This window comes from Paraglaciecola polaris LMG 21857 (assembly GCF_000315055.1).
GTDB lineage: Bacteria > Pseudomonadota > Gammaproteobacteria > Enterobacterales > Alteromonadaceae > Paraglaciecola > Paraglaciecola polaris.
This window is the reverse complement of sequence record NZ_BAER01000133.1, coordinates 1-88222: the sequence shown is the minus strand read 5'-3', so window position 1 is coordinate 88222 and position 88222 is coordinate 1. Positions and strand designations below refer to the sequence as shown.

The following is an 88222-nucleotide window of genomic DNA, read 5'->3' as shown; positions in this document are numbered from 1 at the left end:
GGTCGCTTAGCTCAGTTGGGAGAGCATCGCCCTTACAAGGCGAGGGTCACTGGTTCAAGCCCAGTAGCGACCACCACTTCTTTGTTATATCCCTCAATCTAGTTTTATTTACTTCATCCGTTTAATGATAAATTAACTGCTATTTTCCTCTGTCAGCGATAAACATCGCCGTTCTTAACACATGCACAGGCGACACCGTTTTAGTCCAGTAGCGACCACCACTTCTTTGTTATATCCATCAACCTAATTGTAATTATTTTATCCGTTTGCTTTTAAATTAACTGATATTTATATGTTTATTCCTAGGATAAATACCGCTGTTTTTTATCAAATTACGCGGCGACTTAACTTGACCCGCTAGCGGATAGTCGTTATTCGCCTTAATTTCTAATAACGTTTATTAGTGTCGACTTACCGCTCGCTCCATGCATTTTTTTTACCCTTATCTAAGCAAAATAATGCCAAGTTGATAATTTGCCCTTATAATTTCGTATGAAAGTACGATAACCTTTAGTAATCAACCTTTTGAATCGTTTACATGAATCCACTGATTGCTAAAGAAACCAAAGTACTGATCGTTGACGATCAGGTTCTTGCCAAGGGATACATGAAGTATTCACTGGAAGAGCTTGGCTTTAGTGATATTACCTACGTGGATAAAGTACATCTCGCCCTAAATAAAATTCGCCATCAGCGATATGATCTCATCGTTTGTTCCTACAACCTGAAGCATGAGCAAGATGGTTATTACTTTTATGACGAAATTAATCGCAATGGGGAATTACCGCTTAGTACTGCTTTTGTTTTTATCAGTGCCGACACAACGGCTGATTTAGTACAGAGTATTGTTGAGCTACAGCCCGATGACTTTCTCGCCAAGCCTTTTACTGTAAAGGAACTAGACCGCCGACTTTCCCGAATACTGGGACGCAAACGCGCGCTGCAAAGTGTTTATTGGTGCATTGAGAAAAAACACTTCCCAAAAGCCTTGTCAGAAGTGGAACTATTTTTAAGCAAGCCCAAGAACTCTGAATTTTTTCCATTAGCGTTAAAAATAAAAGGTGAAATATTACAGTCTTGTGGGCATTACCCCCAGGCGAAAGTGTTTTACCAAGCCATTTTGAATGTGCAAAAATTTACTTGGGCGCAATTAGGTTTAGTTAAAACTTTTCTTCATTTAAACGAGGATGAAGCGGCGGAAAAGCTGGTGCTACGCTTGGCGTTTAAACCTGAATCTCAACTAGCTGCATATGACTTACTCATGTCTTTACAAATCAAACATGGTGACTTTGACACGGCTTTAGAATGCGTACTGATGGCATCCGAGATATCGCCTCGAAACATACGGCGTCATAAAACAGTATTGGACTTGTCTCGCATAACTCATGACTATCATACGCAGTTTGAAGCGGCTAAGAAGATTGTGAAATTTGCAAAAAACTCTATTCATGATATGCCAGAACATTACTTGAATGTGGCACGTGCAGGAATTGACTACGCCATGACATCAGACGATGAGCAAACTCAAACCTTGGTAAAACAAGCAAACGAGTATATTCGCCAGTTTCGCCAAGCCTTTCCTAAAGCCGAGATGCAAGACCAAATTAACGTGATCAACGCTCGACTGATGTATTTAGCAGATGAGAAAGACAACGCCAAATCGTTACTTGAGCAGTTAGACAATGAACACTGGGAAAATGAAACGATTGAAGCCTTATTAGATAAAGCGAAAGCCTTTCATGAAATCGGTCTGCATTCACGCAGCCAAGAGATGTTATTAGAAATTGTTCGACGCTGCGCTGAAAGCAATCAAAGCAGTGAGATTTTTTTACGTTATGCCGAGCAGGAACAAGTCGAAAAAAGTCGTATAAAACAAAGTTCCAAAGAGCTCAACAACTCAGCAGTACAGAGATTTCAACAAGGTGATATAGATAATGCGCTGCACACCTTTAGCGATGCATTTACTTTAATGCCCAAAAATCCATCGATAGCGCTGAACCTGTTGCAAGTTATCACCATTAAACGCCTGCATGGGGACGATACGTATCAAAAAACAATTCGGCGCTGCGTGCGAACTGTTGAAACCGGCCCTTTAAATGATGAGCAAGAAAGTCGCTATACAAAAATACGTGAGCTTTTGGATGACATAGTTTAATACACTGTGCAACACACGTTTAATTTAACACTCGGTAAATTCGAATAAAAGTCACCCATTGTCACGTCACCTTTTGCTGTACGTTAAACTCTGGATGTTGATATATTTTTTGACTGATAATGTTCGTTAAGATGTTCACACATTTTGCTATATCTTGATAGCGTGTATAAAGCGGAGTAAAACCGAAACGCAAGGTATCGGGAGCCCGAAAATCGGCGATCACGCCGTGTTTAATCAACGCCTGACAAATTCCGTGGGCATGCTTATGGCGAAAAGCTAGTTGGCTACCTCTTAATTCAGCCGGTATTGGTGAAGCTAAACTCAACTCGTTCAATTGCGGTTCTTTCTGCACAAGGGCGATAAATAGCTCACTTAATGCGACGGATTTTTCGCGTAACTGATGCATGTTTACATCAGCAAAAACATCTAGTGCAGCTTCCAAAATACTCATGGAAATCACGTTAGGTGTCCCGCATAAGTACTGATTAATATCCTCAGCCGGTTGATAATGACCAGCAAAAGCAAATGGACGCTTGTGCCCCATCCATCCCTTGAGCGGCTGAGATACGTTTTTCTGGTGACGTTTTGCCACATATAGAAATGCCGGCGCACCAGGCCCGCCATTGAGGTACTTATAACCACAGCCTACGGCAAAATCTACCTGACATTCATCTAACGCGATAGGTAACGCCCCTGCGCTGTGCGCCAAATCCCAAACAACTAGAATACCTTTTTGATGTGCAAGGTTTGTTAGACGTTCCATATTTAATAACCGACCGGAACGAAAATCTACTTGGGTTAGCATCAGAACTGCAACATCCGTTGTTAACGCACTTTCAAGGATATCTTCATCCACCCATTTCACCTTGCATGCATCTTGGCCTAGCACAGATGCCAAACCTTCGACCATATACAAATCTGTGGGGAAGTTACCCGATAGAGATAGCACCACAGAGCGTGTTTTTTGCAATGCCATCGCACTGCTTAGCACTTTAAATAAATTGATCGAGGTAGAATCACAGCAAATCACTTGACCAGATGCAGCGCCAATTAAACGGGCAATTTTCTCTCCTACAGCCAAGGGTAAGTCAATCCATTTGTGCTTATTCCAACTGATAATGAGATCGTTAGCCCACTGCTGCTCTAAAACATGTTTAGCGTGCTCAGTGGCAACACTTGGCATCGCGCCCAACGAGTTTCCATCAAGATAAATAACATCCTTAGGAAGCGAAAACTCGAGGCGCTTCGCCCCCAAGGGATCGCTTTTATCCCATTGCTCGATTTGTGCTTGGCTTACAACGTTCATGGGGTAGATACTCGCTCGTGTAATGTGGCTAAAAAGGTTTGATACGCTGTTGTTCCCGGATGGATCCAATCAAAGTGCCCTGCTCCACTTACCACCTTATATTTCAAACCACTCGCGATTGCTTGATTCCTATCAACTACGCTGTCGACGTCTCCTTGCAACAACAAGGTATTTGCAGGTAAAGAAGAAGTCAGTGGCGACCCACGTTCATATGCATCAGGCATTTGCTCGGCGTTGCCGCCAAAAAAGTCTACAGCGGCCGTTTGGCAACTATTTGTTCCCTTAGAGTATGCCACCACATCAACAATGGCAGCCAAACCGATAACACCTTTTAGCCTAGCATCGCCTTTAAATAATCCTCTCTCAGGTGCGCTTGCTAGCAAAGCTAAATGCCCACCAGCGGAATGCCCAGTAAGAACAATGTTCGATAGATCGATAGGATAATCTTTAAAGGATTGAGCAAAACTTACGCCTTTCAAAATGTCATTAAAACTACCAGGCCAGCCGCCTCCCGCATCACCTGTGCGGCGATATTCAAGTGACCAAACAGCGAATCCTTGTTGTGCGAGTGATTGACTAAATGCAACGCTATGTTCAATTCCATACGCATTTAGCCAGCATCCTCCATGAATAAAAATGACCAGAGGTGCATATGTCTGATGCCCCTGGGTTTCGTTTTGTTCGGGTAAGTACAAACGGCCGTATTGTAATGCCTCACTCCCATAGGCTAGCTTGAGACTGTCATCGGGCTCGCTATTGAGCGCCATAACTTGCTCGAAACTGACATCATGAAGCATAGTGGGGCTCGTTTGTCCCTGCTCTACAACCTCGTCGTGGGCGACGTTATTAGGCTTATGTGGCCCATCAGCACAGGCGTTCAGCAAACTGAGTAAAAATAGCAGAACAAGGTTGAGTGTAAGTTTCATTCTCTCTCCATAGTACAAGTACGCCAAACAATCGAATGGTCAATATTGCGCGTTAATCAGATACGAAATTAGAATTGAAGTCAAATTATCACGTTATGATACAAAGGTTTACGATAAATATATCAAGTGGTGCAAGAAGATGGCGCGAATGCGCCATCGATACCAAATCTCTGAGTTTTAGCTCAGCATTTCAAATGCAATTGCGGTGGCTTCCCCGCCACCAATGCAAATGGCGGCCACACCTTTTTTCAATTTACGCTGCTTCAACGCATGTAAAAGTGTCACGATTATACGCGCGCCTGATGCCCCGATCGGGTGACCCAGTGCACATGCTCCGCCTTTTACATTCACTTTTGCAGGGTCAAGGCCAAGCTTACTTACACCCAGCATAGTTACCATGGCAAAAGCTTCATTTATTTCGTACAAATCAACGTCATCTTTTACCCAACCGATTTGCGCAAACAATTTCTCCATGGCACCCACTGGCGCCACACTGAAGTTTTCTGGCTCGATGGCATTTGAGCTATGACCGACAATGCGCGCCAAAGGTGTATAACCTTGTGCTTTTGCCTGTGATTCACTCATGACCAATAACGCCGCCGCGCCATCAGATATTGAACTGGAGTTCGCTGCCGTCACAGTACCGTCTTTGGTAAATGCCGGGCGTAACGAAGGGATTTTTTCGGGACGAGCATTACCTGGGCCTTCGTCGTTTTCAACAACAACATCACCTTTACGAGATGTAATCGTCACGGGTGCGATCTCATCTTTGAACAAACCATTGGCAATAGCATCACTGGCTTTAGTTAATGAACTTAATGCAAATTCATCCATTTGCTCACGGGTAATGTTCTCTTCATCAGCTTTAGATTGAGCAAAGCACCCCATCGCTTTCCCGTCATAAGCATTTTCCAGACCGTCTAACATCATATGGTCGAGCATCTGACCATGACCCATGCGGTAGCCTTGGCGTGCTTTAGGTAAAATATAAGGCGCGTTAGACATACTTTCCATACCACCAGCAATAACCGTACTTGCACTGCCAGCTTTAATTAAATCATGGGCAAGCATCACGGCTTTCATACCAGAGCCACACACTTTATTAAGGGTGATAGCGCCAGTTGATATGGGTAAACCTGCCTTTAAACTTGCTTGGCGAGCCGGAGCCTGACCGAGTCCTGCTGGTAACACACAGCCCATGATCACTTCGTCGATAGTTGGTCTGGTTCCGCCCACATCGTCAAGCACAGCACCGATGGCATTTGCCCCGAGAGCGCAAGCGTCAAGTGCTGACAATCCCCCCATAAATCCCCCCATAGGGGTACGCTTAGCACTTACAATTACCACTGAATCATTACTCATTTTGCTTTTCTCCTAACTATGATTTGTACATTTCAACCAGGTTTATTTACCTATGACACCCAAATATTTGTAGTTTTCACATTCTAGATCTCACTCAAAGCCAATAGATTAAAGGCTTCAACTCAAAACTAAACTTTTTTCGCATTTCAATGTTGACGAATTGTAACTCATACTTTACCTTTACGTTAACTTACTCTTTACGTTAACGTAAAGTCTAGTTTAATAAATAATTACTAGATCACGCATCATTTTGTCATAAGGCAGTCCCATGACCGAAAAACTTTACACCATAGGCGAGTTAGCCAAAGAGCTAGACATCACCTCTCGTTCCATTCGATTTTACGAAGAATCTGGGCTACTTAATCCTATGCGTAACGGTCAAAACCGAGTTTACAAGAAAAAGGACAAAGTGCGCTTAAAACTCATATTACGTGGTAAACGTTTAGGCTTTTCATTAGCTGAAACTAAAACCTTATTTGACTTATATGACAGCAATCAAAATTCGGCTGCCCAGCTTGAAGCCATGCTCTATATGACCGAACAAAAGCGGGCTGTGATGGATCAACAATTAGACGATATTAAAGCCTTGATGATGGAGCTAAACGAAGTAGAAGCCCGTTGTAAAGACGAACTCACCACACTTAAGCGAGGAACAATCGCATGAATGCAGCATACCCTACCCTAAACTTTGGCCTTGGCGAAGACATCGATATGTTACGCGATCATGTTTATAACTTTGCACAAGGTGAGATTGCTCCTCTGGCAGAAAAATCTGATCAAGAAAATAGCTTTCCAAACCAATTATGGCCAAAACTTGGTGAAATGGGACTCTTAGGAGTCACTGTTGCTGAGCAGTATGGCGGTTCAAATATGGGGTACTTAGCCCATGTTGTCGCCATGGAAGAAGTCAGTCGTGCTTCTGCCGGTATCGGTTTGAGTTACGGAGCTCATTCAAACTTATGCGTAAATCAAATCCATAAAAATGGCTCTGACGCCCAGAAAGAAAAATACTTACCTAAGTTAGTCAGTGGCGAGCACATTGGAGCCTTAGCTATGAGTGAGCCCAATGCTGGCTCTGACGTGGTTAGCATGAAGCTGCGGGCTGACAAAAAAGGCGATCACTATATCCTCAATGGCAACAAGATGTGGATCACTAACGGCCCTGATGCCGATACCTTTGTGATCTACGCTAAAACCGATTTAAGCGCCGGCTCAAAAGGTATGAGTGCATTTATAGTTGAGCGTGGAACGGAAGGATTCAGTCAAGCCCAGAAGCTTGACAAACTGGGTATGCGTTCATCAAATACCTGTGAACTGGTCTTCGTTGATTGCCCAGTACCCGCAGAAAATTTGATCCGTAATGAAGGTGATGGTGTCCGCGTGTTAATGAGCGGCTTGGATTATGAACGCCTAGTTTTATCTGGCGGCCCGCTTGGGATCATGCAAGCTTGTATGGACCTAGTCGTACCTTATATCCATGACCGTAAGCAGTTTGGCCAATCCATTGGTGAGTTTCAATTGGTTCAAGGTAAAGTCGCAGATATGTACACGCAAATGAATGCCGCTCGGGCTTATGTATACACGGTTGCCCGTGCTTGCGATCGTGGCGAAACGACCCGTAAAGATGCAGCAGCTGTCATTCTATACTCCGCTGAGTTAGCAACCAAGATGGCACTTGATGCAATTCAACTCCTTGGTGGAAATGGCTATATCAACGAATTTCCTGCTGGTCGCTTGTTACGTGATGCCAAGCTTTATGAAATTGGCGCCGGTACATCAGAAATTCGCCGCATGCTTATTGGCCGCGAGCTCTTTAAAGAGTCATCTTAACCTGCCAATAGACAGTTTACATACAGCGCTAATTAACGTCATTTTGCAACACGCGCCATCGAAAACCCTCGATGGCCTTAAAATTGGAGCAATACCGTGCCCCGCATAATCAGTAAGATAAATCCTAAAGCTCAAGAGTTTGCAGACAACGCTGCCCATATGCAGACGCAAATAGATGATTTAAATGAAAAAATTTCTTTAATCAAGCAAGGGGGCGGTGAAAAAGCGAATAAACGTCACACCGACCGTGGCAAACTATTACCCAGAGAGCGCATTAACGCATTACTGGACGCGGGTTCACCTTTTTTAGAGATATCACAACTTGCAGCCTGGGAAGTGTACGACGATTACGTCCCCAGCGCAGGTGTGATAGCCGGTATCGGTAGGGTCTCAGGTGTGGAATGCATGATAGTAGCAAACGATGCCACCGTTAAAGGCGGCACCTACTATCCTCTGACAGTAAAAAAACACTTACGCGCTCAGACCATCGCCCAGCAAAACAACCTGCCTTGTATTTATTTGGTGGACTCAGGCGGTGCTAATTTGCCCCGTCAAGACGAAGTATTCCCTGACCGGGAGCATTTTGGTCGTATCTTTTTCAATCAAGCCACCATGTCAGCGCAAAACATACCACAAATCGCCGTGGTGATGGGAAGCTGCACCGCAGGCGGTGCATATGTACCGGCCATGGCTGACGAATCAATTATCGTTAAAAATCAAGGAACTATATTCCTTGGAGGCCCGCCTCTTGTTAAAGCTGCTACGGGAGAAGTGGTCAGTGCCGAAGAGTTAGGCGGTGGTGACGTTCACTGCCGCACTTCTGGCGTGGTTGATCATTTAGCCAATAATGACCAACACGCCTTACATATCGCTCGAGACGCGGTGGCACGATTAAATCGCACCAAGCCATTGGCACTAGATGTAAAACCCAGCGTAGAACCGTCATACCCTAAAGAAGATATATATGGGATCATTCCTAAAGACACCCGTCAGCCCTACGACGTGCGCGAAGTTATTGCACGGGTAGTAGATGGTTCTGAATTCGATGAATTTAAAGCATTATATGGCAGTACTCTGATTTGTGGATTTGCTCGTATCTTCGGCTATCCAGTCGGTATTGTTGCGAACAATGGAATTCTATTCAGTGAATCAGCACAAAAAGGCGCCCACTTCATCGAGCTGTGTGCACAGCGCAAAATCCCCCTCGTTTTCTTACAAAATATCACCGGGTTTATGGTTGGTAAACAATATGAAGCAGGCGGGATAGCTAAACACGGCGCAAAAATGGTGACCGCAGTAGCCTGCGCTAATGTACCTAAGTTTACAGTTTTAATTGGTGGTAGTTTCGGTGCGGGCAACTATGGCATGTGTGGACGCGCCTACGACCCACGCTTTATGTTTATGTGGCCAAACGCTCGCATATCCGTAATGGGTGGTGAACAAGCTGCAGGAGTATTATCTCAAGTAAAGCGTGAGCAACGCCAGCGAGCAGGCGAGACCTGGAGCGACGAAGAAGAAAAGTCCTTTAAACAACCGATCATTGATACCTACGAACACCAAGGCCACCCTTACTACGCATCAGCGCGCCTTTGGGATGACGGGGTCATTGATCCTGCGGATACGCGCATGGTTTTAGGACTTTCTATTTCAGCCAGCTTGAATAAACCAATTGAGGACACCCAGTTTGGGGTGTTCAGAATGTAAGGAGGCACTAAATATGGATAACCCTATAGACCCAAATACCACACCGACAGCACAGCATATCACCTGTGAAATTGACGAACGTGGTGTCGCTACCGTTACCCTTAATCGCCCTGAAGTGCACAATGCCTTCGACGATATTTTAATTGCTGATTTAACCCGAGTATTCACCCAACTTGGCAATAACCAAACCGTACGCGCTGTCATACTTGCTGCAACCGGAAAAAGCTTTTGTGCTGGCGCTGATCTAAATTGGATGAAGCGCATGGCAAGCTATTCTTATGAACAAAACCTCAATGATGCTAATAATTTAGCCAAGATGCTATACACATTAAATACGCTTCCCAAACCAACTATTGCCAGAGTGCAAGGTGCAGCTTTTGGCGGAGCAGTAGGATTAGTCGCCTGCTGTGATATGGCTGTGGGTAGTAAACTAAGTAAATTCTGTTTAAGCGAAGTGAAATTGGGCTTGATACCCGCGACCATCAGTCCTTATGTCATACAGGCCATTGGTGAGCGAAACGCCAGGCGTTACTTCACCACCGCAGAAGTGTTTTCTTCACGCCGTGCTAGGCGCATAGGTTTACTCAGTGAGGCGGTGACTGAAGAAGAACTCGATGTCACCATCGAAGGTCTGTTGGAACATATCCTTAAAAACGGGCCCTGCGCAGTATCTGCAGCAAAAAAACTGGTGTTTGATGTGGCAAACCGTATTCCAGATGAAGCGCTAAGACATACAACGAGCGAGCTTATCGCTAACACACGGGTATCTGCAGAAGGCCAAGAGGGTCTGAGTGCCTTTTTACAAAAACGTCGACCTAATTGGTATCTCTCATGATTAAAAAACTACTCATTGCCAACCGTGGCGAAATTTGTTGTCGCATTATCAACACAGCAAAACGCATGGGCATAAAGACAGTTGCCTTATACTCAGACGCCGATCGTCATGCACTGCATGTCAAAATGGCAGATGAAGCAATTCATATCGGCCCTTCACCATCAAATCAGAGTTACCTGAAAATTGATAAGGTACTGGCGGCGGCGAAAGCAACGGGTGCGGATGCAATCCACCCCGGTTATGGATTTTTATCAGAGAACGCTGCCTTCGCTCAAGCATGTGCAGATAACGAGATTATTTTTGTCGGCCCACCTATTAAGGCTATCGAGGCGATGGGCTCGAAATCTGCAGCTAAGTATATTATGCAACAAGCAAATGTACCTTTAGTGCCCGGTTATCACGGCGAAGACCAATCCCCCGCGCTCATCAAACAGCACGCTGACGACATGGGCTATCCAGTACTGCTTAAAGCGGCTGCTGGCGGCGGCGGCAAGGGTATGCGTCAAGTATGGAGTGCTGAAGAATTTGATGATGCATTAGCGGCAGCCAAACGTGAGGCTATGTCGAGCTTTAATGACGATATCATGCTAGTTGAAAAATACCTGACCCAACCACGTCACGTTGAAGTTCAAGTGTTTTGCGATCATCACGGTAACGGCGTGCATCTATTTGAGCGCGACTGCTCAGTGCAACGGCGTCACCAAAAGGTGGTCGAAGAGGCTCCGGCTTTCAAAATGAGCCCTGCACTTCGCTCGGCCATGGGCGATGCGGCCCTCAAAGCAGCAAAAGCAATCAACTATGTGGGAGCCGGTACCGTTGAATTCTTACTTGATACAGATGGTGCATTCTATTTCATGGAAATGAATACCCGCTTACAAGTAGAGCACCCCGTCAGCGAAATGATCTCAGGGCAAGATTTAGTGGAGTGGCAATTACGCGTTGCCGCCAATGAAACCTTACCCAAAAGCCAAGATGAATTACACATTAACGGTCACGCGTTTGAAGCACGTATCTACGCTGAAGACCCAGACAATGAATTTTTGCCCGCGACAGGCACGCTACATTTATTGGAAACACCCCAAGAGTCTAAGCATGTGCGAATCGACAGTGGTGTTGTGCAAGGCGATGAAGTTTCCGTCTATTACGACCCTATGATTGCTAAGTTGATCGTGTGGGATACCGATAGGGAGCGGGCGTTAGCTCGTCTTAGTCAATCTTTAGGGGAATACCGTATTGACGGCGTTACAACCAATATTCCGTTTTTACGCCGTTTAATTGATACGCAAGCATTTAAAGATGAAGAGATCGACACCAGCTTTATCGAGAAACACCACGAACTTATTTTCCAACAAAGCAACCCAAATAATACCAATCAGTTATTAAATCTTGCCATGTATTTATCATTGGCAGAAAAGCCACTGACCTCAGTAAATAACCAAGACAGCCAATCCCCTTGGGATCTTATTAGTGATTGGCGCGCTAATGACACCTACCTTAACCGCTACTTTATTCAGCTCAACAATCAAGAGCATGAAATCGCAGTACAAAGACTCAAGGTTGATAATCGAGCATCAACACCCAGTGGTACTTTCGTTATCGCCCTAGCGGGTGAGTCTTATCAGTGTGAAGGGCAATTGTCAGGTAATCGTCTACTTGCTACGGTCAATGGGCACAGCGAAAGCGTCACCATCAACCAAATACAGCACGACTATGCGTTATTTCACAGCCAAGGTATGACTAAATTTATCCATATACAAAAGGATCTTGGGGTAACTGACGATAACGAGCAACATGGAGCGTTTGTTGCGCCTATGAATGGCACAGTGGTAGCGCTTTTAGTGGAACCACAACAAGCGGTTAAAAAAGGACAAACGTTGATGATCATGGAAGCCATGAAAATGGAACATGCCATTAAAGCGACACAAAACGGTTTGGTCGAAGAGTTCTATTACCAAGCTGGTGAGCTGGTAGACGGTGGTGCAGCTTTACTAAACTTCGTCCCTAGCGAGGACCAATCCCTATGAACAGTAGTCTACCAAGCCACGTTAAGATAGTCGAAGTGGGTCCAAGAGACGGCTTACAAAACGAAAAACAAAGTATCGACTTAGCAACCAAGGTTTGTTTGGTTGAGGAGTTAGCCCAAGCCGGCTTAACCGTGATTGAAACCGGTAGTTTCGTATCTCCGAAATGGGTGCCACAAATGGCAGACTCCGCCCAAGTATTTGCGGCTATCAAGCGCAAAGCGGGGGTCAGTTACAGCGCATTGACGCCAAATATTAAGGGGTTTGAAGCTGCCATGTTGGCCAGTGCCGACGAGGTGGCTATTTTTGGCTCAGCCTCAGAAGCCTTTTCACAGAAAAATATTAATTGTTCGATAACGGAAAGTTTAGCTCGTTTCGAACCCGTTATCGCGGCGGCGAAAGCACATGACATCAAAGTTCGAGGTTACGTTTCCTGTGTCCTAGGTTGCCCGTATGAGGGTGATGTAGATCCTCAAAACGTGGCGCGAGTGGCCAAGACGTTATTCGACATGGGATGTTATGAAATTTCCTTAGGCGATACCATAGGCGTAGGTACTCCTATTGCGACGCAAACTATGCTGCAAGCCGTATTAGCCGTTGTGCCTAAATCAGCGGTTGCGGTGCACTTTCACGATACCTACGGCCAAGCTCTAGCAAATATTCTGGTGGCGTTACAGCATGGTATTGGCATAGTGGATAGTGCAGTGGCTGGTTTAGGTGGATGTCCATACGCCAAAGGCGCATCAGGTAACGTGGCAACCGAAGACGTAGTGTATATGCTCAACGGAATGGGCATTGCAAGTGGAGTTGATTTGACCTTGTTGGCTCGAGCAGGACGTCATGTATGTGAAAAACTCGGTATTACGTCAGCCTCTAAAGTTGCCGGTGTCTTAGCGAAAATCCTCTAAGATAACGTCTGTTTGTGTTCACTTATGGGCTAATGCAATAACGAGTCATTTAATGTGATGCTTGAATGATTTGCTGCACAAGCCACCACTTGGCCTGAGCTTTATCAGGGAAAAAACGATAATTTTCCCCTGCTTCGTCGAGTAGCTGCCCTATATGGCGTTTCGAAAACTCAGGGGTATTTGATTGGTCGACAACCATAGCGGTGGCCACTCGGCCTAGGGCTTTTTGTGCCCTTACCGCTTTAGATAAAAAAGCCGCCGCATCTGGCACATAAATAGGATCGCCATGTAGAACAACCAATGCCCCCCAAGGTTTACCACTGAGTAACGCTAATAATGGCGCCATGTGCGTTTCTGACTCAACAACGGATTCCAAATTCCACGGTCCGCTGCCTTCGACTAGTAAAATATTATCATCTATATCAAGCTCTACACTACCATGCGTTGGAAATCGACTCATATACATCCTCAAATCAATGACTTATCGCACCTGCTCACAACCAACATGTTACCCGTGTTGCAAAAAAGAGGGAGTTGGCCCTCGCGTTTCATCTCGTTACTTTGTCAACCAATTGTGATGAAAAGACCAAAGAATGGTCAAGCTTTTACATCCGCTGAAACTCAGCTTCGGATATAACCTTGAGGTTCTCTAAGCCCATTTGTAGGTCTTCCCCGATCATGCGATCCATGAAAAAGGCAACATAATGCAAAAAAGGATTACCCCCAACATCACCGTAGTCATGCCAAATTACCACCGTTTCACCTTCTTTGTCTCGCAAGGTAATTTCCCCTGTGGATCCCATCCCCATATCAGGGAAAGTTAAGGTATAAATAAAACGCTGATCTTTTTCAATCGCAACGACTTCCATTTCACCGTCGCCTTGCGTTTCACTTTGCCAACTCGACTTCATACCCACAGCCGACTCAGGCCCCGCATAAGAGACCTGCATGTTAGGGTCGCGTTTAAACCACACGCCCCAATTTTGCCATTGACGCAAGTCTTTCACATGATTAAAAATAATATCGGCAGGTGCGTCGATTCGAATAGTACGTACTACCTTAAACTCCGAAGGCAAAATCCAGCCTACCAAAATAAAAAACAACAATACTGCAACAACCCCTAACCCTATCTTTTTAAACATCATCCAGCTCCTAGATCAACAATACGAAGTTTTATAACATTTATTTAACAATTTACATAATTTACCGTCAAAAACTGCTGCCGAATTGAACAAAAAAATTTATATTAATCAAAAATATGCCATAGATTAACAGTACAAAGCGAGAAGAAAAACAACCTATTTACTGAAATCCCTAAAAACACCCAATCGCTTTCAAATTGGTGAAGTCTGGCGATAAAATAGCCCATATTAACGGCAGATTTATCCCATAATTGAAAATCAATTTTTTAACTGATAACAATTAAGTTATAAATATGTAAAAAACGCATGTTAAATCAGGTAGAAGCAAATTGAATTTACAGCGAGCCCGTGACACACTGGCCTTCACAGTTATCTGAAACCGCTCAGATGAGGTTGCAAATAACTGTGTTTCCTGCGCAATGAGAACGTCAAAAAAAATCGAATAAGAATGGAGTCAATTGTTATGCCCAATCCAAGTCCACGTTATATTAGCAACCTGACCCGCGAGACCTACGCCTTAATTTTAGCTGGCGGTAGAGGGTCACGTCTTCACGAATTGACCGACTGGCGGGCTAAGCCTGCTTTGTATTTTGGGGGGAAATTTCGAATTATCGACTTCCCACTATCGAACTGTGTAAATTCAGGGATTAAACGTATTGGCGTCGTGACCCAGTATAAATCCCATTCGTTAATTCGCCACCTTGTTAGAGGCTGGGGGCACTTTAGGAAAGAGTTAGGAGAGTCTGTAGAAATTTTACCCGCATCTCAGCGTTCTTCCGATAATTGGTACGAGGGTACGGCGGATGCTGTGTTCCAAAATATCGATATTATTCGTGATGAAATACCTAAGTACGTTATGATTTTATCTGGTGACCATATTTACAGCATGGATTATGCGAATATTCTTGCACACCACGTAGAGTCAGGCGCTAAGATGACTGTCAGCTGTATGCCCGTCCCTATTGAGGAAGCAGCCGGCCAGTTTGGTGTGATGTCAGTAGACGAAAACTACCGAATTTTGGGCTTCGAAGAAAAGCCTGAGCACCCCACTCCACTGCCGAATGATCCAACTAAATGCCTTGCCTCTATGGGTAATTATATTTTTGATACCGACTTCTTATTCGAGCATCTGAAACGTGATTCGGAAAATGAAGGGTCTGAACGAGACTTCGGTAAAGACATTATTCCCTCGATTATAAAGGACCACCCCGTATACGCTTACCCTTTCGCAAACGAAGACGGTGAAGTTTCTTACTGGCGTGATGTGGGTACATTAGATTCATTTTGGTTAGCGAATATGGAGTTAGTCTCGCCCTCTCCGCCACTTAATTTATATGATAAAAAATGGCCTATATGGACGTATCAAGAACAGTTACCGCCAGCAAAATTTGTGTGGGAAGAATATAATCGCTGTGGCGCTGCGATCGACTCTGTCGTTAGCGGAGGCTGTATCATTTCAGGCGCCACGGTACGCAAGAGTTTGTGCTTCTCAAACGTACATGTACATTCATTCAGTGAAGTAGAAGAGTCCGTGTTACTGCCTGATGTGGAAGTTATGCGAAATTGCCGGATAAAGAAAGCAATCATCGACCGTGGTTGTATTATTCCTGAAGGTACGATTATTGGGCATGATCACGCAGCAGATAAAGCGCGAGGCTTTAGAGTCACCGACAAAGGAGTGGTGTTAGTCACCCGTAAAATGCTCGGTTTAAAAGTCGGCATTTAACCTTTTAGAAAATCAAAAAAACCAGACGCTGTCTGGTTTTTTTATGGGTCGATTTCATAACTGCGTTTTATTATTTCCTGCGCCACCCCTCAATCGTTTGATTGATAAGCGCAGCGGTTTCAATGGGGGACTCTAGAGGAAACATATGTCCGCCTCCTGCAAATACTTTATGCGCTAAGCGATTAGCACGAATAAAAGGCCGTATACGACGCTCAGTGCAGACCATAGTATGTTCCCCAGTCACCAATAATGCCGGACACGTTAACTTACCGTAATAACGCGGAATGTCATGGGGAACGTTACGAAAAATATTAGCTTCCACCTCCGGTTTAAAATTCAAATGTATCTTGTCATCCACTATCTCGGTGACGCTACTGACGTAGTCTGCTATACACTCTTTATCCATGGTTTTGAATAAGGCTCGGGCTTGAAAGTAGGCGACTAAATCTTGATCTTTGTCCCAACGCCGACAGCGATTTACTGTTTTGCCCGCCGGGGTTAATTTATCGATCAGTGATGTGCCTTTAGCCCCCCCAAAAAATAGTCGGGTCAGACCGGTCACCATAGGTGGGTCAAGCATGATCAAACCACTGAACAAATCTGGTCGAGTACAGACTGCCATATAAGAGACAACACCACCAAACGAATGTCCTACAGCATAAACTGGCTTACGCTGGGTAGATTCAATATGTTCGATTAACTCCTGGGTTTGGTTACGCCAATTTTTTGAAATTGGGAATCGGTTGGAGTGACCAAATTTTTCTAACGCAAAGAGATCATATTCATCATTTAACTCGCCAAATAACTTACGGTAACTCCCCGCAGGAAAACCATTTGCATGGGCGAAATGCACATGTACGCTGTTATTTTCTTCCAACCTAATGTTCTCCATTTGTACGATTAATTATCCATTACGCTGTTCGGCTGCAGCCCAGTCAGCTGGGATCCTGCGTGCAGTCCAGATAAAGACGATGATTGCCAATACATAGGGAACCGAAACGGCCGATAAGGATAACCGTAATGCCTCTACTTCACCATGCTCTGCAGTTAGGGATTTACTTAAAATACCGATGAAAGTTGGTCCGCCCCCCAAAGCAATGATATTGAGGACAAAAAAGAATAATGCGGTAGACATGGCTCGCACTTTTACCGGTGCGAGTGTTTGAGCTAACGCGAACGATGGGCCTAAATAAAAACCGCTGGTAAAGAGCAATATAGTCAACAGAGCCAGGGACATATTTAAGTCCTGCACTTGTACCGATAAAATATAAGCAGGAACCCCGATTACCAGTCCCAATGCTGGCACCCAACCGTAAGCGCCTTTGTTTGTTTTACCCCATTTGTCCGTTACGGCACCACCAAACCACACACCAAAAGCGTAAGCAGTACCATTAATGATACCGACTTTAATAAGTAAACTGGTTAGATCTAGACCTGGATATGCCCGTAAATAGAAATCTATCATCCATGTAGAAATGGCGTAGCTGCCAAATGATGCGAGTGAAATCGCAATGCACATTCCCCACCAAGAAGGAATGGTTAACAACAATTTAATCGATTGCCAAGACGGCGTTTTGGCGGCCGCAGTATCAAGGTTTCCGCCTCGCTTAGGCTCTTTGACGGTTAATTTCAGTAGTATAGCTAGCAACACCCCAGGTAAACCGACACTTAACAACACCAAACGCCAATTTGCATCACCGCCTTTTAATATGAAGGCAGAAGCAAAAAATGCCAGCATGATCCCAAAAGGGATCCCCAATGAATAAATGGCCAACGCCCCTGCACGCTGTTCCTTTGGATACAGATCGGACAAAATTGAATGCGAAGGTGGGCTCCCACCAGCTTCTCCAATACCCACACCTACACGAGCAAGTGCCAATTGAGTATAAGTCGTCGCCATGCCAGACAGCGCAGTAAAACCACTCCATAAAGTAAGTGAAATGGCCACAATGTTCACCCGACTATAGCGATCGGCTAACCAAGCGATAGGGATCCCGACAAACGTATAAAGTACGGCAAAGTAAATCCCTTTAAGCCAACCTAGTTGCGCATCATTAAGACCTAAATCCGCTTTGATAAATGGCGAAAGAATACCAATAATTTGTCGGTCGATAAAGTTGAAAGCATAAACTAAGGTGAGTATTGTCAGTACATAAGTTCGGTACGGCTTACTTACCTGATTAAAATCTTCCTGCGCAGTGACAAGAGTATCGCTCGTGGTCACGGTCATTGATCTTCCCTTTAATTTAACTGTCTACGGTATTTCGCCAGCTCCATACTAATCTTGTCAGTGTCTAAATAACAAGCGATTTTGTAGCCACCATGTAAAATTAATGTAAACATAACAAACACTTATATACACAAATAACAGGGACAAATTGTTATATTGATTACCTAGAGTGTTAGAATTTTTCCGTGGTAAAATAATGAAAAGACATCAGACCAGTTCGCAAATACGCGGACCCTACATGAGTAAGTGGATTTATGCACATAGATGACCTTATCGAAGCAACGAATCACTATATCAATAGTGATAATCAAGATCGACCGCAACTCAGTATCCCAAAAGAGTGGGCTCAGGGCCGTACAGCATACGGTGGGCTGACGGGCGCATTAGTTTATAGCGCAATACGTGAGAAAGTCAGCAACGACAGAGTACTCCGCTCATTTAGCTGTAACTTTGTCGGCCCAGTGACCACTGAAACGCCATTCGATATTGAAGTCGATATATTGCGCCAGGGTAAAAATGTCACTCAGGTTACGGGCAAAGCTATCCAAGATGGCAATGTATGCGTCATGGTACAAGCCGCTTTCGGAGTGTCGAGGGAATCTAAAATTAACCTGCGTAATACCGACCGACATGCAATGCGAGCGCCTACTAAAGCTGATTTTTTGCCCCAGATCCCAAAAATAACCCCTAAATTTTTGCGTCATATTGATCTCGCGCGTCAAGGGGGAGGTTTGCCTTTTACAGGCAGTAAAGAAAGTGAAATTGATGGATGGATGCGTTTTACTGATCCACCTAAAGCCTTAACAGATGCACATTTAATCGCCTTGATCGACGGTTGGCCACCCGCTACGCTACAAATGCTCAAGTGGCCAGCACCTGCCAGTACCATGAGCTGGAACATAGAATTTGTTTATCCCCATTTTGGCTTTTCGCCTGAAGAATGGTTTGCCTACCAGGTACGTACACGACAAGCCACAGACGGTTATGCACAAACTGAAGCAAATATATGGGACTCAAAAGGACAGTTGATTGCTATTAGTCGGCAAACGATAGCAGTATTTGATTAATAGTCACGAAGAACAAATCTGTCAGAAAGGTTAATCGCCGCTCAGATTATTAATTGATGCGGCTTGTTCTATCGCTTTATTACCTAGATACAATAATCAGTAAATACTAAATGTTGATGGGCTAAAAATCGCTAATGTGCTGATTAACTGCATATTGGTAAAATCTAACGCCGCTTCTAAATCTTCTTCATCTAATTTTAGTATTTCATATTGCTGGGAATCGATATTGTCTAGGTGGCTATATATTTCACCATAGACATTATTCAGCGCTAGATTAGCAGCCAGTTGAAGGACCTTTTCTTCATGACTTTGCGCCTTGTGCAGTGCTGCATGTTGATGGGCGATAGGTCCATATATTTCACTGGGGATCCCCCACAATTTCAATAATTCAGCGCTGATTTCAGCATAGGTCGTGCCTAAATGTTGTGTTTGCAAGGTAACTGGGCAACTTTGCGCGGTAAAAGAACTGCATTTAGCAGCAGTATCAGGTTCTAGCTGCAGTACAGCTAACTCACCTATGTTGTGCAATAAGCCACACACAAACATCTTGTCAGGATTTTTAGCTGATGTTTCTTGAGCGATGTATTTGGCTAATAAGCCACAGCTGACCCCTAGCTCCCAAAATACACTGAAATCAATGTTACTCTCATTCATATCTTTAAAAGCGTGTGATATACCGTAGGCGAGCACTAAATCGTATACTGAGTCAGTACCTATAACTTGAATGGCTTTATTAACCGTGGTTATCACAGTCGGAAATTTATATAGGGCACTGTTGGCAATCTTAAGAATTTGCGCCGCCACAGCCGGATCGTAATTAATCACCTCTGCCACTTCATTTATCGACGTGCTGCCATCATCAATAAGCTGCTTAATTTTTGTGACTGAATCAGGTAAAACGAATAAATCGCCTGCTTTCTCGGCATATTCAAGAGCATTCATACGCACACATATCCTTAAATCGATTGTGAAGTAGTGTAATCCATCGCATTCACAGTGTTCAATAACATAACCCAATATCGAAAATGCAATGATGAAAAGAAAAGAATAGTCATCGGGTAAATTTTATTCCATATAAAAATAGCTTTAACCTAGCATTTCAATCGCCGCAAAAAAAGGCTCACGTAAGTTATACCAATACATTACGCAATATTGTCAGGGAATACTATTAGTTCACAATATACTGAGCAAATATGCGGGTAAAAAATATGGATCACCACATGGATATATCCGTTAATTTAATTATTAATTTTCTTTGTTTTAGGCAAACAAAAAGATAACAAAATAAAAATTAACAGCGGGATAACAGTGTATTTCGAAATATATAGCAGGCTAAACTTTAGAATAAAATAGGATGGAATAAAAATTGGATAATTTGATTAGATGGTGGGTCGTGCTGGATTCGAACCAGCGACCAATTGATTAAAAGTCAACTGCTCTACCAACTGAGCTAACGACCCATCTAATTGTAACGCTTTGAAATGTTTGATTTAACTGGTGGGTCGTGCTGGATTCGAACCAGCGACCAATTGATTAAAAGTCAACTGCTCTACCAACTGAGCTAACGACCCATCAAATTAAATCTAACTGCAAATCAATTAAGTAAAATATATACCTTCCTTGCTCTGCATCCCGTCTCTCTGTGACGAGGCGGCATATAATACTGAATTCGAAACTTCATGCAACCTTAAATTAAGCTTTATTTTCATAATTCGTATCGTTTGCTTGAAAAGCATACAAAACAGGGGTTTCAAGGTTATTTTTTAAACTAAAGTGCCATGCCTAATTCAGTAAAACATGTTGAGCCGTTAATTATTTAACGGCATTTAATTTTATTTCAGCCAATTTTCTCGCCGAAGACGTTGGATATTCAGCGACAACTTTTTTCCACAATTGCTCTGCCCGCGCAATATTTGAGCGCTCTTGCTCACAAATACCCAACTTTAACATTGCGTCGGCCCGCTTAGACGAATCAGGAAATTGATTCATCAAAGTTTCAAACTGACTCGCGGCCGCGGTCCAATCCTGTTTATTAAACAATAACTGACCTAACCAATAATGTGCGTTAGACGCATAACTAGAATTGGGAAAGTTTTGTAAGAAAGACTGAAATTCGGGGATCGCCTCGTCATACAGTTTATCTTTGAGGATCAGATTCACCGCTTTATCGTAGGCTTGATCTTCATTAAGTGTCGTTTGGTGCGATGGCTGATCTCGTTCACTATCCTGAGAAGACGCCTCAGTCCCTCCTGACGGAGCTTGAGTCATCACAGCAGCAATACGCTTGTCTATTTCCAAATACAACTCTCGCTGGCGTTCTAAGATGCGCTCTAGCTGATAATTGTGCTTTTCAATACTGCCTTTAAGTTCGTTTACTTCACCTTGCAGCAAATCGAGCTGTTGTTGAACTCGATGCTGTTGCTCAGTGCGATTATTAAAAAGACGTTCTAAGGTAGTTAAACGTGACTCGGTACCGCCACTGCTTACATCTGCCACAGGCGCAGGAGCCGCATTAACTGCGGCTCCAAATATCGCTGACAGAGTAAGCGCAATTATGCGTTTATTCATAAATCCAACTTTTATTGATATACCAGAACACCACGACGGTTTTCAGCAAATGCAGCTGCGGTGCCAGAGGTATCGATTGGCTTTTCTTCTCCGTAAGAAACCACTGACAGTTGTGATGCACTCACACCAGCATTCATCAAATAGGTTTCGACAGATTTGGCACGACGCTCGCCTAGGGCAATATTATACTCAGGCGTACCACGTTTGTCACAATGTCCTTCAATGACCATAGATTGCCTTGGGTTTTTAACCAAAAACGCTGCGTGCTGATCAAGCAAAGAGTAGTATTTTGAACTTACGCTAGAGCGGTCAAAATCAAAATATACAAGCTGGTCATCCATCAATGCACTTAATTCTTTTTGCATGACTTCTTCAGGAGATAACATTGGCTTCATATTACCAGCTTGCACCTTTGCCTCTTCTGCTTGGCGATCGGCTTCAGCTTGGGCAGCAGCAACGCGGTTGCTCTCTGCAGCTAATTCGTCTTCGCTAGGGCCAGATGAACAAGCAACCATTGTCACAATTGGAAGTGCAAGTGTGATGCCTTTGAATATTTTGTTAAGTTGCATTTTCTAATTCCTTATTATTATCAAAGTGTTAAATAGCTTGTGAAATAAGTTACAACAAAAATGGTGACCAGCTAGGCGACTTCACCTGGCCATCTGAAGCCGGTAAACGTGCTTTAAAGCGACCATCTAAGGAAACCAAAGATAAAACTTGCTTGCCTTGATGTAACGTACTGTAAATAATCATACTTCCATTTGGTGCAATACTCGGGGATTCGTCCAAATAGGTTTTGGTTAATACCTGAATATTTCCATTCTCTAAATCTTGAGCCGCAATATGATAATCGCCTCTTGAGCGGTTAACCATCACCATGCGACTGCCATCTGGGGTGATTGTGCCCCCAAGGTTCATATCTCCGTCAAACGTAAGCCTTCTGACGTTGTTAGACGCTAAATCTACGCGATATATTTGAGGTTTACCACCCCGTTCAGAACTAAATATCAAGCTCTTTCCGTCCGGTGTCCAGCTCGGTTCTGTATCAATTGCACGGTTACGAGTAATGCGCTCCAAGCGTTTAGATGCGAGATCCATTACGTAAATTTCTGGGTTGCCATCTTTAGAAAGTACCATGGCCAGCTTTTTACCATTAGGCGAAAATATTGGCGCACTATTGATGCCAGGGAAATCCGTCATCTGGGTACGACTCATGTTATATAAGTCTTGGATGTAAATTTGCGAACGCTTGTTCTCAAATGTCACGTAGGCAAGTTTGGTTCCATCCGGTGACCATGAAGGCGACATCAAGGGTTCTTTTGAACGCAACAGCATAGTTTCATTTACCCCGTCATAATCCGCCACAACTAACTGATAAGGAAACTCAGTCGTTTTTCGGTCGCGGACCACGACATATGCAATGCGGGTCATAAACGCACCCTTTTCGCCGGTCAATTTTTCGTACACTACATCGCTAATACGATGTGCATACTGTCTAAACCCTTGAGTGGTAATGACAGACTGACGACTATCTAAAATATGGTCGTTACTATTAGTCAGTTTCCCACCACTTAACGCCTGGGCTTTACCGCCCGTAACCTGACCTCGAATAGCATCAATTAAGGTAAAACTAACGCGATATTTGTCCGCGCCTTCAGGAGTGACAGAGCCAATGACTATCGCTTCCGCACCTGTCGCTGCCCAGGCGCTATAATCTAATTCACTATCAGTGTGCGGCTCGCCAGGCATACTCGATGTGTCAATGGGATTAAATTTTCCGCTACGTAACAAATCGCCACTAATCACTTCAGCCAGACGTTCAGGCATTTGACCTGGACCATTCCATTTAAAAGGCACAATCGCAATAGGACGCGCGGAGTCCGTGCCTTCGGTGATCACGATTTCTAAACTAGCTTGACTCGATGCACTAAGCAACAAGGTCAGTAGGGTAACAATACGAGTAGTGATTTTTGTCATTATAATTCGGGCTCTACAGTTAAATTAATATCTCGGAGTTTTTCATACACATCAGCTTCCTTAGATACCGGAAGGGTACCCGCTTTGAACACAGCAGATTTAGCCGCTCTGCATAAAATAGGATCTCCCCGTAATTCTTTCACCTGAATAACTAATCCAGACGATGCCAAACGAACGTTCAATTGACAGGATTTCCCCTTCATTGAATTATCAACAATCAACTGACGTTGGATAGCCTGATGGATCAACGCCTGATATTTTTGTACTTCAGTTAACACTTGTTTACTTCGTCGCTGTTGGCGCACCGCTTGTTCAGCTACCAGTTGATCTTGCAACGCTCTTTCCTGACGTGCCTTTTCAGCGGCCTCTGCTTTTTTACGTTGCGCTTCTTTGAGAGCTTTTTCTTCCTTTTCACGGGCAGCTTTGGCCCTTTCTGCCTGCTCTTCCGCTTTCTTCTGTTCCAGCTCTTTGCGCTTGCGTTCAGCTTCAGCCGTTTTTGCTTTGGCTTTCTCTCGTTCCTGTTTTTTCCGTGCAGCGATCGCTGCTTGCTCTGCTTGTTTGCGCTCTTCACGTTGACGCTTAGTGCGCTGCTCTATTTCTACCGCTTCTTGTTCTTGCTGTTGGCGTTTTTGCTCGGCATCACGGGCCCGGCGCTCTAACGCCGCAATACGGTCTTCCTCAGCTTTTTGCTGCTGCACTTTTTTGTTTTCAATGCGCTTAACTTGTTCATCTACCGCATTGGCATCCACCGCGACCGCTTCAATAATAGGTTGCGACAGCGCCATGTCAGTACTTTCTTGGGGTAATTTGAAATCCATACCCGCAAAAATTAACCCGCCAAAAACGAGGTGCAAACTCACAGATTTTATCAAGGCTATCGGCATTTTTTTCATATATCGTTTATGCCTAATTCTCTGGTGGGTCAGTCATCAAACCGACAGATGGAGCACCGGCGCGTTGCAACAACACCATAAGTTGCACGATATTGCTGTACGGCACAGCACCATCACCTTTGACCACAACAGGCGTTTGCGGCTCTATGCGTAAATGTGCAGCCACTAATGTAGCGACATCCACAGCAGACATAGCTTGCTCTTGGTCCTCAGCAATATTCAGAAAATAATTTCCCTGAGCATCAACCGATGCAATAAGTGGAGGTTTACTGTCATCTTGCAGCGGCTGAGCTTCAGCCTTAGGTAAGTCAACCTTTACCCCTTGGGTAACAAGCGGTGCTGTTACCATAAAAATAATCAGCAATACCAACATGACGTCGATATAAGGTACAACGTTAATTTCGGATACCGGACGACGGCGTTTTCTTACATACATAATAATTGCCTGTTTACCCTTGGGGCTGTCCGCTAGACATAGACGAATCAGGTTTTGAGACTAGCGCCTGACGATGCAAGATACTGGAAAACTCTTCCATGAAATTACCGTAATTGTTCTCTAACTTTTCCACTTGATGGCTAAAGCGGTTATAACCGATAACAGCTGGGATCGCGGCAAATAAGCCCATAGCAGTAGCAATCAAAGCCTCTGCGATACCCGGTGCCACCATAGCCAGTGTTGCCTGTTGTACTTCACCCAATGCGATAAAGGCATTCATGATCCCCCAGACTGTTCCGAATAAACCGATATACGGACTGATGGAGCCAACGGTGGCTAAAAAAGGCAAGCGACTCTCTAGCTCATCAATTTCACGGGACAAGGAAACGCGCATGGCGCGATAAGTACCGTCCATTATGGCTTCAGAAGGAGTAGATGACGACTTGCGTAAACGCACGAACTCTTTAAAACCCGCACAAAACAAGCTGGCCATGCCTTGCACTGACTGGCGAGCGACTAATTCTTGATATAAGCGATTAAGGTCAACACCTGACCAAAACTTATCTTCGAATTTTTTCATTTCGCTTTTCGCGCGACTCAGCGCTCGTGAGCGTTGAAAAATGAATGTCCAAGATGCGACCGACGCCGCTAGTAACAACAACATCACTAACTGTACTAATAAGCTAGCTTGCCAAAATAAACCAAATATTGATAACTCAGACGACACGCGTGAATTCCTTTAAAATAAATACCGGAATGGCCAATGGCTTCATAATACGAAGATCCACACAAGCCACCCTAATTAATGCACTGACCAAACGTTTACCACTTGGACTTATTATTGTTTGCTTGAACATCAAACTAGCCCGCTTCAATTCTACTATTTCAGTTTGAATACTCAATAGATCATTAAAGCGAGCCGGCGCATGATTGTCCATTTCGACTCGTTTGACGACAAAACCCACAGATCGTTCCAACAAGTCATCTTGTTCAATCCCTAAAGCACGTAACCACTCTGTTCGTGCCCGTTCGAGAAACTTCAAATAGTTTGCGTAATAAACAATTCCCCCCGCATCAGTGTCCTCGTAATAGACCCTAATGTTGTGCGCAAATATTTGTGACATGGGAGTAAACCTTCTATATGACCTTGCATCACCACACGACAACAAGTCGATTAATTCAATGACGCATAACTATGCAATTACAACCTTGCGCAACATCACATTGCGACTAAATAATATATTTTAAATTCAGTTAGTTACAAAATAACTCAATGACATTAGCATGGGTTGTAAACATCTTGCAAACAACGGCATTGCATAGATATTCACGATATTTGCACAAAGCTATCATCAAATTTAAATTTCAACAAAAAAAATAATAGATTAAATAATAGGCAGCACAAATAACCATTTGTTTTTTAAGGAAAAAACATCATTTTACAGTCATTAACATGTTGTAAACAAATAAAGATGCTTGTAAACACATTAGTTTTACTAATGCAAAACCTCTAATTTTTCTCAATTGTGGATCTCATCTGCAAGGCTATAATGACCTTGTTTTCTCGATTAGCAACTTTCCAACCGGTTGTTAATCAGATGCTGATGTCGACTCCCTGTTGACTGACATGTTCCCTGGAATTTTATTCCATTCAACTTTATTTGTTGCTTTGCCCGCATTTTATGCGGGCTTTTTTTTTAACTAAAATTAATCACGATCAGCATATGTCTCAAATACAAGCAGCCACATCAGAAACGTAACGCAGAGCGAATACTAGGTCTCGAGGTTTAAGTTGGATTGTAGTCAAAGCCAAAGTGTAAATATGCTCGCTTAGATACGATACGCCCCCGTGGTGTACGCTGCAAAAATCCCTGCTGAATCAAAAATGGTTCAATGACATCTTCTATGGTGTCTTTCTCTTCACCAATTGCTGCAGCCAAGTTATCAAGCCCTACTGGCCCTCCCATAAATTTATCAATGATGGTGGTCAGCAATTTTCGATCCATGTAATCAAAACCTTCTTTATCTACATCAAGCATATCAAGCGCGGCTGAAGCTACGTCACTGCTAATAACACCGTCCGCTTTAATTTCAGCGTAATCCCTGACTCTGCGCAACAGGCGGTTGCTGATACGCGGTGTGCCACGAGAACGCTTGGCAATTTCGATAGCCCCTTCTGGGTCTAAATCAAGTGCTAAAAAGCTTGCGGAGCGCTTGACGATTTGAGTAAGATCTTTAATATTATAAAACTCTAAGCGCTGCACTATGCCAAACCTGTCGCGTAATGGTGACGTTAATGAACCCGCCCGGGTCGTCGCACCAATTAGGGTAAACGGTGGTAACTCAAGTTTGATAGAACGGGCTGCAGGGCCCTCCCCGATCATGATATCCAGCTGATAATCTTCCATGGCTGGATAAAGTATCTCTTCAACCACGGGGCTTAAACGATGAATTTCATCAATAAATAACACATCATTTTCTTCCAAGTTAGTAAGCAGCGCAGCTAAATCACCTGCTTTTTCAAGCACGGGACCAGAGGTTGTTTTAATGCTCACCCCCATTTCATTGGCGACAATATTAGCCAATGTGGTTTTCCCCAAGCCCGGAGGACCAAAAATCAGCAAATGATCCAGCGCATCACAGCGTTTGCGCGCAGCCTGAATAAAAATATCCATTTGCTCACACACGTGATCTTGCCCAGTGTAGTCCGCTAACATTTTTGGACGAATAGCACGATCGATGACTTCATCTTCGCGAATGGCGGTAGGTTGAATAAGGCGATCGGCTTCTATCATGGGGATAATGTAACTTTTAGTAGTGGTTTTATATACAGTGCGTAGTTTATGAGAGTCGCAGCCGATACTCAAGGGGGATGCAACGACAATTTTTCGCCGTCGCCATCACTTATATCATTGCCCGTAACGATTCACGAATAAGTTCTTCACTGGTAATGTCAGCCACATAGACTGAATTAATCACTTTACTGGCCTGTGGCGCTTTATAACCTAGAGCAAGTAACGCGCTTAGTGCTTCTTCTTTAGCATCATTAGCGGTAATAAAGGTATTTTCAATGCTGTTATTACCTTTGAGCGTAAAGTCATCACTGGTCGTTTGCTGCAAGCTCAGCTTTTTGAAGCGATCGCGCATTTCAATGACCAGCCTCTCGGCGGTTTTTTTACCTACACCAGGCAATTTAACTAAGGCGCTGATGTCTTCATGAGCAACACATTGCATAAAATGTTGACCCGACATGCCAGATAAGATGGTTAACGCTAATTTAGGCCCAACCCCACTGGCTTTTATGAGTTCGCGAAAAACGGCACGTTCGTTCTTATCCGCAAAACCAAACAATAATTGTGCGTCCTCACGCACTACAAAATGAGTATAGACACAGGCCTCTGCACCAATTTCGGGTAGCTGATAAAAACTGGTCATGGGAATTTGAATTTCATACCCCACACCCGCCACATCAATGAGCACCTCAGGGGGTTGCTTTTCAACGACTGTGCCGCGAATTCTACCTATCATTTTATCTTATTCCTCGTCTAATAAATTAGCGCAATCGACCGCGTACGGTCTTTTTAACTTGCCCTGACATCTTAATTAAATTCTCTTCTGTGTGACTGTGGCATAAGGCAACCGCCAACGCATCTGCCGCATCGGCCTGAGGTGTACCTGGTAGCTTTAATATGAAGGTTACCATGTGCTGAACTTGGTTTTTTTGTGCATTACCATTACCCACAACCGATTGCTTGATTTGACGAGCGGAGTATTCAGCTACGTCTAGACCTTGGTTTGTTGCCGCAACTATGGCCGCCCCTCGCGCTTGACCAAGCTTCAATGCTGAGTCTGGGTTTTTTGCCATAAACACTTGTTCAATGGCAAACATAGTGGGCTTATATTGCAGAATTAATTCGCTTACCCCATCAAATATTTGCTGTAAACGTGGTGCCAACGCATCGCCTTGCATGCGAATACAGCCGCTGCCTAGATATTGCTGCTGGCGCCCTACGCGCTGAATTACACCATATCCGGTAATACGGGAGCCAGGATCGATACCAAGAATGATTTCCACGGTTGTAATATACCTGTCTGTTGTAGAGTAAAAAATGCTAATGCATACACCGAGCGATGCACGTTATAAGCTCAGGCTAGTCTGAAAAATCTGGCACGTGTTGAGCGATAGCAGCACGATTAGTATCGGACCATACTTTACTCATCGCTGACGTTTTATCTAACCATCTATAACACAAATGTTCCGTTAACCTAATGTCATCATTTCCGTCAATTTGCACGGAAAATACATGTTCAGTGTTATAAGGCGTATTAGGAGGATAACGATATTGCCATATATCACGGATTGCATATCGGTTGATTTGTTGATGATCGTGCAGTTGATAACCGGCTTGTTGAATATCGATTCCGGTTTCTTCTTTTACTTCTCTCATGGCCGTACTAACGGCTAGTTCACCCTGTTCGAGCGTGCCGGTCACCGATTGCCAAAAATTTGGGTCGTCTTGTCGCTGTAAGATCAAAACTCGACCTCGGCGGTTATAAATAACCACCAAAGCCGACTCAGGACGACGATATATATCGATATTGCCTTGCAGAAAACTTACTCCGAGCTTGACGCTTTATCCTGAGCAATCTGCGTTTTAATTGACAATTCCTTTAGTTGCTCATCATTGGCAAATCCAGGTGCATCCGTAAGTGGACATGCAGCAGTCGTCGTTTTTGGAAACGCCATGACATCGCGAATAGAGGTCGCGCCGGTCATAAGCATAACCAAACGGTCCAAGCCAAATGCTAAACCTGCATGAGGCGGCGCACCGAATTTAAGCGCTTCGAGTAAGAAGCCAAACTTCACTTGGGCTTCTTCATCACTAATCCCTAAGATATTAAAGACCTTAGCTTGCATTTCTTGGTCGTGAATACGAACAGAACCTCCGCCCAACTCGCAGCCATTTAGTACCATGTCATAAGCATTTGACAAGGCGTTGGCTGGATCTGCAGCTAGTTCATCAGCAGTCATATCGCGTGGTGCCGTAAACGGGTGATGTAACGCGTGGAACTGGCCGTCAAATTCTTCAAACATAGGAAAATCTATGACCCAAAGCGGTTTCCACTGGCCTTGAAGCAAATCTAAATCTTCACCTACTTTCAGGCGCAATGCGCCTAAGGCTTCAGTAACAACGGTCGCGTTATCAGCGCCAAACAATAAAATATCTCCGCTTTGTGCTGCCACTCGCGTCAATACTTGTTTAGCCACATCTTCACCTAAGAATTTCAGTATCGGTGATTGTAAGCCATCCACTCCAGCATCGATGTCGTTAACTTTCATCCAAGCCAAACCTTTAGCACCGTAAATACCCACAAATTTGGTGTATTCATCGATTTGCTTGCGAGTCATGCTTGCACCGCCAGGCACGCGGATAACCGCCACGCGGCCTTTTGCGTCGTTAGCTGGACCAGAGAACACTTTGAATTCAACGTCTTTTAAAATATCGGCCACATCCACGAGTTCAAGTGGGTTACGCAAATCGGGTTTATCGCTACCGAAACGGCGCATGGCATCGGCATAGGTCATTTGCGGAAAGACACCCAGATCCACGTCGAGCATTTTCATAAACAAGTTGCGGATCATGCCTTCAGTGATTTCCATTACCTGTTCAGCACTTAAGAAGGTTGTTTCAATATCAATTTGAGTAAATTCAGGCTGACGATCGGCACGTAGATCTTCGTCACGGAAACATTTAACAATTTGGTAATAACGGTCCATCCCAGACATCATTAACAATTGCTTAAACAACTGTGGAGACTGAGGTAAAGCGAAGAACTTGCCCTTATGTGTGCGGCTTGGCACTAAATAATCACGCGCACCTTCAGGTGTGGCTTTGGTTAAAATAGGCGTTTCGATATCTAAAAAGCCATCGCCTTCTAAATAACTGCGCACTGCGCTGGTCACTTTCGCACGAAACTTCAAGCGATCGCTCATTAAAGGACGACGAAGATCAAGGTAGCGATATTTTAAACGCTGCTCTTCAGAGTTTTCTTGATTGCTGTCTAAAGGTAATACCGCCGCTTTATTTAATATCGTTAGGCCTTTACCTAAGATTTCAATTTCACCGGTCCCCATATCTTTATTGACTTGCCCCTGAGGACGGCCGCGCACGAGTCCCTCAATTTGAACACAGAATTCACTGCGTAAACTGCTGGCAGTATTAAACAACTCAGCCAGATCTGGATCATAAACGACTTGTACAATCCCTTCGCGATCACGCAAATCGATGAAAATAACCCCGCCTAAATCTCGACGTCGGTTAACCCAACCGCAAAGTGTGACTGTTTGTCCGATGTGTGATGCATTAATGTTGCCGCAGTAATCTGTGCGCATAATGGAAAAAGCCTCTAAACCAAGCTACTAAAATATATGAAAATTAAGGCCGCGTAGTATATACCCAAAGCTGTCGATCCCCAAGGGGCTGAGCATGTCATACCCGCAAACAGCTAACTTAATGCAAGAGTTGCGCAAATAAACCGCACATTGTTTTTTACTCAGTAATATATTCAATAAAATAGCATTAACCTAAAATGTGATCCTTGTTACCGTTGTTCATCACATTTTTGAGAGCCGTTATGCCCAGAGTCAATATAGGTTGCCCCATTTGGACCCACGATGCATGGTTCGGCAATCTTTATCCTGCTCCTAAAAGTAAAGTCGTCCCACTACAGGCATACAGCCAGTTATTTAACAGCGTCGAATGTAACAGCAGTTTTTATCATCTGCCGAGTGTGGACACCTTGCTTAAATGGCGTGACACCGTAGGACCAAACTTTCGTTTTATTTTAAAAATACCACGCACAATTAGCCATTCCGGACAGCTTGATATCAGCCAAGCGCGGATAGCGGAAACAATGAAAAACTTAGCGCATTTAGGCCCCACTCTTGGAGGCGTTATGCTGCAACTTCCAAAACAGTTTTCCCCCGTTCAGCTCAATCAGCTTGCCGTGTTTCTTAGGTGTATTCCGTCAAATATAACGGTAAGCGTAGAAGTACGTCACATAGCATTTTTCAAAAAAGGGGATGACGAAAAAGCCCTGAATCAGCTCTTAATTGCCCATCAAGCCAATCGGGTAATCATGGACACTCGGGCACTATTCGCCTGTGAACCAGAGCAATATGCACCGTCAGTACGTGAACTGTTGCTTGATGTCCAAGGCAAAAAGCCCAAAGTTCCCACACATGTCATTGCTACTGGCAATGCACCGCTAGTGCGCTTTGTCGGCCAGCAAGATATCGCCAAAAGTAGACCGTATTATCAACCATGGATACGCAAAACAAAGCAGTGGTTAGATGAAGGCAAACAACCATCATTATTCTTTCATATGCCTGACAATAAAGATGCGCCGTGGTTAGCATCAGCCTTTGTTCGTGACTATAACCTCACGTTTCCTCACGCCACGCTACCGGATTTATTCCTACCAAGCGCCCAAACTGCAACCCAGCAATTGTCGATATTTTGAGTTTACGATAAAAACCCATGGGCTCACCAAGCCAGCCAGCGTATCTAATGACTTATTTACTCAGGTTTATCAACGTCTACTTATCTGAACAATACTTTTTCTTGTTTAAACCAGTACACACAAAAGCCAAGCAGCAATAGCGCAATCAGCGCAGTTGAGCCAAAAATGGCAATTAACTGGAAGTAGTCCATCGTGCCCTTAACCAGTTCTTTCATGGCCAATGCCACATTAGTCAACGGGACCCATGCCCATCCGCCTTTAAGCTCAACACCAGGTAGTAATGCAACCATCACAGGAATAATGACCATGATGACCAACGGTCCCATGTAACTTTGCGCTTCTTTGAAACTGCGGGCGTAAATAGAAATACTGAGCAATACGGAGGCAAAAATGGCCACCAGCGGTATGAGCATTAAAAACATCAATACGAAATCAAGTACCCCAATTTGGCTCATAAAATCCGCCACAAACTGCATGGCGAATCCCCGACTTAACACTAAGCCCCATATTGCCATGCTTAACACTGTGATAAGCGCTGTGGTAGCACCAGCGCAGGCTATCGTCAAAAACTTACCCAAAACGATTTTTGTTCGATCAATAGGTGAAATCAGTAAGGTTTCTAATGTGCCGCGCTCTTTTTCACCCGCGGCAATATCTGTTGCTGGAAACATCGCTCCCTGAAAGCATAAAATAAATAACAAATAAGGCAGCATACCGCCAATTTTCTCTCCCCAACTCTCTCGTTGATCCGCCGTGCTGACCTTACTCAAAACAATCGGCTTTAACAGCGCTACTTGCTGATCAGGGGAAACATTCAGATGGGCAAATGCGGCCTGCTGATATTGAATAGCATATTTTTCAATTATACTATTTACCCGATTATATATAAGGTTAAGTCCAGCATCGTTGAGGTACAAATTGATCGCTAATTGGCCGCTCGTAAGTATGTCTGCTCCATCGTTATCTGGCAGCACTATCACAAAGTCGACGCGATCATTTTTAATCAGTTCTGCATAGTCATCATTCGCATCAATATTGACCTGTTCAAATAGCTCAGATGCCGAGAATTCTGCACTAATCTGCGCAGAATACTGAGAATTAACCACCCCATATTTGAGCACTTTATTTTCTGCTTTGGCAAAAGCTTGGGTAGTAAAATACGCCATGCCACCAAAAATTAACGGAAAAACCAAAATGGGTAATGCAATCATGAAAAACAGCGTTTTTCTATCCCGAAGTAATTCTTTTATTTCTTTTGAAAAAACTAACCACATATTAAGGCTCCCTATTTAATGCTGGCTAAAAAGGCTTGATGTAATGAACCATCGGCTAATTGGCTAAAGTCACTTAACGAGCCATTAAATTTACTTACTCCTTGATCAATAACCGTCACGCAGTCACACAACTCACTCACTTCATCTAAGTGGTGTGTCGAAAAGATAACCGGTATCCCTTGTTTCTTAAGACCACGGATGAAACTCAGTACGGTTTGGGTCGCCATAATGTCTAAGCCCGTAGTAGGTTCATCTAAAATGACGACTTCAGGTTGATGCACTACTGCACGAGCGATAGCAATTTTTTGCTTCATCCCAGTAGAGAAGTTTTCACTGCGGCGATCTAAGAAGGTATGCATGTCGAGTAAATCGGCTAACTCATCGATTCTTGCCACGAATTGAGCTTGACTTATACCGTGTAATTTGGCGAAGTATTCTATATTTTCCCGTCCAGTTAAACGTCCGTACAAGCCTGTTGAACCCGATAAAAAACCTATTTTTTTACGAGCTACAATAGGATTTTGCAACACATCAGTACCATTGATATGAACGCTTCCCGTATCCGGTTTCAGTGCCGTTGATAACATACGTAACGTGGTGGTTTTGCCCGCACCATTAGGCCCGAGTAAACCCAACACTTGTCCAGGCTGGCAAGCAAATGAGACATCAACAACAGAATGAAAGAAACGCCCTTTCAAACGCGGATCTTTACGCTCTTGCTCACTCAATTTTTTGGGGTTTTCCACTGAAAACTTTTTGCCTAAGCCAACTATCTCTATCATTCCCTTCCCTTTATCTGCCTTAAGGCGGTTGATGGTTTATCACTTTACAGTATGCAATGGCTGTCTAGTAGCTGAAAAAGATTACAATAACGTTTAAAATCAGATTATTAGTCAACTATTTAAGCAAATAGCATTTTAAACAAGGATAGGTTTCATGGGCAGTCAACTTAACCCGTTTTCAGCATGTATTGGGATACTGAGCCAACCTAGAGCGACGTTTCTGGCACTGAAAGGGCAACACAATTGGTCCTGGGTCGCCTTCATACTTGTGACATTGGCGGCTATATTACCAGTTTACTATTATTTTCAGATGGTGGATTTTCAGTGGTACAAAGACAGTATCATCGACAGCCAATTTGCCAATATAAGCCCAGGCGAGCAACAAAGCATACGCGCCTCATTGAATGTCACACAAGGTATAATAGGCACCATCATCACACCGTTTTTGATGCTGTTAATGTTCGTTGCTATTACCGCCGGATACCTGACCATCACCACTAAAGTCGATCCTGAAAATATCCATAGTTATGGTGACTGGTTCGGTTTTACTTGGTGGGTATTGCTGCCCTCGTGCCTAGGGGCATTGCTCAGTGTCGGTATTTTATATTTTGCCAATAATGCTCAAATCAACTTTGATGCGATATCTCCTAGCGCCTTATCGTTTCTGTTTGCTATACCGCCAACCTCTGCCTGTTTTGGGCTGGCAAGCAGTATTAAACTGGAAACTATTTGGAGTATGTACTTGATCGCGATCGGCCTATCCCAATGGGTCGTAATAACGTGGCGACGAGCGCTACTAATCGCCTTTATACCCTGCCTTATTATTTGGACACTTTGGGCCTTATATCTTTTGTTTTAATTTATTTGGCTCAAATTAACATGGGCCCTGCTTGCGTACCCGTTACCCAATAAGCGCTAACTGCACAATTATGAACGGACTCGTTTAGGGCGAAAATATTCACGGTTATGATAAAACTGCGGGTCTTGATTTAGCCCGCTCCAACCGGGTAATCCCAATAGCGGCAAAGGAGATAGTGGTTTAGGCTGTTTAAATAGTCCATCATTTTGAATAGTTGCAGGTAAACAAGCATCTATCTCAGCATTTTGCTGAGCAATACTGCGTTGTGAAAAGCCTTTTTGTACATTAACGGCTAACCACTTTCCCGTTAAACCAATAAACGGGTTGAGCAACATCTCATAATTCGCATGACCAAACATGCGGGCATGAATGGTATCTCCCCAAGCATTGCGCATCTCATGCATGGCTTCAAGCCAATGATGCGCTCTCAATAACTCAGTAACCATCTCACCAGTGGAGCATTCGATGGTCAGGATCACACCACATTCGTCGAAATGGGTAATGTGGTTACGTTGACGCGTGCGCGGGCTCAGGCCGTGCAGCTCAATATCCTCAATATGCAATTGGTTAAGCAGCGTTTTCGTTTTTGGATATTGCAGCCATACGAGTCCGTTAAATAGGTCATGCCAGCTGTTTGGGCGAGTCGGTATTTGTTTTCGCTTATAAATAATTTGCTCGTAATAATCATCACTGGTAGCAAGTGAACTTTGACAGACAAATTCCGACACACTTGACTGCGCCAGGGATGCTTTTGCTTTCAATTCATTTAAGCCCCGTGCATTGGGCCACATAGGCATACCGGTTAACAAAAACTGAGTGTCGAGATGAGCTAAAGGTTGGCAAGCAATCTGCTGTGTAAAGAGTTGATTCCACGGTAAAGACATAAAATAACAAACTAAATTCGTTGCGAGTAAACTAATGGCTGGCATTATATCAATTCCATTCTTGCTAGGCTTAGCTTTATCGAAAGAATGGGTATGATTTTCAAGCAAATCCAAACTAGGTGAATATAACAATGAAAAAAATTCAACTGGCGGCTATTCCACTACTCAGCGCGACTTTATTTGCCTGTGGTGTGAGTAACGACAATAAAAGCTCAGAAAACGACTTTACACATGCGTATCAAAGTATTACCGATGCCACCCTAAAAGCACATACTAAAACCTTGTCATCGGATGAATTCGAAGGGCGATCGCCCACATCTAAAGGCGAACAGGTTACCCTTGACTACCTGATCCGTAATTTTAAAGAAATGGGCTATCAGCCCGGTAATGGCAACAGCTATTTACAAGCCGTGAATTTATTGGAAATGACCGCGTCAGCTGATATGGCCATGACCATAGGTGACAACCGTTTTGAATATAAAAAAGGTATGATTGCATCCACTAAGCGTGAACAAAGTCAGGTCAGTGTAACTGATTCAGACGTGGTATTCGTCGGCTTTGGGGTCAATGCACCAGAGTACGATTGGAATGACTATGCTGGGCTCGATGTAAAAGGTAAAACAGTGGTAATTTTGGTCAATGACCCTGGTTTTGAGAACCCTGACAGTGGTAAATTTCAAGGTAAAACCATGACTTACTATGGTCGTTGGACGTATAAATACGAAGAAGCCAGTCGTCAAGGCGCTGCCGCGGCTATCATAGTGCACGAAACCGCCCCAGCATCCTATGGTTGGTCAGTGGTCGCCAATAGCTGGAGCGGCCCCCAGTACAGTTTAGTCAGTGACAATGGCAATGCGGATCGGGTTGCCATTGAAGGCTGGCTGTCAAATGATGCCGCGAAAAAAGTCTTTGCTGACGCAGGTTTAGACTTCGCACAGGAAAAAGCCAAGGCCCTTCAAGGCCCGTACCATAAAAGCCTCAAACAAAAGGCATCGGTAACCGTTAACAGCACCATGAAAAAGTCCGTTAGCCAAAATGTTATCGCCACATTACCTGGGTCCGAAACCCCAGACGAGCATGTAATTTACAGTGCCCACTGGGACCATTTAGGTAAAGATGAAAGCAAAGATGGAGACCAGATTTATAACGGCGCTCACGATAATGCCACTGGCACAGCTACCGCATTGACGATTGCAAAAGCTTTTAAAGAACTAAATGTCGCTCCTAAACGTTCGGTGACATTTCTGATTGTTACCGCCGAAGAGCAAGGTTTGCTGGGTTCATTATATTACGCAGAACACCCTATCATTCCTCTTGATAAAACCATTGCGAATCTCAACATGGATGCCATGAACGTACTTGGGCGCACCAAAGATGTGTCAGTTGTAGGTATGGGTAAATCTGAGTTAGAAACCTATTTAGCCAAGGCGGCCAGTCGCCAAAACCGTACATTGACGCAAGAGTCGCGGCCAGAAGCCGGTTCTTATTACCGTTCTGATCACTTCAGCTTTGCGAAACAAGGTGTGCCAGCCTTGTATGCAAAGGGAGGAGATACCCCTATTGATGAGCAAACGGCAGCCTATAAAAAGCGGGCTAAAGTAGTGATTACGGGGTGTTACCATCAAGTTTGTGATCAATTCCGTGAAAACTGGGATTTTTCCGGCGTACGTGAAGACAGCCAACTGCTATTCGAAGTGGGTTACGATATTGCCCAATCAACGGACTGGCCTAAGTGGAGTGCTAGCAGTGAGTTTCAACGCCACTAACTTTATCTGCTAGAAACTCGTGATTGCAACCGGCTGAATTTTTCACTATTTGGCCGGTCATCCCCGCCCATCTCGGGAAATTGGCGTAGATTAATGCCAATAAACGACACTTAATCTAACTAATAGCCAACAAGTGTAAAAAAATTACAGTTTCCCCTTGCTTTTTTTTCTCATGCTGGCAAATTCAAGGCTGCAAGAAAGTAATAATAAATACAATAACCACCACTTTCCCCAGCACGCATGTTTGGTTTCATTTTAACCAAGCCATTCAGCTATATGAGTTAGTAACAAATAACCAAAAGAGAGAAGCCTTTTTATGTGTGGTATTTTCGGCATTCTGGACATCAAAACTGATGTGACAGAACTTAGAACGCAAGCATTAGAACTTTCCAAATTACTGCGTCATCGCGGTCCTGATTGGTCAGGCGTATGGAATAATGATAATGCCATTTTGTGTCACGAGCGTTTAGCGATCGTTGACGTCGACAAAGGCGCGCAACCACTTATCAGCCGAAATAATAATAATGTTCTTGCCGTCAATGGTGAGATCTATAACCACAAGGCACTTGAGCAGAATTTAGCCCAAGAGTACGATTTTAGAACCAAATCTGATTGTGAAGTTATTCTTCCTTTATACGAACAGCAAGGCATTGAGTTTATTGACCAATTGCAGGGTATGTTCGCGTTCGTACTTTACGATCAAGCCCAAGACGCTTACCTCATTGCTCGGGATCACATGGGCATTATTCCTTTGTACACTGGCTATGATGAATTTGGTAACTTTTATGTTGCCTCAGAAATGAAGTCATTGGTTCCCGTATGTAAAACGGTGCAGGAATTTCCTCCAGGACATTATTTGTGGAGCAAATCAGGCGAGCTGAAAAAATATTATCAGCGCGACTGGATGGACTATGAAAACGTTAAGAACAACACCACTGATTTAAACGACTTGAAAGTCGCTTTCGAAAAATCAGTGAAATCACACTTGATGTCTGACGTGCCTTACGGCGTATTATTGTCCGGCGGTTTAGATTCGTCTCTGGTATCCGCTATTGCTGCTAAATACGTGGCTAAGCGCGTTGAAGATAATGACGAGTCTGATGCTTGGTGGCCGCGACTGCATTCTTTCGCCGTCGGTCTTGAAGGTGCACCTGATTTAATCGCTGCACAAAAAGTGGCAGAAATGATTGGTACGGTACACCACGAAGTACATTTCACCGTACAAGAGGGTTTAGATGCGATTCGCGACGTGATTTATCACCTCGAAACCTATGACGTAACGACTATCCGCGCTGCCACACCCATGTACCTCATGAGCCGTAAGATAAAGGCGATGGGGATTAAAATGGTATTGTCAGGTGAAGGTGCAGATGAAATTTTCGGTGGCTATTTGTATTTCCACAAAGCGCCAAATGCGAAAGAATTCCACGAAGAAACCGTGCGTAAGCTCGAACGTTTACACATGTTCGATTGCGCCCGAGCTAACAAATCTACCTCAGCTTGGGGTGTGGAAGCTCGCGTACCCTTCTTAGATAAAGAATTTTTAGACGTGGCTATGCGCCTAAACCCACAAGACAAAATGTGTCTTGACGGTAAAATGGAAAAATGGATTTTACGTAAAGCTTTCGATAATGGTGAGTATTTACCAGCAGAAGTGTTGTGGCGTCAAAAAGAGCAATTCAGTGATGGCGTAGGCTATTCATGGATTGATTCGATTAAAGCACAAGTTGAACAAGATATTAGCAATCAGCAACTGGCAACCGCAACGTTCCGTTTCCCTATCAACACACCAGATACGAAAGAAGGCTATTACTTCCGTACTGTGTTTGAAAGCTTCTTTCCACAAGAAAGTGCAGCAAACTGCGTACCTAGCGGTAAATCAATCGCCTGCAGTACAGTTGAAGCATTAGAATGGGACGCCAGCTTTAAAGGTAACGCTGACCCGTCTGGTCGTGCAATGCGTGATATACACAAACAAGCTAACTAATTGAGTAAATGCAATTAACGGATTGTTGGAAAAGCCGCTTCGGCGGTTTTTTTATGTCCGAAAAATAGTGTAGATAACTGAATAATAGATAATAAAAAAGGAGCTTACGCTCCTTTAATTTATAGCCAATGATTAAAACGTGACGATTTCATCGTTCACTAAGTGCCCCACAGCTGGGCTTTCTTGGGCATCGACAAAAGCATTATCAATCGCTTTTGAGCGTCCACTGGTCACTTTACGGTAATTCGGATGAGTATAAATATACATCTGCTTCGACTTCAACGCTTCCAGCACTCGCTGGGCTAACACACCAGCAGGAATACCCGACTCCACAGCTATCGTCGCGGCATTTGCGCCTGCTTGTAGTTTCTTTTTATCTTGACGGTTTTCAGCAGACACTGCGTATTTAGCTTGACGATTGCGATGAGATTCATGAATACGGGTTTTTACGAATGCTGGACACAATGCCGACACGTGAATGTTGTGGGATTGCAGTTCCACTGCCCAGCTTTCAGTCATTGAAACCACCGCAGCTTTAGACGCACAATATGCGCCTGCGTAAGGCATACCTAACATACCAGCCATTGAGGCCACATTGACGATCCACCCGCCCTCACCATGCTCTTTGATAGCAGGAACGCATGCCTGAGCACCGAACAGGACACCCATCACATTCACATCCATCACCCAGCGCCACGTTTCATGCTCAGTGTCTTCTATTTTTCCAGGGATCCCACCGACACCGGCATTGTTAATCACCATATGCACCTTGCCATAAGTACTTTTAGCTCGTTGGACAACATCTTGCCATTGTTTAAAATCGGTTACATCGAGTTCACAGGCTAAGACATTGACGCCTTTATCAAGCAATGACTGCCGTGATACCGCTAATGCCTGAATATCAATATCGCCCATCACAATATTCATGCCTTGCTTACCCAGAGCTTCAGCTAGGGCAAAACCAATCCCGCCAGCCGCACCTGAGATTATCGCCGTTTTACCATTAAATTCATTCGACATTGTTATTCCTTATTCAGCGTTTCTTAACCAGACATGATTAAACCAATCAAGCGTGAAAATCAGCCTGTGTGATCCTCTTTAAATTCAGAGTATGTCGCGTCGTATGTTTTACATACTTTATTTGCTTAATTCACCTGACTTAATATGGTGAATAGAAAATCCGCTAAGGTAATTGCGGCAATAAAAATTCGGCGCACCCTTGAATCCGTTTATGTATCCCCAACATGTAGTAGTAATATAATGTTAGCCCTACTACCGAATGGTTTCCAATAGCATAGTAAGCATTACATCATATATCGCCCTTTCGTTATGTTTAGAGCGTTATCCTAGTAAGCTATGCCAATTTCCTATAATAGGAGTACAAAATTTATGACTCAAGCCAAAACATTTAAAGCTTTGTTAGTTGAAGAACAACAGGATCATACTTTTACCAAAAGTGTGGTCGAGCGCAACATCAGTGAATTACCTGAAAATGACCTGCTGATCCAAGTCCACTACTCTTCATTGAACTACAAAGATGCAATGTCAGCCAGTGGTAATAAGCGCATTAGTCAGCATTTTCCGCATACGCCAGGCATTGACGCTGCTGGCATAGTGGTAAGTGATAAATCCGGCACATTCGAAGTGGGTCAACAGGTCTTGGTCTTCGGATACGACTTAGGCATGAATACCCCCGGCGGCCTAGGACAAATGATTTCCATACCTGCTAATTGGGCAGTAGCTTGCCCTAAAACGCTTTCGCTTAAAGAAGCCATGACCTATGGTACAGGCGGGTTAACCGCAGCTTTGTGTATTCAAAAATTAGAAAAAATGGGCGCCAAACCCAGTGATGGTCCAGTGGCAGTAACAGGGGCTACTGGTGGTGTCGGTAGCATCAGTATCGCGCTACTAAAACAGTTGGGATATAACGTGGTAGCGTTCTCTGGAAAACCAGAACAGTCCGATAAATTGAAAGCCTTAGGCGCCAGCGAAATTCTACACCGAGATGTGATGTTAGAAGTCAAAGACCTACCCGCAGGAAAAACAAAGTGGGCACACGGGATCGATACCCTTGGCGGGGATTATTTAACCGGCTTACTGAAACAATTAAAAGCAGGCGGCGGTGTCGCTTCTGTAGGCTTAGCTGCATCTGCTGAAATAGCCATGAGCGTGATCCCATTTATCACCCGGGGTATTTCGCTATTGGGCGTTGATTCAGTGTATATCCCCCTTGCGGACAAAAAACACATATGGCACCGCGTGGCGACCGACATGAAATTGCCTAATTTGGAGAATTACCAACAAGAAATATCACTGGCAGAAACGCCTGAGTACTTAGACCGATTCTTTAAAGGTCAAGTGGTGGGTCGTTATGTGGTTAACGTTCAAAACGCGTAACATCGCTGATATCTGCTGATATTAATGAATAAGTCGAAAAAAAAGGCCTTCACACTTGATCGTGAGAAGGCCTTTTTTCTGTTTCGATTTAATACCGATAAAGCTAAAGCCGTTATTGACCCTGCTTTTGTTCATTTGGGTGATACCATAATTCTTTACGCTCTAGAGGCGTCGCTGTAGGTAAAAAGCTATTTTCTAATTCAAACACATGGCGATTAGGCATATTCGCGCGGTCTAACTTGGCCTGAAAAGTGTGTACAAAAAGTTGTTCAAATGAGCCATCAGCAATGGCTTTTTCGATGCCTTTTTCCAGCAGATTTGCTAAGGGTCGACTTTTTTTATTAACGAAAAAATACATGGCTGCCGGATAACGAATGGCAATCTCCTTCTCAACCATCAAGTCAGAGTTGTAGGCTGGGTTGTCAATTTCGTCCCACACTTCTACCAATGAACGCGGAAAAAAATCGCCTTGGGCTCGGCGTAGCAGATTAAAAAGGTTACCGTAGGCATTGTCTACGGTAACATTAAAGCCATTGGCTTGTAGCACCTTAGTATCAGGCCAATCACGGCCTTGGACAGGAATAAGCTTGATCAAATGCTCAAGTTTTTGCACGTACTTAAAGCGCGCGGGCATATCATCTCGTATTAACAATAACCGCCAACCTATCAAGCCTTTATAAATAGGAATGCGTATAGGCAATAGTTGTTGTTCTCTTTGCTTATCCGTTACGCTCCAAACGACATTTACATCACGGCTGTCCATTAATCGTTTCAGTGCTTTATTTTGCAACATAATGCGCTCTGAAGGCATTAAAGAATATTGCACACCCGTTTGCTCAAGCGCTAAGGCCAATAATTTGACTGGATAAATGGAACGCTTATCTGAATCAGACATTGGCCTAGGATAGGTAATACGCCATGTTGCTGCTTGTGCGCTAAATGTCACTAACAAGGCAAACACAGCCAGAGACTTAATCAATACTTTCTTCCTCACTCTTTTTCGAAAAAAAGTGAAACAACGATTTTTGGTCATCATTCACCACGGCTACAATAATCTTTAAACTGCCATCAGCCACTTGCTGCAGTGTATAAGACGTGGCGCAGGTAGACACCACTTGCTCATTGGCGTCCAATAATTGCCAACGCATTTTAAGAAAATGTAGTGTGTCAGACAAGGGAATTGCTTGAATTAAGTGTGGCAAATGTTTAACAATATTTGCTTCGCCTAAACGCGTCACTAACACACGACAGGCTTTTGCCAAGTCTTCTCCTTGCATGAAGACAAGTTTATCATGATCATTCATCACCACAGTGGGTAACAAACAAAAATCAATTAATCGCTCAACGTCATGTCGGTCGAGTGCATGGGCATAATCTGTTAAAAATTTCAGTGCTTCACGTTGCATAAAAAACCTTGGTTATTCAATTCCAATAAATTTGTGGGTTTGTAACGATAATCGCCAATTCCGCGCGATACAGGTTTTAATGCACAATTCAGTTGCTCGTTTTTGCTGACTGATAGGTTGAAGGTAGATCAATGGTTTAGGCGCTCCCTCCCCCTCTAACAACAGCAATACATCTTCTAATTCATCAATGTGTTTTTGCATAGCCACCGGATGCTTGATTTCGTTGGCTCTTAACATAGCGCTTTTTAACACATTACGTTTGCCCGGCATATTCACTTTCGGTGATACCGTGACCCAGGTGTCCCCATGAGTCAAAATTTCATAGGTGCCACTGGTTTCAATTTGTACGCTGTAGCCATTATCAAGCAATACGGTGGAAAGCTCAGTCAAGTCATACATACACGGCTCGCCACCGGTCAAAATAATATTATTTGCCGTATACCCCTGTGCTTTGAATAAGCTTAATAATTGCTGCGGTGTATGGGAAAACCACTGCTCAGTGTCCTCATTTTGCGCCATGACTTGTGCAGCCTCGACCTGTAGATTTTCATCCACTGTCCAGGTGTGTTTGGTGTCACACCAAGGGCAGCCAACAGGGCATCCTTGTAGGCGAATAAAAATAGAAGGCACCCCCGTATGTGCGCCTTCGCCCTGAAGAGATTCAAAAACCTCGTTTATCTTGTATGTATTCAACATCTTTCCTGTGGTTTTACCTAGGGTTATCTGGGATTTTCAGACCGAATGACTTAACATTAGCATCTAGAAACGGTCGATTATAGAGAAGCTGAGCAAATGGTACAAAAGGTGGTAGTAATTTTTTCTGGTGGTATGGATTCCTTTACCGTTCTGAACATGGCGGCTAATGATGGATACGAAGTCTATGCCTTGTCCTTTAATTACGGTCAACGCCACAGTAAAGAGTTGGATTACGCAAGTCGCGCCTGTCAGAACTTGGGGGTATCTCATAAAATTATCGATATCTCGGCAATTAATGAACTGATCGGCGGTTCATCTCTCACCTCTGACATCGATATCCCAGAAGGACATTATGCAGAAGAAAGCATGAAGCAAACAGTCGTACCTAATCGCAATATGATTTTATTGTCCATGGCGGTGGGTTATGCCGTGTCATTAGATGCCTCTAAAGTGTATTACGGTGCTCATTCAGGCGATCATGCCATCTACCCTGATTGTCGCCCAGAATTTGTGGAACGAATGAACGATGTGTGTGCTATCGCCAATTATGAGAAAGTTGAAATTGTCTCACCGTTTTTATACCAAAGTAAAATTGACATATTAACGGCTGGACTCAAGATGGGACTTGATTACAACCTTACATGGACCTGTTACAACGGCCGTGAAAAAGCCTGCGGAAAATGCGGTGCTTGCCAAGAACGTTTAGAGGCGTTCGAGAAAAATAACACCCAGGATCCGTTAACCTACGAGTAAGAACTCTTCCGAAATATGGTAGTAAGCCTTTAAAATTTATAGTGTTATTCACATTATGAACATGGTTAGTACAAATGATTTATCCCCGATGAATTTGATTTATTGGGGATTTACAATCACTATCAAGCTTTAAATAATTCATTACGATTATTGCAGGATACATTTGTTGATAAGCTATCGTTGTTGCAAAAAGAATGATTGTTTTCGCGTTGTTAGTAATTGGCAGCTAATGTGGTGTCAATTTACATGAAACGTCAAATCCCCTCCCATTTGCTTTCCAAGCGCTTGTACGTAATTGTGGCGCTCGCCTACTTTATTGTGGCTTATAGTTTAACCACTGTGTTGAAACAATCCGAAGTTGTGTCCATATGGTTGCCTGCTGGGGTAGCATTGGTCGGCTGTTACCTGTGGTGGTGGCGTTTTTTCCCCGCAGTTCTGGTGGCCTCAATGGCCTACAACTTCGTTATCTACCAAGGTCCGGCTATCGGTGCTGATAATTTGGCGCCAATATTTGAAAACCTCGCCATCGGCACAGGGGCCGCACTTCAAGGCATGGCGGGTGGCGGCATATTAAGATTTTGGTTAGGTAATCCGTTAAATCTTAAATCGGACAAACCGGCCATTTTATTTGTGCTATTGGTTGGGCTCGCATCCAATCTTATTTCTGCCAATGTGGGCATATTCGCCCTGAGTTATTTTAATCCCGCTTTTACTGACACCCATTATTGGAATAACGTACTCATGTGGTGGATGGGCGATACGTTAGGGGTATTACTGGCTGCACCATTTATCTTGAGTTTGCTCGATATGCTGGTTTTCCGTTTAGGCAACCGCAAAAGCAGATTCTTAGTCTTGATCATAAGCAGCCTGTTATTTCTTGCCTTATCATTAAGCTCTATTTTGTTTTCTAACTACAATTACGAAAACGCCCTAGCACTTGCTAAGCGTGAACGTCAGCTTATTGAAACACGCATACACAGAGCCATAAGTGAAAGTAATCATCAGCTTCAAACGTTGGCTAATCATGTTCAATCGACCCCAACGTTAACCCGAGAGGATTTCGTCAAGTTTTCAAAACACCTCATGCAACAACAACCTATGCTTAAGGCACTATCGTGGAATCCACGTATTGCAGTTGACGAGCGGGATGCGAATCAAGCTGAAATGAGCGATATTTACCAACGTCCAGTAACGATATCAGGCCAACCGCTCGACAAAGACGATCCCATAGTATTTGTAAAATTTATTAACCCCGAACAAAGCAATGAAGCTGCCATCGGTTTCAACGTGTACTCAAATCCCATACGTAAATCAGCCCTGACACAATCGGCAACCCCCTATCAACTGTCAGCCACACCGATTATCCAGTTGGTACAGTCGAATATTTCCCAACCTGCTTATTTACTATTCGCCCCTGTGTATGACGACTCACTAGGTTTACATATTCGTGGTTATGCAACAGGTGTATTTTTGGTGTCCCAAACCCTCAATGCTGGTTTACCCCAGAGTGCTCTTAACATATTCGATTTTGAAGTGTCAGAAAACGGCGGGCATGAGATTTTCGCTAGTAGTACCCATGCCCAACACCCTAGTTTACATAATCGTGCTCATTTCATCTCACTGCCCATTTCACTGCCAGGACAAAAGTGGCGACTGGATTTAGCACCCAAAACACAGTACTTGATCCATCATCAATACAGTTTTTCGATGTTTTTTTCAATTTTCCAAGTTGTGATAGTCGCGTTTTCCATGACCTTGATTCTACTGATGAATAATCGTCAGGCCGTCTTGAGACGTAAAGTTGAAATTCGCACCCAGGCCCTTGCATTAGCGAAATATGAAGCAGACAAAGCGAATCAGGCAAAGAGCCAATTTTTAGCGAATATGAGCCATGAGATCCGTACGCCACTCAATGCGATTATTGGCTTTTCACAATTGGCAAAGCGCTCTGATGATCTTCGTGAACACCAATCTTATATCAATAAAATAGCCAGCTCATCCAATACTCTGTTGGCCATTATCAACGATATTTTAGACATCTCGAAAATAGAATCGGAGAAGCTGGTACTCGAACAGGTAGAATTTGATCTGCACGAAATTCTCGATCGAGCCTCGACTATGTTTGAACCCAGTGCTCGCATAAAGAACCTCAGCTGGAAATTCGAAGATGAGCTACCAGCTGCTCTGTTCTACCAAGGTGATCCTCTGCGCATAGAGCAAATTATTATTAACCTTTGCAGCAACGCGATTAAATTCACTCAACAAGGAAGCATCACTCTGAGTGCAACTTTACTCGAGTGTGATACACCATCATCCACCGCTCGTATCCAAATAAGGGTGAAAGACACCGGCATTGGCATCAACCAAGCTCAGCAAGGGAACTTATTCCGCGCCTTCTCACAAGCTGACACATCCACTACCAGACGGTTTGGCGGAACAGGTTTGGGCTTAGCGATATCCAACGAACTAACCCACCTTATGCAAGGTAACTTAACGATAGAAAGTGAAACTGATAAGGGCAGCGAATTCACGCTAACCTTAACCTTGCCGACTGTGCAACATATGCCGAAGCCCCCAGAAAAAGAGACGTTAAAAGATGCCAGTGCACTGTTCGGAAAACGCATATTAGTGGCGGAAGACAATGATATTAACCAAGTCGTCATTACTGAAATCCTGAACAGTCTGGGTCTTAAAACACTGGTTGTTAGCAACGGTGCATTAGCGGTTGAAGCAGCAACCCATCATAAATTTGATCTGGTCTTGATGGATTGCCAAATGCCCGTGTTAGATGGCTACGCTGCCACACGCAAAATTAGAGAAAGCTTTGATAAAACGGCATTGCCTATCATTGCTTTGACAGCAGATGTGATGCAAGAAAGTAAGCAACAAGCTGAAGAAGCGGGCTTTAATGAACATGTGAGTAAACCGGTGAACATCGAAAAGCTCACCGCGACCCTGCTTAGTTATTTGGCCTGATGCACAACCTATTCAGACTCACCCGGTCAGTGAACCGAGTGAAAATGTCTATGGGTCAAAATTTAATGGAAAAGCCGAAGAATAACACCTAAAAATAGCCAACCACATTTATCCAGTAGCTTGAACATATCATCAGTTAACGTCGGCTTGTGTTTACTTTTCCGTCTGTTGAATGAAGTAAGCGACTTCTTTTATTAAATGGCGTAACACAGGATTTAAGCGGGTGTTTTTACCATTCATGACAAAGAGCTCGTGGTTAAATTCAAACTGGCGATTCTTAATACTCACCAAGCCTAATCCTTTTCCTTGGTGCTCAAGCATATAATCAGGCAGCAGCCCCATATACTCCCCAGTCATGATCGCAGATAAACAGGCATCATACGAATCTGAAAATGTTTGAATGGAGAGTCTCCGTTCTCCGTCGATGTAATTCCCCGATGACAGACCCGAAATGCCAATAGCAGGGTAATCATCAATTTTAACGGTGTCAGGGATACCGTCAGCGTATTTAGCCAACGGGTGCGTGGGAGCACAGTATAAGCGGCCGCGACACTTAACATCGATAGGGTGAAAAGTGACTGACTCTGGTTTCACCATATCATAAGTGGAGAGTACTAAATGACATTCACCGGACAAGGCAACATGTTCAACTTCGTTGTATAAACGGGTTTGAATGTTCACATGAATGTCGTTGAATTTTTTCATGGTACTTTTCACCGCTTGACTCACCGCAAGGTGATAATTAAGCGGTAAACCAGCCATCATGACGAGGGTAATATGTCCTGAGTAATCATCATGTAAGCTTTTAAGGTTAAACACGAAGTTATCGAACGAGTTAAAGATACGTTTGGTTTCTTGAAATACCACCTCACCTTCTTTACTCATCTGAAAGCCACCTCGTCCACGATGGCATAACACCAGATCTAGGCGGTCTTCTAACTTTTTAATGGCAGCACTGATATTAGGACGTTGCATCCGCAACACGGATTCAGCAGCAGTAAAACCGTTACATGACGCAACGGCATAAAACACGCGCAATAGCTTTATATCTGACTCTTGCAGACGGTTAATCATAGTTAGCACCGCTTATAGGTATAGTTATTGATACTAATACATATAATAGGCAAGGCGAAATGTGATTACAATGTAAATATCCTCAAAGAGACGTTAACCGTCACTAAAAATACCCAAAGTGAAGTAAACGTCGTGAAACGCCCATTTAATTTACCCAAGATATTCAGGTCAAAGCTATATATCTTCCCTATTAGGGACAATAAGTCATACTCAGGAGATATCTACCAACTTCTGACGCAATAATTCCACTTCATCCCGCAGCGACGCCGCTTGCTCAAATTCTAGATCCTTCGCCAACTGGAACATTTGCTTTTCCAATTCAGCGATATTTTTCATCAGCTCAGGGGCGCTTAAACCATTATATTTCTTGCCTGATTCAGCCACTTTGCGCAACAACACCTTGCCCTGTCCTCCCCCTTCACCTACATCCATGATATCGGTAATCGGTTTACTCAATTGTGTAGGCACTATGTTATGCTTTTTATTATGCGCTCGCTGTTTTTCCCGCCGCCTGTCGGTTTCATCTATGGCTCGCTGCATAGAGCCGGTAATACGGTCAGCGTATAAAATCGCTCGGCCATTAATATGTCTTGCAGCACGCCCCATGGTTTGAATCAAGGAGCGGTCAGAGCGCAAGAAACCTTCTTTATCTGCATCAAGAATAGCCACTAAGGATACCTCAGGCATATCGAGTCCTTCTCGTAACAAGTTGATCCCTACTAATACGTCAAATTTACCGAGGCGCAGATCACGAATAATTTCAATTCGTTCTACCGTGTCAATATCTGAATGCAGGTACCGCGCTTTGACATTGTGTTCATCAAGGTACTCGCTCAAATCTTCTGACATCCGCTTGGTTAGCGTGGTGACCAACACCCGCTCGTTAAGTGCAACACACTTCTCAATTTCTGACAGTAAATCATCAACTTGTGTCCCAACTGGGCGAATTTCTATTTCAGGATCAATCAAGCCTGTGGGGCGAACAACCTGCTCAACAATATCGTCAGGCGTTTTGGCTAACTCGTATTTACCCGGCGTAGCTGACACATATATAGTCTGGGGGGCAATTTGCTCAAACTCTTCGAACTTCAATGGGCGGTTATCCAATGCCGAAGGTAACCTAAAACCATACTCCACTAACGTTTCTTTACGTGAACGGTCACCTTTGTACATGGCGCCAATTTGTGAAACCGTCACATGGGACTCATCAATAAACATCAAGCCATCTGCGGGAAAATAATCGATCAACGTGGGCGGAGGATCGCCCGGTGTACGGCCTGATAAATAGCGCGAATAATTTTCAATACCCGAGCAATAGCCGAGTTCTTGCATCATTTCCATATCAAACTGACAGCGCTGACTAATGCGCTGCTCTTCAACCAACTTATTGACCGACAACAACTGCGCCTTACGCTCTTTAAGTTCTACTTTTATATGCTCAATTGCATCGACAATTTTTTCCCGAGGGGTCACGTAGTGCGTTTTTGGGAAGATAGTCGCTCTGGCTACGGTTTTTTCCACCGCCCCGGTTAACGGATCAAATATACTGATCCGCTCGACTTCTTCGTCGAATAATTCAACACGCACGGCCTCTCGTTCGGAGTCTGCAGGAAAGATATCAATGACATCACCGCGTACCCGAAACGTGCCCCGTTCAAAAGCAATATCGTTACGGCTATACTGAATTTCAGCTAAACGACGCAGGATATCTCGCTGATTCATGATATCGCCTTGACGAAAATGCACCAGCATTTTCATATAAGAATCAGGGTCGCCTAAACCATAGATTGCCGACACGCTGGAAACAATCACCACATCTCGACGTTCCATTAGCGACTTAGTTGCAGACAAACGCATTTGCTCGATGTGCGCGTTGATTGAGGCATCTTTCTCTATAAAGGTATCGCTGGAAGGTACATAGGCCTCAGGTTGATAATAATCGTAATAGGATACGAAGTACTCAACCGCATTGTTTGGAAAAAACTCCTTCATCTCACCGTATAATTGCGCGGCGAGCGTTTTATTATGTGCCAATATTAATGTGGGTCTTTGTACCTCATTGATAATATTTGCCATGGTAAAGGTTTTACCTGAACCGGTTACCCCGAGTAACGTCTGGGCGGCAAGGCCACTCTCTAACCCCTCCACTAACGCCTTAATGGCTTTAGGTTGATCCCCTGCCGGTGAATAATTAGACGTAAGTTGAAATGGACGAGCCATTGATGATCCTTTTTTTAAAATGAGAAAACAAAATTACCCAGCGATGCGCTTAGCAATTGAGCGGCTGAACCAGATATAGGCCACGGCCGCTGTCAGTACATTTGCCACGATACCGGCCCAAAACATACCTTTGAGGTCGAATAAATAACTGCCTAAATAGGATATGGGCACAAAAAATACAAACAAGCGCAAAACACTCATCAAAAGTGCTGACATCGGTAGGTGCATCGCATTAAAGGACGAGTTAGTTAAAATAACAATCCCTTGTACGCCATAGCCTAAAGGAACGATCATCAAATAGGTTTGAATAAGGCTGATCACTTCTGGCTCTGTGGAAAATAATCTTGCGAGCACCCCAGATAACAGATAGAAACCGGCAAACACGAACAATTGCCAGACCACAACAAAGCGTACACAAAGTTGATAAGCTTTTGACACACGAGACAGTTTGTTCGCCCCAAAGTTTTGACTAATAAAAGGCGGCAGCGACATAGACAAGGCTAAAATGACGATACTGGCAATGGATTCTAGGCGACCACCCACCCCCCAAGCTGCAACAGCACCAGGTCCATAACTAGCGACCACGGCCGTTAAAATGCCACCCGCAATGGGAGTCAACATATTTGCCCCAGCTGCAGGTAAACCTATCTTTAGGATCCCGCCTATGGTGCGCTGTAACTCAGTCAAATTTAGTAAACGTGGCAAAATAAGACGCCGCTTGTAAGCCAGTAAATACAATATGTAGATTAACCCTAATGCCCAAGCAATAAGTGTAGCCAGTGCAGCTCCTTGCATACCCATGGCGGGGATCGGTCCCCAACCAAAAATAAGAATTGGATCGAGGATCACATTAATCAATCCCCCACCAGCCATAACGTAACTGGGTGTTTTCGTGTCTCCTGACGCCCGCAAGATACTGTTACCCACCATAGGCATAGCTAAAAACACCCCTGCGGCATACCACACAACCATGTACTGACGAATATGTGTCAGAAGCAGATCTGTCGCACCAAGCAAGGTGAAAATAGGCGTAATGGATAGCACGCCCAATAGCGCCAATATCACCGCCAAGACAAAAGCGAGCATCAAAGCGCCCGTGCCAGACTCCTTAGCCTGCTCATGGTTGTCACTGCCTAGAAAGCGGGCGATAACAGCCGATGTGCCTATGCCCAAGCCAATATGTAAACTGATCAAAGTGAAGGTGACAGGAAAGGTAAAACTAATAGCGGCTAATTCTTCGGTGCCCAATAAACCAATAAAAAACGTATCCACTAAGCCAAATGACATCATCATTACCATACCAACGAGCATGGGCAGGGTCATGTTTTTCAGTGTGTTACCAATAGGGCTGTTTAACAGATCGCGGCGGCCTGACGATTCAGATTTTTGACTCACTCTATGGTTCCTTTATTAACTAGCCGGCCATAGTAAGCTAACCAACCACATAAGACTAACGAAAAGCTGTTTCAAAATACGTGCATTAACCAGGCTATTTTTGACAGAAATTTTATATTTTCATTTGAAATCGCTATTGAGTCTTGTCAGAACAAGCACCTTCAATGACTGTATGCTAAAAGTAACATGGGACGCCCTTCATTACCCCAGTTAACAGGAATATGGGGACGAATTGATCATTTATCTGTTACTTTTCCGACAAAAACAGCAGGTATAATTTTATTAATTTCAAGCACTATTTTAATAAAATTAAATTTGTTGTTGAAAACAACACACAAGTTAAAAAGCGCTGGGTGAAAATCACCCAAGCTAACTGAAAAAAGTCTTATAAATAGCGTAATAGCATGATTTTAATAACAAAAAACAAAAAAACAGAAGTTTTTTTGAAATCGTATTGACAACGGATCTAGTAGGCTCCCGAGAAGCAATGTGAATTCATGCACATACTTATCCACAGATATAGTGGATAACTATCCCCGCCTCAACAAATCCGTGAACTTGAGTGAGAATTGCACGATCACTTGGTAAGTCATCACTAACCCCTTGTATAGGTACGCTAGGTTACACTTTCATGAACTACTGATTATACATACAGCTATCAATGTAATTTAAATAACCATTAGTTATATAGGAACTCAATAAAAACATTTTTAACCCTATGGGAACTGCACGTGCAGATCATCCTAAAACCACAATGATCCTTGTCCTTTGATATGCCTACCTATTTAGCTAAGTCCCTCCTTTATAACCATTGAAAAAGAGCGAAACCATCATTGCTTTATTAAAAGTGTACAACTCTTGACCAATTTCACAGGCAGATTGTACGAATAAAAATCAATTGGAAAATAAACCTACAAAAAGCTTAAAAATAGTTGTAATCAGTGTTGACACAAGCCGGTATGCTCATTAATATTCGCCCCCGTTGGAAGCACCCCACAGGGTAAACATTATATTTATATAATGCCTTCAACAGACGTTATACGATTCCCCCTTAGCTCAGTTGGTTAGAGCGACGGACTGTTAATCCGCAGGTCCCCCGTTCGAATCGGGGAGGGGGAGCCAACGTTCATGAGGCAATAGCTTTTAGAATATTGGTTTGAAATTTTTCGATTCGAAACGTTTTGTATACTTTATAAAAGTATACAAGTTTGATATATGATTCCCCCTTAGCTCAGTTGGTTAGAGCGACGGACTGTTAATCCGCAGGTCCCCCGTTCGAATCGGGGAGGGGGAGCCAATCAGGCTCGTAATTCAATCATTCCTTATCTTCTAAAAATCCTCCAAACTATTTGCATATCAAGTTGTTAATCAGCACGATTACTTGGATAATAACGCCTAATTTCCCAATGATGTATTGTCAGTAACGTGCTTAATTATTACGGCAATAAAATATCGCAGACTTTATTATCTGTATTTATCAATGGGAGTAATTTGTTTACTGGCTATTTAAGGTGTAATTTTTCGTTGATAGGCAGGGTTTAGGTGTTGTCGTTAATCATCCGCTTTACATATCAACGGATAGTCTAAATACACTTTGTTATATCTTTTTCCGCCTTATTAAACACGTAATATTGAACAGGTTTTGCTATTTTGATTTTGGTACTAGGTTGCAACCAACATGACTGAGTTTTTGCTTTTATTAATTGGCACTGTGCTTGTCAATAATTTCGTATTAGTCCAGTTTCTTGGCCTATGCCCGTTTATGGGTGTATCAGGTAAACTTGAAACAGCCATCGGCATGTCAATGGCGACGACATTCGTTTTGACCCTAGCGTCTCTTTCCAGTTATTTAGTTGAGCACTACATTCTATTACCCTTGGGTATTGAATACCTGCGTACCCTAAGTTTTATCCTAGTGATTGCCGTTGTCGTGCAGTTTACTGAGATGGTCGTGCACAAGACTAGCCCAACCTTGTATCGATTATTAGGCATTTTTTTACCCTTGATCACCACTAACTGCGCAGTACTCGGTGTCGCCCTGTTAAATATTAATCATGATCACAACTTTGTCGAGTCAGTGATTTATGGATTTGGTGCTGCTGTAGGTTTCTCTCTCGTATTAATTCTGTTTGCTGCTATGCGCGAACGGTTAGCGGTGGCTGACGTCCCAACTCCTTTCAAAGGCGCATCTATTAGTATGATCACCGCTGGGTTAATGTCCTTAGCGTTTCTCGGCTTTACTGGCTTGGTGAAATTTTAATGAGTTTGTTGTGGGCCATTCTTACCGCGTTACTTGCCGTTGGGCTGCTAGCTATCGTCTTCGGCGCAATACTCGGTTTCGCATCGGTTCGTTTTAAAGTCGAAGGCGATCCTTTAGTAGAACAGATCGATGAGTTATTACCGCAAACCCAGTGTGGTCAATGTGGTTATCCGGGATGTAAACCCTATGCCCAAGCTATTGCCGATGGTGATGACATCAATAAATGTCCACCCGGCGGTGACGCAACAATAAAACGCTTGGCTGATTTGATGGGTGTAGAAGCCACCTCTTTAGATGCAGCTCATGGTGTGGAAGACATCAAAAAGGTCGCTTTTATCCGCGAAGACGAATGCATTGGCTGTACTAAGTGTATTCAAGCCTGTCCGGTGGATGCCATTTTAGGTGCAGCTAAACAAATGCATACTGTGATTAGCGATGAATGTACCGGATGTGATTTATGCGTAGACCCGTGTCCCGTTGATTGTATCGATATGATACCCACCCAAGCGACCCCTTCGTCATGGCGCTGGAACATAGATACAATTCCCGTTAGGCAGGTGAGCTGATGAGTCGTGTTTTAACCCCCTCTTTCGATGACATCATAAAAAATATCGAGCAAAATAAACTATGGGACTTTCCTGGTGGGGTATTTCCTGCCCAGCAAAAAGAGTTATCAAATAATCTGTCGATAGAAAACATGTCACTCCCCGAGCGATTATATATTCCTCTGAAGCAGCATATCGGGGTTGAAGGTCAGTTAATCGTTAACCTTGGCGATCATGTTTTAAAAGGCCAAGCGCTGACCCGTAGTGCAAACCCATTTGCGGTTCCGGTGCATGCCCCCACGTCGGGCACAATACTTAATATTGGGCCACATATATCGGCGCATCCATCTGCCCTGCCCGAGCAAACGTTAGTCATTGAGCCTGATAAATTAGATAAATGGATTGCCCTTTCGCCACTGCAAGATTACCAGTCCCTGCCCAAAGTCGCTGTACTTGAAGCGATTTGTAATGCAGGTGTATCTGGAATGGGCGGCGCTGGGTTTCCAACACATATAAAAGCATCACCTAAAAAGGATGTAGAGTTTGTCATTATTAACGGCGTTGAGTGTGAGCCGTATATTACTGCTGATGACCGCTTAATGCGCGAACATGCTTGGCAAATTCGCCAGGGCATAGACGTATTGTGTCATTTACTTTCGCCTAAACAAATTTATATCGCTATCGAAGACAACAAACCCGAAGCGATTGAGGCCATGCGGGTGGCATGCCAACAAAGTGAGCATTATAAGGTGGTACCTATTGCCACTAAATACCCTGCAGGTGGTGAAAAACAACTAATACAAGTGATGACCAACCGAGAAGTCCCTAAACAAGGCTTACCAATTGATGTTGGCGTGATTATGCATAATGTGGGCACCTGTTATGCCATTGCCGATGCCGTTTTTTCTGGCAAACCGCTAATTCAACGTGTTGTCACTGTTACCGGCCAAGCCGTACAAACACCCAAAAACCTGTGGGCACTGATTGGTGCACCCGTCTCACATTTACTGGACTTGGCAGGTTACGTAGCAGACAAACAAGCACAAAAGCACATTATAATGGGCGGGCCTATGATGGGCTTTACCTTGGCCAGTGACCAAGTTCCCGTGGTTAAAATAACTAATTGCTTATTATTACCCACAAAAGATGAAATCGCTGAACCCGAAGCAGAGCAACCCTGTATTCGCTGTAGCGCATGCGCTGATGCATGCCCTGTTTCTTTGCTGCCGCAACAACTCTTCTGGCACAGTAAAGCCAAAGAGTTAGATAAGGCCCAAGACTATAATTTATTTGATTGTATAGAATGTGGTGCCTGCGCCTATGTGTGCCCAAGCGAAATTCCACTAGTACACTATTATCGCGTAGCAAAAGCTGACATTCGGCTCGAACAGGAAGAAAAGCAAAAATCAGATAAGGCTCGAGAACGCTTTGAAAGTCGCGCTGGGCGCTTAGTCCGCGAACAAGAAGCAAGAGACGAGAAACATCGTAAAGCCGCTGAAGCACGTAAAGAAGCGATGCAAAATAAAGGAGGGGACGCTCAAGATAAAATTGCTGCCGCCCTTGCCAGAGCAAAAGCCAAAAAAGCCCAGCAAGCAGAGCTCACGTCTGGAGAAGAAACGTCGTTGCACGACACCAACCAGACAACGAGTGAGCAAACATCTGGTACCTCAAAAGATGACAAGGTCGCGGCAGCCATAGCCCGAGCTAAAGCAAAGAAAGCACAAAAAGCCGATTCAGACCAACTTGGCACGAACACTCCCGCCGCATCAGAGATCGCTTCACCAGCGGCGCCCGATGAAAATCAGCTTGCGAAAAATGACAGTCCTGGTCAATCAAAAGATCAGCGCGTTGCTGCCGCGATAGCCAGAGCAAAAGCGAAAAAAGCTGAACAATCAGCCCATGTAAGCACGACTGAATCATCGACACCGGCAAACCTTCAACACAGCGTTCATTTAGAATCTGCAGCACCAACAAGTGCCGGTCGATCATCCGTCCCCGCTTTGTCAAAAGATCAGCGCGTGGCTGCCGCGATTGCTAAAGCAAAGGCCAAAAAAGACCAGCAACAGGTTGAGGCTCACAATGATGAGAAAAATACGCTGCAAGTTGACGCCCCGACTAACAATGAATTAAACGAAGTGCATTCAGTCAAACCAGTATCAAAGGATGAACGGGTGGCTGCCGCTATTGCTAAGGCAAAAGCGAAAAAGGCACAAAAGCTGGCCGCGGATGAAACAATTAAGGCCAGCGAGTCCTTAACAGCGACCCTTTCCAGAGAGCAAGCAGATCCTGAAAGTGATTCAGGCCAAGAACAAGCGGCATCAGCCAATCAAGCTGATGATATTGCCACGAAAAAGGAAAACGTGTCTGTTGATACGCTCGACCCCACCGCACAAAAGAAAGCCCGTATCGCCGTAGCCGTTGCGAAAGCGAAAGCGAAAGCGAAAAAGCTCGCTCAGCAGAATGCGAACACCGCGCGAACAGACAATATTGACGCCCTACCGGCCTCAGAACCCTCAGAATTAAGCTCAAATGAAGACTCAAACAATTTACCGTCATCGGAAGCAGAACAAGCCCTTGATGAGAAAAAACGCCGTATCGCGGCAGCTGTCGCCAAAGCCAAAGCCAAAAAAGCGGCCCAAATGAAATCATCAGAAGAATAAAGCATTGATATGAATTATAAACTCGCCAGTTCACCCCACCAGCATGTTCGACGTAATACCGGACAAGTTATGCGTATGGTGATCTATGCTTTGATCCCCGGTATTTTACTGCAAACCTGGTTCTTCGGTTTTGGTGTACTGGTTCAGATTACCTTAGCTATATTAACGGCTGTAATAACCGAAGCCAGCATATTGGAGCTACGTAAACGAGACTTTGAGCGGGCGATTAAAGATTACAGTGCGATACTCACAGCAATATTGCTGGCCATCAGTATTCCACCTTTTGCGCCTTGGTGGGTTGTCGTCATCGGTACGTTCTTCGCCATTGCTATTGTCAAACAATTGTATGGTGGCTTAGGGTTTAATGTCTTTAATCCGGCGATGGCAGCCTATGTGATGCTGCTTGTGTCGTTCCCCGTGCAAATGACTCAGTGGATGCCTGCACAAAGCCTGACAACGCATCAACCTGGGATAGTCGATGCTATCTATGCTGTATTCACCGGCTTTAGTGCTGATGGCTTCAGCTTAATGCAACTACAAAGTGCTGTTGACGGCCACACCATGGCCACTCCCCTTGACGCGATAAAAACAGGCTTGGCCCAAGGCCTGACATATGAAGAGGGCCTTCAATCCGCCATCTTTGACGGAAGTTTAGGGATAGGCTGGTGGTGGGTGAGTCTGGGCTACTTGTTAGGTGGTCTGTATTTAATCCGTGCCAAAATCATTAATTGGCATATTCCTGGGGGCATGATCGCAGCGATGGCGGTATGCGCTGGTATCATGTTTTTAGTCGATGGCGATCGTTTTGCTTCACCTTTATTTCACCTATTTAATGGCAGCCTGATACTCGGTGCCTTTTTTATCGCTACGGATCCGGTCTCTGCTTCAACAACCAATAAAGGCCGGGTGATATTCGGCGCAGCGATTGGCTTCTGGGTGTACATTATTCGCACTTGGGGTGGTTATCCTGACGCCATAGCCTTTGCCGTTTTGATCATGAATATGGCTGTGCCATTAATCGATTACTATACCCGCCCCCGTACCTATGGCCATCAAAAAACCAATAAAGGGGTACCTAAATGAAGCGAATAATTGCTAAAAACGGGCTTATATTAGGTTTATTTGCCGTTATCACCAGCGGCCTGATTGCCCTGACCTTTTTCGGTACCCAAGAACAAATTGAATATCAACGTCAGCAAACCCTGCTAACGATATTTGACGAATTAGTCCCCCAAGGTAGCTACAACAACGAGATGCAACACGATTGCGTATTCGTAACGTCCATGGATTACCTTGGTTCTAAGACGCCACATCATATTTACCGGGCCACTCTGGACGGTGCACCAACAGCAGCCGTTATTGAAACCACCGCGCCCAATGGTTATAGCGGTCGCATCGAGTTGGTGGTGGGTGTGACCGGTGAGTCCACTGTATCTGGTGTGCGTATACTTAATCATAAAGAAACCCCGGGCTTAGGTGATAAAATAGATTTACGCGTGAGTGAGTGGGTTTTGGGTTTCGACGATCAAAATTTGAACCCGCAAAATACGTCAGATTGGGCAGTGAAAAAAGACGGTGGCCAGTTCGATCAGTTCACCGGCGCAACCATCACGCCACGTGCGGTCGTTAGTGCGGTTAAACGTGCCATTGAATATTACCAACTTAATCAACAGGCCATTTTCTCAGCCAGTAACGAATGCCGTAGCGAATTCGCGAGCAAAGGTAACGCATATGAATGAATTCAAACAGTTAAGTTGGCAAGGGCTGTGGAAAAACAATCCTGCTCTGGTGCAATTGCTGGGCCTTTGCCCACTATTAGCGGTTACTGCCACGATCACCAACGGTTTAGGCCTAGGGTTAGCCACCACATTAGTCTTAATTGGGTCAAACGCGACGGTATCCATTATTCGTAATATGGTCCCTAACGAAATTCGCATTCCTATTTTTGTCATGATCATCGCAGCCTTCGTTACAGTCGTACAGTTATTGATGAACGCATACACCTTCGAGTTGTATCAAGCACTAGGGATATTCATTCCTTTGATCGTAACCAACTGTGCAATCATTGGTCGGGCCGAAGCTTATGCATCCAAGAATCCCATTGGCTATGCTGCCTTTGACGGTATGATGATGGGGTTAGGCTTTACTGCTGTGCTTGTCATACTCGGTGCGATGCGCGAACTATTAGGCTACGGCACCTTGTTTGCGGGTGCTAACCTATTATTGGGGGATTGGGCGACCAGCTTAAAAATCACCGTTTTCACTACCGACTCCCCTTTCTTGTTAGCCATTTTGCCGCCAGGAGCATTTTTAGGCATGGGCTTACTTATCGCCGGAAAAAACGTACTTGATAAGCGCTTTGAGCGAATGTTTGCAGCTAAGCAAGAGGCTAAAACCGTACAGCGAGCTCGTGTCACCGCTGAATCTTAAGCGTGTATACTCGCTCTAAAATGGAACGCCCGTAGATGAATCAACAAAAACGCATTGAAATGTTAACCCGTTGGCGTGATGCGAACCCGCACCCCACCACAGAGTTAAATTTTACCAGCCCGTTCGAATTACTTATTGCCGTATTGCTATCAGCTCAAGCTACCGATGTCAGCGTCAACAAAGCCATGGCCAAGATGTTTCCCGTGGCTAATACACCTGAATCGGTCTACGCATTAGGCGTTGATGGGGTGAAGGAATTCATTAAAACCATCGGTTTATTTAACACCAAAGCGGTTAACGTAATCAAAACCTGCAAAATGCTAATAGACCAGCACAACTCTGAAATACCAGAGAACCGTGCAGCCCTAGAAGCCTTGCCTGGCGTAGGACGAAAGACAGCAAACGTGGTACTAAACACCGCATTTGGCTGGCCGACAATAGCTGTAGATACTCATATTGATCGAGTCAGTAACCGCACTAAATTCGCGGTAGGTAAAAATGTTGATTTGGTCGAGAAAAAGCTACTTAAGGTGGTGCCTGCCGAATTTAAAGTGGATGTGCACCACTGGTTGATTTTACATGGCCGCTATACCTGCATAGCCCGTAAACCACGCTGCGGTTCATGCATAGTAGAAGACTTATGCGAATTCAAAGACAAAGTAGACGAATAAATTGTTCAATTAAAAGTAGCCCAGGAGTAACAAGATGGACGGCAATAAACGCGTAAATGTAAAGATTGGGGCAGAGGTTTCTATTGTATTAAAAGAACATCAACGCAGTGGCACCCTCACCCACGGCATAGTTGAAAAATTACTGACTAATTCACCTAACCATCCCCACGGTATCAAAGTGCGCTTAGAAGATGGGCAGGTTGGGCGAGTCAAAGCCATTCATGCCTAGACAATATTTAATTAAAACGATATCAATCGTGAATGGCGCTGGCTAAAACGTTTCGTATCAGCCTGACCTGTGCAAGGAATAGCTAAAAATATGTTCGAGTTGTTCTCCTATTCACTCAATTACACCACTTTCAGCCTACTTTTTTTAACGGCTTTTTTAATTGGCATGGCAAAAACCGGGGTCAGTGGTGTCTCCATGTTTACGGTCCCGGTAATGGCTATTATCTTTGGTGGGAAAGAATCCTCCGGCCTGATGCTGCCACTACTTATCATGGCTGATTTATTTGCGGTAAAATATTATCATCGCCACGCAAATTGGTCGTATTTGTTAAAACTATTTCCATCGGCGGCGGTAGGTGTAATTATCGCTACTGTGGTCGGTAATTATATTGACGACCAATTGTTTAGGTTGATCATGGGGATCATCATTTTCGTCAGTTTGGGGATCATGCTCTGGATGGAAACCGCCAACAAAGAAAGCATTCCAGATTATCTATGGTTTGCCATATTGATGGGGTTACTTGGTGGTTTTACCACCATGATAGGCAATCTCGCGGGCGCGGTAATGGCACTTTATTTACTCAGTATGCGGCTCCCTAAAAACGAATATATCGGTACTGGGGCTTGGTTTTTTCTAGCCATTAACCTTTTTAAAGTGCCGTTTCATGTTTTTAGCTGGCACACCATTTCACTTAATTCGTTCATGTTAAACCTAATAAGCCTGCCTTTTATTGCTATTGGCGCTTACGCAGGGGTCAAAATCGTCAAGCGAATTCCCGATAAACAATATCGCTGGTTAGTACTAGCGGTCACGGGGATTGCTGCGATATTGATGGTGGTCTAATGCGTTTGGTTTGGTCCTTGCTCACCAATGAATTGCTTGGGCAGTGTGCTACAACCCGTTTTTCGGCTCTCTATTGTTAACGAATGAAATGAGGACAGCGGAATCTCTCGCACTTTTCCTGAAACGAACCAGCTAAGGGATAAAAATGAATTGGATAATTCTTTTAGTGGCAGGCCTGTTCGAAGTTGTATGGGCAATTGGTCTTAAGTACAGCGATGGCTTTAGTCGATTTTGGCCTTCTGTATTTACCATTGTCGCTATGGCGATCAGCTTCGGCCTACTGAGCATCGCCATGAAAACATTGCCTGCAGGTACGGCTTATGCCGTATGGGTAGTGATCGGCTTACTTGGCACGGCCATCCTCGGCATAATTTTATTTGATGAACCATTGAATTTATGGCGCGTAGTCAGCTTGCTAACGATCACATTAGGTGTGATTGGATTAAAGTTAAGCGGTTAATGTTAGACCTTGCACCATGTGTTGCTTGGATTTTGACACCGCGCGCACGGCCATTTATTCAGTTCTTTGCACTGGGCCACGATTTGTTACCCTTTGTCATATAGTTGTGACCTTTAAGCCGTTATAATCAGCTACTTAGTTTACATATTAGTGAAACGATTAAGGATCTTTATGAGGTTACTGCACACCATGTTACGCGTCGGTGATTTATCCCGCTCTCTTGCTTTTTACACTGAAATACTTGGCATGAAATTACTACGCCGCAGTGAAAATGAAGAGTATCGTTACACGTTAGCCTTTGTTGGCTACGGTGCAGAGGACAGTAATACTGTATTAGAGCTTACCCATAACTGGGATGAAGACAGCTATGATCTGGGTACCGCCTACGGACATATTGCTCTGGGTGTGGATGATATTTATCATGTTTGTGAACAGCTAAAGAAGCAAGGCGCTGATGTATATCGTGATGCAGGACCTGTTAAAGGTGGCAAAACTGTTATCGCTTTTGTTCGAGATCCCGACGGTTATGCCATTGAGCTTATTCAAAACGATTAATTTCCCATTTGTTGGGAACTGTGACATTGGAGTCAGTATGAAACAATCTATTCTATCGTTATCCCTGTGTGCGATGTTAGTCAGTCAAGTCAGCTGGGCTGCCCCCTTAGTGATTGCCCATCGTGGCGCCCCTGGATATTTACCCGAGCACACCATGGAGTCCACAACCCTAGCATTTGCCCAAGGTGCAGATTTCATCGAGCAGGATGTTGTGATCAGCAAAGACGGCGTTCCCGTGGTATTACACGATATCCATTTAGATACTGTCACCGATGTCGCTGATAAGTTCCCTGAGCGTAAGCGTGATGATGGCCGTTACTACGCCCTCGACTTTACCCTTGATGAGTTAAAGAGCTTAGTGGTTCATGAACGTAGTGATCTTAACGGTAAACCCGTTTTTAAAAATCGTTATCAAGGAAGCGCGCAATTCACGATCGCCACGTTTGAAGAGCAAATTGAACTCATCACTGAGCTCAATCGCCAATTTAATAAACACATTGGCTTTTATCCTGAAATTAAATCCCCCGCATGGCACCGAGAGCAAGGTGTTGATATCAGCCAGATAGTGTTAACCACCTTGCGTAAGCATGATTTGGACGACGCCGATAAAGCGATATATGTGCAGTGTTTTGATTACGCCGAGTTAAAACGTGTACGCAATGAACTCGGCGCCAAGGTCAAACTTATTCAGCTGATGGCCGAAAATGACTGGAACGAGTCGCCAACCGATTACGATGCTTTGCGCACGCCAGCTGGACTAAAAGCGCTTGCAGAGGTTGCTCAAGGCATAGGTCCCTGGATCCCCCAATTGATTGACATGCAAACGATGCAAGCAACCGGCTTAGTCAAAAAAGCCCATGCTGCGGGTCTTGATGTACACCCCTACACTTTTAGACAAGACGCATTACCAACCGGCGTTACCAGCCAGCAAACATTGGACTTACTGTTCAAGCAATTGAAAGTAGATGGTGTGTTCACCGATTTCACCGATACCGTGGTGGACTATTTGCATCGATAACAAGGGATTGTGTCGATAAAAAAAACCGACTAACATTACCTGCTAATCGGTTTTTTATATCAATTCGTTTAGTGCCATGACTCACTTGCCAACGACAGGACCTGTTTAGGGTTTGGCCATACGAATGACCACTCGGCGATTTTTTGCCCGAGACATTTCATTGCTATTCGGTGCAATATGCCTACGCTCACCATGACCTGTCACATCAATGCGCTGAGGCGCTACGCCCATCTCACTAAAGTAATTTTTGATTTCGACAGCACGGCTTACCGAGAGCGTTTTATTCATATCACGGCCACCATAGCTGTCGCTATAACCATCCAGCAAGACTAAATCCATATCACTGTCTTCTTGCAAGTATTGTCCAATCATGTTGAGACGACGTTGCGAATATTTGGTCAAGTCAGTACTATTTTTCTTATACGCTAATATGGTGTAAGCAATATCATCAAAACTGTAAGGCAATAAGTTTGCTACGCACTGAGCAAAGCTCTCATACGGCACGGCGAAATTACTGGCATTGAGCCCTACCGCCACTCTATCACTGTGATTATACCAATCTTGATAATATATGGTTGGCCAAAAACCTTTTCCAATTCAGATAACATGGTCCAGGCAGCCTGCTCTGGCAGATCACCGTTGTATTGTTTGCGAATGGTCATATCTGCAATTGCATGCTGCATCTGTCCCGGCATCCACCTAGGTGGCACGGAATACACAGCTGCCATACTGAAACTTTTTGGTAGCAACAGCATATCCAACTCAAATTCCATATTTAGTTGTTTGGATGCCATGCTAGTAAACAATGCTTCGCCATAGCCAGGAATTTTATGTGCCAAAGTACATTGCAGCCGACTATGCTGGCTCAATTGCCAGTCCGAGGTCTCGACCTTTGCCGCATATTGACGCAACCCCGCACAAAGCGAGCTGCTGAATGTCAGTGACACTACTAATAAGATAATTTTCATAAGTCTTTTTCGTAATATAAATTTCTGAACAGGAAGAATACCTGAGCGTCTGTAAAGTTTATCGACTCACCCAGTAAAAGCTTAACCCTGAATTCACATCTTGCCCAGCCTACTAACGAATAAACTTGCAAAGATAATTACTTTTGAAGGGTGGCGGGCTCTGCAGATAATTGACATAATCACGCCTCATTTTTTTCCTAATAGGCAGCTATGTCAGATCCCCAATTTCTCCTTAAAGACAGATTCAGAGGCTATTTCCCGGTTATTGTTGATGTTGAAACGGCAGGCTTTAATGCCCAAACCGATGCCTTGCTTGAAGTAGCGGCGATCACCACAAAAATGGATGCGGCCGGTTTTTTAACCCCGGATAAAACCTTCCATTATCACGTGGTGCCATTTGAAGGTGCTAATTTGGAAAAAGCCGCTCTGGAATTTAATGGTATCGATCCTTGGTGCGCGCTACGTGGCGCATTAGACGAAACAGAAGTAATGAAAGATTTATGCACCCAGATCCGCAAAGAACAAAAAGCTGCGGATTGTCAGCGTTCAGTTATGGTGGCCCACAACGCCGCTTTTGATTTAGGTTTTATAAACGCTGCGATTGAACGCAGTAAGATTAAACGTACGCCATTTCATCCCTTCGTATCATTCGACACGACCACCTTGTCTGGATTAGCGTTAGGACAAACCGTATTAGTGAAAGCCTGTCAAGCGGCAAACATTAGCTTTGATCAGAACGAAGCACATTCGGCATTGTACGACACCCAAAAAACGGCTGAGCTATATTGTTATATTGTCAATAAGTGGCAAAGCACATGTGGATGGCCAAGCTCCGAAAAAGATTAATACGTATTAGAAATCAACGTTATACATACAAAAAAACCGCTGAAATTCAGCGGTTTTTTTAATTCGTGATCACTTAATTAAGATTAAAGTGAATCCGCATTCTGTGAAAGATAACTTGCTACGCCTTCAGGGCTGTCTACCATGCCTTTTTGGCCTGCTTGCCAACCTGCGGGGCAAACTTCACCGTGCTCTTCATGGAAGTTAAGTGCATCAACCATGCGCAACATATCGTCAATGTTACGACCTAATGGAAGATCATTCACCACTTGATGGCGAACCACACCTGCTTCATCAATTAAGAATGAACCACGAAACGCAACACCTGCTTCTGGATGCTCAACGTCATATGCTTGACAGATTTCGTGCTTTACATCAGCAACCATAGCGTATTTTACTTTACCGATACCACCATCATTGATAGCAGTGTTACGCCATGCGTTATGGGTAAATTGTGAATCGATAGATACGCCGATGACTTCAACACCACGTTTTTTGAACTCTTCGTAGCGCTTGTCGAATGCGATCAATTCAGAAGGGCAAACGAAAGTAAAATCAAGAGGATAAAAAAACAATACTGCTTTCTTGCCTTTGATTGCTTCACTCAAGGTAAAGTTTTCAACGATATCGCCATTTCCTAATACAGCTGCGGCGGTAAAATCTGGGGCTGGGCGACTAACTAATACACTCATATTGATCTCCATTCTTTTAGGTTAAAAATAACTGGCGCATAGTGTAACGACAATTAAAGGGTTATCACACTTTATTTAACATCAACTTATAGTAAGCATATAATCTTAAAAACCAAGGGCTCCCCCAGACAATTTATCGACCAACACCTCGCATACCCTCTGCTCGCGTAAAACGGCCAATTATTATTCAATTATAAGCAATAAATGCTTGAAAGTGTTGCAAACAACAATTATTATCATTTACATCAAGATTAAGTAAGGTTAACTATGTACGTTTGTTTGTGTCACGGTATTACCGACAAAGCTATTAAACAGGCCGTTCGCGAAGACGGTGTGGGCAATATGCGTCAGCTACGTGAAGCGCTGGGCGTAGGTGATCAGTGCGGCAAATGTGTACGCATGGCACAAAGCATTGTTGACAACACAATCATTGATGAATCTCTATTTAAAGAAGTGTGTTAACCCAACCTAATTAAAATGAGCGCTTTGTTAGGTGCACTACTCATTCTATTTACAGCCTTACCCTTTGCTTATGAGTGGTAAATAGTCAAAAGAAAGCTACAAAAAAAGAGTCTTAAACGACTCTTTTTTTATGGAAAACGATATATCAATAACGGAGTAATAACACGCCGTTAAAGCTGCACGTTATTTAGCGCGTTTGGCTGCACTTTCTTTAATAATAGTTTGCAATTCACCTTGCTGAACCATTTCCATGATGATGTCACAACCACCCACCAACTCGCCGTCAACCCATAATTGTGGGAAAGTAGGCCAATCTGCATATTTTGGCAACTCAGCGCGAATATCTGGATTTTGCAGAATATCCACATAGGCAAACTCTTCACCACAAGTCATCAATGCTTGAGACGCCTGAGCTGAAAAGCCACAGTTTGGTAATTTCGGTGATCCCTTCATATATAAAAGAATTGGATTTTCGCTGATTTGTTGCTGAATTTTTTCGACCGTTTCCATGCTCACTCTCACTGAATATTTGAATAACACTAATGATGTAGTCAAGTTTACCGTTTTCAAGGCAAGATACCAATCTTAGCGTATGATCTTTATTGGTTTCAAAATATTATCAAGCTTACCCCTTGTAATGTACCCTGTCTGCCCGCAGATACGTGTTGGGTTTCAGTATAACCTTGGACAACGACTTTTATATTCGTGTATAAAACGTTAGTACTTACCCAAGGTTAGACACACGATTATTGTTAACTTTAAATGGAGAATTATCATGGCTTTCGAATTACCAGCACTTCCGTATGCAAAAAATGCTTTAGAACCACATATCTCAGCTGAGACATTGGAATATCATTATGGTAAGCATCACGCGACTTACGTTACTAAGCTAAATGGCCTAGTTGAAGGTACTGATATGGCGAATAAAGATCTTGAAGAGATCGTTAAATCGTCTGAAGGTGGAGTTTTCAATAACGCCGCTCAAATCTGGAACCACACATTCTACTGGAACAGCCTTAGCCCAAATGGTGGCGGTGAGCCAACTGGCGCACTTGCTGATGCAATTAATGCTAAATGGGGTTCATTTGCTGACTTCAAAGCAGCATTAAACGATAAAGCGGTAAACAACTTTGGTTCAAGCTGGACTTGGTTAGTAAAAACGGCAGATGGCAGTCTTGATATCGTCAACACCAGCAACGCTGCAACACCATTAACTGACGCTAACCTTACTCCTCTACTTACCGTAGATTTATGGGAACACGCTTATTATATTGATTATCGTAATGCGCGTCCTAAGTACCTTGAAGGTTTCTGGGCACTAGCAAACTGGGATTTTGCTGCAAGCAACTTCGCTTAAGCATTTGCTATCCTAATTTAGGTTAAATAAATTAGTTGATATTAAGGGCCTCGATTTTTCGAGGCTTTTTTATGCCTGGCTATATACCAGCATATAACGCTTAGGATTTTCTCAAAGATCAATAAATTAACCAAGCATGTTAATAGTGCTGAATATTCAAAATTTTCCTTCATCTAGCAAATATTATTCTAAATCTGCAACATATAAATCTAAATTACGGTCTAACCTTACAAGTACAGGTTGGAAAATTTTCTATATGTGAGGTTTAGTTATGGGAATTTTAGAGCAATATCAATCCAGGTATGAAGCACGTAAGGAAGAAGAATTAACCATCGATGAGTTTCTGGAGATATGTAAAACAGAAAACTCAGCGTATGCCAACGCTGCAGAACGATTACTCAAAGCGATAGGCGAGCCACAGATGTTAGATACATCAAAAGATGCCTCGTTAAGCCGCATATTTTCAAATCGTGTTATTTCTCGCTACCCGGCTTTTGATGGTTTTTATGGCATGGAAGACGCCATCGAACAAATCGTTTCATATTTACGCCATGCCGCCCAAGGTCTTGAAGAGAAAAAACAAATACTTTACCTGTTAGGTCCGGTGGGCGGCGGCAAATCTTCATTAGCTGAAAAACTCAAAGAGTTGATGCAACAACAACCTATTTACGTCTTAAAAGACTCCCCTGTAAACGATCATCCTTTGAGTTTGTTTGATGTAAATGAAGATGGTCGTCTGCTGCTTGACGAGTACGGCATTCCACAGCGCTACCTTAAAACCGTGATGTCACCTTGGGCGCGCAAGCGCCTGCATGAATACAACGGTGATATACGTCAGTTTAAAGTTATCAAATTACATCCATCGATTCTGGATCAAATTGCCATTGCTAAAACGGAACCAGGGGATGAAAACAATCAAGATATCTCAGCGTTAGTGGGCAAAGTGGATATCAGACGATTAGAACATTTTGCCCAAAATGATCCGGATGCTTACAGTTACTCTGGCGCCTTGTGCCGTGCTAATCAAGGCTTGATGGAGTTTGTTGAGATGTTCAAAGCACCTATTAAGGTACTGCATCCGTTATTGACAGCTACCCAGGAAGGGAATTACAACTCAACAGAAGGTTTATCCGCTTTACCGTTTGAGGGCGTGATCCTTGCTCACTCTAACGAGTCTGAATGGCAAACGTTCCGCAATAATAAAAATAATGAAGCTTTTCTGGATCGGGTATATATAGTTAACGTGCCCTATTGTTTACGGGTCTCTGAAGAAATACAAATTTACCGCAAACTCATTGATAATAGTGAGCTATTAGGGGCTTCATGCGCCCCAGACACCTTAGAAACCTTGGCGCAGTTTAGTGTGTTATCGCGCCTTAAAGAACCCGAAAATTCGAGTATATATTCCAAAATGCGGGTCTACGACGGCGAAAGTCTAAAAGACACAGATCCCAAAGCGAAGTCTTATCAGGAGTATCGAGACTACGCTGGCGTGGACGAAGGTATGCAAGGCTTATCGACTCGTTTTGCGTTTAAGATTTTATCCAGAGTGTTCAACTTTGATCAACATGAGTTGGCAGCCAATCCGGTACATTTATTTTACGTACTTGAACGCCAGATTGAGCGAGAACAATTTCCCACTGAATTAGCGGATAAATACAAAGAACATTTAAAAGGCTTCTTGATCCCTAAATACGTCGAATTTATCGGCAAGGAAATTCAAACTGCATACTTAGAGTCCTATTCTGAGTACGGCCAAAACCTGTTCGATCGCTATGTCGTTTATGCCGATTTTTGGATCCAAGATCAGGAATATCGCGATCCGGAAACAGGTCAGCTATTCGACAGGGAAGCCTTAAACACAGAGTTGGAGAAAATTGAAAAAACAGCGGGAATAAGTAACCCCAAAGATTTTCGCAATGAAATTGTTAATTTTGTCTTACGCGCAAGGGCCAACAACAAAGGGAAAAATCCAAGTTGGACCAGCTATGAAAAACTGCGCTCCGTGATCGAGAAAAAAATGTTCTCCAACACAGAAGATTTATTACCGGTTATTTCATTCAACAAAAAAGGCTCCAATGAAGATGAGAAAAAACACGATGACTTCGTGCAACGTATGGCTGAAAAAGGCTATACCCAAAAACAAGTGAGGTTGTTATGTGAATGGTATTTACGGGTTAGAAAGTCCTCTTAATTCAATGATTTCAACCCTAAGTATTCTGTATATTATGATACGTCCGGTGGCACCCATTGAGGTAAAGCAGTATGGCCCATTTTATTGATCGACGACTCAACGGAAAAGGCAAAAGCACGGTTAATCGGCAGCGATTTTTGCGCCGTTACAAGGAGCAGATAAAAAAGGCGGTATCTGATTCGATTAACAAACGCAGTGTGACTGACATCAACAGCGGCGAAAAAATTGGTATTTCTAGCCGGGATATCTCTGAGCCCATATTTCATACGGGTAAAGGGGGAAAGCGTAGTATCGTGCATCCTGGCAACGATCAATTTAATACCGGTGACCAAATTAAGCGCCCTGACGAAGGAGGCGGACAGGGTGCTGGCAGTAATGCGAGCGACGGTGGTGAAGGGCAAGATGATTTTGTGTTTCAAATATCAAAAGACGAGTATTTAGATTTACTCTTCGAAGGTCTCGTTTTGCCCAACCTGCAAAAGAATCAACAAGCAAAAATCGTCCAGTACGAGAGTTACCGTGCTGGATTCGTATCTGATGGCGTACCCAGTAATTTAGATGTTGTACGTTCGTTAAAAGGCTCTGTCGCTAGACGGATTGCCTTAACGGCTGGCAAGAAAGCAGAATTAGCTAAATTACACACCCAGCTGGCAGAGTTACTTGCCGGACAAATCCCTGATCAGATACGCATTGCTCAATTAAAAAATGACATAGAAGCGTTAGAAAAAGCCATCGCTCGTGTACCGTTTATCGATACCTTCGATCTGCGTTTTCGTAACTATCAAAAGCGCCCTATTCCCTCAAGTAAGGCAGTGATGTTTTGCCTAATGGATGTATCAGGCTCAATGGATCAAGCGACAAAAGACAAAGCCAAACGCTTTTATATATTACTGTATCTTTTTTTGAGCCGTACCTATAAAGATGTGGATGTAGTCTACATTCATCATCATACCCAAGCCAAAGAAGTAGATGAGCAAGAATTTTTCTACTCCACAGAAACGGGCGGTACGATCGTATCCAGTGCATTAATACTCATGAAAGATATTATTGCTCAACGCTACCCAAGTAATGAATGGAATATTTACGCTGCCCAAGCATCAGATGGCGACAATTGGACTGATGACTGCACCATTTGCACTCGACTTCTACAACAAAATTTACTGCCCGTAATACGCTACTTTGCTTACGTAGAAATAACAAATCGCCCGCACCAAAGGTTGTGGTACGACTATCAAAAACTGACAGAAACGCACACTAATTTCGCCATAAAACACATTATTAATGTTGATGATATCTACCCCGTATTTCGTGAGCTATTTGATCTCAGTGTTCAACAACCTCAAGGAGTGTCATAAGGTGCAAAAATGCCAACACACACACACCCTGAATGACGGCCCTGACTGGACGTTCGAACTATTAACCCAATACGAACAGGAAATTGACCGCGTTGCCAAACTATACGGTCTAGACATTTATCCCAACCAAATTGAGATTATTACTGCAGAGCATATGATGGATGCTTACGCCAGTATTGGTATGCCAGTCAATTATGCTCACTGGTCATACGGCAAGAAATTCATCCAGTCAGAGCAGCATTATCGTCGTGGGCAAATGGGGTTGGCCTATGAAATCGTCATCAATTCCGATCCATGCATCGCCTACTTAATGGAAGAAAATACCATGACTATGCAGGCGTTAGTCATTGCCCATGCCTGTTATGGACACAATTCTTTTTTTAAAAACAATTACCTTTTCAAAGCATGGACCGACGCCAGTTCAATTATCAATTATTTGCTGTTCGCCAAAAATTACGTCACTCAATGTGAGCAAAAGTATGGTGTGAGCGAAGTAGAAAACGTGCTGGACTCTTGTCATGCATTGATGAATTTTGGCGTAGATCGCTACAAGCGCCCACAAAAAATATCCTTACAAAAAGAACGAGAACGTCAACAGGCCCGTGAGCAGCATATCCAGTCCCAAATCAACGATTTATGGCGCACTGTGCCTAAGTCAGAAACCAAGGATCACCAAGACAAACAGCGCTTTCCTGCTGAGCCTCAAGAAAACCTACTGTATTTCATTGAAAAAAATGCTCCATTGCTGGAGTCTTGGCAACGTGAGTTGGTGCGTATTGTGCGCAAAACATCTCAGTATTTTTACCCGCAAAAGCAAACTCAAGTAATGAATGAAGGTTGGGCCTGCTTCTGGCATTACCATATACTCAACCACCTTTACGACGAACGCAAAGTCAGTGATAAATTCATGCTAGAATTTTTACATAGCCATACCAATGTCGTTGCTCAACCCGCCTATAACCACCCCAACTATTCAGGATTAAACCCTTATGCTTTGGGGTTTAATATGTTTATGGACATTAAACGTATATGCCAATCACCCACAGAAGAAGACAAGGTCTGGTTCCCGCAAATTGCCGGTAAAGATTGGTTAGAAACAGTACATTTTGCCATGCAAAATTTTAAGGACGAGAGTTTTATTAGCCAGTTTTTGTCACCAAAACTGATGCGTGATTTTAAATTCTTTGCAATAGAAGATGATGAACGTAACTCCTACTTGGGCGTATCAGCCATTCATGACGAAAGTGGTTATCAGGCCATTCGAGAAAAGCTATCGGCCCAATATAACTTGAGTAATATTGAACCGAATATACAGGTTTATGAGGTCGATTCCCGTGGTGATCGTTCCCTTACCCTTTCGTATATCCCCCAACAGGGTATCCCACTAGCCGATAGCCATCACAAAGTCCTGCAGCACTTACATCATTTGTGGGGATTTTCTGTTAAATTAGAGCAAGTGGATGAACGGGGTAAACGTCAGTTGCTCGCCACTTATCCTGAGCAACCCTTAGGTTCGTTCGAAGCCCCTTAAAACACTGTAATATGTGGTGTTCTGGCTATCCAAAGTAAGCGTAACGACAGATGCGATATGCGCGTAATTAAAAATTTCAGATGTGACCGGTATGACAATTCAGAAAAACAATCCATTACACGGCTTAACCTTACAACTTATTGTGGAGACGCTGGTTGAAAAGCTAGGCTGGGAGCAGATGCACCGGCAGGTTAAAATTAATTGCTTTTCAAGCGACCCAAGCGTTAAATCGAGCTTAAAATTTTTACGTAAAACTCCATGGGCACGCAGTAAAGTTGAGGAACTGTACTTAAATACCCAACATAGCGCCTCGACTAAAGCTGCGACTGCAGCTAAACACGTCATCCCAGCAGAAAAATCAATTTCAAACACATCATCCTCTGCTGAATTTGTCTGGCCTGAACCTAAAAAGTCAACAGACCAATAATCGCACTACGATGAAGTATTTAGCGGCATATCCAACGCACCTGCAAATTAAGATTGAACAACTGCTCGTTGAAAATAAACTGAGTGATTATATACGCGCAAACTATCCCACAGTGCATGAAGTAGCAAACGACAATGCCCTGCGCGAATATGTGATGACGTTAAAAAATCGTTACATGCGTAAGTCAGCCCCTTTAAGCAAGGTCGCGTTTGATCCTAAAATTCACGTAGTGAATCACGCATTAGGACTTCACACTTATGTATCTCGCGTACAAGGTGGCAAGCTCAAAAGCAAAAATGAGCTCCGTGTTAGTACGTTATTCAAACGGGTTCCTGAGCCATTTTTAAATATGATCGTGGTTCACGAATTGGCGCATTTGAAAGAGAAAGATCACAATAAGGCTTTCTATCAACTATGTTTACACATGTTGCCTAACTACCACCAACTAGAGTTTGACTTACGAGTTTACCTCACCCAAATCGAAGCCCATGGCGACCTTTTTTAGCTATCACTCATTGGACGCATAACCCTATGGATTATCAATTTATTAGAAATGACCGGGCCGAACCCGTGGCAATTTTTGAGATGGGCGCCGAAATCCTCGGCTTGTGGTTTAGTGAAGAACTAGGACGAGATCGTCAGAAAATCGCACATCTTCTGGATATAATTGAACTGTTAGAAACGAAAAACATTGAACACTATGCATTGCAGGGCCAGGAATTTAATATGGATCTGAACCGCGATGAAATTGAAGTGTATGCCGCAATCACTCGGGGACAAGAAGAGTTCGATATTCCCGAAGACACTGAGCTATATGATCAAGAATCTATCTCTGGCTGTGGACTGGCCGACTTCAAAAGCGTGTTATTGTCTTGGGAAAATTTTATCGGCAGACTTTAACTCCCTGCTGTTAGACCCAGCGTCAAATTTCGATGCGACCTGATCACTATTTAACTTTTTAATTTGCCCCAATTTTGATCTGCTTACCTCCCGTCATAATTTGTTCATTTGTTTGTCGTTAAAAAGTCACACAATAACTTTAAGTTGCACAACTAATTTAAAACATGACATAGCGGAATTATTCAGTGCAACCACTTAAAAATACTTTAAAACTAAGCTTACTTAGCGTGGCCATGGTCTTCACATTATCAAGCTGTGCCTCGGATGGAGATGATGGGAACGAAGGTGCATCAGGCGTTGACGGTACAAACGGCGCTAATGGTGTCGATGGCCAAAACTTGCCTCGGGAACTTAGTATAGAAGTAGTGGGCCGTTTTACTGCCGGCGGCATAGAGGTATTCGGTAAAAGCGCCGCTGAAATTGTGCAGTTTCATAAAGCGTCAAATAGTGCGTTTGCTATTAATTCTGCACTGAACCAAATTGAAGTAATTGATCTCTCAGGCTTGACCACTGCGCCCGTTGCCAATCCTTTTTCTGATGCCAGTTTACAGTCTAGCGCCTTTACTTTTGCTGACAGTGTGATAGTGAAAGATGCTGCCGGAGCAAATCAAACCATTATGCTTGGCGCCGCAAACTCTATTGCCATCTATGATGATGTGTTGGCGATAGCTGCTGAAGCTAGTGTTAAAACCAGTCCAGGTGCGGTGCTTGTTTTTTCGTTTAGATGCCACAGGTCAAGGTAGTTTCATCAAAGCTGTTGCTGCAGGGTCCTTACCCGACATGGTGGCGTTCAGTCCAGATGGAAGCAATGTGTTAGTGGCTAACGAAGGAGAGCCCGATACCGATTATAACCTTGACCCTGAAGGCAGCGTATCGATGATCACTTTGACAAACGGTACGCCAACAGATACAGCTCAAACCATTAACTTCACTACTGACATGGTATTCAGTAACGACACCTTGAACGAAGAAGATTACGATAGCGACGCCAAGCGCATGGCCTTGCTAAAAGCAGCAGGCATCAAATTCGCTGGTCCCGATGGGATGACAGTCGCCGAGGAATTAGAACCAGAATACATTACCTACGCACCTGACGGCCAAACAGCTTATGTGTCTCTGCAAGAAAGTAACGCCATCGGTATTCTCGATTTAACAACGCTGACCGTAGAAGTACGTGCCCTTGGTTTTAAAGATTGGGGCACGTATCAGTTAGACTTCAGCAACAAAGATGAAATTCCAGCGTTTAGCAACGCCGAAGGGCTATACGGAATGTATCAACCTGACACCATCGCATCTTATCAATGGAACGATGCGACTTTCATTTTATCGGCAAATGAAGGGGATTCCCGTGATTATGCCGCCTACTCAGAAGAAGTTCGGATTGCCGATATTATCGATGAAGACGAACTGAATATGATGCTTTCCCCTAGCCTACAAGCAGCATATGACGCAAATGGTGCAAAAGACGGGCTTGGACGCTTGAAAGTCACCACTGCTCTGGGTGATGCGGACAACAACGGTGAGTTTGAGGCCTTATACGCCTATGGTGCCCGTTCGTTTTCGATCTGGGACCAGAACATTAACCTTGTTTATGACTCGGGCGATGACTTTGGTAAAATTTCCGCCGCTATTTTGGGAAATAATTTCAACAGTGCCCACACTGAAAACAACGGTGATAATCGCTCAGATGACAAGGGCGGTGAGCCTGAAGCGATTGCTGTGGGTGAAATTGAAGGCAGAATGTATGCGTTTATTGCACAGGAGCGCTCTGGTGACCTTTTTACTTATGATGTAACAAATCCATTCAATGTGGCCTTTGTAGCGCACTATAACAACCGTGATTTCTCTACCCGCTTTGAGTTAGACGACGACTTAGTAAACCCATGTGATGAAGCACAAGGCATGGATTGTAGTGAAGTCGCGCAATCTGGCGACTTAGGGCCGGAAAGCATTCAATTTGTTGCCCCGGCCGACAGCCCAAATGGCAACGCCTTATTGATTATTGGGAATGAAGTTAGTGGAACCGTGACTATTTATCAGGTAAAAGAAAAGTAGCCATTTACCAAAGAAACAGATGAGCGCCTTGCCGGATATTTTCTGCCCAGGCGTTTTATCTCTTGCCTTACCATTACCCTATATTCCTAAAAATTAGATTAAAACCGCCCTTACTGATGAAAACACTCGCGCTAGACAAAATGAACCAGTGAAAACAATGAGTTTTAAAATAATACCTTGCGTCGGGATGCTACGTCCGCCCCACGATTAATATTAAAGTTCTGCTTTGCCCGCCGCGATACTTTTTTTAATCAAGGGGGAGATTGTCAGTCCTTGTACAACAATTGAGAAAATCACCACTATATAAGTGACAATAACCATTAAATTATGCAGGTTGTGTCCATTGGCGAGTACGGTATCGTTTGGAATTGACGCAGCCATAGCAAGAGCCAAGCCTCCGCGCAATCCGCCCCATGTTAGAATACGTACTGAATTCAAGTCGTACCGCCGAAATTGACGGAATACCAGATACGGAGCACCGACACTAATAAAGCGAGCGAGTAACACTGCAGGGATCATGCATAAGCCTATCGCTAACTCATCCAGCGTAAGCGACATACTGACGATTAACATGCCAATAAGAAGAAAGAGCAACGCGTTAAGAAAGCTGTCAGTGGCGTGCCAAAAGTTTTTTACATAGCGAATACTGGATATTCGCGACAAAGAGGCTGACTTTGAACGAGTAACATTGCCGATGAAAATACCGCACATAACCATAGCTAACGCTCCTGACACATGCATCAATATCGCTAATGCATATCCAGCAGATGGAATGGTTAGTGTTACGAGTAAGCGAATATTCATGTCAGTACTATGAATAATCAGAAAATGGGCGATGACGGCCAACACCAAACCGAATAATATTCCACCTATAGCTTCCACCAAAAATAACTCTGCAACACTGCCAAACGTAGGATCCACATTGCTAAATGCCACTGCAAACAAAGTGGAGAATATGACTAACCCAACGCCATCATTGAACAATGACTCACCTTCCACTTGTATTGAGATATTTTTTGGCGCGTTCATTTGTTTGATAATGGCCAATACCGCAATCGGATCCGTAGGGCTAATTAAGGCACCAAACAGTAAACAATAAATAAGTGGCACGTCCCAGCCAAACTGGCTCATTATCCAATGACTTGCGTATCCCACAAGTACAGTTGAAAGCACGGTGGAAAATAACACTAAAATCGTAATTTCCCAGCGCTGGCGCCGCAGTGCTTTTAGATCTATTTCCATTGCACCGGCAAAGAGCAGGAAGCCCAACATACCATTCAATAATAATTGATTGAAATTCAAGCTGCCAACGATGTTTATCAAGGCTAGCGCCGATTCGTCCCCCAGCAACTTTACTGCCAAAATTAACAATAACGAAATCACCACCGAGCCCGTTGTAATGGCAATAGTCGTTTGCAACTTCAAGACAAATTGATTTGTAAAAGCGATAAGGACAGCCAATGCCCCTAAGAAACAAATGAGATACCAAGCGTCCATGGACGTTCCTATTAATAAAATTGACTAATGGGGTGTGTCGACGTGATTGCAGATTCGCTGAGGAGAAAAACTCAAGCGTACTAAACGTAAAAGAAAAAGTTAGTTGCAAAATTCGACGGGGCGATAATACGCCAAGGCTTTAAGGTCAGCTGTTAACACCTTTGCATAAAGTGTTATGGAATGTAACGGATATATTATTTACCTTTGTAACAATGATAAATAATAAAGATTAAATTCAATATGTTATATCTTCCAAGCTAATACATGAAGTTGATTAACAACGAATTGACCTAGTGGATATAAACACCTTATATTGCAGGCGACAATGACTAATACTCCCTGCCAATTTGACGATCATCATACTTTGTACGCGCAATGCGTTTACCACGTTAGCGACTTTAGACGAACTAGACTTGCTATTTTCATTCAGACATATAGAATTTTAGACGTCTAAACGTCCATGGTAACATTATGCAAACACCGATATCCTTGTCGCACTCATCTTCGACATCCGCCAAACTCGCGCTCCTGCCGTTACTGACCTTTTTGGTTCTGTTTTTAGGTGTCGGCTTTTATTACCAAACCCAAGGAGTCGAATATGCGTTCTATCAACTGCCTTCTCCTTCAGCTTTGTTACCTGCGGTTATTTTGGCGGTATTGTTATCTCGGGAATCTCTGACCGAAACCATTGCCCGTTATATAGAAGGAGCTGGGCATAGCAATATCATTACTATGTGCTTTATTTACTTGCTCGCAGGGGCCTTTTCTGCAGTGGCAAAAGCCACAGGTGGTGTAGACGCCACCGTTAGCCTAGGTCTTAGTGTTATTCCCGCTCAGTTTATCTTGCCCGGTTTATTTTTGATTGCTGGTTTTATTGCCACGGCAATGGGCACATCAATGGGTACACTTGCTGCCCTTGGTCCGGTTGGTTTAGGTGTTGCTCAAGCGACAGGGATTGAGCCCGCATTAGTGGCAGGTGTATTGGTCAGCGGTGCCATATTCGGTGACAACCTCTCTATCATCTCTGATACCACGATTGCAGCAACACGTACCCAAGGTTGCGAAATGCGAGATAAATTTAAAGCAAACTTGCATTTAGCATTGCCTGCGGCACTCATTGTCATCGTGCTGCTGGTGATAATGGGCGAGTCAGGTGAAGCAACTGTTCCTCAAGGAGCAAACTGGTTACTCGCCCTTCCCTATCTACTGATTTTAGTTTTAGCTGTCGCGGGCTTAAACGTATTTGCGGTATTAATCATCGGTATTCTGTCTAGTGCCATCATAGGGGTGAGTGTATCTGATTATCAGGTTATTACCGTGGGACAAGACATCTACACTGGTTTTGGGCAAATGCAGGAAATCATGATTTTATCGCTGATGCTTGGGGGCTTATCTGAACTTATGCGCCAGCAAGGAGGTATAGACTTTTTACTGGCGACGATCAGCAAGGTCATCCGCGCACTCGCATTGCCCCTTAAAATCGGTAATTCATTAGGCATTGCGGTGCTTATCAGTGCATTAAACATATGTATTGCCAATAATACCGTATCGATCATAGTGGCTGGAAGCACAGCTAAAGCCTTAGCCGAACAAGGAGGAATAGAGCCTAAACGAAGCGCCAGCCTATTAGATATTTTCGCTTGTGTGGTACAGGGATTGATCCCCTATGGTGGACAGCTACTCATAATAGGTGCAACGTTTTCATTGTCACCGGTAGAAATTATTCCTTATTCTTTTTATTGCTTTATCTTAGCTGCAGTTACCGTATTGAGTTTGATTTGGGGTGCTAAGCAAGCTGGTGTTCAAAACCAACAAAGTCAACGAAACGTTTAAATGAATTCACCTTAGCTATTCGTTACCCCAGCCGCGATTTACTGTCGGTTATTGCGCGCCAGCACCTTGTTCATTATTTTCAATGCATTGTGCAAAGGTCATCATATGTTCTTCATTTTGTCATTCGGTTAAGAGCGCGACGTTATGGTAGTTCCATGCCTTTAGCACTTTCATATAATGCGTACCAATGTTCACGGCTAAGCGTGATATTCCCCGCCTGACTCGCCCCCGCGATCCGGCCACAATCTGTGCTACCAATGACAGGTTGAATGTTTGCAGGATGCCGTATTAACCACGCGAGAACGATAGCTTCCGGGCTAACGTTATACGCCGCGGCGAGTTTAGCAACCAATACGCTGGTGCGTATTACCGCCTCTGATTTATCACTCACAGCGCGCCCTGAATACAAACCTTGGGCTAAACTGCCCCAGCTTTGCAACTGCATGTGTTCCCTGCGGCAATATTCTAACGTTCCGGCATTGAAGTTAATGTCCTGCCCATCACTGTTACCTGCATAAACCCCCTCATCTATCCAGTCCTGTTTAAGCAAACTGGCTTCAATTTGATTGGCCACCAGCGGTGCGTCTAGCGCTTGTTGCAAATAGGCGATTTGATGATGATGCATGTTTGATACGCCAAAATAATGCACCTTGCCCGCGCTGCGTAATTCATCAAAAACTCGGGCAATTTCTTCAGCTTGCATCAGTGGATCCGGTCTATGCAGCATCAGCACATCGAGATAATCCGTATTTAAACGACGCAGACTCCCCTCCACAGATTCACGGATCCAGTCAGCAGATAAGTCATATCGTTTTGGTCCCTGATCATCGGAAAATCGAATGCCGCATTTTGATTGAATATAGATGCGCTTGCGCAGTTCTGGTCGCTGTGCAAGCACTTCACCGAACACTTGCTCAGCTTTACCCAAGGTATATATATCTGCGTGATCGAAAAAATTTATACCTGATTCCAACGCGGTATTCACACAATCATTGGCTTGAGCTATGTTCGCCCTAGAGACAGGTTTTGCATCCCAGCCGCCCCCTAATCCCATGCATCCATATGCAAGTGCACTTACGTTGGGTAAATAAGTAGCTAACGGTAGAGAGATATGTGACATGTGCAGACCTTAAAACATAATGTGAAGTTCATTTGCACACAGTGTAAAGCGTTAAAGCCAAAGGAGTAGCGCGAGTTACTGAAAACATTGTTTGATATAACGAACAATGCAACGTTAAAATATTTGCCCTACCAACTATGTAGATTTGCCACTATGAGTCGTGAACATAAAAAATTTGAACGCTTAATTTTATTTAGTGAAGTTGCTAAACAATTAAGCTTTACGCGAGCGGCACAGACTCTTGCGATTTCCCGAGGCTATTTGTCTGAGCAAATTCGTAAGCTTGAACAAGATTTAGGCAAGTATTTGTTCATTCGCTCTACACGTAACGTGACGCTAACGGAGGAAGGCACCCAATTACTGGCAGGAATGAATCAAATAAAAAGCTCAATACTCGAGCTTGAGCGTGAAGTACGCCACGATAATGATGCCCTTGAAGGGACCCTACGCTTAACTGCCCCCAGTCAATTTGCCCAGCGTTTTGTATTAGATATTTGTAATAAATTTCAGAAAATTTACCCCGCTATAAAAGTCAGTGTCGACTGTAGTTACACTCCTTATGATTTGGCCCAAAACGACTTTGATTTGGCTTTTAGAGCGACCCAGTCCCCGCCACAGAATATGGTTGCTAAAAAGCTGTTTGACTATCGACATGTGTGTTGCGCCAGTCCACGGTACTTAGCTGAAAATGGTATGCCCGAAAGTGTTCCTGATCTCGCTAAACATGTGTGTTTAAGTCGAACCTTAACCGCAATGTGGCAAATTTCCGGGTATAAAGTTGAAGTCAAAGGCCCCATTGCCGTAAACGATAACCTTATTCTCAAGCATCACGCTTTGGACGACAAAGGACTCATCCTGGTACCCGAATACCTAGTAGACCGAGAAATCACCACAGGTAAACTCATACCAGTATTAGCTGAAACGCAACGTGCGGATTTTGCGATATACCTTATCCATCCTCAATTAATTCATCAGTCTGCTAGGCTTAAAACCTTCATTCAATTCACCAAGCAATATTTCGATATCAATGCCTAAGCAGTCGCAACCATCAGCATAAATGGTCACGTTTACAAAATAAAAAAGCCCATTATCGTGTTAGATAATGGGCTTTTTTGGTCATCTGCATTGCATCTCGTTTACTTAAACTCAAACCGTTTGCAATGTCCTAGCGTTTTTCGCTGGGCTAAAGCATCGCAGCCAAACGTGTACCTTGATCGATAGCACGCTTAGCATCAAGCTCTGCGGCCACATCCGCCCCGCCGATCAAATGGTGTGGTTTAGTAAGCCCTTCCACCAACTCTCGCAACGGTTCTTGCCCTGCGCAGATAATCACGTTATCAACGTCAAGTACTTGCACCTCATCATTCACTCTTATATGAATGCCGTCATCGTCAATTTTTAGGTATTCACAGCCGGCAATCATGCTTACGCCTTTGCTAAGTAAACCAGCCCGATGAGCCCAACCTGTCGTTTTACCTAAGCCTGCTCCTACTTTCGTGGTCTTACGTTGTAGTAAGAAAACTTCACGAGGAGAACGTGCTGGTTGTGCTTTCATCCCTTCAATGCCACCACGAGAAGAGAACGTCATATCAATACCCCACTCTTTCATAAAGGCAGGAATATTCAAGCTGGTCGATTCACCAGAGTGAGATAGAAACTCAGATACATCAAAGCCAATCCCACCAGCCCCAATAACTGCCACTTTTTTACCCACTGGTTTGTGGGATTTAATCACATCGATATACGTCATCACTTTAGGATGCTCAATACCTTCAATTGGCGGTGTGCGTGGCTCAATTCCCGTGGCTACAATGACATCGTCAAAATCACTGGCATTTAAATCGCTGGCACTGACACGCGTATTTAACTTAACCGTGACATTGTGCAACTCGAGTTGACGTTTAAAATAACGGATCGTTTCGTAAAACTCTTCTTTACCCGGTACTTGCTTAGCAATATTAAATTGCCCGCCTAACTCATCGGCTGAATCATACAAGGTAACTGAATGGCCACGCTCTGCTGCAGTTTTGGCTGCAGCAAGGCCGGCAGGACCGGCACCAATAACGGCAATACGTTTAGGTGTTTGCGCCGGTTCAATGTTTAACTCGGTTTCGTGACATGCACGAGGATTGACCAAGCAGCTGGTCATTTTTCCTTCAAACACATGATCCAAACACGCTTGGTTACAACCGATACAGGTATTAATTTCATCCGAGCGGTTTTCAATTGCCTTGATCACAAAATCAGGATCAGCCAAAAATGGTCGTGCCATAGACACCATATCCGCGTCACCGCGCGCTAAAACTTGTTCTGCCACTTCCGGGGTATTGATCCGATTGGATGTAATCACAGGAATAGACAATGACTCACGGAATTTAGCCGTCACCCAAGTAAATGCTGCTCGAGGCACCTTAGTCGCGATAGTAGGAATACGCGCTTCGTGCCAACCGATCCCTGTATTAATAATAGTCGCGCCGGCTTTTTCTATCGCTTTGCCCAGCTCAACTACTTCGTCATATGTTGAGCCTCCTTCAACCAGATCTAACATCGATAAACGGTAGATAATAATGAAATGTTCACCAACAGCTTCACGTACTCTGCGCACGACTTCTAAGGGTAATTTGATCCGGTTCTCGTAGCTACCTCCCCACGAATCGTCTCGCTGATTGGTGCGCGCAGCAATAAATTGATTCAAAAAGTAACCTTCAGATCCCATGATTTCCACACCGTCATAACCCGCTTTTTGCGCTTGTGTCGAGGTGAAAATAAAATCTTCGATTTGCTTTTCAATGCCCGCGTCATCAAGTGCTTTAGGCTTGAATGGATTAATCGGTGCTTGAACAGATGATGGCGCAACTAAATTTGGGTTATAAGCGTAGCGGCCTGTGTGCAGAATTTGCATACATATCTTGCCACCTTCGTTGTGTACGGCATCGGTTATCATCTTGTGATTGGCCACTTCAGCATCATTGCTTAAGCGCTTGGTATTTTGATGTGTTGCACCTTCATCGTTGGGGCCAATGCCCCCTGTAATAATTAGGCCAACACCACCACGGGCACGCTCAGCAAAAAATGCTGCCATGCGCTCGTGTCCGTTAGGCGCCTCTTCTAATCCTGTGTGCATCGAGCCCATCAATACGCGGTTTTTTAAGCTGGTAAACCCTAAATCCAAAGGTTTTAGAAGGTTCGGAAAAACACTAACGCCAGAGGTGTTTGCTGTTGTTGTAGTCATATAATTTGGTCCTGTTTTATGCTGTAACAGCGCTTATTTACGCTGCATACCACTGATTTTGTTATGTAACTCTTCGTATACGGGTTTGCGTTGTTCTTTAGCCGCAGACATGGCTTCTTGAATATCAGGCATCTGAAACATACCGGTTTGCCATACAGCCATGTAGTTCAACGCATCAGCGACGGTATGATCTCGGGTGTAATTGATCATTTCCTTACAGCCCGTCACGGCAAGAGGAGAGTGGCTAGCAATTTTTGCTGCGATCTTCATTACGCCCTCGAGCAAGCTCTGCTGATCAGCAAACACTTGATTCACGAAGCCACATTCTTTTGCTTCAACGGCTCCCATGTTACGGCCTGTGTAAGCAAGCTCGCGTACCAAACCTTGAGGGATAAGATGCGGTAAACGCTGTAAGGTGCCAACGTCAGCGGTCATACCAATTTCAGTTTCTTTAATCGTGAAAAAGGTGTCCGCTGTGCAATAACGGCTATCTGCAGCGCACACCATGTCAACTGCTCCACCAATCACACCACCTTGCATCGCCACCAGCACAGGCATACGCACTGACTCTAGTGCGTTAAAGCTATCTTGTAGTTCCAGTACCATACGACGCATACGCTCACCACGTCGCGCGGGCTCGCCCACAAAGTCCTTACCCATTTGAGTGAATACAGATAAGTCCATCCCGGCACTAAAATGTTTACCTTGAGATGAAATCACAATTACTCGAGCAGCTGATTGCTCATCAATTTTTCGCACTGTGGCAGGTAACTCATGCCAGAAAATTGGGATCATGCTGTTCAACGCCTCAGGGCGTGACAATTGAATATGGGCGATATGCTGGTCAATCGTGACACTTAAGGTTTCCAGCGTTGAAAAATCTAAATCAGACACGTTATTCTCCATTAGTTACAGATTTAAGGTTGCTAGTTAGCGTGTGTTACAAACCGTCCTCACGCCCATCAGCAATCAAACTAGACAACGTCAAGATAAAGTCTTATTTTGACGCTGTCAAGATGTGTGCTAAATTCCAGCTTATGCAAAAAATATCATCTAAAAAATCAACACAAAATATGACTGCCAATAAAAGTAGTTATCATCACGGTGATCTGCGCTCTAGCTTGTTAGAAGCGGCTAAAGCCATGTTAAGTGAAAGCGGGATTGAAGGCTTATCTTTACGCAAGTTGGCCGACCGCGTTGGGGTCTCTAGAACGGCCCCCTATCATCACTTTAAAGATAAAAATGAACTGCTTTGTGCCATAGCCGAAGAAGGATTTGAGCACTGGCATAACAATGCTGAGCAAATTTTTTCTCAAAACGGCCTGACGACAAAACAAAAGTATCATCAGTTTTTTCAGGGCTACATTGGTTATGCTGCTGAAAACCCTGAAATGTACGACTTGATGTTTGGTCGCACTATATGGAAACAAAACAGCGCGACCAATGATCTGCGTGATATCGCTTATCCGAGCTTTCAACGCCAAGTAGAAATGACCAAAAAATGGCAAGAACAAGGCTTGATGCCAGTAGAAGAAGATACACTTCGACTTGCGCAAGTCACTTGGGGCACCATGCACGGTATTGCACGCTTGCTCATAGACGGCATTTACGCTGACCGCAGCCACATAGATGAAATGTGTACCTGCGCTGTGAACCTGTTTACACGAGAGTAAACAGGCCAACCGCCGATTGCTATTCAATATAAGCGGCTTTCAAACGTTGCTTGAATATTTTTCCGCTGTCTTCTCGTGGTAATGCAAGATGCAAATCTAACTTTTTGGGCCACTTAAAACGGGCAATTTTCCCATCTAAGAATGCATTAACTTGCTCCATCGACAACGTTTCGTCTTGACTGCATTGCACGGCTACAACTACCATTTCGCCAAATTCAGCATGGGGTGCACCAAAAATAGCGCAGTCGACAATTTGCGGCATTTCGATCAGCACAGCCTCAATTTCGGCAGGGAATATATTTGCTCCGCCGGAAATGATCATGTCTTTCTTGCGATCATTGATATATAGATACCCCTCTTCATCCACATATCCCACATCACCTAATGTAGTGTGGTTTTGATGATGTAATCCCTCTAACGTGCCCTCCGTGTTGGTATATTTGAATGGACCAAACATCGGCAGGTAAACGTATATTGCCCCAGATTCACCTGTCGGAAGTGGTTGCATATTATCGTCGAGGATCATGAGCGAGCCACCTGGAACAACTTTGCCTACCGATCCCGGTTTCTGCAGTGCCTCAGTGGAGGAAATTAATGTCATAAAGCCAAGTTCACTGGCCCCATAAGATTCAAAAAAGATAGAGCCAAACCACTCGATCATCCCCTGCTTAACCTCAACCGGCCAAGAAGAACCTGTGGATAATGCATAGCGTAAACTTGATACGTCGTACTTGTCGCGCACACTTTGCGGTAACTTTAACAAGCGGATCATCATAGTGGGCACAATATAGGTATGGGTGATTTTGTGTTTTTGCACGTCGGCTAAAAAGCGCTCGGGATCAAATTTAGCTTCAATGAACACCTCAACATCACCTGCTGCTAAGCAGCTCAATGTCAGTGCATGGGGAGCACTATGGTAAAGGGGTGCGGCTATGTAGAATCGGTCACCACTTTCCAGTTGCATTAATGCTCTAGCAAGGCCTGCAAATACTGTGTAGGGATCGGGTCTATCTTCGTTGTATTCGCGCTTAATACCCTTCGGTCGACCAGTACTGCCAGAAGTATAGGAGAACATGCCCCTAAATCGCTGAGTAGGTGCATCAATCTCCTTGGTAGCTGCCAGCAAGGAACGCAAATTTTGCCAATTAGCCGACTCAGGACGCGCGAGGTTATCTACCAGCGTATAGCGCTCTTTTACCACGTCTGGTGTATCGATCACCAAGGTAGAAATGTCAGGTGGTAATGGCGCATCGAACGTCGCTAACAGGTCACTATGACCCAACAGAACCTTTGCTCCGCTATCGACCAGTATCGGCATTAATACCAATCACCT

78 protein-coding genes, 5 tRNA genes and 2 pseudogenes are annotated in these 88222 nt (G+C 43.9%); 45 read left to right on the top strand and 40 right to left on the bottom strand.

The annotated features are described in order from the left end of the window. Both GPLA_RS21790 and GPLA_RS21785 read left to right on the top strand, forming a co-directional pair. A tRNA-Val gene (locus GPLA_RS21790) sits at nt 1-76 on the top strand. Between the two features lie 462 nt (nt 77-538). After that, the gene (locus GPLA_RS21785; RefSeq protein ID WP_007107194.1) at nt 539-2155 is read left to right on the top strand and encodes a response regulator; all 1617 of its coding nucleotides are present in this window, start codon (nt 539-541) and stop codon (nt 2153-2155) included. A 61-nt stretch (nt 2156-2216) separates the two neighbouring features. Here the strand turns inward: GPLA_RS21785 and kynU are convergent, their stop codons facing one another. From kynU to GPLA_RS21770, 3 genes are all read right to left on the bottom strand, one after another. Further along, nucleotides 2217-3461: a kynureninase gene (gene kynU / locus GPLA_RS21780; protein WP_007107193.1), complete on the bottom strand. Its 1245-nt coding sequence runs from the start codon at nt 3459-3461 to the stop codon at nt 2217-2219. Beyond that, nucleotides 3458-4387 (bottom strand): alpha/beta hydrolase family protein, encoded by a 930-nt coding sequence (locus GPLA_RS21775; RefSeq protein ID WP_007107192.1) that lies wholly within the window; start codon nt 4385-4387, stop codon nt 3458-3460. The genes kynU and GPLA_RS21775 overlap by 4 nt, the downstream gene beginning before the upstream one ends. Before the next feature lie 177 nt (nt 4388-4564). Continuing rightward, a complete protein-coding gene (locus GPLA_RS21770; RefSeq protein ID WP_007107191.1) occupies nt 4565-5749 on the bottom strand; it encodes a thiolase family protein in 1185 nt (394 codons plus the stop codon). 268 nt (nt 5750-6017) lie between these two features. Between GPLA_RS21770 and GPLA_RS21765 the strand changes: the two genes are divergently transcribed. The 6 genes from GPLA_RS21765 (at nt 6018) to GPLA_RS21740 (ending at nt 13047) form a co-directional block, all read left to right on the top strand. After that, the gene (locus tag GPLA_RS21765) at nt 6018-6413 is read left to right on the top strand and encodes a MerR family transcriptional regulator (protein WP_007107190.1); all 396 of its coding nucleotides are present in this window, start codon (nt 6018-6020) and stop codon (nt 6411-6413) included. Continuing rightward, on the top strand, nt 6410-7579 hold the full coding sequence (locus tag GPLA_RS21760) for an isovaleryl-CoA dehydrogenase (RefSeq protein WP_007107189.1): 1170 nt from the start codon (nt 6410-6412) through the stop codon (nt 7577-7579). The genes GPLA_RS21765 and GPLA_RS21760 overlap by 4 nt, the downstream gene beginning before the upstream one ends. Before the next feature lie 96 nt (nt 7580-7675). After that, complete coding sequence (locus GPLA_RS21755) at nt 7676-9283, top strand: carboxyl transferase domain-containing protein (RefSeq protein ID WP_007107188.1); 1608 nt, start codon at nt 7676-7678, stop codon at nt 9281-9283. A 13-nt stretch (nt 9284-9296) separates the two neighbouring features. Next, the gene (locus GPLA_RS21750) at nt 9297-10118 is read left to right on the top strand and encodes an enoyl-CoA hydratase/isomerase family protein (RefSeq protein ID WP_007107187.1); all 822 of its coding nucleotides are present in this window, start codon (nt 9297-9299) and stop codon (nt 10116-10118) included. Continuing rightward, nucleotides 10115-12142: an acetyl-CoA carboxylase biotin carboxylase subunit gene (locus tag GPLA_RS21745; protein WP_007107186.1), complete on the top strand. Its 2028-nt coding sequence runs from the start codon at nt 10115-10117 to the stop codon at nt 12140-12142. The genes GPLA_RS21750 and GPLA_RS21745 overlap by 4 nt, the downstream gene beginning before the upstream one ends. Next, a complete protein-coding gene (locus GPLA_RS21740; protein WP_007107185.1) occupies nt 12139-13047 on the top strand; it encodes a hydroxymethylglutaryl-CoA lyase in 909 nt (302 codons plus the stop codon). Before GPLA_RS21745 ends, GPLA_RS21740 begins: the two co-directional genes overlap by 4 nt. 49 nt (nt 13048-13096) lie before the next feature. On the opposite strand, the gene GPLA_RS21735 is transcribed toward GPLA_RS21740, so the two are convergent. Both GPLA_RS21735 and GPLA_RS21730 read right to left on the bottom strand, forming a co-directional pair. Further along, nucleotides 13097-13507 (bottom strand): hypothetical protein, encoded by a 411-nt coding sequence (locus GPLA_RS21735; RefSeq protein ID WP_007107184.1) that lies wholly within the window; start codon nt 13505-13507, stop codon nt 13097-13099. A gap of 145 nt (nt 13508-13652) precedes the next feature. Further along, nucleotides 13653-14192, bottom strand: a complete 540-nt coding sequence (locus GPLA_RS21730) for an SRPBCC family protein (protein WP_007107183.1) — start codon at nt 14190-14192, stop codon at nt 13653-13655. A 460-nt stretch (nt 14193-14652) separates the two neighbouring features. Between GPLA_RS21730 and glgC the strand changes: the two genes are divergently transcribed. After that, on the top strand, nt 14653-15915 hold the full coding sequence (gene glgC, locus GPLA_RS21725) for a glucose-1-phosphate adenylyltransferase (protein ID WP_007107181.1): 1263 nt from the start codon (nt 14653-14655) through the stop codon (nt 15913-15915). A 70-nt stretch (nt 15916-15985) separates the two neighbouring features. Here the strand turns inward: glgC and GPLA_RS21720 are convergent, their stop codons facing one another. Both GPLA_RS21720 and GPLA_RS21715 read right to left on the bottom strand, forming a co-directional pair. Further along, nucleotides 15986-16792 (bottom strand): alpha/beta fold hydrolase, encoded by an 807-nt coding sequence (locus GPLA_RS21720; RefSeq protein WP_007107180.1) that lies wholly within the window; start codon nt 16790-16792, stop codon nt 15986-15988. Nucleotides 16793-16819: 27 nt separating this feature from the next. After that, nucleotides 16820-18145: a spinster family MFS transporter gene (locus tag GPLA_RS21715; RefSeq protein ID WP_007107179.1), complete on the bottom strand. Its 1326-nt coding sequence runs from the start codon at nt 18143-18145 to the stop codon at nt 16820-16822. Nucleotides 18146-18399: 254 nt separating this feature from the next. On the opposite strand from GPLA_RS21715, the gene GPLA_RS21710 reads away from it, so the two are divergent. Next, nucleotides 18400-19212, top strand: a complete 813-nt coding sequence (locus GPLA_RS21710; protein ID WP_007107178.1) for an acyl-CoA thioesterase — start codon at nt 18400-18402, stop codon at nt 19210-19212. 96 nt (nt 19213-19308) lie between these two features. Here the strand turns inward: GPLA_RS21710 and GPLA_RS21705 are convergent, their stop codons facing one another. From GPLA_RS21705 to aspS, 15 genes are all read right to left on the bottom strand, one after another. Beyond that, on the bottom strand, nt 19309-20154 hold the full coding sequence (locus tag GPLA_RS21705) for an HDOD domain-containing protein (protein ID WP_007107177.1): 846 nt from the start codon (nt 20152-20154) through the stop codon (nt 19309-19311). 442 nt (nt 20155-20596) lie between these two features. Continuing rightward, nucleotides 20597-20672: transfer RNA gene (locus tag GPLA_RS21700), tRNA-Lys, on the bottom strand. 35 nt (nt 20673-20707) lie between these two features. Then, nucleotides 20708-20783 (bottom strand) — tRNA-Lys (locus GPLA_RS21695). A 241-nt stretch (nt 20784-21024) separates the two neighbouring features. Then, a complete protein-coding gene (ybgF, locus tag GPLA_RS21690; RefSeq protein ID WP_007107176.1) occupies nt 21025-21780 on the bottom strand; it encodes a tol-pal system protein YbgF in 756 nt (251 codons plus the stop codon). 11 nt (nt 21781-21791) lie between these two features. After that, a complete protein-coding gene (pal, locus tag GPLA_RS21685; RefSeq protein WP_007107175.1) occupies nt 21792-22349 on the bottom strand; it encodes a peptidoglycan-associated lipoprotein Pal in 558 nt (185 codons plus the stop codon). 49 nt (nt 22350-22398) lie between these two features. Then, a complete protein-coding gene (tolB, locus tag GPLA_RS21680) occupies nt 22399-23757 on the bottom strand; it encodes a Tol-Pal system beta propeller repeat protein TolB (protein ID WP_007107174.1) in 1359 nt (452 codons plus the stop codon). Next, a complete protein-coding gene (tolA, locus tag GPLA_RS21675) occupies nt 23757-24650 on the bottom strand; it encodes a cell envelope integrity protein TolA (protein WP_007107173.1) in 894 nt (297 codons plus the stop codon). The genes tolB and tolA overlap by 1 nt, the downstream gene beginning before the upstream one ends. Before the next feature lie 13 nt (nt 24651-24663). Next, nucleotides 24664-25086, bottom strand: a complete 423-nt coding sequence (gene tolR / locus GPLA_RS21670; RefSeq protein ID WP_007107172.1) for a protein TolR — start codon at nt 25084-25086, stop codon at nt 24664-24666. A gap of 13 nt (nt 25087-25099) precedes the next feature. Then, a complete protein-coding gene (gene tolQ / locus GPLA_RS21665; RefSeq protein ID WP_007107171.1) occupies nt 25100-25813 on the bottom strand; it encodes a protein TolQ in 714 nt (237 codons plus the stop codon). Continuing rightward, on the bottom strand, nt 25803-26210 hold the full coding sequence (gene ybgC, locus GPLA_RS21660; RefSeq protein ID WP_007107170.1) for a tol-pal system-associated acyl-CoA thioesterase: 408 nt from the start codon (nt 26208-26210) through the stop codon (nt 25803-25805). The genes tolQ and ybgC overlap by 11 nt, the downstream gene beginning before the upstream one ends. A 663-nt stretch (nt 26211-26873) precedes the next feature. After that, nucleotides 26874-27881 (bottom strand): Holliday junction branch migration DNA helicase RuvB, encoded by a 1008-nt coding sequence (gene ruvB, locus GPLA_RS21655; RefSeq protein WP_007107169.1) that lies wholly within the window; start codon nt 27879-27881, stop codon nt 26874-26876. Between the two features lie 109 nt (nt 27882-27990). Then, nucleotides 27991-28614 carry a Holliday junction branch migration protein RuvA gene (gene ruvA, locus GPLA_RS21650; protein ID WP_007107168.1) on the bottom strand — a complete coding sequence of 208 codons (624 nt, stop codon included), beginning with the start codon at nt 28612-28614 and terminating at the stop codon, nt 27991-27993. Nucleotides 28615-28639: 25 nt separating this feature from the next. Further along, complete coding sequence (ruvC, locus tag GPLA_RS21645; RefSeq protein ID WP_007107167.1) at nt 28640-29161, bottom strand: crossover junction endodeoxyribonuclease RuvC; 522 nt, start codon at nt 29159-29161, stop codon at nt 28640-28642. Nucleotides 29162-29237: 76 nt separating this feature from the next. Continuing rightward, nucleotides 29238-29684, bottom strand: coding sequence for a dihydroneopterin triphosphate diphosphatase (gene nudB / locus GPLA_RS21640; RefSeq protein ID WP_153810606.1), 447 nt, complete (start codon nt 29682-29684; stop codon nt 29238-29240). 17 nt (nt 29685-29701) lie between these two features. Next, on the bottom strand, nt 29702-31480 hold the full coding sequence (aspS, locus tag GPLA_RS21635; RefSeq protein ID WP_007107165.1) for an aspartate--tRNA ligase: 1779 nt from the start codon (nt 31478-31480) through the stop codon (nt 29702-29704). A 242-nt stretch (nt 31481-31722) separates the two neighbouring features. Here aspS and GPLA_RS21630 point away from each other — a divergent pair, with 242 nt between their 5' ends. Continuing rightward, a complete protein-coding gene (locus GPLA_RS21630) occupies nt 31723-32610 on the top strand; it encodes a DUF72 domain-containing protein (RefSeq protein WP_007107164.1) in 888 nt (295 codons plus the stop codon). A gap of 80 nt (nt 32611-32690) precedes the next feature. On the opposite strand, the gene GPLA_RS21625 is transcribed toward GPLA_RS21630, so the two are convergent. Beyond that, nucleotides 32691-33884: an ABC transporter permease gene (locus GPLA_RS21625; RefSeq protein WP_007107163.1), complete on the bottom strand. Its 1194-nt coding sequence runs from the start codon at nt 33882-33884 to the stop codon at nt 32691-32693. An 11-nt stretch (nt 33885-33895) separates the two neighbouring features. Further along, complete coding sequence (locus GPLA_RS21620) at nt 33896-34666, bottom strand: ATP-binding cassette domain-containing protein (RefSeq protein ID WP_007107162.1); 771 nt, start codon at nt 34664-34666, stop codon at nt 33896-33898. A 154-nt stretch (nt 34667-34820) separates the two neighbouring features. On the opposite strand from GPLA_RS21620, the gene GPLA_RS21615 reads away from it, so the two are divergent. Beyond that, nucleotides 34821-35525 (top strand): YIP1 family protein, encoded by a 705-nt coding sequence (locus GPLA_RS21615; RefSeq protein WP_007107161.1) that lies wholly within the window; start codon nt 34821-34823, stop codon nt 35523-35525. Between the two features lie 68 nt (nt 35526-35593). Here GPLA_RS21615 and GPLA_RS21610 read toward each other — a convergent pair whose 3' ends face one another. Then, nucleotides 35594-36454, bottom strand: coding sequence for a DUF3025 domain-containing protein (locus tag GPLA_RS21610; RefSeq protein WP_007107160.1), 861 nt, complete (start codon nt 36452-36454; stop codon nt 35594-35596). An 86-nt stretch (nt 36455-36540) separates the two neighbouring features. On the opposite strand from GPLA_RS21610, the gene GPLA_RS21605 reads away from it, so the two are divergent. Next, the gene (locus GPLA_RS21605) at nt 36541-38175 is read left to right on the top strand and encodes a M28 family metallopeptidase (protein ID WP_007107159.1); all 1635 of its coding nucleotides are present in this window, start codon (nt 36541-36543) and stop codon (nt 38173-38175) included. A gap of 316 nt (nt 38176-38491) precedes the next feature. Beyond that, the gene (gene asnB, locus GPLA_RS21600; protein ID WP_007107158.1) at nt 38492-40162 is read left to right on the top strand and encodes an asparagine synthase B; all 1671 of its coding nucleotides are present in this window, start codon (nt 38492-38494) and stop codon (nt 40160-40162) included. A gap of 132 nt (nt 40163-40294) precedes the next feature. Here the strand turns inward: asnB and GPLA_RS21595 are convergent, their stop codons facing one another. Beyond that, nucleotides 40295-41182 carry an SDR family NAD(P)-dependent oxidoreductase gene (locus GPLA_RS21595; RefSeq protein WP_007107157.1) on the bottom strand — a complete coding sequence of 296 codons (888 nt, stop codon included), beginning with the start codon at nt 41180-41182 and terminating at the stop codon, nt 40295-40297. A 369-nt stretch (nt 41183-41551) separates the two neighbouring features. On the opposite strand from GPLA_RS21595, the gene GPLA_RS21590 reads away from it, so the two are divergent. Beyond that, entirely contained in the window at nt 41552-42559 is a 1008-nt protein-coding gene (locus GPLA_RS21590) for a YhdH/YhfP family quinone oxidoreductase (protein WP_007107156.1), read from the top strand. A gap of 112 nt (nt 42560-42671) precedes the next feature. Here GPLA_RS21590 and GPLA_RS21585 read toward each other — a convergent pair whose 3' ends face one another. From GPLA_RS21585 to queE, 3 genes are all read right to left on the bottom strand, one after another. Beyond that, nucleotides 42672-43454 carry a hypothetical protein gene (locus tag GPLA_RS21585; RefSeq protein WP_040515672.1) on the bottom strand — a complete coding sequence of 261 codons (783 nt, stop codon included), beginning with the start codon at nt 43452-43454 and terminating at the stop codon, nt 42672-42674. Nucleotides 43455-43530: 76 nt separating this feature from the next. Beyond that, a complete protein-coding gene (locus GPLA_RS21580; RefSeq protein ID WP_007107154.1) occupies nt 43531-43965 on the bottom strand; it encodes a hypothetical protein in 435 nt (144 codons plus the stop codon). Nucleotides 43966-43977: 12 nt separating this feature from the next. Beyond that, complete coding sequence (gene queE / locus GPLA_RS21575) at nt 43978-44661, bottom strand: 7-carboxy-7-deazaguanine synthase QueE (protein WP_007107153.1); 684 nt, start codon at nt 44659-44661, stop codon at nt 43978-43980. Between the two features lie 96 nt (nt 44662-44757). Between queE and queC the strand changes: the two genes are divergently transcribed. Beyond that, a complete protein-coding gene (queC, locus tag GPLA_RS21570; RefSeq protein WP_007107152.1) occupies nt 44758-45414 on the top strand; it encodes a 7-cyano-7-deazaguanine synthase QueC in 657 nt (218 codons plus the stop codon). A gap of 246 nt (nt 45415-45660) precedes the next feature. Beyond that, entirely contained in the window at nt 45661-48390 is a 2730-nt protein-coding gene (locus GPLA_RS21565) for an ATP-binding protein (protein WP_007107151.1), read from the top strand. A gap of 153 nt (nt 48391-48543) precedes the next feature. On the opposite strand, the gene GPLA_RS21560 is transcribed toward GPLA_RS21565, so the two are convergent. From GPLA_RS21560 to GPLA_RS21550, 3 genes are all read right to left on the bottom strand, one after another. Then, the gene (locus GPLA_RS21560; RefSeq protein WP_007107150.1) at nt 48544-49464 is read right to left on the bottom strand and encodes a LysR family transcriptional regulator; all 921 of its coding nucleotides are present in this window, start codon (nt 49462-49464) and stop codon (nt 48544-48546) included. 210 nt (nt 49465-49674) lie between these two features. Then, complete coding sequence (gene uvrB, locus GPLA_RS21555) at nt 49675-51684, bottom strand: excinuclease ABC subunit UvrB (RefSeq protein WP_007107149.1); 2010 nt, start codon at nt 51682-51684, stop codon at nt 49675-49677. A 33-nt stretch (nt 51685-51717) separates the two neighbouring features. Then, nucleotides 51718-53079, bottom strand: a complete 1362-nt coding sequence (locus GPLA_RS21550) for an MATE family efflux transporter (protein ID WP_007107148.1) — start codon at nt 53077-53079, stop codon at nt 51718-51720. 1045 nt (nt 53080-54124) lie between these two features. Between GPLA_RS21550 and GPLA_RS21545 the strand changes: the two genes are divergently transcribed. The 14 genes from GPLA_RS21545 to glpQ all read left to right on the top strand — a co-directional run bounded on the left by GPLA_RS21545 (nt 54125) and on the right by glpQ (nt 64750). After that, nucleotides 54125-54201: transfer RNA gene (locus GPLA_RS21545), tRNA-Asn, on the top strand. A 98-nt stretch (nt 54202-54299) separates the two neighbouring features. Beyond that, a tRNA-Asn gene (locus tag GPLA_RS21540) sits at nt 54300-54376 on the top strand. A 381-nt stretch (nt 54377-54757) separates the two neighbouring features. Then, nucleotides 54758-55339, top strand: coding sequence for an electron transport complex subunit RsxA (rsxA, locus tag GPLA_RS21535; RefSeq protein WP_007107146.1), 582 nt, complete (start codon nt 54758-54760; stop codon nt 55337-55339). Beyond that, the gene (gene rsxB / locus GPLA_RS21530) at nt 55339-55905 is read left to right on the top strand and encodes an electron transport complex subunit RsxB (RefSeq protein ID WP_007107145.1); all 567 of its coding nucleotides are present in this window, start codon (nt 55339-55341) and stop codon (nt 55903-55905) included. The genes rsxA and rsxB overlap by 1 nt, the downstream gene beginning before the upstream one ends. Next, the gene (rsxC, locus tag GPLA_RS21525; RefSeq protein WP_007107144.1) at nt 55905-58544 is read left to right on the top strand and encodes an electron transport complex subunit RsxC; all 2640 of its coding nucleotides are present in this window, start codon (nt 55905-55907) and stop codon (nt 58542-58544) included. The genes rsxB and rsxC overlap by 1 nt, the downstream gene beginning before the upstream one ends. A gap of 9 nt (nt 58545-58553) precedes the next feature. Beyond that, the gene (rsxD, locus tag GPLA_RS21520) at nt 58554-59627 is read left to right on the top strand and encodes an electron transport complex subunit RsxD (RefSeq protein WP_007107143.1); all 1074 of its coding nucleotides are present in this window, start codon (nt 58554-58556) and stop codon (nt 59625-59627) included. Continuing rightward, nucleotides 59624-60283, top strand: a complete 660-nt coding sequence (rsxG, locus tag GPLA_RS21515) for an electron transport complex subunit RsxG (RefSeq protein WP_007107142.1) — start codon at nt 59624-59626, stop codon at nt 60281-60283. Before rsxD ends, rsxG begins: the two co-directional genes overlap by 4 nt. Further along, nucleotides 60276-60974 carry an electron transport complex subunit E gene (locus tag GPLA_RS21510; RefSeq protein ID WP_007107141.1) on the top strand — a complete coding sequence of 233 codons (699 nt, stop codon included), beginning with the start codon at nt 60276-60278 and terminating at the stop codon, nt 60972-60974. Before rsxG ends, GPLA_RS21510 begins: the two co-directional genes overlap by 8 nt. A 35-nt stretch (nt 60975-61009) precedes the next feature. Beyond that, nucleotides 61010-61645, top strand: coding sequence for an endonuclease III (gene nth, locus GPLA_RS21505; RefSeq protein WP_007107140.1), 636 nt, complete (start codon nt 61010-61012; stop codon nt 61643-61645). A 34-nt stretch (nt 61646-61679) separates the two neighbouring features. Then, complete coding sequence (locus GPLA_RS21500; RefSeq protein ID WP_007107139.1) at nt 61680-61874, top strand: YwbE family protein; 195 nt, start codon at nt 61680-61682, stop codon at nt 61872-61874. A 90-nt stretch (nt 61875-61964) separates the two neighbouring features. Continuing rightward, entirely contained in the window at nt 61965-62717 is a 753-nt protein-coding gene (locus GPLA_RS21495; RefSeq protein WP_007107138.1) for a sulfite exporter TauE/SafE family protein, read from the top strand. Nucleotides 62718-62862: 145 nt separating this feature from the next. Then, the gene (gene sugE, locus GPLA_RS21490) at nt 62863-63177 is read left to right on the top strand and encodes a quaternary ammonium compound efflux SMR transporter SugE (protein ID WP_007107137.1); all 315 of its coding nucleotides are present in this window, start codon (nt 62863-62865) and stop codon (nt 63175-63177) included. Between the two features lie 171 nt (nt 63178-63348). Next, nucleotides 63349-63732: a lactoylglutathione lyase gene (gloA, locus tag GPLA_RS21485; protein WP_007107136.1), complete on the top strand. Its 384-nt coding sequence runs from the start codon at nt 63349-63351 to the stop codon at nt 63730-63732. 37 nt (nt 63733-63769) lie between these two features. Further along, a complete protein-coding gene (gene glpQ, locus GPLA_RS21480; RefSeq protein ID WP_007107135.1) occupies nt 63770-64750 on the top strand; it encodes a glycerophosphodiester phosphodiesterase in 981 nt (326 codons plus the stop codon). A gap of 105 nt (nt 64751-64855) precedes the next feature. Here glpQ and GPLA_RS21475 read toward each other — a convergent pair. Next, a pseudogene (locus GPLA_RS21475) lies at nt 64856-65718 on the bottom strand (flagellar protein MotY). Between the two features lie 210 nt (nt 65719-65928). Between GPLA_RS21475 and rnt the strand changes: the two are divergent. Next, entirely contained in the window at nt 65929-66564 is a 636-nt protein-coding gene (gene rnt / locus GPLA_RS21470) for a ribonuclease T (RefSeq protein ID WP_007107134.1), read from the top strand. An 83-nt stretch (nt 66565-66647) separates the two neighbouring features. Here the strand turns inward: rnt and GPLA_RS21465 are convergent, their stop codons facing one another. Next, complete coding sequence (locus tag GPLA_RS21465; protein WP_007107133.1) at nt 66648-67253, bottom strand: peroxiredoxin; 606 nt, start codon at nt 67251-67253, stop codon at nt 66648-66650. A 267-nt stretch (nt 67254-67520) separates the two neighbouring features. Between GPLA_RS21465 and GPLA_RS21460 the strand changes: the two genes are divergently transcribed. Next, entirely contained in the window at nt 67521-67715 is a 195-nt protein-coding gene (locus GPLA_RS21460) for a bacterioferritin-associated ferredoxin (RefSeq protein ID WP_006993419.1), read from the top strand. Nucleotides 67716-67898: 183 nt separating this feature from the next. On the opposite strand, the gene GPLA_RS21455 is transcribed toward GPLA_RS21460, so the two are convergent. Then, complete coding sequence (locus GPLA_RS21455) at nt 67899-68225, bottom strand: Grx4 family monothiol glutaredoxin (protein ID WP_007107132.1); 327 nt, start codon at nt 68223-68225, stop codon at nt 67899-67901. Between the two features lie 265 nt (nt 68226-68490). On the opposite strand from GPLA_RS21455, the gene sodB reads away from it, so the two are divergent. The 9 genes from sodB (at nt 68491) to GPLA_RS21415 (ending at nt 77534) form a co-directional block, all read left to right on the top strand. Beyond that, nucleotides 68491-69072, top strand: a complete 582-nt coding sequence (gene sodB, locus GPLA_RS21450; protein WP_007107131.1) for a superoxide dismutase [Fe] — start codon at nt 68491-68493, stop codon at nt 69070-69072. A 271-nt stretch (nt 69073-69343) separates the two neighbouring features. Beyond that, entirely contained in the window at nt 69344-71266 is a 1923-nt protein-coding gene (locus GPLA_RS21445; protein WP_007107130.1) for a PrkA family serine protein kinase, read from the top strand. Between the two features lie 71 nt (nt 71267-71337). Further along, nucleotides 71338-72621, top strand: a complete 1284-nt coding sequence (locus GPLA_RS21440; protein ID WP_007107129.1) for a YeaH/YhbH family protein — start codon at nt 71338-71340, stop codon at nt 72619-72621. A gap of 1 nt (nt 72622) precedes the next feature. Continuing rightward, nucleotides 72623-74152: a SpoVR family protein gene (locus GPLA_RS21435; RefSeq protein ID WP_007107128.1), complete on the top strand. Its 1530-nt coding sequence runs from the start codon at nt 72623-72625 to the stop codon at nt 74150-74152. A gap of 91 nt (nt 74153-74243) precedes the next feature. Next, nucleotides 74244-74579: a VF530 family protein gene (locus GPLA_RS21430; protein WP_007107127.1), complete on the top strand. Its 336-nt coding sequence runs from the start codon at nt 74244-74246 to the stop codon at nt 74577-74579. Nucleotides 74580-74589: 10 nt separating this feature from the next. Beyond that, entirely contained in the window at nt 74590-75084 is a 495-nt protein-coding gene (locus GPLA_RS21425) for a M48 metallopeptidase family protein (RefSeq protein WP_007107126.1), read from the top strand. Between the two features lie 26 nt (nt 75085-75110). Then, nucleotides 75111-75479, top strand: a complete 369-nt coding sequence (locus tag GPLA_RS21420; protein WP_040515656.1) for a YacL family protein — start codon at nt 75111-75113, stop codon at nt 75477-75479. A gap of 185 nt (nt 75480-75664) precedes the next feature. Next, a complete protein-coding gene (locus tag GPLA_RS24380) occupies nt 75665-76222 on the top strand; it encodes a hypothetical protein (protein ID WP_226993171.1) in 558 nt (185 codons plus the stop codon). Continuing rightward, nucleotides 76188-77534, top strand: coding sequence for a choice-of-anchor I family protein (locus GPLA_RS21415; RefSeq protein WP_226993170.1), 1347 nt, complete (start codon nt 76188-76190; stop codon nt 77532-77534). The genes GPLA_RS24380 and GPLA_RS21415 overlap by 35 nt, the downstream gene beginning before the upstream one ends. 213 nt (nt 77535-77747) lie before the next feature. On the opposite strand, the gene GPLA_RS21410 is transcribed toward GPLA_RS21415, so the two are convergent. Then, nucleotides 77748-79031: a cation:proton antiporter gene (locus GPLA_RS21410; protein ID WP_007107124.1), complete on the bottom strand. Its 1284-nt coding sequence runs from the start codon at nt 79029-79031 to the stop codon at nt 77748-77750. A 471-nt stretch (nt 79032-79502) separates the two neighbouring features. On the opposite strand from GPLA_RS21410, the gene GPLA_RS21405 reads away from it, so the two are divergent. Further along, nucleotides 79503-80864 (top strand): Na+/H+ antiporter NhaC family protein, encoded by a 1362-nt coding sequence (locus tag GPLA_RS21405; protein WP_007107123.1) that lies wholly within the window; start codon nt 79503-79505, stop codon nt 80862-80864. A 142-nt stretch (nt 80865-81006) separates the two neighbouring features. Here the strand turns inward: GPLA_RS21405 and GPLA_RS21400 are convergent, their stop codons facing one another. Next, complete coding sequence (locus GPLA_RS21400; RefSeq protein WP_040515653.1) at nt 81007-81984, bottom strand: aldo/keto reductase; 978 nt, start codon at nt 81982-81984, stop codon at nt 81007-81009. A gap of 153 nt (nt 81985-82137) precedes the next feature. Here GPLA_RS21400 and GPLA_RS21395 point away from each other — a divergent pair, with 153 nt between their 5' ends. Then, nucleotides 82138-83019: a LysR family transcriptional regulator gene (locus GPLA_RS21395; protein WP_007107121.1), complete on the top strand. Its 882-nt coding sequence runs from the start codon at nt 82138-82140 to the stop codon at nt 83017-83019. A gap of 148 nt (nt 83020-83167) precedes the next feature. Here GPLA_RS21395 and GPLA_RS21390 read toward each other — a convergent pair whose 3' ends face one another. After that, entirely contained in the window at nt 83168-85216 is a 2049-nt protein-coding gene (locus GPLA_RS21390) for an NADPH-dependent 2,4-dienoyl-CoA reductase (RefSeq protein ID WP_007107120.1), read from the bottom strand. A gap of 33 nt (nt 85217-85249) precedes the next feature. Beyond that, nucleotides 85250-86110: a crotonase/enoyl-CoA hydratase family protein gene (locus GPLA_RS21385; protein WP_007107119.1), complete on the bottom strand. Its 861-nt coding sequence runs from the start codon at nt 86108-86110 to the stop codon at nt 85250-85252. 143 nt (nt 86111-86253) lie between these two features. Here GPLA_RS21385 and GPLA_RS21380 point away from each other — a divergent pair, with 143 nt between their 5' ends. Further along, nucleotides 86254-86889 (top strand): TetR/AcrR family transcriptional regulator, encoded by a 636-nt coding sequence (locus GPLA_RS21380; protein WP_007107118.1) that lies wholly within the window; start codon nt 86254-86256, stop codon nt 86887-86889. A gap of 19 nt (nt 86890-86908) precedes the next feature. On the opposite strand, the pseudogene GPLA_RS21375 reads toward GPLA_RS21380, so the two are convergent. Further along, nucleotides 86909-88210: pseudogene (locus GPLA_RS21375) on the bottom strand (AMP-binding protein); the annotation flags it as partial. Nucleotides 88211-88222: the final 12 nt, after the last annotated feature.

Excerpts from the sequence above, each read along its gene's own strand:
- GPLA_RS21500 (WP_007107139.1), top strand. The coding sequence starts at position 61,680 with ATGGACGGCAATAAACGCGTAAATGTAAAGATTGGGGCAGAGGTTTCT.
- GPLA_RS21565 (WP_007107151.1), top strand. The coding sequence starts at position 45,661 with ATGAAACGTCAAATCCCCTCCCATTTGCTTTCCAAGCGCTTGTACGTA.
- GPLA_RS21445 (WP_007107130.1), top strand. The coding sequence starts at position 69,344 with ATGGGAATTTTAGAGCAATATCAATCCAGGTATGAAGCACGTAAGGAA.
- GPLA_RS21440 (WP_007107129.1), top strand. The coding sequence starts at position 71,338 with ATGGCCCATTTTATTGATCGACGACTCAACGGAAAAGGCAAAAGCACG.
- GPLA_RS21395 (WP_007107121.1), top strand. The coding sequence starts at position 82,138 with ATGAGTCGTGAACATAAAAAATTTGAACGCTTAATTTTATTTAGTGAA.
- glgC (WP_007107181.1), top strand. The coding sequence starts at position 14,653 with ATGCCCAATCCAAGTCCACGTTATATTAGCAACCTGACCCGCGAGACC.
- glpQ (WP_007107135.1), top strand. The coding sequence starts at position 63,770 with ATGAAACAATCTATTCTATCGTTATCCCTGTGTGCGATGTTAGTCAGT.
- rsxD (WP_007107143.1), top strand. The coding sequence starts at position 58,554 with ATGAATTATAAACTCGCCAGTTCACCCCACCAGCATGTTCGACGTAAT.
- GPLA_RS21630 (WP_007107164.1), top strand. The coding sequence starts at position 31,723 with ATGCCCAGAGTCAATATAGGTTGCCCCATTTGGACCCACGATGCATGG.
- GPLA_RS21760 (WP_007107189.1), top strand. The coding sequence starts at position 6,410 with ATGAATGCAGCATACCCTACCCTAAACTTTGGCCTTGGCGAAGACATC.
- nth (WP_007107140.1), top strand. The coding sequence starts at position 61,010 with ATGAATCAACAAAAACGCATTGAAATGTTAACCCGTTGGCGTGATGCG.
- ybgF (WP_007107176.1), bottom strand. The coding sequence starts at position 21,780 with ATGAATAAACGCATAATTGCGCTTACTCTGTCAGCGATATTTGGAGCC.
- tolA (WP_007107173.1), bottom strand. The coding sequence starts at position 24,650 with ATGAAAAAAATGCCGATAGCCTTGATAAAATCTGTGAGTTTGCACCTC.
- GPLA_RS21420 (WP_040515656.1), top strand. The coding sequence starts at position 75,111 with ATGGATTATCAATTTATTAGAAATGACCGGGCCGAACCCGTGGCAATT.
- ruvA (WP_007107168.1), bottom strand. The coding sequence starts at position 28,614 with ATGATAGGTAGAATTCGCGGCACAGTCGTTGAAAAGCAACCCCCTGAG.
- sodB (WP_007107131.1), top strand. The coding sequence starts at position 68,491 with ATGGCTTTCGAATTACCAGCACTTCCGTATGCAAAAAATGCTTTAGAA.
- GPLA_RS21590 (WP_007107156.1), top strand. The coding sequence starts at position 41,552 with ATGACTCAAGCCAAAACATTTAAAGCTTTGTTAGTTGAAGAACAACAG.
- aspS (WP_007107165.1), bottom strand. The coding sequence starts at position 31,480 with ATGCGCACAGATTACTGCGGCAACATTAATGCATCACACATCGGACAA.
- tolR (WP_007107172.1), bottom strand. The coding sequence starts at position 25,086 with ATGTATGTAAGAAAACGCCGTCGTCCGGTATCCGAAATTAACGTTGTA.
- GPLA_RS21615 (WP_007107161.1), top strand. The coding sequence starts at position 34,821 with ATGGGCAGTCAACTTAACCCGTTTTCAGCATGTATTGGGATACTGAGC.
- GPLA_RS21455 (WP_007107132.1), bottom strand. The coding sequence starts at position 68,225 with ATGGAAACGGTCGAAAAAATTCAGCAACAAATCAGCGAAAATCCAATT.
- GPLA_RS21430 (WP_007107127.1), top strand. The coding sequence starts at position 74,244 with ATGACAATTCAGAAAAACAATCCATTACACGGCTTAACCTTACAACTT.
- queE (WP_007107153.1), bottom strand. The coding sequence starts at position 44,661 with ATGTTGAATACATACAAGATAAACGAGGTTTTTGAATCTCTTCAGGGC.
- GPLA_RS21510 (WP_007107141.1), top strand. The coding sequence starts at position 60,276 with ATGAATGAATTCAAACAGTTAAGTTGGCAAGGGCTGTGGAAAAACAAT.
- GPLA_RS21625 (WP_007107163.1), bottom strand. The coding sequence starts at position 33,884 with ATGTGGTTAGTTTTTTCAAAAGAAATAAAAGAATTACTTCGGGATAGA.
- GPLA_RS21705 (WP_007107177.1), bottom strand. The coding sequence starts at position 20,154 with ATGAATGCTCTTGAATATGCCGAGAAAGCAGGCGATTTATTCGTTTTA.
- GPLA_RS21405 (WP_007107123.1), top strand. The coding sequence starts at position 79,503 with ATGCAAACACCGATATCCTTGTCGCACTCATCTTCGACATCCGCCAAA.
- GPLA_RS21610 (WP_007107160.1), bottom strand. The coding sequence starts at position 36,454 with ATGCCAGCCATTAGTTTACTCGCAACGAATTTAGTTTGTTATTTTATG.
- pal (WP_007107175.1), bottom strand. The coding sequence starts at position 22,349 with ATGCAACTTAACAAAATATTCAAAGGCATCACACTTGCACTTCCAATT.
- GPLA_RS21390 (WP_007107120.1), bottom strand. The coding sequence starts at position 85,216 with ATGACTACAACAACAGCAAACACCTCTGGCGTTAGTGTTTTTCCGAAC.
- GPLA_RS21750 (WP_007107187.1), top strand. The coding sequence starts at position 9,297 with ATGGATAACCCTATAGACCCAAATACCACACCGACAGCACAGCATATC.
- asnB (WP_007107158.1), top strand. The coding sequence starts at position 38,492 with ATGTGTGGTATTTTCGGCATTCTGGACATCAAAACTGATGTGACAGAA.
- rnt (WP_007107134.1), top strand. The coding sequence starts at position 65,929 with ATGTCAGATCCCCAATTTCTCCTTAAAGACAGATTCAGAGGCTATTTC.
- GPLA_RS21425 (WP_007107126.1), top strand. The coding sequence starts at position 74,590 with ATGAAGTATTTAGCGGCATATCCAACGCACCTGCAAATTAAGATTGAA.
- gloA (WP_007107136.1), top strand. The coding sequence starts at position 63,349 with ATGAGGTTACTGCACACCATGTTACGCGTCGGTGATTTATCCCGCTCT.
- ybgC (WP_007107170.1), bottom strand. The coding sequence starts at position 26,210 with ATGTCACAAATATTTGCGCACAACATTAGGGTCTATTACGAGGACACT.
- uvrB (WP_007107149.1), bottom strand. The coding sequence starts at position 51,684 with ATGGCTCGTCCATTTCAACTTACGTCTAATTATTCACCGGCAGGGGAT.
- GPLA_RS21380 (WP_007107118.1), top strand. The coding sequence starts at position 86,254 with ATGCAAAAAATATCATCTAAAAAATCAACACAAAATATGACTGCCAAT.
- tolB (WP_007107174.1), bottom strand. The coding sequence starts at position 23,757 with ATGACAAAAATCACTACTCGTATTGTTACCCTACTGACCTTGTTGCTT.
- kynU (WP_007107193.1), bottom strand. The coding sequence starts at position 3,461 with ATGAACGTTGTAAGCCAAGCACAAATCGAGCAATGGGATAAAAGCGAT.
- GPLA_RS21465 (WP_007107133.1), bottom strand. The coding sequence starts at position 67,253 with ATGAGTGTATTAGTTAGTCGCCCAGCCCCAGATTTTACCGCCGCAGCT.
- GPLA_RS21620 (WP_007107162.1), bottom strand. The coding sequence starts at position 34,666 with ATGATAGAGATAGTTGGCTTAGGCAAAAAGTTTTCAGTGGAAAACCCC.
- GPLA_RS21785 (WP_007107194.1), top strand. The coding sequence starts at position 539 with ATGAATCCACTGATTGCTAAAGAAACCAAAGTACTGATCGTTGACGAT.
- GPLA_RS21730 (WP_007107183.1), bottom strand. The coding sequence starts at position 14,192 with ATGATGTTTAAAAAGATAGGGTTAGGGGTTGTTGCAGTATTGTTGTTT.
- GPLA_RS21400 (WP_040515653.1), bottom strand. The coding sequence starts at position 81,984 with ATGTCACATATCTCTCTACCGTTAGCTACTTATTTACCCAACGTAAGT.
- GPLA_RS21580 (WP_007107154.1), bottom strand. The coding sequence starts at position 43,965 with ATGCAACGTGAAGCACTGAAATTTTTAACAGATTATGCCCATGCACTC.
- sugE (WP_007107137.1), top strand. The coding sequence starts at position 62,863 with ATGAATTGGATAATTCTTTTAGTGGCAGGCCTGTTCGAAGTTGTATGG.
- GPLA_RS21595 (WP_007107157.1), bottom strand. The coding sequence starts at position 41,182 with ATGTCGAATGAATTTAATGGTAAAACGGCGATAATCTCAGGTGCGGCT.
- queC (WP_007107152.1), top strand. The coding sequence starts at position 44,758 with ATGGTACAAAAGGTGGTAGTAATTTTTTCTGGTGGTATGGATTCCTTT.
- GPLA_RS21770 (WP_007107191.1), bottom strand. The coding sequence starts at position 5,749 with ATGAGTAATGATTCAGTGGTAATTGTAAGTGCTAAGCGTACCCCTATG.
- GPLA_RS21495 (WP_007107138.1), top strand. The coding sequence starts at position 61,965 with ATGTTCGAGTTGTTCTCCTATTCACTCAATTACACCACTTTCAGCCTA.
- rsxA (WP_007107146.1), top strand. The coding sequence starts at position 54,758 with ATGACTGAGTTTTTGCTTTTATTAATTGGCACTGTGCTTGTCAATAAT.
- GPLA_RS21460 (WP_006993419.1), top strand. The coding sequence starts at position 67,521 with ATGTACGTTTGTTTGTGTCACGGTATTACCGACAAAGCTATTAAACAG.
- GPLA_RS21605 (WP_007107159.1), top strand. The coding sequence starts at position 36,541 with ATGAAAAAAATTCAACTGGCGGCTATTCCACTACTCAGCGCGACTTTA.
- rsxC (WP_007107144.1), top strand. The coding sequence starts at position 55,905 with ATGAGTCGTGTTTTAACCCCCTCTTTCGATGACATCATAAAAAATATC.
- GPLA_RS21740 (WP_007107185.1), top strand. The coding sequence starts at position 12,139 with ATGAACAGTAGTCTACCAAGCCACGTTAAGATAGTCGAAGTGGGTCCA.
- rsxG (WP_007107142.1), top strand. The coding sequence starts at position 59,624 with ATGAAGCGAATAATTGCTAAAAACGGGCTTATATTAGGTTTATTTGCC.
- GPLA_RS21585 (WP_040515672.1), bottom strand. The coding sequence starts at position 43,454 with ATGTCTGATTCAGATAAGCGTTCCATTTATCCAGTCAAATTATTGGCC.
- GPLA_RS21775 (WP_007107192.1), bottom strand. The coding sequence starts at position 4,387 with ATGAAACTTACACTCAACCTTGTTCTGCTATTTTTACTCAGTTTGCTG.
- GPLA_RS21560 (WP_007107150.1), bottom strand. The coding sequence starts at position 49,464 with ATGATTAACCGTCTGCAAGAGTCAGATATAAAGCTATTGCGCGTGTTT.
- GPLA_RS21410 (WP_007107124.1), bottom strand. The coding sequence starts at position 79,031 with ATGGACGCTTGGTATCTCATTTGTTTCTTAGGGGCATTGGCTGTCCTT.
- GPLA_RS21765 (WP_007107190.1), top strand. The coding sequence starts at position 6,018 with ATGACCGAAAAACTTTACACCATAGGCGAGTTAGCCAAAGAGCTAGAC.
- GPLA_RS21715 (WP_007107179.1), bottom strand. The coding sequence starts at position 18,145 with ATGACCGTGACCACGAGCGATACTCTTGTCACTGCGCAGGAAGATTTT.
- GPLA_RS21735 (WP_007107184.1), bottom strand. The coding sequence starts at position 13,507 with ATGAGTCGATTTCCAACGCATGGTAGTGTAGAGCTTGATATAGATGAT.
- ruvB (WP_007107169.1), bottom strand. The coding sequence starts at position 27,881 with ATGATAGAAGCCGATCGCCTTATTCAACCTACCGCCATTCGCGAAGAT.
- rsxB (WP_007107145.1), top strand. The coding sequence starts at position 55,339 with ATGAGTTTGTTGTGGGCCATTCTTACCGCGTTACTTGCCGTTGGGCTG.
- GPLA_RS21710 (WP_007107178.1), top strand. The coding sequence starts at position 18,400 with ATGCACATAGATGACCTTATCGAAGCAACGAATCACTATATCAATAGT.
- GPLA_RS21745 (WP_007107186.1), top strand. The coding sequence starts at position 10,115 with ATGATTAAAAAACTACTCATTGCCAACCGTGGCGAAATTTGTTGTCGC.